Genomic DNA, 115,343 nt, shown 5'->3' with positions numbered 1-115,343 from the left:
GCGGAACAGTTGGTCGCGCGGCATGGCGGGCAGCGCCTGATTCTCAGCGCGATGGTCGCTGATTTCCTGCCCTTGCTGCGCAATGAGGGGCTGGTACTGCCGCCCGACCTGTTGCTGATCTTCAAGGCGCTGGTCACGGTCGATGGCGTACTTGCCGGAATCGAGCCGGGCTTCGACCTTTCCGCGGCAATGCGTCGATCCTATACGCGGATCCTTGCCGCACGCTTGTCGCCGGGAAGCTGGGGACCGGCGCTGGGCGCGGTGCTGTGGGAAATCGCCAAGGTGGGAGACGATGCCCCCCGCCTGATCCGTGCCGCGGTCCAGAAGCTCGAAAGCGGCCCGGCAAAGGTCGATACCAGCGAGAAGGACATTGCCCAGGCGATCGCCGCGACCGGACGATGGGTGGGGATGGCGATCCTGCTGGCGGGCGCGACGATCGGTTTTGGGGTGATCGTTGCCGCTTTTCTGCGCTGAGCACGCCCGCGCGGGGCCGTCCTTCGGGCAGGAATTCGTCAGATCAGAAGAGCATGATCCAGTCGGGCGAACCTCGCTTCCTGCCGGTCGCCACGAACCGGATACCAGCGAACAGAGGTCAGTCGAATGGGCAGGGCCAGAACGGCCCTCCGCTTCTCCCGGGCGCTCGCAGCCCCCTTCTACAGCGCCATCGACCTGGGTGGAATTGCCCCCGTTCGGGCTGAGCTTGTCGAAGCCCATACGCTGCGCGTGCCCTTCGACAGGCTCAGGGCAAACGGGGGTGGGTTAACCCAGCTCGAAACCGTTCTAGCGCGAACGCCCGCGCGCGGTCACCGGCCAGATATCGACCAGCACATCGCCTCGCACCACATGATAGGCGTCGTACAGATTGACGGTAGGGTCGCAGTGGGGAACCTGCAGGCTCACCACATCAGCGAGCCGCCGCCCCTCCCCCGAGGGAAAGATCGCACCATGTTCGTCGCCCATGAAGCGATAGGCGGCACCCTCGGGTGCGCCGTTCGCCACCACCGGCGAACCGCCATCGGTGGCGAACGCCTTGAAGCCGGCATCGATGGTGATCATGCCCGGCGTGTTGGCGCTGACCACGCGGGCATCGACGAACAACGACGTTTCGAACAATTGCTCGCCATGGCCACCCAGGTCGCACTCGGCATATTGCCGGTCCATGAAGACGTAGGATCCGACCTGGAGCTCGGTAAAGGCGCCGAGATCGCCATCGATGCGGTGCGTGCCGGTGCCGCCGCCACTGACGATGCCGGCCGGCGTTCCGGCGGCCTGGAGCGCCGTGACGATGGTCGTAAGATAGGCGGTGCGCTCCTCGATCGCCGTACGGCGATCGGCATAGGAGGCGATATGCTGATGCACCCCGCAATAATATTGCACGCCCTTGAAGCGGAGCGAGGGTTGCGCGGCGATGTCGCTTGCCAGTGCCACCGCGGCATCGAGCGAAGTGACGCCGGTGCGGTGGATGCCGGGATCGATATCGATCAGCACGCCAAGCGGCCGATCGGCGGGAAACACCGCCGCCAGCGCGCGAACATTATCGGGATGATCGACCACCACCATCAGGTCGGCGATCCGGTCGTGAAGCGCCTTCAGTCGGGCGATCGCCGGGGCCGAGACCACCGGTGACGTGATCAGCACGCTGTCGACCTCGCCGCTGTCAGTCAGCGCTTCAGCCTCGCCGAGCTTCGCGCAGCAAATGCCCACGGCCCCCGCCGCGAGTTGCAAGCGCGCCACATCCAGGCTTTTGTGCGTCTTGGTGTGCGGCCGCAGCTTCACGCCTTTGCCCGTAGCGAAATCGGCCATGCGCGCGATATTGCGGTCGAGCGCATCTCGATCGATGACCAGCACCGGGGTGTTCAGCGCGGCGCGCGACCCGGGCAGGTCGATCAGGTAATCATGGAGGTGGAGGTCGGTCATATGGCTGCCCTGACGATCAAAGACGTGAAGATCAAGCTGATGGCGGGTCGATGCCGAACAGGCTCGTCAGATGCGCATTGGCAAATTTTGCGGTCGGGTCCGTGTCGCGCCGGATCGCGCCGAAGCGTTCGGCCATCGGATAGAGATCATGGACATCGCGCGCGGTCAGATTGTGCCGCTTGGCCCAGTGCGGACGGCCGCCATGGGCGCGGAAGATCGTCTCGGCCCCCGCGAAGACCGCTTGCCATGGCATCTTGGTATATTGGTGCATCGAGACCGACGCGCCCGGCCCCTGGTTGAACGGACTGAGCCAGATATCGTCGCCCGCGACGATACGATATTCGAACGGGAAGCTGACCGGCAGGCGGTTCTTGCGAATCCAGGCGACGACCTCGTTCAGCGCCGCGAAACCGGCAGCGCGCGGCAATTCATATTCCATCTCCTCGAAGCGTGTCGTGCGATCCGACGGAAATACGCTATAGGCGGGGCCGCGGCGGCTTCCCTTCCCGATCAGGCGCATCAGCGTCCGCTGCAGCACCGGCGTCAGCGTCGGCATTACGGTCGCCAGTTCGCAATAGAATTTGAAGATGCCCTCCGACATGTCCGACGTCGCCTTGGGCTCGGGCGTCGGATCGCATATGTCGAGCGTCTTGAGGATCGCTTGATCGGAATAGGGGAAAAGCCAGAATTCGACATGGCGGTGCCGCTTCTCGAGTTCCGGCCATTGTTCGATGATTTCGGCCAGCGGCATGATACTAAGCCGCTCCACCAGATGATAGGCCGGCAGGATATCGACCTCGATCCGCGTGACGACGCCGAGCAGCCCCAGCGACAGCCGTTGCGCCTGGAACAGGTCGGGCCGCTCGGTGGCGCTGCATTGCACCATCGAGCCATCGGCCAACACCAGCCGGAAGCCGCGCGCAAACGTCGCGAGGCTGCCAAGCTCCGCGCCGGTGCCATGCGTACCGGTCGAGACCGCCCCGGCAAGCGACTGCGGATTGACGTCGCCCTGATTGGGCAGCGAATAACCCTTGTCCCACAGCGCGCGAGTCAGGCGAGCCAGGCTCCAGCCGGCTGGTGCCCAGGCGCTGCGGCCATCGGGCGCGATCTCGATGCTGCCCTCCAACGAGTCGAGACACAGCAACAAGCCATCGGTTTCGCACAAGGGCATGAAGGAATGCCCGGCACCGACCACGCGCACTTTGCCGGCCTGGGCGATCCGTTTGCTCAGATCGTCCTCAGTCACGGGATGGACGATATCGGCGGGCCGCGCCACGACACTGCCTGACCAGTTACGCCACTCGGTCATGCTGCTCCTCCATTGTCTTCACCACGCAGCACAAGGCGCAGCATCCGTGCAGCTTCGGCAAAAACATCATCGCGGGGGATGCTGTCCTCCTCGCTCAGCATCTCATCAGTGACGTAGCCGAACTCGACCGCCATCCGGACGCGGCGCCACAACACGTGACGGGGCAGTTCGGGAAAGAACGGCGCATAAGCCTCGACCTGGCGATCGGTGACGTAGCGGTGCGATTCGATCCGGACATGCGCGAGCTTCGGCGTGGCGTGGAGCGCCCGCTCGATCCACACACCGCCTGGCTCGGATTCGGTTACCCGCGCCGTCTCGCGCAGCAATTCCTCGATATTGGCGGTGACGACATCGATACCGTGCGGCAGATGACGCTCCATCCAGGCGACCAGCACCTGATTCTGACGCTCCATCAGGCGCCAGCCAAGCGCCTCGATCACCGCATATTTATCTTCGAAATAGCGATAGAGCGCCGGGGGCGTCACGCCGGCCCGATTGCAGATCAGGTTGGTCGAGATACGCTCCATCCCGATCTCGGCCAGCAACGCGCCGGCGACATCGAGCAGATGTTCGCGAGTCTGTTGTGCGCGCGCCTGTTTGGGCGGCGCTTTGGGTACGGCACCGGCATCGGCCGGGGCGGCCGCGCCTGATTTCGTCATGTTCGTCAAGTTTCACTCTCAATGGTGTTGAAGATCTGGCGCGCGCTGACGCGATGCAGCCAGGTCGTGATGATCAGGAAAAGGCACAGTGCGGCGGCCCCCAGGCCCAGTGCACCGCGAGTCTCGGCATCGCTCACCAGCATCGAGGCGAAGAGCGGGCCGAGACTTGCACCAAGCAGCTGTGCGCCACCCAGCAGCACCGCGGCGCGGCGCGTCGGGTCGGCCTCGATCGCCATCGGCACGAGAAAGGGCAGCGCGAACAGCCAGAGAAAGCCGAACAAGCCCGACAGGACCAGGAACAGCCCGGCGGGGGGAAGCAGCGCGAACCCGCCCAGCACCGCCAGACTGGCGAGGCCGCACAGCGTCAGCATATGGCTCCAGCGCACCCGGCCCGCGAGCAATGTCGCCAGCGCGCCGCCCGCCACCTGGCAGGCAAGCGAGATCGACACCGCGGCGCCGATCACCATCGGCCCATGGCCCGCCTGACGCGACAGCGGCTCGGCATAGACCCAGACGGCGCCGATCGACACGAGATAGAAAAATGCCGCCAGGAGCGCGATCCAGCCGCGCATGACGGGGAATCCGGCGGGCCCGCCATCCGCCGCGCCACCAGGCAGCGGCACATATTGGTTCGGCAGCGCGAACGCCGCCGCCATCGCCACGAGACATAATATGGCAAGCGACACGAAGCCGCCATCGACACCCCAATGCGGCATCACCGTCGCCGCCAACATCGCCGCCAGGAGAAACTGGGCCAGCGTCTGGACAGTCAGATAGATGCCGGCCCAGCGCTCCGGCGTGGGCGAACGCGCGATCATCGACAAGGTGATCCAGATCAGAACGCCGCTCGGCACCCCCGCGGCGGCGCGGGCCAGCACGAGATCCGGCCCCTGCAAACGCGCGGTCAGCGCATCGATCGCCGCCAGCGCCAGGCAGGCGAGCACGGCAATCAGGCGCAGCCGCACCGGCTTGAACAAAGCGCCCGCCAAAATCGCGGCCGCCCCCATGGCGAGCAATTCGACGGTCGCGGCATATCCGATCTGCGCCGCGGACAGCCGTCCGCTTTCGGCCAGTGCGCCGAGGAGCAAGGGCTGGAGTCCGGGGATCATGATGCCCACGACACCGAAGATCAGCGCCGCGACGATCTCCCGCCCCGACAAAGCGTGACCGCCGACCCAGTGAGTGGAGTCCGTCGCGTTGATCGTGGTGCTGTGCGCGGTCATGAGATCAATGTGCCCCGGCAAAGACCGGCGGACGGCGCTGCGCCCAGGGGCACGCCTCCTCCAGCTCGAAAGCGAGTTCGAACAGCATCCGTTCCTGCCCCACATCGGCGGCGAACTGCATGCCGACCGGCAAACCGTCCGGCGTCCAGTGCAGCGGCACGCTCATCGCCGGCGCGGCGACGTAATTCTGCAAATTGGTCAGGTTCATGAAGTTGAAGATCCGCTCCGACAGGATCATCGGCGGCACGTCACCGGCGATTTCGCCGATCGCAACCGGCGGGGTGAGCAGGACGGGCGACAGGATGACGTCGAACCGCGCGAACCAGCCGCGATAAGCCGCGATCATGCCGCGCTGGCGCGCCATCGCGGCATCCACGTCCGCTGCGCCGAACCCAGCGCCAAGGCGTGCCAGGTTCAGCGTGAACGGCTCGAACATCGTCTCGTCGGGTTCACGGCCAAGCATCCGGCGTGCCATGCCGACCGCCGCCGCGGCGCCGGTCGAGAAAGCGAGAGCGAAATCGCGACCAAGAACTTTACCGTCGATCGGCCATGATGTGGGTTCGACATGATGGCCGAGCTGCTCAAGCAACCCGAGGGCAGCGTTCAGGCTGTCAGCCACATCGGCATGTGGTCTCTGACCGGCGACGCCCTCGCTCAGATAGCCGACCCGCAACCGGCGTCTCGCGGGGCCGGTGACCAGCCCGACAAAGGGCAAGCCGGACTCCGGGACTGGGCGTTCGGTGGCCGCGAACAGGCCTGCCGAATCCCGCACGCTACGGCTCAGGCAATGTTCGACGGTCAGGTCGAACCGCCCCGCCGGCGCCTGTTCCTCGACGAGCCGGCCCGTCGAGGGCTTCATCCCGAACAGGCCGCAGGCCGATGCCGGGATCCGGATCGATCCGCCGCCATCGGCCGCATCAGCGAATGGCACGATGCCGGCGGCAACGGCCGCCGCGGAACCGCCAGAAGAGCCGCCGGGCGTCCGGGTCAGATCCCAGGGGTTCCGCGTCGGTCCAAAGGCGAGCGGCTCGGTCGTGGGCAGAAATCCGAATTCGCCCAGCGCGGTCTTGCCAATGACCACCAGCCCCTGCTGCTCGAGCTTCGCGATCGACGCACTCGGCGCGGTGGCCGGGGGCAAGCCCCTCGTCATGCGCGAACCCCAGCGCGTCGGTGCGCCGGGCATGTCGTACATATCCTTGACGAGATAGGGCACGCCGGCGAACGGCCCGTCCAGGCCCGGTGTCGCGGCGCGTGCGCGGGCTTGCTCGAACAAGGGCGTCACGAGGAAATTCAGCACCGGCTGCAATGCCTCTGCCCGTTCGATCGCGGCATCGACTGCCTCGACCGCGCTGATATCGCCGCGCCGGATCATCGCCGCCATTTCGGTCGCGTCGGCCACCGGCGTGAGATTCCCCCGACCCGTCATGCGACACCCCGAATTTGCCGGATCATCACGACGCCGCACAACGCCAGGCAAGCGGAGAGCGCATAAAGCATGGGATAGCCGGAATAGCTCACCACCAGCGCGGCGATCGCGGGCGCCAGCACCTGGGGCAGCGCATTCGCCACATTGATCACGCCAAGGTCGCGGCCCCGGTCAGCGGCGCTGGGCAGAACCTGGGTGATCAGCGCGAACTCGACCGAGGTGTAGATGCCGAAGCCGGCACCCAGAATGGCCGCTGCGATCAGCGCGCCGGTCCAGCCGGGCCCCGCCGCCAGCACCGCCATGCCGCACGCCAGCAGGATTCCTGCGACCATGACGAAGATCTTGCGCCGCCCCAATCGGTCCGACAGCAACCCGGCCGGGATCATGACCAGCACCATCGTCACGACATTGACCGCGGTCATCGTCACGACATCGCCGGCCGGATCGGTCCGGTGCATCACATCGCCGAGATAATAGAGCAGATACAATGTGCCGACGGCATAGACGAGATTGATCGCGAAACGCGTCATCCACGCCCAGCCCAGATCGGGATGAAGCCGCGGATCGATCCAGAACCCGGCGAGGAAGGGCTTCCAGGCAAAGGCCGGACGAAGCCGCCGGTCAAGGACGAGATCGCGGCGCAGCATGAGATAGGGCAGCGCCGCCACGATCAGGATCGCGACACACATCAGATAGGCCGCGGCGATGCTCGGCAGCGCCGCTTCCGCCGCCGCGACCCCGCAGACAAGGCCCAGTATCTGCGCAATCCCGAGCCAGCCGCCGACTGACCCGCGCTGCGCGACGGGGACCTGATCCGGCACCGCCGCCACCACCGCCGCAAACATAGCATTGAGCGAGACCTGCGCCAGGCACCAGCCGATCACCATCACCGTTACGCTTTGCGCCGTGGCGAGCAGGACCAGGCTGGACGCACCCCCGACAGCACCGAGGAACACCCAGGGCAGCCGCCGCCCGAACCGCGACACCGTCCGATCGGAGAGCGCGCCGAACAACGGGTTCGCGATCAGCGAACAGACCGCGCCCGCCGCGGTGACGATCCCCAGCACGGCCACCTTGTGCTCGGGCGAGATCGCCTGCGACTGAACGCCGAGGAGCAACTGAATCGGCCCGAACAGGGCGACCCACAACCCGAAATTCGCCGCCGATATCGCCGCGACCCAGGGCCATTTCACGGCAGCCCGGGGTTCGTCGACCACCGCCTGCCAGGTCGTGGGCGCGGCAGTCGTCATGCGTCGACGACCGCCTGAGCCCGGATCAGGTCGCGATACCAGAGATAGGAATCCTTGGGCGTGCGCACCATCGAGTCATAATCGACATGCACCAGCCCGAAGCGCTGGTCATAGCCCGCCGCCCATTCGAAATTGTCGAGCAGCGACCAGGTGAAATAGCCGCGCACATCCGCGCCGTCATCCATCGCTTGCCGCAGCGCGCGAAGATGGCCGTCGAGAAAATCGATCCGGCGCTGGTCGGCAACCCGGCCCTGGGCATCCGGGCCATCGGCATAGGAACAGCCATTCTCGGTGATGTGGATCGGCGGCAGCGCATCGCCATAGCGTTCGCGCAGCAGCCGCAGCATCTCGGCCAGCCCATCGGGAATGACCGGCCAGTCGAAATCGGTGCGCGGATAACCCTCGATCTCGGGCAGGTCGAACGGCAGGTCGGACGGCATCTCGAAGGAATCGACATGCCGCACCTGCGCATTGGGCGCCCCGACCCGCACCGGATTATAATAGTTGAGCCCATACCAATCGAGCGGCGTGGAGATGATCTTCAGATCGTCCTCGACCGGGCCTGGCATCGCCGCATCAAGCCCGTCGGGATAACGTCCGAACAGCAACGGGTCCGAATAGAGCCAGTTGACCAGTGTTTCGTAAAAGCCCGCCGCGCCGCGATCCTCGGCGGAATCGCTCGCCGGCCAGACCGGCGCCTGATTGTTGGCGATCCCGATCTGGCGGCCGCCCGCCGCGCGGAGCGCCTGCACCGCAAGCCCGTGCCCAAGCAGCTGATGATGCGCGACCGGCAAAGCGCCGATCCCGAGCGCACGGCCCGGCGCATGCGCGCCAAGCGCATAAGCGAAGTTCGTCAGCACCATCGGCTCATTGAGCGTGATCCACATGCCGACCCGGTCGGCCAGCCGCTCCCCGACGATCGCGGCATAATCGGCGAAACGATACGCGGTATCGCGGTTGAGCCAGCCTCCCGCATCCTCCAGCGGCTGCGGCAAATCCCAATGAAACAGCGTGACGACCGGGTTGATGCCGGCCCCACGCAGTTCGTCCACCAACCGATCGTAGAATTCCAGTCCCGCCGGATTGACCGCACCACTCCCCGCCGGGACGATCCGTGGCCAGGCGATGGAAAAGCGATAATCGGTCACGCCGAGATCCCGCATCAGCGCGACGTCTTCGCGATAACGGTGATAATGGTCGGCCGCCCTGGCGCCGCTGGAACCATCGATGATCCGCCCGGGTTCGCTGCAGAACGTGTCCCAGGTGGATACCCCGCGGCCATCCTCGGTCACCGCGCCCTCGATCTGATAGGCGGATGTGGAGACTCCCCAGCGGAAATCAGCCGGGAAGCGCGGCGGTGGCAGTGTCGTCGTGGAATTCATGATCAGTACCGAACCCCGAGCTCGACGCCCCAGAAGCGCGGGCGATCCATCCGGACATAGGGCGTACCGAGCGTATCGGCCGAAATCAGATTGAGCGTTCGCGGCGTGCGGACGTCGAACAGATTGTCCGCGAACAAGGCCACCGAAAAACGGTCGTCGGGCAAGCGCCAGCCGATCCGCGCATTGACGATCTGACGGCTCGATCGCAATTTCTTGAGCTTGGAGAAATCGACCAGGCCCGCGATCGACGCATCGCTGCCTTTCACGGGATCGGTTATCGCACCATTGAGGCGGACGCGGGAGGTGTAGCTATAACTGGCGTCGGCAAAAATCGCCGAGCCGCTACTCAGTCGATGAGCATAATGTGCTCCGAGGACGAAACGGAATTTGGGCTCACCAGTTGGCTGGCCGGAAATATCGACGTCTCGCTCTGTGCGCTTCAACCAGGTCGAGTCGATATAGCTCGCGACCCCACTCAGCTTCAGATCTTTCGACACCACCAACTGGGTTTCGAGATCGACGCCATAGGCCTCGCTATCGCCCGACCGCGTGACATATTGCGGGATGCCGGATCCGGAGACGGTTTCCAGGCTGATCGACTGGCGATTGGCATATTTGAAATAATAGCTCGAGATGTTGAACCGCAGCCGCCGGTCGAACAATTCGGCCTTCGCGCCCGCCTCGTAACTCCACACCGATTCCGGCGCGAAGAAGGAGTTGATCTGGACACTGTTGAACCCGCCCGCCTTGTAGCCGCGCGTCGCCGAGGCGAAGAGCATGACATCGTCGGTAGCCTTGTAGTCGATCACGAAGCGTGGGCTGACGTCGGAGAATGTCTCCTTGCGGTTGAAGCGGACGCCCTCAAGCGGGCCGGCGTTGAAAATGAGATCGCCGATGGCCGCATTGAGGAAGGTGTTGACGTCGATTATCTCAGCATTGGGGAACAACGGCGCACCGACGATCGCATTATAAAGGGCCCCTGGAGCCGCCACTGTATCGAGGCCCGGCGCGACATGACGATCGTTGAGCCAGGCGAAGCTCTTCTCGTCACGCGTATAGCGCAGACCGACCGTAAGATTGAGCTTGGGTGTCACCGACCAAGTGGCGTCGCCAAACGCCGCATAGGATTTGTTGCGGGTATAGTTGTTCATGTCCTCGCGCCAGGGTAGACCAAAGACCGGCAAGCCGAAGCTGTCGAGGATGGAGAAAACCGGGAATCCCGCCACGGCTCCAAGCGCGGTATTGACCGAATCCGTGAACAAGGTAACCCGGCTCGTCTGCCGCCCGCGCTCCTGGAAATAGCTCAGCCCGGCAACCAGGTTCAGCGTGTCGCTCGAATGCGCCAGCCGCAACTCCTGATAGAAGCTGCTGTTCTTCTCGATATTCTCGGTGTCGAGATAGCGCGCGCGGATGTTGGTGCCATCCTCATCCTCGCGGTTGCTGGTGTGGAATTGCTTATAGGCGCTGATGCTGGTCAGCGTGACCGGGCCGAAGTCGTGATTGGCGGTCAGCGTCACCGCATTGAGAATGCGCGCTTCACGCGACTTGAGCACATCGTTGGTGAAGGGCCCATCCGGATCCTGGCTGAGCGCGAACTTGCTGATCCCGATTGCGGCAGGGCCGTCCTTGTCGGTATCGTCATGATCGTAGCTGAGCGTGATGTCGGTATCGCTGTTCGGCTCGTAACGCAGCGCCGCGCGACCCGACCAGTTATTCTCGCGCTCGTACCGCGCCCCGGTAACCGCATCGGTCAGATAGCCGTTGCGTTTGTTGTACACGCCATTGACCCGCAGGAAGAGCGTATCGGTGATCGGCACATTGACCATCGCATCGATGCGATGCTTGCCATAATTACCGATCCGCACCGTCGCGGCAGCCTCCAGCTTGTCGACCGGCTTGCGGGTAATGATCGAGATCGCGCCCGCCGACGTATTGCGGCCGAACAGCGTGCCCTGCGGCCCCTTCAGCACTTCGACGCGCTCGACATCATTGAAGAAGATCAGCGCCGCGCCTGAACGCGCCGAATAGACGCCGTCAATGAAGATACCGACCGCCGGATCGGTGCCGATGCCGAAATCGTCGGTACTGACACCGCGGATCGTAAAGGACGGCTGAGTCACCGAGGAGTCGTTGATCGACAGGCCCGGCGTGAAGGTATCGAGATCGCCGATGCTCTGCGCGCCAAGCGATGCGATCGCCTCCGCGTTGAAGGCGGTGATGCTGATCGGCACATCCTGCAACGACTGTTCGCGCTTCTGCGCGGTGACGATGATGTCGTCGAGACCTGAATTGTCGCCTGAATTGCCAGTCGCCTGACCCGCCGCCTGACCCGCCGCCTGACCCGCCGCCGTGGCGGGGTTCCCGGCCTGCGCTTCCTGCGCCAGCGCCTGACCACTTACCGCCACCGCGACGACGCTCGCCGCCATCAGCCATGTGTTCCGATATCGCATCGCCCACCCCTTTCCCTGTCCCGGGTATTGGAATGAAATCTAGCCATGACTATTATGTAGTCAAGGCTATATTTTAACGATTGGAAATTGCGTCCTAATTCAAACGAAACAGCCTATCTCAGCGAGATTCGGTGCCACCGGATAGCCAGTTACCTTGACCCCGGCCGCATCGAGCCAGGCATGCGCATCGATTGGCTTCTCATCGCCTCGGCCTGCGCCGAAATGCATTACCGTGGGAATGCCGCGCCGCCGCAGCATCATCTGCGCCGCCATGGCCTGTTGCAGGCATACCGAACGGAACGGCATGAACGGCGCGGACGCGCGCACTGCCCAGCCTATGTCCCGGGCAAGCCTGATCTGCCTGTCGGTCGCGCCTTCGGCATGGGCAGCGACACGCGGGTCGGTCGGCGGCACGAACGCGCCCAGTCGCCTGGCGATCCTGGCGAACGGGAACAGCAGCAGCGAGATGCGCGCAATGAACATGCTTATCGCCGCTTCGATCACCAGCGCGCGCCGGTGATGGCCGACGCCGCCAAGCGTGCGGACCTTACGGGCGAGTGACCGCAACCGCGCCATGTTTTTCCATTTGTTCGAGGAACGCTTCGACTTCGCTGCGACAAATATCGGGCTCGATCACGAACTCACGCTGCAAGGCAGCGCACACCGCGTCGATGTCGCTCGGCGTCTCGATCAATTCCCAGATGCGTGCACCCACCTCGTTGACGCCAAGATAATTGCCCTTTTCGGCGCTCATCATCATGATCTCGTCGCCCACGCGCGCGCTAAGCCAGTCACCCCGTCGTTCGATCAACCCGCCATCCTTTCAGCCATATTCTGCGTCGGCGCATAACCAAGCCGCGCCATCATCGGGGCATGGTCACGCTCGATCCGCGCGACCTGTTCCGCATTTAATTCATCGCGCCACCCGCCCGAAACCCCGCGGCGGAAGAAACTACCGGGCCCCTTACCTGATTTGGGCCGCGGCGCTTCGCGAAATCCGCGCGCCTCTTCCTGTTTCTTCAGTTCGCCGAATGCGGCAAAGTCGGCGGCGCGCGCAGTTTCCTCGGGGGTCGCATCGATACCGGCAAAGGCGAGCGCCGTCCGCAGCACGCCACTGGTATCGGCATGCATATCTTCATAGCGCACCAGATGGACCGGAATGTCGGTCTGCGTCAGCCATGCGTCGATGAACCTGCTCCAGCCCGCAAGTCGCTGGCGCAGCTGGTTGGGCTGGCGATCGCGATGACCGCAAAAGCTCGAGTCGATATCGGCCATGAACCCGATCGCCTCGTCGATGCTGGTACGATTGTGGTTGGCCAGCGACGGCGCGACGTCTCGCGGATCGCGCACGATCAGGATTGCGCCATCGGCGCCCTTGGCCCCGGCCATCAATGCGCTGCCATCGACGTTATAGCTGTAGGAATCGTGCGTCTTCACGAAACGGGTGTGGCCGATCATCGTCTCGACTTCGTCCGGGTCTTCGTCGATGACTTCTTGCGCCAGCGCCGCGTAAACCAGGGGGCGCAACGCGTCGCACTCCTCGTGCGTCAGCAGTGCGGAGGGAAACATCATGATCGAATCGAACCAGCCGCGCGTGCTGGCGATACCGCTGCGCTCCGGAATATCGTTGATATCGACCGGCACGTCGCGGCGCAGATTGGCGACCAGCATCCGGAACCAAGTATTGCCCGATTTCGGATAGGAGGCAAGCCAGTAGGTCTTCCTCAAGCCGCACGCTCCAGCAGCTCGAGTTCGCGCCAATGCGCCTCGAGCCAGCCGATCACGGCGGGAAATTTGGCGAAGTTGAGCTCGCGGGTCAGCGTGAACACGCCGGCGCGCTGGCTGATCGCCGCCGCCGCCTGGAAATAGAGTGGCTGCTGTTTCATCCGCCGCACCATTGCCGGGCGATAGGCATTACCGCGCACCATCAGCGCACCATCGACGATATTGGGGCGCTGGATTCCCGGAACCGCCGGCGGCCGCGCTTCGCGCAGCACATAGATCGCGGCCAGCGGCAGCGCGACAATCGACGCCGCGCGCGGTTCGACATAGAATTTCTCCAGCACCTTGCGCACCGGCGCCGCGCGGCGTTCGCTCATGTCGAGTTTGTCGATCGAATTCTGCCAGAGCTTCAGCTGGCGCCCGTCGGGCTGGACCCAGGGCAATCCATCCGAATCCATCGAGATGCCGCAGAAATCATCGGTGACCAGATCATAACCGGCGTCCGACAAGGCTGCGGCCAGGGTCGACTTCCCGGCCCCGGACGGTCCACAGAACAGCACTGCGCTGTCACGAACCCGGACCGCACTGGCATGGAGCACGATGCGCTCGCGCTGATGCAGCAGAATGCCGAAACCCGTGCCGCTGACGAATATCGCGGCTTCCTCCCGGGCGATACCGTTAGCGGTCGCGAAGATGATCTCCCGGCCTTCGATCAACAGCATGTGAAGGATGCCAGGGACTTCGAGCAGGAAACGGCCATCGGCGACTTGCCAGTTCGGGCCGGACGATTCCACCTGATCCAATGTCGCTGGAACATCGCCTTCGCGAATGACCACGTCGGGGCCGACGCCCGGCACATCGTCGGCGGCGATCAGCCCAGGCAGGATCAGCTCACTCGCGACCGTGAGCCCGGAAACGGTATAGTGATACACGCGCGCTATCCCCATGACGCCGACCACCCCCGTGGCCACCCCGTTTGTGGCCATTTTACCGTTACCGCGCAACCGGATGCTATGTCCGGATTGGCCGCTTCCGTCCCGCTTTGACGGCGATCAGGCCGCCGCCTGGTCCAGCGCCTCGCTTGCCTCAAGCCATTTGGCCTCCGCGGCCTCCAGCTTCTCGGCGACATCGGCACGGCGCTTCATCAATTCGCTCATCGGCAATTTGGCCAGCGCCGGTTCGGCGGTCGAGGGATCGAACATCGCCTTGTCGAGCGCGCTTTGCTCGGCGGTCAGTTTGATCGTCACGGCCTCGGCATCCTGCGCCGCCTTGCGCAGCGCCTGCGCCTTTTCGCGATCCTGCGCCGCCGCCTTCTTGTCCTTCTTCCCGCCCTTGGCGCCGCCATCCTGTTTCGGCTGGTTCTTGCCCAGGATCAGGTCGGTATAGTCTTCCAGGCTGCCAGTGAACTCGGTCGCGGTGCCGTTATCGACCAGCACCAGCCGATCGGCGGTCAGCTCGATCATGTGGCGATCATGGCTGACCACCACCACCGCGCCTTCATAAGCGTTGAGCGCCTGGACCAAAGCCTCGCGCGCATCGACGTCCAGATGGTTGGTCGGCTCGTCGAGGATCAGCATATGCGGCGCGTCGCGCGTGATCAGCGCCAGCGCGAGACGCGCGCGCTCACCACCCGACAGCTTGCCGACCTTGGTCGTCGCCTTCTGCCCGGAAAAACCGAACCGCCCAAGCTGGCCGCGGACCGCGGCGGGTGAACTGCCGCCCATCATCCGCGTCATATGTTCGAGCGGCGTATCGTCGCCATCGAGCTCCTCGACCTGATACTGGGTGAAATAGCCGACGCGCATCTTGCCCGACGCGGTCATTTCACCTTCCATCGGCGTAAGCTGCGCGGCGAGCAGGCGCGCGAGCGTGGTCTTGCCGTTGCCGTTGCGCCCTAACAGCGCGATGCGGTCGTCCGGATCGAGCCGCAGGTTGAGCCGGCGCAGGATCGGCTTGTCCGCGGTATAGCCAACCGCCGCCATGTCGAGCGTGACCAACGGTGGCCGCAACTCGTCGGGGTTGGGAAAATCGAACGACAGCGTCGGGTCTTCGGCCAGCGCGGCGATCGGCTGCATCTTGGCGAGCATCTTGGCGCGCGACTGCGCCTGTTTGGCGGTCGAGGCACGCGCGCTGTTGCGGGCGATATAGTCCTGCAGCTTGGCGCGCTGCGCATCCTGGCTGGCTTTGGCGGCGGCGAGTTGCGCGGCGCGTTCGGCGCGTTGCTGTTCGAAACTGTCGTAACCGCCGGTATACATCGTCACCTTGCCGCCCTCGAGATGAAGGATGGTGTCGACGACATTGTTGAGCAGATCGCGCTCATGGCTGATCACGACCATCATCGCCGGATAGGCCTTGAGGAAATTCTCCAGCCACAGCGTCGCTTCGAGATCGAGATGGTTCGACGGTTCGTCGAGCAGCAGCAGGTCGGGCTCGGAGAAGAGCAGCGACGCCAGCGCAACGCGCATCTTCCAGCCACCCGAATAGCTGTCGAGCGGGCGATTCTGCATTTCCTCGTCGAAGCCGAGGCCGACCAGGATACCGGCGGCGCGTGCCGGCGCGGTATAGGCATCGATCGCCATCAGCCGCTCATAGACTTCGCCGAGCCGGTCGGGGTCTTCGCAGGTCTCGCTTTCCTCAAGCAAGGCGGCGCGTTCGGTGTCGGCGCCAAGCACCGCCTCGATCGGCGTGGTCACGCCCGAGGGCGCTTCCTGTGCGATATAACCGATGCGCGTCTTGCGCGGCATTTCGATCTCGCCGTCATCGGGCTCGAGCTGGCCGATCATCACCTTCATCAGCGTGGACTTGCCCGCACCATTGCGGCCGATCAGGCCGACACGGCTCTTCGGCGGCAGCGCCGCACTCGCGCGATCGAGAATCGTCCGCCCGCCCAGGCGCACCGTGATACCGTTGATATTCAGCATGGGCGCGCCCCTAGCATGGGAAATGGCCGGCCCCAAGTCCCTGACCGGGCCATGGGCGCGAAAGCGCATGGAACAGACCGATCGCGCGCCGACTCAGTCGACATCCGGGCCGGTATCCGGGACGGCGGCTACGCCCGACATCGTCACGCGATCGCCAGGCCGGTCTGATTCAGATCATTCCCGAACATCGTCATATCGACTCTCCGCCGCACGATGTGCAGCGCGGGGATAAGCCGTCCGACCGCCCCGCTGAATCGAGCGCGCATTGAAACGATCAGAGCCTGCCATGACCATCCCTGCCATGACCATCATCGCCATTTTTCCCGATACTCCCGCAGCACACCGGAAAAACTCCCGTGCGGATCCATCAAAATTCCCGCAGCTTTTCCCGCAGATTCCCGCAGAACGCTCAAAAAAGCGTTTTCCCGCAGCGTCTCCCGCAGCTGCGGGAAAATATGGGCATCCTGCGGCGATCGGCGGCGATCTCGCCCGGTGGAGCCCAGCCTCGAATACCCAACGTCAAATGACCGCCCCAAATGGTGGCGGTCGCCGCACGAATGTTTCATGGAGGAGGATTGAGGAGAGTGACATGAGCGTCGCATTTCGTCGCGAGAGCGACGAGGAACATCTGGAACCCAAGTTCGAAATCCCGATCGCGCCGGGAGCGAACATCGTCACGCCGCGCGGGTTGAAACTGATCGACGCGAAGGTGGTCGAGCTGAAAGACGCGGTGGAAACCGCGGTCGAGCCGGAGCTGGCGGTGCTGAAGCGCGAGCTGCGCTACTGGCATACGCGTCAGACCACCGCCGAAGTAGCGTCCCCTCCTGCCGACGGCGAAATCGGCATCGGATCGCGCGTGACGATCCGCATGGGCGGCAAGCAGCGCGTGGTCGAGATCGTCGGCGGCGATGAAGCCGACCCGGCGGAAGGGCGTATCGGCTTCGCCGCGCCGCTCGCTCGGGCGCTCGTCGGCGGGGAGGTCGGCGAACGGGTCGATTTCAACGGCGTTGCCGAGGCGATCGAAATTCTCGATAGCGTCGCGATCGGAGACAATTGATGGCCGAAAAATTCGAACGCCACCGTCAACCCTGGAAGCAGGACGAGGTGCAGAAGCTGCACACGCTCGCCAAAAAGGGCATGGGCCTGAAGGCGATCGCCAAGGCGCTGACCCGCACCGAGGAATCGGTCAAGGAACGCGCCAAGGAAGACGGGCTGAACATCGCGAAGCTGCGCTGATCCTTCCCTCATTCCCCTCGCTGCAAGCAAGGGGGTCAGGGATGAGTCGGCGATGACGCTAGCTCGATGCCCGTTTCATCGCTTCGGTCCGAAGCCGATGAGTTTTTTGAGCGCGCAGACACGCGCCCCCACCCCTGCCCCCTCCCTTGCCGGAGGGGTGGAGATAGAAGCTGTCCTCACCCACCTCCTACGACGCTATCATCCTCGGCGCGGGCGCCGCCGGCCTGATGTGCGCTGCCGTCGCGGGTCAGCGCGGCCGCCGCGTCCTGCTGGTCGATCACGCCGATGAAGTGGGGAAGAAGATCCTTATCTCGGGTGGCGGGCGGTGCAATTTCACCAATATCAACACCGCGCCCGACCGCTATCTTTCGGCCAACCCGCATTTCGCCAAATCGGCGCTCAGCCGCTACACCGCCGCAGATTTCATCGCCCTGGTCGATCGCCACGGTATCGCCTGGCATGAAAAGACGCTGGGCCAGCTGTTCTGCGACGGGTCGGCGAAACAGGTCGTCGCGATGCTGCTCGACGAATGCGCCATGGGGCATGTCGATCTGTCGCTTGGGCACCCGGTGGGCGCGATCGACCATGAAGATAGCCGGTTCCGGGTGACGATCAACGGTCGCACCATCGTCGCCACGTCGCTGGTTCTCGCCACCGGCGGGCCTTCGATCCCCAAAATGGGTGCGACCGGCTTCGCTTATGATGTCGCGCGGCGTTTCGGCCTCAAGATCGTCGAACCCCGCCCCGCCCTTGTCCCGCTGACGCTTGGCGGTGACGAGACGCTGTTCCGGTCGCTCTCCGGCGTGGCGACCGACGTGATCGCCAAATGCGGCAAGACCCAGTTCCGCGAGGCGGCCCTGTTCACTCATAAAGGGCTGTCCGGCCCGGCCATCCTGCAAATTTCGAGCTATTGGCGCTCGAGTGAAACGGTCGGCATCGATTTCCTGCCGACGCATGAGAGCGGCTGGTTGATCGACGCGAAACGCGCCCGTCCGCGCGCCGGATTCGCGTCGACACTGGCGAGCGCCCTGCCCGCCCGCCTGGCCGAAACGCTCGCCGACCGGCTGGCTCTGAGCGGAGAATTGTCCACGCTCACCGATCGCAAACTGGCCGACGCCGAGCGCCGCCTGGCCGATTGGCGTTTCGCCCCAAACGGCACCGAAGGCTATGCCAAGGCGGAGGTCACCGCGGGCGGAATCAGCACCGCCGAACTTTCTTCGCAAACAATGCAAGCCAAACGGGTGGAAAACCTGTATGCGATCGGCGAAGCGGTCGACGTCACTGGGTGGCTGGGCGGCTATAACTTCCAATGGGCATGGGCGAGCGGATGGGCCGCGGCACAGTCTATTTGACCGCAGAACAACATGTTGCGTCTTAGCCGTGGTGGCGGCGCAGCCCATTTTTTGAGAGACTCATGCCCTTTTCCAATCTTCCCCCGCTTCTGTCCGAAGCGCTCACCGAACGCGGCTATGCCGCTCCCACTCCAGTCCAGGCGGGCGTGCTCGAACCCGAAGCGATCGGCCGCGACCTGCTCGTCTCGGCGCAGACCGGCTCGGGCAAGACCGTCGCCTTCGGCCTCGCCATGGCGGCGCAGCTGCTCGACGAAGAAGGCCGTTTGCCTCAGCAGGGCCCGCTCGCACTGATCATCGCGCCGACGCGTGAGCTTGCGCTGCAGGTCAGCCGCGAGCTGATGTGGCTCTACGGCAAGACCGGCGGACGCATCGTCACCTGTGTCGGCGGCATGGATGCGTCGAAGGAACGCCGCGCGCTCAATTACGGTGCGCATATCGTCGTCGGCACGCCGGGTCGCCTGCGCGATCACCTCGAACGCGGCGCGCTCGACCTGAGCAAGCTGCGCGTCGCGGTCCTCGATGAGGCCGATGAGATGCTCGACATGGGCTTCCGCGAGGATCTCGAACAGATTCTCGACGGTACGCCGACCGAGCGCCGCACGCTGATGTTCTCGGCGACTATCCCGAAGCCGATTGCCGCGCTTGCCAAGCGTTATCAACGCGATGCGGTCCGTATTTCGACCGTTGGCGAAGATCGCGGCCATGGCGACATCGCCTATCAGGCCGTCACCTGCGCGCCCGCCGATATCGAGAATGTCGTCGTCAACCTGCTGCGCTTCCATGAAGCCGAGACGGCGATGCTGTTCTGCGCAACGCGCGACAATGTCCGCCACCTTCATGCCGGCCTGATCGAGCGCGGCTTCAGCGCCGTCGCCTTGTCGGGCGAGCATAGCCAGAATGAGCGTAACGCCGCGCTCCAGGCGCTGCGCGACCAGCGCGCCCGCGTCTGCGTGGCGACCGACGTTGCCGCGCGCGGCATCGATCTGCCGACGCTCAGCCTGGTCATCCATGTCGAGCTGCCGCGTGACGCCGAGACCTTGCAGCACCGCTCGGGCCGCACCGGGCGCGCGGGCAAAAAGGGTACCGCCGTCCTGATCGTGCCCTATCCGCGCCGTCGCCGTGTCGAATCGATGCTGAAGGGCGCACGGATCAACGCCGAGTGGATCAATCCGCCGACGCTTGAGGACATCAGCGCCAAGGATCATGAGCGGTTGCTCGTCACCCTGCTCGAGCCGGTCGAGGTCGATGACGATGATCGCGCACTCGGTGCAAAGCTGCTCGAAACGCAGAGCCCGGAGGATATCGCCGCCGCGCTCGTCCGCCTGCACCGCGCGCGCATGCCCGCCGCCGAGGAGCTGCTCGGCCAGGGCAACGATCCGGCACCGCGTCAGGACGGCCACCGTCCCGGCTTCGAGGATATCGTCTGGTTCCGCATGGATATCGGCCGCCGTCAGAATGCCGATCCGCGCTGGCTGCTGCCGCTGATCTGCCGTCGCGGCCACATCACCAAGAGCGAGATCGGCGCGATCCGCATCTCCGCCAACGAAACGCTGTTCCAGATCCCGCGCGCGGTTGCCAACCGCTTCAATGCGTCGGTTCTGCGCACGGCGGGCACCGAAAGCGGTGACGAAGGCGGCATCAAGATCGAGAGCGTCCAGGGCGAACCGCGCGAGGCCGAGCGCCGCCCGCGCCTGACGCCGAGCGCCCGCCCGAGCGGTCCGCCGACCGCGCGGCACAAGCCCAAGCCGCACCGCCGCACCAATGACCGGCAGCGCTAAGCGGCTGGCATGGCCGGGTCCGTGCGCATCCTGGTCGATGGCGATGCGTGCCCGGTCAAGGATGAGATCTACAAGGTCGCGTGGCGGCTGGAGGTGCCGGTCACGATCGTCGCCAACAGCCATTTCCGCGTGCCGCAGCACCCGTTGATCGACCGCGTCGTGGTCAGCGATGGCTTCGACGCGGCGGACGACTGGATCGCCGAGCAGGCGACCGTCAGATCGGTGGTGATCACGGCCGATATCCTGCTCGCCGATCGCTGCGTGAAGGCCGGCGCCACCGTGCTCAGCCCGACGGGCAAGCCCTTCACCGCCAATTCGATCGGGGCGGCAGTGGCGACGCGGGCGATCATGGCTGATCTGCGCGCGGGAGCGGTGGGCGACGGCATCCGCGGCCCGGCGCCGTTTTCAAAGACCGATCGCTCGCGCTTCCTGTCCGCGCTCGACGCCGCGCTGGTCAGGCTGATGCGATAAAAAATTGTCGCAAATTGTCGCACAGCGCGATTAATGATCGACATCAGGAACCCACCCAGCTTTGGGTGGTTGGACCGCGATAACGCAGGATGCCATCGCGGTCGGCGGTCTTCAGCGGTGGAATTTTGAATGAACGAACGTCGGATCGCGCATACCGGTTTTGTCCTGACGGCTGCGCTTGTGATCTCGGCCTGCAGCGGGGGCGGCGAAAGCAAAGCCGGCCGGCGCGGTGCGCAGGGCACGCCTGAGGTCGGCTATATCGTCGCCCAGCCAAGCAATGTCCCGATTTCCACTGAACTAGGCGGCCGCGTCACCGCGTATCAAAGCGCCGAAGTCCGTCCGCAAGTGTCGGGCATCGTGCGTCGCCGCTTCTTCACCGAAGGGTCGATCGTCCAGAAGGGCCAGACGCTCTATCAGATCGATCCGAGCCTCTATGTCGCCGCCGCCAATGAAGCGAGCGCCAATCTCGCCAGCGCGCAAGCCAATGCCGAGGCGACCCGGGCCAAGGCCGACCGCTTCCGTCCGCTCGCCGAGATCGAAGCGGTCGCCAAGCAGGATTATACCGACGCCGCCGCTCAAGCGCGCCAGGCCAAGGCCGCCGTCGCGCAGAATCGCGCGCAACTGGATACCGCACGCATCAATCTGCGCTTCACCAACGTGCCCGCGCCGATCACCGGCCGCATTGGTCGCTCGCTGTTCACCGAAGGCGCACTGGTCACCGCGAGCCAGGCCGACCCGCTCGCCACGATCCAGCGCCTCGATCCGATCTTCGTCGACATTCAGCAATCCAGCGCCGACTTGCTGACCTTGCGGCGTGCGCTCAGCAGCGGCGGCGCCGTTCCTGCTCAGGCCAGTGTCAGGCTGAAGCTGGAAGACGGCAGCGACTATGGCCAGACCGGCACGGTCGAATTCTCCGAAGTCGTGGTCAATGAAAGCACCGGCACCGTCACGCTGCGCGCGCGTTTCCCCAATCCGCAAGGGATGCTGTTACCGGGCATGTTCGCGCGCGCGACCTTTGCGCAGTCGGTCGATACCAATGCGTTCCTCATTCCCCAGGCCGGCGTGAAGCGCGACCCCAAGGGCAATACCACAGTGATGGTGATCGGTCCCGACAACAAGGCGGTCGAGCGCGATGTGAAGGCCGAGCGCGTGGTCGGCGCGAATTGGGTCGTGCGGTCCGGGCTGAGTGCCGGCGACAAGGTGATCGTCGAGGGCACCGCCAAGGCGAAGAACGGGCAGCCGGTCAAACCCGTGCCGGCCGGGTCGCCACAGAAGCTGCAGGCGCCGACGAAATCGGGCGCTTCCGCCACGCAGACCAAGGGCTGATACACCGGTGATCTCGCGCATTTTCATCGACCGGCCGATTTTCGCCTGGGTCATCGCGATCATCATCATGCTGGGTGGCATCGGTGCGATCTATACCTTGCCGATCGAGCAATTCCCCGACGTGGCGCCGCCCAACGTCAACATCCGCGCCACCTATCCCGGCGCGTCTGCCGAAACGCTGGAAAACAGCGTCACTCAGGTGATCGAGCAGCAGCTGACCGGCATCGACGGCCTGCTCTATTTCAGCTCGAACAGCAGTTCGCGCGGCCAGGTGACGATCACCGCGACCTTCAAAAAGGGCGTCGATCCCGACATCGCCCAGGTCCAGGTGCAGAACAAGGTGCAGCAGGCGATCAGCCGCCTGCCGCAACAGGTCCAGCAACAGGGCCTGACCGTCACCAAATCCAATCCCGATTTCCTGTTGCTGGTGTCGATCTACGACAAGACCGACCGGGTCACCAACCAGGACGTGTCGGATTATCTGATCGCCAATTTCCAGGATCGGCTCGGTCGCATTCCCGGCGTCGGCGACACCAATGTGTTCGGCGCGCAATATGCCATGCGGGTGTGGCTGCGTCCCGACCGCCTCGCTGCCTATTCGCTGATGCCCAGCGACGCGATCAATGCGATCACCGCGCAAAATACCGAGATCGCGGCGGGCGAAGTCGGCGGCCAGCCAATGCCCACGACGCAAATGCTCAACGCGACCGTCACCGCCCAGTCGCGCCTGCAGACGCCGGCGCAATTCGCCAACATCATCGTCAAGACTTCGCGCGACGGATCGATCGTGCGCCTGTCCGACATCGCCCGGGTCGAACTCGGCGCGGAAAGCTATCAGACGATCAGCCGGGTCAACGGCCACCCCGGCGCGGGCATCGCCGTATCGCTTGCGCCGGGCGCCGATGCGCTGTCGACCGCGGAACTGGTCAAGGCCGATATCGAGAATGCCGCCAAGTCGATGCCTGACGGCTACGCCTATGCCTTCCCGCAGGATTCGACCGCTTTCATCAAATTGTCGGTCGAGGAAGTGGTCAAGACGCTGGTCGAGGCGATCGTCCTCGTCGTCATCGTCATGTTCGTCTTCCTGCAGAACTGGCGCGCGACGCTGATCCCGACGATCGCGGTGCCGGTCGTGCTGCTCGGCACCTTCGCCGTTTTCTCGCTGGCTGGCTTCTCGATCAACACGCTCACCTTGTTCGGCCTCGTGCTGGCGATCGGCCTACTGGTCGATGACGCGATCGTCGTGGTCGAGAATGTCGAACGGCTGATGGACGAGAATCCCGACATGTCGCCGCGTGACGCGACGATCGAGTCGATGAACGAGATCACCGTCGCGCTGATCGCCATCGCGCTGGTGCTGTCGGCGGTGTTCCTGCCGATGGCGTTTTTTGGCGGGTCGACCGGCGTGATCTATCGCCAGTTCTCGGTCACCATCGTGTCGGCGATGATCCTGTCGGTGGTCGTCGCACTCGTCTTGACCCCTGCCCTGACTGCCACACTGCTCAAGCGGCGCAGCGAGGAGAAGCAGGGCGACAGCTGGATCGCGCACAAAATCCAGGATGCGCGCGACTGGTTCAATCGCAACTTCGAGAAGATGACCGAGCGCTACACCAACAGCGTGGCAAAGGTGGTCGATCACAAGCTGATCGTCCTGCTGATCTATGCCGGGGTGGTGACATTGCTCGCCTTGCTGTTCGTGCGGTTACCGACCGGCTTCCTGCCCAATGAAGACCAGGGTGCCGCGCAAGTTCAGTTCAACCTGCCGCCCGGCGCGACGCAGGGCCGGACGGTCGCGGTGCAGAAACAGGTCGAGCAATATTTCCTTACCCAGGAAAAGGCCAATGTCAGTGTGCTGTTCACCAATGCCGGCGGCGGCGGCGGCGGCGCGAGCGGGCAGAATACCGGGCGCGGCTTTCTCGCGCTGACCGACTGGGCCGATCGCCCGGGCAGCAAGAACAGCGCCCAGGCAGTCACGCAGCGCGCATCGAAAGCACTTGGTGGCCTGCGTGATGCGGACATCTTCGTGACGGTGCCGGCGGCGGTGCGCGGCCTTGGCCAGTCGGCCGGCTTCACGCTGGAATTGCAGAACACCGGCAGCATGAGCCGCGCCGATTTCAAGGCAGCACGCGACAAGCTGCTCGCCGCCGCGCGCGCCGACCCGGACCTCGCCGCAGTCCGCCCGACCGACCTTGAAGACCAGCCGACGCTCAAGATCGAAATCGACCAGCAGAAGCTAAGCGCGCTCGGGTTGAGCCAGGCCGATGTCAATGCGACGCTGGCGACGGCCTGGGGCGGCCGCTACGTCAACGATTTCAACGATCGTGGCCGCGTTAAGCGCGTCTATGTTCAGGGCGATGCGCCCTATCGTCACAGCCCGGATGACATCGCGCAATGGTATGTCCGCTCCGCCGATGGCCAGATGGCGCCCTTCTCGGCCTTTTCGACCATTTCCTGGTCGACCGCGCCGTCATCGCTGCTGCGCTTCCAGGGCCTGCCTGCGTTCGAGATTCAGGGCCAGGCCGCGCCGGGCAAGAGTTCGGGCGATGCGATGAACCGGATGGAGCAGCTTGCAGCGCAATATCCGGGCACCTCGGTCGCCTGGTCGGGCCTGTCGTTCCAGGAGCGGCTGTCATCGGGCCAGGCGCCCTTCCTCTACGCCATTTCACTGCTCGTCGTGTTCCTGTGCCTGGCCGCGCTTTACGAAAGCTGGTCGATCCCGGTCGCGGTGCTGCTGGTCATTCCGCTCGGCCTGGTCGGGGCGGTGTTCGCGGTCACGCTGCGCGGGCTGGAGAATGACGTCTTTCTGCAGATCGGTCTGCTGACGACGATGGGCCTGGCCGCCAAAAACGCGATCCTGATCGTCGAATTCGCGGAACAGGCCGAGAAGAAGGGCAAGCGCATCATCGCCGCCGCGATCGAGGCCGCGCGCCTGCGCCTGCGCCCGATCCTGATGACCAGCCTCGCCTTCATCTTCGGCGTGCTGCCGCTGGCGATCTCGACCGGCGCCGGTGCGAACAGCCGCGTCGCGATCGGCACGGCGGTAATCGGCGGCATGCTGACCGCGACGATCCTGGCGATCTTCTACATCCCGCTGTTCTTCGTGCTGGTGCGCCGCGGCACCCGCGACGTGCTCAAGAAGCTGCATCATGAAGAACCGCAGAGTGAACCCAAGCCGGAGGCAAGCGCATGAAGCGCATGGTCATCCTGCTCCTCGCCGGTGCATCGCTGAGCGCGTGCACCAGCATGGCGCCCAAATATGCTCGCCCCGATGCGCCAGTGCCCGCATCCTGGCCGATCGGCGACGCCTATCTGAGGCAAAGCGAAGCGACTCTGCCAAGCGTCTCGTATCGCGACATCTTCCGCGACGACCGATTGCAGCGGATCATCGAACAGGCGCTGGTCAATAATCGCGACCTGCGCGTCGCCGCCGCCAATATCGTCGCGGCGCGTGCGCAATATCGCATCCAGCGCGCCGACCTGTTGCCGCAGGTCAATGCTTCGGCAAGCGTCACCCGCGCCGACAGCGGTACGGGACGGACCAATACCGGCGGCAGCGCGGTCAGCGGCGGTGCGCGCACCAGTTACAGCACCGATCTCGGCATCACTGCATTCGAGATCGACCTGTTCGGCCGCGTCCGCTCGCTCACCGACGCCGCGCAGAACCGCTACTTCGCGACTGAAGCGGCCGCCCGCGCGACGCGGCTGACTTTGGTCGGCGACATCGCCAAAGCCTGGCTCAGCTATGCCGCCGACAAGAGCCTGCTCAAGATCGCGCAGGACACCGCGGCCAGCGCCGAGCGCAGCGTCAAGCTGACCAAGGCGCGCCTCGACGGCGGCGTCGCGCCGCGCACCGATTTGAGCCAGTCGCAGCTCGTTCTCGCCCAGGCGCAGTCCGATCTGGCGCAACAGACCACCGCGCTCGCGCAGGACGTCAACCTGCTGCAGTTGCTGGTCGGCGCGCCGGTCGATGCAGCCCTGCTGCCCGGCGCGATCGACGACGCAGCCAAGACGGTCGCCGAACTCCCCGCCGGGCTCGATTCCGGCATCCTGCTGCGCCGTCCCGACGTACTCCAGGCCGAATATGGCTTGCGCGCCAGTAATGCCGAGATCGGCGCGGCCCGCGCGGCGCTGTTCCCGCGCATCAGCCTGACCTCAGTCCTCGGTTTTGCCAGCACTGCGCTGAGCGGCCTGTTCACTGGCGGCGCTTTCAACTATTCGATCGCACCAAGCGCGAGCTATTCGATCTTCAATGCCGGCGCCGGGAGAGCGGGCCTGGAGCAATCAAAAGCGCAGCGCGATGCGGCGCTCGCCACTTACGAGAAATCGATCCAGACCGCGTTCCGGGAAGTGTCCGATGCGCTTGCCCGTCACGGCACGATCGCCGCGCAGACCCGCGCGGCGCAATCGCTCTCCGCCGCCGCTTCGGACAATTATCGCCTGTCAGACGCACGGTATCGCGGCGGAATCGACACCTTCCTGCAAAGTCTCGATGCGCAGCGTTCGCTCTATTCCGCACAGCGTTCGCTGGTCGCGACGCAATTGACCGGCGCGACCAATCTGGTCGATCTCTATCGCACGCTCGGCGGCGACGCGCAGCTCGACGCTACGGCACGCGGCCCGGTGCCGGCCAATGCCCCGCCGCCCAATTGATGTTGCGGCAGTGCCGCACCGGCCCGCGCAGCACACTCGCTTGACGGCAGCGCGTCACGGGTGAAGGATATGGCCATGGCGCTGCCTCCCACACCCGACCCCTCCGCCTTTATGCGCGAAATGCTCGGCCAGTGGGAAACGATGGCCAACCAGTTCGGCGGCGACGTGATGAAGTCGGGCGAGTTCGCCCGCGTGATGCAGGGCGCCACGACCGCCCAGATGAATGCGCAGACCGCCGCGCATCAGATGATGGACAAGGCACTCGCCGCCGCCAACATGCCGAGCCGCAGCGAAGTCGAGGACCTTTCCGCTCGCTTGCGCGGTGTCGAGGAAACAGTCGGGCGGATCGAGGCGCTGCTGATGGCGCAGGCGGGAATCAAACCGCCCGAACGCCCCAAGCCGAAACGCACCCGCAAGCCACCGGCCAAAGCTTGAGCGATCCGGACTGACCATGGCCGAGACGAGCGCCCCCGACCTGTTCGACCAGGCCCGCACCGCGTTCGACCGCGCCTTGCAGCGCAATTTCAAGGGGCTGGAATATTTCGCCTCGTCCGGCCCGACGCTTGGCGCGAGCCCCAAGGATCTGCTGATCCAGCGCGGCACGATGAACCTCTATCATTATCGCCCGATGTCGGACGAGGTGTACCGCGTCCCCCTGTTGCTGGTCATGGCGACCACCAATCGCGGTTATATCTTCGACATGGTGCCAGGGCAGAGCCTGGTCGAATATCTGCTCAGGGCCGGATATGACGTGTTCATGCTCGACTGGACGCCGCCGCGCCGTGACGAGAAGAGCCTGACGCTGGCCGACTATGTCCTCGACTTCATTCCCACCGCCATCGCCCGCGTGCAGGAGGAAACCGACGAGGAAGAATTCAGCCTGGTCGGCTATTGCTTTGGCGGGGTGCTGTCGATCCTGTGGGCCGCGCTCCACCCGGAAGCCCCGATGAAGAATCTGGTGTGCTTCACCACGCCGGTCGATTTCTCCAAGATGGAGATGTTCCAGGCCTGGGCCGACAAGCGTTTCTTCGATGTCGACAAGCTGGTCGACACGTTCGGCAATTGCCCGGCCGATTATCTCTACACAGCATTCGACATGCTGCGTCCCGGCGCGCGGATCGCGGGCAATATCCGATTGCTCGACAATTTGTGGAATGACGAATTCGTCAAATCCTTCCGCATGTTCGATCGCTGGGCAAGCGACACGCTGCCCCTCGCCGGCGAATATTTCCGCGAGACGACCAAGAAGCTGATGTGGGATAACCGCCTGTACAACGACACGATGGACGTCGCCGGACGTCCGGTCGACCTGTCGGCGATCACCGCTCCGTTCCTGCACGTCACTGCCGAGCATGACCATATCGTGCCCTCCGCCGCCTCCGCACCGCTGATCGAAAAGGTCGGCTCGACCGACAAGGAACAGGTGACAATGAAGGGCGGGCATGTCAGCCTTGTCGCTGGGGGCAATGCGATCAAGCGTCTATGGCCCAAATTGATCGACTGGCTGGGGGAGCGATCGACATGAGCCATCATATCCGCCGGTTCGCGGGGGCCGATCGCGACGCCATGCTCGCCTTTGCCGAGACCCTGCCCGAACATGATCTGCTGTTCCTCGGCCGCGATCTGAAACATCCGCGCGTCGTCGAGGCATGGATTTCCGCGATCGAGGAAGGCTGGATCGACAGCCTGGTCGCCGAGGATGATGGCAAGTTCGTCGGCACCGCGGCGCTGGTGCGCGATCCGCTTGGTTGGAGCGCGCATGTCGGCGAGATCCGCTTGCTCGTCTCGCCGGGTAAGCGTGGCGCCGGACTTGGCCGCGACCTGCTTGAGGCGATCTACAGCGTGGCAATGGAACGTGGCCTTGAAAAGCTCACCGCGCAAATGACTCCCGACCAGATCGGGTCGGTCATGCTGTTCGAAAGCCTCGGTTTTCGCGCCGAAGCGCTGCTGCGCGATCATGTCCGCGACCGCGCGGGTAAACCGCACGACCTCGCCATTCTCAGCCACGACATTGCGCGCGTGGCGGCACAGCATCGGGCCTTTGGCCTCGACGAATGAACAATATCTACATCCGGCGCATTTAGACCGGAGTCTCGGAAAGGAAATTTGATGGCAAGTCAGGCACATAACCCGGAGGCGATCCGCGCGCCCTCCGCGCTGCTGGCGCTGACCGAACTGCCCCGCGCCTTGGCGGAATTCGGATCGCTTGGTTTTGCGGCACCGATCCTTGCCACCGCGCCGCGTGGCGACGGTCATCCGGTGCTGGTGCTGCCCGGCTTCGTCACTTCAGATGTGTCGACCACCGTGCTGCGCAAGTTCCTGACCGGCCTCGGCTATGAGGCCCATGCCTGGGAACTCGGCCGCAATCTCGGCCCCAAGGCGATCGGCCGCGAAGGCGAAAAGCTGCTCGCCAGACTCAAGGCCATCCATGAATTGACCGGCAAGAAAGTCAGCCTCGTCGGCTGGAGCCTGGGCGGCGTCATGGCACGCCAGCTTTCCCGCCGCGCGCCCGACGCAGTACGGCAGGTCATTACACTCGGCTCGCCCTTCACCGGATCACCGCGCGCAACCAATGCGTGGCGCGCCTATCAGATACTGACCGGGCATCAGATCGACGGTGATGATGCGCGTTCACAAATGCGTGAAAGCGAAGCCCCGCCGCCGGTTCCATCGACCTCGATCTTCACGCGTGAGGATGGCGTCGTCGCGTGGCAGAATTGCATCGAACCGCGCGATGCGCAGACCGACAACATCCAGGTTCATGGCAGCCATTGCGGCCTGGGGGTCAATCCTGCGGTACTTTATGCGATCGCCGACCGGTTGGCACAGGCCGATGGTGACTGGCACCCGTTCGAGCGCAGCGGGTTAAAGGCTTTGGTGTATCCGTTCGCCGGGCACGCATAACCGCTCATTTGAACCGCGCATCTGGCTCGCCGCTCCAGCGAGCAGATCATGTCAGCCAGCGGGGAGGCCATTTTCGGCCTCCCCGCCTAACTTCACGGCAAACCAGATCGCGCCGGTCTTACTTGCAGGCCTGCTTGTTCTGATTCCCGGCCTTTGAGCAGTCGTAATGCACGACCTTGCCGGTCTTGGTGGTCCAGGCGACCGTGCGACCCGATGGCTGCGCCGGTGCGGCGTGCTGGACTGCCGGTCGTGGGGGAGCGGCCCTTGCCGGCGCTGCGGCGGCTACCGGAGCGGCACGCGGGGCGGGCGCCGCAGCGCCCTTGCAGACGCTTTTGTTCGCGTTGCCAGGTTTCGAGCAGTCATAGTTCCGCGCGGCAGCGGGTGCCGCGACCTTGGCCGGGGCCGTTGCAGCCGGCGCCGCTTTCGGCTTTGCGACGGCAACTGGCTTTGCCGGTTGCGCAGCGGCTGGCGCCGTTCCCTTGCAAGCAGCCTTGTTGGCGTTTCCGGCCTTGGAGCAATCGTAATTCCGCGCCGGGGTGGGATTACCCCCAGCCGAGGCAGGACTTGCCAGTATCAATAGACTTCCCGCAATCGAGACTGCGACGGTGGTCGACCATGACATCTTCCATCTCCTTGATTAGCCGGCTTCAACCAGCATCGGTGAGGTGCGCCCGCCATGTTATTAACTCAAATGAACTTTTTTTCATAATTGAATCCGACGATCCGGCGGGCGGATATTGATCGCCGCGCCACGGCAGGTCTTGTCGCACATGATAAAACCGGATGGCCAACCACGCTCGGCGAAGCGCGGTCGGCCACCAGACTTTCGCTGTTCAGTTCTTGCCGCGCAACGGCGCGACCGCGTCCTTGCCGAATTGCATGATCAGGTCACCGATCTCGCGCGCCTGCGTCATGCTGCGGCTGCCCTGATCGCGCAGGAAATCGCCCTGGATCTTCATCACCTCGGACAGATCCTTGGCGCCCGCCGCCGCGCGCATCGCCGCGAATGCCTCACGCGTATTCGCCTCGGCCTGGTCGAGCATCTTCAGGCCGACCGCCGAACTGCCCTCGGCGAGCTTCTTGCCCGATGACTGCATCGCCTCGCCGGCCTTTTTCGCCGGGTCGACAACGCGTTCGTTGATCGTATCCTTGACCTTGTCGGCGGTGCTCTTCTTATCGACCATCATTTTGCTCCTTGCTTGCGGACTGCCGGTTTCCGGCCGGGTGCGGTCTGTTTCGCCGCGGTTTTCCTGGGGGTAGCGGGTTTCGCAGCCTTGGGTTTGGCGGCTGCTTTGGGCCTGGCCGCCGCCGGGGCCGGCTTCGGCTTGCCCGCCGGCGTTGCAACGGTCGCCGCCTTCAGCGTCTCAAATGAGGATCGCAGCGCCGCCGCATAATTCTCGGGATCGGGCATCATATTGCGGTCGCACGTGAACGACACGGCAATCGTGTCGCCATAGGAATAGACCGGATTGATCAGCCCCATCGAATCGAACACCGGCGCTGTGCCGTACATCGCGACCATCCGCGCGCCACAGAAATACATCGGCACGCGGCTGCCCGGAACATTGGTAACCACCGTGTTGAACACCGGCGCATGCGTGTTGGCCGCCCCGACCCGCGTGTAGAGCCGCGCCGCCAGCCCGGCGAGGCCGGACGGGATCAGCTGGCTGTAATCGGCCAGCGTGCGGGCGCCGACCGCATTGGTCATCGCCTTGGAATTGACCGCCTGGTCATGGACATATTGCAGCCGCTCCATCGGGTCGGCGATATGCGTACCGAGCGGGATGACCATCGCCGAGACGAGATTGCCCAACGCCGCCTTCTCGCCCTCGCCACGCACCGAGATCGGCGCCATCGCGGTCAGCGATTCCTTGGGCAGTTCGCCCTTGTCGTCGAGATATTGCCTGAGGCCCCCGCCGACGATCGCGAGGATCACGTCATTGACCGTCGCATCGGCCACCGCTTCCTTCATCGCGCGAATATCGGCGAGCTTGAACGGCACCGCGTCCCACACGCGGTGCGCCGACACCTTGCCGTTGAAACGCGTCTTCGGCGCCATCTTGGTGTTGGCGATGCTGACATCGCCCTTGCTCACCGTCGCGGCGAGTTTGGCCATGCCGGGCAACGACCGGCCGATCGTCTCCATCACGCGCATCGGCTGACGCAGCGAATTGAAATAGCTGCGTGTCAGCAAATCGGCGACATTAGGCATATTCTCGGGCTGCCATTCATCGGCCTTTTCCGGCGGCTTCATGCTGGCGTCGAGATCATGCACCGCGGCCGACATCTCAACCCCCGACATGCCGTCGATCGCGGCATGATGGACCTTGGAGACCAGTGCGAAACATCCGGGCGGCAAGCCTTCGACATTGTCGAGCCCCTCGACCACAGTGAATTCCCACAGCGGCTTGCTCAGGTCCATCGGGCGCGAATGCAATCGCGCGACCTGGATGCACAATTGCCGCCAGTCACCGGGCTTGGGCAAGGCGATGTGGCGGACATGGAATTCGATGTCGAACTCGGGATCCTCGATCCAGTAAGGATGATCGAGATCGAACGGCACCCGCACCAGCCGCTGGCGGAAACTGCGCGCGCCACCCAGTCGGCTCTCGATGAAGCTCAGCACATCCTTGAAACGCACGAACCCGCCCGGCGCGGTCGATGGGTCGTAGATGCCGACCGACCCGATATGCATCGGTGTATGCGGCGTTTCCAGATAAACGAACGAGGCGTCCTGGCCCGATAGTTGAAGCATCCTTCTCTCCCCGTTCAGCCCGCTTTGCGGTGCGATTATAAATTCAACTCACGCCTTCCTCCGTCCGGCATCATTTGCCGAACCCGAACACATCCTGATGAAAACGCCCGTCCTCGATCAAAGTCTCAAGCCATTCCGATCCTTGCGCATGTTCGTCGCCGATCTGCTGCATCTGGATCCGGATCAGCGTGTCGCGCACCGCCGGCGCCATGAAACGCCCATCGCCGCACAGATAGATATGCGCGCCGGCTTGAATCGCGGCCCACACGCGCTCCTGTTCCGCCCACAGCGCGTCCTGCACGAACTTCCATGGATGGCTCTCGACCGCGGAGAAAGCGAGATAGGGATCGATCACGCCGTCCTTCGCCCAGGCCTCGACCTCGTTGCGGCAGAACCAGTCATGATCAGGATGACGACAGCCGAAGAACAACAGGCTTTGCGCGACACCTTCGCCCGCCGCCTTCTGGCTGCTGCGTTCCTGGATGAAGCCGCGCAGCGGCGCGAAGCCGGTGCCGGGACCGATCAGGATCATCGGCACACCCGGATCGGCCGGCGGCGCGAAGGGCGGATTGGGCCGCCGGACATAGCCGAACACATGATCGCCCGCCGCGACATTCTGCATATAGCCACTGGCGAACCCGCGATGCTCGCCAAGCCCCGACCAGGCCGGGGCCGCCATCGTACCGACGATCAGATCGGCGACATGTGGATCGACCAGCGGACTCGACGCGATCGAATAGAAACGTGGGGCGATCGCCGCCGATAGTTCGACCAGACTATCGAGCGACAATTCGGCAGCCGGATGATGAGCGAGCAAGTCGAGCAATGTCAGCCTTTTGCCCGCGACCTCCACATCATAAGTCTCCTCAAGTGCTGCCAGTTCGCGCCTGGTGTTCGGACAGCGCGTCTGCGCGGCGATTACACCGAGCGCGCGCCTGGGCAGCGGGTCGGACAGTTCGACGAAATCGGTCAGCAATTGCCGCACCGTCACGGTCTGACCGAGCGGCAGATGCTTGAACCGCCCACCCTGTCCGTCCACCCGCAGTTGCGCGGCGCCAGCAAGGCCGAGCCGTTCGATCGCGCGCGTCACCAGTTCCGGGCGGTTGCGCGCATAGACCGCAACATGATCGCCGCAGTGATAAAGCTGCCCCTCGGGCAGGCGAATGCGGATGAAGCGGGTCGAGGGCCGGGGCGGCTCCTTGGCGAAGTCCCACAGGCCATTGGCGGGCAGGATCATCTCGTCATTGGCGACGATTTCCAGCCGCTGGGCATGTTCGGGCAAGGCCTGGGCGCGCGCCTCGGACGTATCGACCACGTGCAGCGACAGGCTCGAGGCCGCTTCGCTCGGGCCGCTCTCGCTACCCAGCGCCTTCCACAGATCGCGCACAAAGGCGGCGACGGCACCGTCGAAATCCCCCTGCCCGTCCGCTTCGGCGCGCGGCAGCAACCGGGTTGCGCCCGCCGCTTCGATCGCCGCATCGACGCGCTTGGGGAAATTCTGATAATTTGGCCATTGCGAATTGCCGATCCCGAGCACGGCAAAGCGCGCACCCGACCAGTCGGCCCCGTCGAACGCGCCGGCATCGAGCCCGCGCTCGACCTCGACCGCACTATCCGGGGCACGGCCATTATAGGTTGCGGTGACCACGATGATCACCTTGTCCTCGGGCTCCGATCCGCCCTTGAAGCTCTCGTCCATCGACCGCACCACCGTCTCGAACCCGTCGAGATTGGCGCGCTCGGCGATTTCGTCGGCGATGTCGCGTGCTGTCCCTAGGCTCGATCCATAGATCACCGCGAAACGCTGACCCGAGCCCGAGACCGCCGCAACCGGCGCATCCTCATTCACCGCCACTGGATCAGGCGCTGCCGCAATACGCTCATGCGGCTGGCGCAGACGCACGCGCATGTGGAATTCGTCGGGCTTGATCGACAAAGTCTCCTTGATGCGCAGCCGATAATTGTGCGGATCGCTGATCGCGAACTTCTGCAGGATCATCGCCAGCGCCATCTTCGCCTCGACCATGGCGAACTGCCGACCGATACAGGCGCGCTCGCCATTCCCGAACGGCTTATAGGCATGCGGGTGCCGCGCCGCCTCGACCTCCGGCAGCCAGCGGTCGATATCGAACTCGTCGGGATCTCCCCACACGCTGGTGTCGCGATGCAGCCCGGGCGAGAAGACGTTGATCGGGCGGTCCTTGCGCACCGTGTAACGGCCGCCGATCACCTCGTCTTCGTAAGGAGCCAGCGTAAAGGCGGGCGCGGTCGGCCAGAGACGCATTGCTTCCTTCAGGATGCGCTCGATCACGTCCAGCCTGGCGATGTCGCTGTAATCGGGACGCTTGTCGCCCGGCAGCACGCGGTCGACCTCGGCATAGGCCTGCGCCAGCACATGCGGATGACGCAGCAGCAGATGCTGAGCAAAGGTCAGCAGGCCCGAGGTCGTCTCATGCCCGGCGATCAGGAAGGTCAGCACCTGATAGCGGATATTGATATCGTCCAGGCCCTCGCCCGTTTCCGGGTCGATCGCACTGACCATCAGGTTGAGCAGATCCTTCCCGTCATTCGGATTCTTGCGTCGCTCGGCAATGATGCCGTCGACCAGTGCATTCATCTCGGCAATGTCGGCCTCATATTGCCGCTCGGCTTTTTTTGCGAAGCGCTGCTGGATCGGCATCCGCGTGATCATGTTGAGCGATTCGCCCAACACCCGCGCCAGCGCCTCGAGAAAACTGTCGAGTTCCTCCTTCTCGAAACTGTCGAAGCGATGCCCGAATCCGGCGATCGCGATCGAATCGAGCGTGAAGCGAGTCATGTCGTCGGCGACCAGCACATCGGTGCCCGAGAGCCGGGTCCATTTCGCCACCATCTGGTCGGCGACTTCGAGCATCATGTCGTAATAACCACGCATCGCGCGCTGGCTGAATGCCGGGAGCAGGATGCGGTGCGCCTTGCCCCAATTGGGTTCTTCACTGAATGCGGTGAACAGCCCATCGCCGGCGAATTTACGCACCACACGCAAGCCAGGCCCCGGCATTTTGCGGAAACGCGTCTCGTCGCACAATTCGGCGACCAGATCGGGGCTGGTGACGAACAGCCCGACCCGGCTGCCGAATTTCAGCTTGAAGATGCCGTTTGGAAATTCACGACTGATGCGCAGCAGATAGCCGATCAGTCCCGAACGCGCGATCTGGTGAAGATGTCCGACGACCGGCAGCCCCGGCGGCGACGGTACCGTCGAGCCCTGGCCGACTGCTGGAGCTGTCGCCATCCATCACCTCCGTCTATTCTGGCATACCTCAACACAGGCCGCTGCGCCGCGCAACCGCAGGGGCCGAATATTACCGGGCTCTTCGCAAATGACGGGCGTCAGAGCCCGTGCTCGCCGGCCTTGGTCGACGTATCGGCCCCTGGCATGTCGATCCGACGTACCCAGCCGTCTTCGGTTTTTACCATGCTCGCCCCACATCCGATGCATACGCTGCGCCACATCTTCTGCACACGGCGAACATTATTGCCGTCGCGATGATGATGACCCAGCGCGCATGCGAGCCTTTGGAAAAGGCCAAGCCTTGGGGCCATTTTTGTTGATTCTGCCACGGAGCCCCTTCCCAGTGTGTCCGGACGTTGCCGGTGATCGCCCCTTTTTCCGGGACCAACCGAGCCTAACCCGTCGATGAGCCGAAACGAAGCGCTAAAATATCCAATCGCCCGATATTTGCGTGGCGCGCTTAACACGCCTTCAACTCGGGTTGTGCGACAGGGCATGTCATGTCGATCTCCGGCCGATTTTGGTCTCCCTCCCCATCGATACGATTGCCGCATGTCGCGACGACCCTGGCGGTGTCGGCGCTTCTGATGCTCGCGCCATGGTTGGCGACCGGAAGTGGTGTGACAGTGACCGGACTGTTGTCGCTGGCCGGTACAGCCGGGCTGGCACTTGCCGCGCGCCATCTGTTGCGTCTGCTTGGCGTCATCGACGCGGACCGCGCGGCAGCGCTGATCTTCGCGCTCCCCGCCGTCGCGCTCGGTGCCGGGCTGATGGGCCAATGCGATACACTGGGCGCCGTACCGATCGTCATGGCGCTCGCGGCCGCCGTTCAGCGCCGTCCTGTCTCGACGCTCGTCTGGTTTGGCCTGGCTCTGGGCTTCGATGGACAAGCGCTTCTGATCGCCCCTTTCTTCCTCGCCTTGCTGATCAATCGCCGGACACCGATGCGCCTGTGGCCAGTGGCGCCGCTGACGGCCATTGCGGTGATGTTGCCCAGTTGGGCGGTTGGCCAGCCCCTGGTCGATTGTGCGATCCCCTATCTGCAGCGCGGCGATGGGCGCGATGCCCTGTCGTTCAATGCGCCGAATATCTGGGCGATCGTGCAGATATTGCCGCTGGGCGGCGTGACGCTGCTCGGGCTCGCCTGCGCCGCCGCGATCGGTGCAAGCTTTGCGTATGTCGCGCATTTCTCGGTGCAGCCGTTAACCGACCGCAAGATGATCTCCGCGGCCCTGCTCTCCACCCTGCTGACCGCTGGCCTGCTACCCGGCATGCATGAAGGCCATTTCTTCCTCGCCGGCGTCCTAGCTCTGGTCATGGCGCTCGTCGCGCGCGATCGGACCAGCATTTGCATCGTCATGCTGGTCCAGATCGGATCGACGCTTGGCATCATCGGCGCCATCAGCGGCATCGGTGCACTGCCGCTGTTGGGCGCGATCGCGATGATCGCGGCGACCGTTCAACTCGCCCGCCCGCTGCTCAAATCCGCGGCAAACGACAATCCTCTGATCGCACGCACGGTCTAACGATCTGCGCTGCGGGGAGAGCGGGAATTTATGATAGGCAAATTACGTGATTCGTGGATTCGACAGCGGGGATTCGATTCGATGTTCAACAGCGGTAATCGTGGGCGTGACAACAGCAATTCGGCCCTGCCATCGGCAGCGCAGTCGCAAGCCCCGGGGGGCAAGCGCGGCATGTTTTCGGTGATCGGCGCCGATGTGGTCATCACCGGCAACATCGCGGCCACAGCGGACCTCCATATCGAGGGCCGGGTTGTGGGCGATGTCGATTGCGGTGGCTTGGTGCAAGGTACCGAAAGCCGCATCACCGGCCTGGTGAAGGCCGAAACCGCGCGGCTCGCCGGCACGATCGATGGCGCGGTCTCGGTGCGTCAGCTGACCGTCGAGCGGGCCGCGCGCATCACTGGCGACGTCGAATATGAAACCATTTCGATCGAGAATGGCGCGTCGATCGACGGCCGCCTGAAGCATGTCAACATCGATGCGGGCCTCCGCGCCACGCCATCCGCGCCGATCCTGATCAGCGCGCCGAGCACCGAGGAGCTCTTCGTCAGTTCGACCGACGCGGCAGCGGCCTGACCGCCTCCAGCAGCACCGGATCGAAGCGTTCGGGCGCTTCGATCTGGGGCGAATGACCAAGGCCGTCGAGCCGGATCAAAACGGCGTTCTTCATGCGCCGCATCGCCGCCGGCGCGGCCTGCGGGATTGCCTGCATGAATTGCTGCAGCGATGCCGGGGCGCGCTGCCGCCCGAACGCGGTCTTGTCGAGCGTGCCGACGATCAAGGTGGTCGGTGACGTGATCCGCTCCAGCTCATGCGCCACCGTTTGGGTGTAGATCATCTCGCTGGCCTTGGCCTGCGCCAGCGCTACCGTATCGCGCCCCGCGCCCTGATACATGCCGGCGAGCATCCACACCCAGCGGTCATAGGCCGGCTTCCAGGTCCCGTGATAATAATTGATCAGCTGATAGGCCTTGATCGACGCGAAGTCGGTCTTTCGCTCGCTTGCCCATAAAGTATCGACATCGGCATAGCCGAGCCCTTCCTCGCTGCTGTCCTTGAGGCCAAGCGGGTTGACCAGCACCAGCCGGTCGACGCTAGCCGGGAACATGATCGCGAAGCGCATCGCGAGCATCCCGCCCATCGAATGCCCGACGATCGAGGCGCGGCTGATACCGCGCGATTCCATCAGCCGGCGAGTCAACGTCGCCATCATCTCCAGGCTATATTGTGCGGCGCGCGGCTTGGAGGATTTGCAGAAGCCGATCTGATCCGGGATCAGCACGCGGTACCCGGCGCGAGTCAGCGATCGCACGCTGCTCTCCCAGGTTGCGCCGCAGAAATTCTTGCCGTGAAGCAGCACGACCGCGCGGCCATTGGGCCGCTCGGCGGCGACGTCCATGAACGCCATCCTGGCCGGCTGGCCAATGACATCGACGGTCATGATCTGGACCGGCCAGGGATAATCGAACCGCTCGAGGTTGGCGCCCAGATCGCGCACCACCGGCAAGGGCGGCGCATCGGCCGCGCCGACCAGCGCGATTGCCGTAACGAAAGCCGATAACAGCCTCGAAATCCCCATCATTCGTCCCCCACTCCCAGCATATGATACCGCATGCTGACAGCGCCGTCATCCGCGATCGCGTCAGCCGATGGTCGACAGGGTGTTCGCCGCGGTCAGCATGTCGACGAAGAAGCCGATCCACATCGCCATCAGCACCGCGCAGGAAAGGAGATAGACCATGAAACGCGGCCGGACCTTTTTTGGACCGATATGGATGAAGCTGTGAATCGCGCGCAGCACGACATAGGCCCAGGCAAGAATGACCTGAATATGGTTCGCCTGATGCGTGATCATCAGCAACGGGATCAGCGCGAAGAACAGCACCGGCATTTCGAACAGATTGGCAAAGTTATGGGTGGGCATTTCCACCGGACGGAAATAACGCAGCGCGGATTCGCCATCGGCAAAGTCGCGCGCGCTTGGCGGGTTGCGCTTGATATGACCCAGCCGCTGCACGACCATGGTGAACCAGACGACCACCACCAGCGTGACCAGCGCGAAGGTCGGCCATAGAATTGCGATCACCGTCATGCCACCATCTCCCCCGTTACGACGCTCTTGTTCCGTCCGTCGACCGATCTGTCCAGCGCGAAAGGAGTGCCCACCATGACTGACCTGACCCTGCCGATGAATGGCGGCTGCCGCTGCGACCGGCTGCGCTTCAGCATCACGCGCCCGCCGCTGTTCACCGCGCTATGCCATTGCACCGGCTGCCAGAAGATGAGCGGCAGCGCCTTTTCCACCACGGTTTGCGTACCCAGCAACGGCTTCACGGTCACCAGGGGCGAGGCGGTGATCGGCGGCCTGCACGGCGATCAGGCGAAGCACCATCATTGCGACTGGTGCAAGAGCTGGGTCTTCACCCGGGTCGAGCCGGATATGGGCTTCGTCAATGTCCGTGCGACCATGCTCGACGACCCGAGCTGGTTCGTGCCATTTGTCGAAACCTATACCAACGAGGCGCTGCCCTGGGTGAAGACGCCCGCCACGCACAGCTTCGCGACCTTCCCCGACATGGAGCGGTATCAGCCGATCGTCGCCGAATATGCCGCGACGATCCGCGTCACTTGACCAGTTCGCCGCCCTTGACCACCGCGCTGACCTTTTCAAGCACGCGCACATCTTTCAAGGGATCGCCGTCCACCGCAACGATGTCGCCATAGCGCCCGACCGCGATCGCGCCGACATCGCCGGTCTTGCCCAGCGCCTCGGCCGCGTCGGAGGTGGCGGCACGGATCGCCTGGAGCGGAGTCATGCCCCATTCGACCATCTTGGCGAATTGCCTGCCATTGTCGCCATGCGGATAGACCCCGGCGTCCGTGCCGAACAGCATCGGCACACCCGCCTTCACCGCGCGCTGGAAGGTCTGGCGCTGCTTCAGGCCAATCGCCTTTTCCTTGTCGAGGCTTTCCTGCTCGGTGCCGTTGCTGGTGCCGGTCGCGAGGATATAATCGTCGTTATAAATATCCATGTCGAACCAGGTGTGGTGCTGCACGGCGAGCTTGATCGTCTCGTCCGAAGCCAGGCTGCAATGCTCGATCGTGTCGATCCCGGCGAGGATCGCCGCGCGAATACCTTCATCGCCATGCGCATGCGCCGCGACCTTCAAATGCAGCATATGCGCCTCGTCGGCGATCGCCTTCATCTCTTCGACGGTCAGCTGCTGCCCACCGACGCTGTCGCCAAGCGAGAAGACGCCGCCGGTGGCGCAGATCTTGATCACTTGCGCGCCATATTTGTGCAGCCAGCGCACCTTCGCGCGCGCTTCCTCGGGCGTGTTGATCACCGAGGGTTGCTGCCGGTCGAGCGAGGGCGGCAGGCTATTGTCGTCGCAATGCCCGCCGGTCGCGCCGATCGCATAAGCCGCGGTGGTGATGCGCGGACCCTGCACCCAGCCGCCATCGATCGCCTCGCGAAGGCCAACATCCTGGAAACCGGCCGAGCCGACATTGCGCACCGAGGTGAAGCCCGCCGCGAGCGTCTTCCTGGCATTGGCGACAGCGACCGCGCTCCAGAAGCTGTCGGTATATTGCAGGCCGCGATAGCCGCCGATTTCGGCGAGCGCGGTGAGATGGACATGCATATCGATAAGGCCGGGCAGGATTGTCTTCCCGGCCAGGTTGATGTGCCTGACGGCCTTGCCGTCCCAGCTGACGGTGCGCGAATCGACGATGCTGGTGATGCGCCCATTCTCGATGAACACCGCCGGGCTTTCGATCACCTTGCCGGTCAGCACGTCGACCATCTTGTCAGCGGTGACGACCACCGTGTCAGCGGCTGCCGGAGCCGATGCCAGCGCGAGCATCGCCGCACCAAGATATTTCAACATGCCCATCGCGTCCCCCAAAAAACCCTGATTATGATTGCGCAACCTTGTCGTCGCGCGGCGCGGCGCTGTCCAGCGCCGTGTCACATATGCAGCATGCGTCCGTATGCGCCGAGCACGCTTTCGTGCATCGTTTCCGAAATGGTCGGATGCGCGAACACCGTCTCCATCAATTCCGCCTCGGTTGTCTCGAGCTGCCGCGCGATGACATAGCCCTGGATCAGCTCGGTCACTTCCGCACCAACCATATGCGCACCGAGCAGTTCGCCGGTCTTCGCGTCGAACACCGTTTTCACGAATCCTTCGGCCTCGCCCAGCGCGATCGCCTTGCCATTGCCGATAAAGGGGAATTTGCCGACCTTCACCTCATACCCGGCTTCCTTGGCCTTAGCCTCGGTAAAGCCAACCGAGGCGACCTGCGGGCGCGAATAGGTGCAGCCCGGAATATTCCAGGTCTCGAACGGATGCGGCTTCTGCCCGGCGATCGCCTCGACGCAGACCACGCCCTCATGGCTCGCCTTGTGCGCCAGCCAGGGCGGGCCCGTCACGTCGCCGATCGCGAACAGCCCCTCGACATTGGTGCGGCCATAGCCGTCGGTCTTGATATGCCCGCGATCGGTCTCGACGCCGAGCGCCTCAAGCCCGATTTCCTCGGTATTGGGCACAATGCCGATCGCGACGATCGCATGGCTGAACTCGGCCGTCTCGACCTTGCCGTCCTTACCCTTGATCGAGGCGGTGACGCCTTTGGCCCCGGTCTCGAGTTTCTCGATCCCGGCGCTGGTCAGGATCTTGATGCCCTGCTTGGTGAGCGCCTTTTCCATGAAAGCGCTGACTTCCTCGTCCTCGACCGGCACCACCCGCGGCAGCATTTCCACGATCGTCACATCGGCGCCCATATCATTGTAGAAGCTCGCGAATTCGACACCGATCGCGCCCGATCCGATGACCAGCAGCTTGGTCGGCATCTCCTCCGGCACCATCGCATGGCGATAGGTCCAGATGCGCTTGCCATCGGCCTTGGCGAACGGCAGGTCGCGCGCACGCGCACCGGTCGCGACGATGATGTTCTTCGCCTCCAGCTCGGTTACCTTGTCGCCCTGCTTGACCGAGAGCTTGCCTTTCCCAGTGAGTGTGCCGGTGCCCTCGACCACGGTCACCTTGTTCTTCTTCATCAGACCCTTGACGCCCATGTTGAGCTGGCCGGCGACCTTGCGGCTTCGCTCAACGATCTTGGTCAGGTCGAAGCCGGGCTTTTCCACGCTCAGGCCATAATCGGCGGCATGCGTGATGTAGTGATAGATTTCCGAGGTGCGCAGCAGCGCCTTGGTCGGGATGCAGCCCCAGTTGAGGCAAATGCCGCCGAGCCGCTCGCGCTCGACGATCGCGGTCTTCAGGCCGAGCTGCGCCGCGCGGATCGCCGCGACATAGCCGCCGGGGCCGGAGCCGAGAATGATCAGGTCGTAGGTATCAGCCACGCATATTTCCTTATGCAACAAGCGGAGAAGGCCGGTCGTCCTCCCCCATCGAAACCAGGGTGAAACTGCCCTTGGCGGCCCGGGCGGCGCCTTCGCCATGCCGATCGCGCCGCCACACCTCGACCGCGACGGTCATCGATGTCCGCCCGGTCGCAACGATCTCGGCGAAGAACGATACTTCGTCGCCGATCGACACCGGGGCGGTGAAACTGAAGCCGTCCGCCGCGACCACCGGCGCACGCCCACGGCAATGGCGCGACGCGACCGATCCCGCAGCAAGCGCCATCTGACCCATCAGCCAGCCGACGAAGATCTTGCCATATGGATTGGCGTCCGCCGCCATGCCGGTCGCCCGGATCGCCGGTGCGCCCGTGGGCAGGGTCTCACTCATCCGCGGTCGGCGGCGTGTTGCGGCGGGCGCGATCGGTCTTCCAGGCCATGCGGAGCGGGCGAATGCCCATGAAGACGACGGCGAGCATCGAGAAATAGGCCACCCACCAGATCGTCCGCCCGGCGACCGGCACCGCCCATACCGCGAGCGATGCGATGAACGCCGTGGCCACGACGCCCGCCACGATATGCAGAAGCTCAACGAGCGTCCGCGTCATGCCTTTAAGCAACCATAGCAAGGGGCGACTCCACCAAAGCCTTGAACGCCTGCATCAGTTCCGCGCCGTCCGCGCCGTCGATCGCGCGGTGGTCGAAGCTGCCGGTCGCCGACATCACCGTGGCGATGCCAAGCGCGTCGTCGATGATATAGGGCCGCTTCTCGCCCGCGCCGATCGCCATGATCATGCCCTGGGGCGGGTTGATCACGGCCTCGAACTGCTTGATCCCGAACATGCCCATATTGCTGAGGCTGGCGGTGCCGCCCTGATATTCCTCGGGCTTGAGCTTCTGTTCGCGGGCGCGGCCGGCTAGGTCCTTCATCTCGGTCGAGATGGCGGAGATCGCCTTGGTATCGGCATGCGTGATGATCGGCGTGATCAGGCCCGACGGCGCACTGACCGCGACCGAGATGTCGGCGCGCGCGAAGGTGATCAACTGATCGCCGGTGAACATCACGTTGCACTTGGGCACGCGCATCAGCGACACCGCAAGCGCCTTGATCAGCAAATCGTTGACCGACAGTTTCACGCCGCGCGGCTCAAGCGCCGCATTGAGATCGGCGCGCAGTTTGAGCAGTGCGTCGAGCCGGATATCGAGCGTCAGATAGATATGCGGAACGGTCTGCTTCGATTCGGTCAGGCGACGCGCGATCGTCTTGCGCACATTCGACAGCTTGACCGCTTCGTGCGGAATGTCCGGGATAGCAGCGGGCTTGGCCGCAGCGACCGGTGCTGGCGTTCCCTCAGGGGCAGGTGCGGCGGCAGCCGGCGTTTCCGCCCTGGCGACGGGTGCGGCACCGGCCTTGGCGCCGTCCAGATCAGCCTTGACGATCCGCCCGTTTGGGCCGGAACCGCTGAGCGCCGACAATTCGATGCCCTTTTCCGCCGCGATGCGCCGTGCCAGCGGGCTCGCCTTGACGCGCTCACCCTCGGTTTTAGCGGGGGCAGACGAAGGGGCCGGTGCCGCGACTTCAGGCGCGGGTTTGGCTTCCGCCTTCGGTTCGGGTGCGGGTTCGGCCTTGGCTTCCGCCTTGGGAGCCGGCGTCGCGACAGCGGCGCTCGCGTCTTCGCCCTCGGCGATCAACGTGGCGATGACCGTGCCGACCTTCACATTGTCGGTGCCCTCGGCGATCAGGATCTTGCCGACCACGCCTTCATCGACCGCTTCGAACTCCATCGTCGCCTTGTCGGTCTCGATCTCGGCCATCAAGTCGCCTGATTTGACCGTGTCGCCCTCCTTGATCAGCCATTTGGCGAGTGTGCCCTCCTCCATCGTTGGCGACAAAGCGGGCATCTTGATCTCGATGGGCATCAGGTAGCGTCCTCTGACCGAATCCGTAGCGGCCCGTTTCCTTCGCCCCCGGCATGGCTCCGGTCAAGACCGAGCGTGCGCACAAATGGTGCCGACCGCATGATCTGAGCGCCAGACGGGTCGCGGCGGGTCCGCGCCACTTGCGCATGATGCGCCATCGCGTCACCTATGTGCAGCAGGGGAGCGATGACATGCGTGTCTATCTGGTGGTGATCGATGAGAGCCCGGAAGCGTTGATCGCGCTGCGCTTTGCGGCGCGCCGGGCAGTCAAGACCGGCGGCGGGGTGGAAATCCTGACTCTGCTACCGACGGTCGATTTCGTGCAATGGGGCGGCGTCCAGGCGACGATCGAGGAGGAGGCGCGCCTCCATGCCGAGGCCCTGGTCGCGGGCGCCGCCGGCACGCTGATGGAGGAATCGGGCCTGCGCCCGACGATCACGCTGAAACAGGGCGATGGCCCGAAGATCATCCGCGAACTGATCGCCGAAAATCCCAACATCGCGGCGCTGGTGCTCGGCGCCGCTGCCACCGGCGCCCCCGGCCCGCTGGTCAGCCATTTCGCCGGCACCGATGCGGGCGCGCTGCCGATCCCGCTGATGATCATTCCGGGATCGCTGGACCGCAACGCGATCGACCGGTTGAGCTGAACCGATCAAGCTGGGCGCTTGCTCTGCCCCATCTGCCCCGTCATCATGACGGGATGCGATACCTCCCCGCCGCCGCGCTGCTCTCCGCCCTGACCGCCACCACGCCCGCCGCGGCACAGGAAGCACCCGACCCGGCGCGCCTCAAGGCGACGGTCGAGAAGCTGGTCGGCTTCGGCACGCGCCATACTCTCTCCACCTCGACCCCCGACAAGCCGGGGCGCGGGATCGATGCGGCGCGCGGCTGGGCGGGCGCCGAGCTGACTCGCATTGCCGATGCCTGCAACGGCTGCATCACCGTCGCCAATATCGCGCGCACCTTTGTCGGGCCGCGCGCACCGGATGGCGTCAATGTCGTCGATGTGCTTGGTTTCCAGCAAGGCGAGGAGCCGACTCGCGTCGTCATCGTCGCGGCGCATATCGACAGCCGCGTGAGCAACGAAATGAACGCGACGAGCGACGCGCCCGGCGCCAACGATAATGGCTCCGGCACCGCGCTGGTGCTGGAAGCCGCACGCATCCTGTCGAAGCAGAAGTTCAAGGCGACGATCGTCTATGCCCTGTTGTCGGGCGAGGAACAGGGACTGTGGGGCGGCCAATTGCTCGCCGAAACCGCGCAGCAGAAGAAATGGACCGTGAGCGCGATGCTCAACAACGACATTGTCGGCAACAGCCTGGGCCAGGGCGGCGTGCGCGTCGCCGACCGGGTGCGGGTGTTTTCGGAAGGCGTTCGCGCGTCGGAGGATCTGGCCGCGCAGATCGCGCGCCGTGCGTCCGGCGGTGAGGATGACGGCCCGTCGCGCGCGCTCGCCAAGGCGGTCGACGGCATCGCCGCGACCCTGCCCGCCGGTCTCGACGTGTTCGTCGCGCGCCGGCCCGACCGGTTCGGGCGCGGCGGCGACCATGAGCCGTTCCTGAAGCTCGGCTTTCCCGCGATCCGCTTTACCTCGGCGGTCGAGAATTGGGACGCGCAGCATCAGGATCTGCGCACCGAGAATGGCGTGCGTTATGGCGACACGCCGGACCGGATGGACTTCGCCTATCTCGCCAAGGTCACCGCAATCAATGTCGCGACGATCCGCCGCCTTGCCGCCGCCCCCGCCGCGCCGACAACCGTCACCCTGTCGGGCGCGCTGTCGCGTGACACGAGCGTCAAATGGGAGGCGGTCCCCGGCGCCGCAGGCTATCGTGTGCGCTGGCGGCGCAGCGACGCGCAGAACTGGAGCAAGGCAGTGGATGTGACGACACCGGGCACCGTCCTGAAAGACGTGCCGGTCGACGATAATTTCATCGGCGTCTCGGCGCTTTCAGCCAAAGGCGATGAGAGCCTGGTGACATTCGGCGAGCGCGAAAAGCGCTGAAGACCATCCACCTGATTCGCCTGTTATTCCGCACAAATTTTTTTCGCCCGTTCAGTTGGATTTCCGCGCCCGATTTACCGTGCAGTATCAAGATGATGATGCCGCCCCACCTGTTATTCCAAAACAGGTGAATAACAGGTCGGATAACAGGCCGGAGATGACCTGTTTCCATCGAAACAGGGGACCCGGATCATCGGATATTCTTCATCATGAGAAAGAGCCGGACGGCACCGATCAAGGTGCCGGACGGCGCGACGCTGGCATGGCCGCGATCGATGTTGAATCAGGCGGAAACGACAAAGCGCCGTGCAGGGGTTTCCAGCACGGCGCTCGATCCAGCGTTCATCCCCGAAGGGAAGGCTCAGCCAATCAGCGGCAACCGCAATTGCAGGCGCACTGGCGGCGCGGCTTTGCCCGCCATACCTTCTTCTTGGTGTAGACCTTGCGCGGCGTGTAGGTCACTTCGTCGATATATTCGGTGGTCGTAGTTTGAATGATCGGCGCGGACTGCACCGACACCGTCGTGGTGGTCACCGGCGGATACCAATAACCGCCGCTGATATAGCCGGTCTGGGCATAGCCGCCGCCGGCATAGGTCGTGTTGGAATAGCTCGACCCGTCATAACCGCGCGACTGCAAGACTTCGCGTGGCTGAGCATAGACCACCGACGGCTCGCGATATTCGCTCCGGTACGCCGGTTGGGCGTAGCGCGCGCCATAGGGCTGCGGCGCGGATGAATAATCCTGACGCAGATATTCCTCGCCGTCATTGCCATCGGCATAGCCATATCCGTCACTGCCATCCTGGCCGTACTGATCGTCGCTATAGCCGTCATTATAGCGATCCCAATCGAGGCCGCTGACCGAATCCCAGACCTGGCCGCGGCTGTCCGTCAGCACCGCGTCGTCATAATAGCGCGTCCAGTTATAGCCGCGCGGCGGGCTCGACAGGCCGTAGGACGAATAATCGCCGATGAAGAAGGTCGGCGCGATCCAGTAGCGCGGCAGGGTCCAGCCGCGCACCGGACGGCGATAGGCGTTCCAGCCACCGGGTGCGCGCGATCCGCCATACCAGCGGCCGCTGACCTGACCGCCCCAGCGTTGCCCGCCACTCCAGCGTTGACCACCATTCCAGCGCTGGTTGTTGCCGTTCCAGCGCTGGCTGCCATTCCAGCGTTGATTGTTGCCGTTCCAACGCTGGTTGCCGCCATTCCAGCGCTGACCATTATTGGCGCGGTTGCCGCCGTTCCACTGCATCGGACGCCCTTGTTGCGGCATCGCCGGCTGGCTGGACGTTTGATTGAAGGTACCACCCGTAGTGGTCGTCCGCGACTCGAGTCGCTGCGCATCGGCTGGCGCCGTGGTGGAGCCCAGCATCAGCGTAAAGGCAGCAATTATGAGGGTTCGCATGGTAAACACTCCCGATAAGATGCCGTACCCTCCGCACGACCTCGATCATTCTTAACGGAAGAGTTACCATTTCCGGCGGTTTTTCACCAGAATTCAGAATGTCCCGGAACGGGTCAGCGCGCGATCCGGCCCGCGATCAGCGCGACCAGTTTCTGGCAACCGGCGGCATCCTCGGCATCGAAGCGCGCGGGATTGGGGCTGTCGAGATCGAGCACCCCAATCAGCCGTCCGTCATGGATGACCGGTACGACCAGTTCCGACCGGCTCGCCGCATCGCAAGCGATATGACCGGGAAAGGCGTGGACATCATCGATCAATAGCGTCTCGCGCATCGCCGCCGCCGTGCCGCACACGCCCTTGCCCATGGCGATGCGAATGCACGCCGCCTTGCCCTGGAACGGCCCGAGCACCAGTTCGCCATCAATCGCGCGGTAGAAGCCGGCCCAGTTCAGATCGGGGAGATATTCCCAGATCAGCGCGGCAGTGTTGGCCATGTTAGCGATCGCGTCGGGTTCATCGCCGGTCAGCGCATCGAGCGCGGCATGGAGGTCATGATAGAGCTCGGCCTTTGACCCGGCCTTGATCGCGAAGTCGAACATTGGAATTCCTCTTGGCCGGGCGTCATGTCGGCTATCGTTTCGGTTCGCAAGATGAGGGCAGGCCCTGGTCGCCGCAAGGGCGAAGAGGTGCCCGACGCCGGCCGATCGGGCCCGATGACGCAGGGCGCTCCGGACCCGGCAGTCTCGTTATCACGTTGAGCGTTTCGCGGCGGGCCGGTACGGCACCGGCTGCGGCACTGCTTCGACGAGGCGGTTGGGACGTATCGAGGGTTGGAGCCGAAGCTTGATCGACCATGTCGCGATTATCGGAGCGGGCTTTTCGGGCACGCTCCAGGCAATCAACCTGCTGCGTCATGGCGGGCCAAGAGCGACGCTGATCGAACGCGCTCCGGTTGCCGGCCTGGGGCTGGCCTATGGCGCGGCGCATCCCGATCATGTGCTGAACGTGCGCGCCGGCAATATGAGCGCCTTTCCGGACGAGCCGGACCATTTCGTCCGCTGGCTGGAAGCACAGGGCGTGCCGAATGCGGCCGGGGCATTCGTGCCGCGCATGATCTATGGCGCCTATCTCCGCACATTGCTCGATGAGACGCTGGCGAAGAGCGGCGATCGCTTGCGGCTGATACGCGGCGATGCCGTCTCGCTCGACCATGATGGACGGGCCCGGGTGCGGATGCGCGACGGGCACGGGATCGCGGCCGATGCCGTCGTGCTCGCCATGGGCAATTTGCCGCCGCACGATCCCCCCGGACTCGACGCGGCATCGATCGGTGCGCCGCTCTATATGGCGGACCCCTGGGATCCGTTGGTCCCGGATGGCCTGCGCCCGGACGACACCGTGATGCTGATCGGTACGGGCCTCACCATGATCGATATCGCACTGCTCCTCGAAGCCCGAGGCTTTGCCGGGCGGATCATCGCGCTGTCGCGACGCGGGCTGACGCCGCACCGCCATGCACCGCCGGTCGCGCCGTGGAAGATGCTCGGAACCCGCCCCGGCACCGTGGCGTCCGCGCTCGTCAGGGCGGTTCGACGCCGGAGCGACCAGATCGGCTGGCGACAGGCGATCGACGAACTTCGCCCCTACACCCAGACCATGTGGGCCAATGCCAGCACGGACGAAAAGGCGCGCATGCTGCGTCACCTGCGGCCGTGGTGGGATGTGCACCGGCATCGGCTCGCGCCCGAGGTTGCGGATCGGTTCGAGGCGATCCGATCGCGCGGGCAGTTGTCGACGATGGCGGCCAGGACGCTCTGGTTTCATGCCGATGGCGATGGGGTCGAACTGGGGTTCAGGCGCCGCGGGAAAAGCGACCCCGAAACGATGCGCGTCAATCGCATCGTCAATTGCACCGGGCCGCAAGGAGATCTGCAGCGGTCGGACGAGCCGCTGCTCGCAACCCTGCGTGACAGCGGCATGATCAGGCCCGATGCGGCGCGGATCGGCATCGACGTGGACAATCAGGCTCGCGTCATCGGGGCGGATGGGGAAGCCAGCCCATGGTTGCATGCGCTCGGCCCGATGACCCGTGGTGCGTTCTGGGAAATCGTCGCGGTGCCGGACATCCGGGTTCAGACTTGGACTCTCGCGCGGCGCCTGTCGAATGCTCAATGGGTTGGTGGCGAGGGTCTTTAGATAAACCGGAGACGGCTGAGCCCATGGGATGAAGGCGCTGGCTGCGGCATCATGGATTTCGCTGGTGATCGACCTGGCGCCGCGCCTCCCCGGCGAAGGCGACAACTTGCGCATCGTCACGAATCGCCCACCACGCCCAGGCTATTTTTCCGCCGTCGCGGCACTCATCTGCGCGACCGGTGCCAGCGAAATTGATAACGTTCCCATGTAGGCACATCACTACATTGTGCCCTGCCGGCAACAGATTGCGAACGAATGGCAAAAATCGGATTACCCGTGCCGCCGATGATCCAAATACAGCTTGTCCCCTGACAGGTTCGTCGTTTCCTCTGCCCTGACGATCACCCGCGCAAAGCCGGGGGCGAGCCAGGAGATGGGGGAAAATGAGCCCGACTGAATTGAGCGTCGCGTTCTTCCTGCAGATGTTTGTCATTGTCGCCGCCTGCCGTTTGACGGGGTGGTTGATGAAGCGCCTGTTTGATCAGCCACAGGTGATCGGCGAGATGATCGCCGGCATTATCCTGGGCCCTTCCCTGTTCGGATTGATCGCGCCCGACCTGCAGCATTTCCTGTTTCCCAAGGACACCAAATCGGTCCTCTATGTCGGCGCTCAGCTCGGCATCGGGCTGTACATGTTCCTCGTCGGCCTCGGGTTCCGCACCGACCATTTCAGGTCCAACGCCCGCAGTGCGGTGGCGGTATCGGTGTCGGGCATGATCGCGCCGTTCCTCGTCGCTGTGGCGCTCACGCCCTGGCTGTTGACCCTTGGCCTGTTCGGAACCGGCATCGGCGCAATGCAGGCGACATTGTTCATGGGTGCGGCGATCTCGATCACCGCCTTCCCGGTGCTTGCGCGGATCGTGCAGGAGCGCGGATTGTCCCGGACGCCGCTTGGTGCCCTCTCGCTTTCGGCCGGGGCGATCGACGATGCCGGTGCCTGGACCGTGCTGGCGATCGTGCTGGCCAGCTTTGGCGGTGGCCCCGCCCTGGCGATGAAGGCGGTGATCGGCGGTGGCCTGTTCGCCTTTTTCATGCTGACCCTGGGCTCGCGGTTGCTGGCGCCGCTCGCACGCTGGGCCGAGCGCGACGGGCGGGTCACACCGCCGTTACTCGCAACGGTCATCGGATTGTTCATGCTGAGCGCCTGGGCGATGGATGCGGCCGGGCTTCATTCGGTATTCGGCGGTTTTCTGCTGGGCGTGGCGATGCCACGCGGCCTGTTGAGCAACGAGCTCAAGAAACAGCTCGAGCCATTCACCATCGCCTTGCTGGTGCCGATGTTCTTTACTTTTTCCGGCCTGAACACGCAGCTTTCGATGGTGAGCAGCATCGAACTGGCCGCCGTGGCCGGCGTGATCCTCGCTGGATCGATCCTTGCCAAGGGCGGTGCCTGCTGGGCCGCCGCCCGCCTTACCGGACAGGATAATCCGACCGCGATGGCGGTGGGAGCGCTGATGAACGCGCGCGGGCTGATGGAGCTCATCATCATCAACATCGGACTGCAGAAGGGAATCATCGGCCCTGCGCTATTCTCCATGCTGGTGATCATGGCGCTGGTCACGACATTGATGGCGTCACCGTTGTTCGAGCTGGTTTATGGCCGAAAGGCACGGGCGAGCGGCGTGCTGGGCGCACTGAACGAAGACGAGGAGGCGGTCGCGCCGCCGACCGTCGCGCCGATCGTCTGACCTGCAGGTTCGAAGAGAGAGTCACAAGGCGCGATCGTCGGGGATCGCCGAATTGAAGCCAAGATGAGGGAGTTCAACGCGATGCTCTGCAATCACATCCTCGGCAGCGATGACGCCGCCCTGACTCAGCCATGCCTCAAGCAATGATCGGCAGGGACAAGCAAACGCGCCGGATCGTGATCGCGGGCGGTGGAACTGCGGGTTGGATGATGGCGGCAGCGATCGCGCGAACGCTGGGCGCCGCTGTCGACCTGACCATCGTCGAATCCGAAGCGATCGGGACGATCGGAGTCGGAGAATCGACCATTCCACCGCTGGTGAATTTCAACCGTATCCTGGGAATCCCCGAGCCCGAATTCATGCGGGAGACCCAGGCGACATTCAAGCTGGGCATCCTGTTCGACAATTGGAAGCAGGACGGAGACCGGTATTTCCACAGCTTCGGACTGTCGGGAAAGGATCATTGGTCAGCGGGCTTCCAGCATTTCTGGCTTCACGGCCGGACGCGCGGGCACGAACAATCCTATGACGATTATTGCCTGGAACTGGTGGCCGGGTTGCAGGGCAAATTCGCGCACCTGCCCGACGACCGGATGAACTATGCCTATCATGTCGATGCCACGCTCTATGGCCGGTATTTGCGCAAGCTGGCCGAAGCGGACGGTGCGAAACGCATCGAGGGCAAGATCGCCCGTGTGGAGCTGGATGGGGAAAGCGGCGACATCGCCGCGCTGGTGCTGGAAGGCGATCGCCGGATCGAAGGCGACTTCTTCATCGACTGCACCGGTTTCCGCGGATTGCTGATCGAGGGCGCATTGCATGCCGGTTTCGAGGACTGGACCCATTGGCTGCCGAACGATTCCGCCATCGCACTGCAGACCAGGCATCTCGGGCCGCCGCAACCCTATACCCAGGCGATCGCGCATGATGCCGGGTGGCAGTGGCGCATCCCGTTGCAGCATCGCATGGGCAGCGGCATCGTTTATTGCAGCCGTTATCTCTCACGCGATGCGGCGCTCGATCGACTGGTCTCCAGCGTGGGCGAACCGCTGATCGAGCCCATCCATCTCAGCTTCAAGGGCGGCGTGCGGCGGCGGCAATGGTATCGCAACTGTGTCGCGGTCGGGCTGGCTGGCGGTTTTGTCGAGCCGCTCGAGGCAACCACCGTTCATCTCATCCAGCGCGCCGTGCTGCGCATCATCCGGCTGATGCCGAACGGTCGGGTCAGCGAACGCGACGCCGCGGAATTCAACGAACAGCAATTGCAGGACATCACGCAAATCCGTGACTTCATCATCCTGCACTATAAGGCGACCGAGCGCCGCGACAGCCCGTTCTGGCGGCATTGCATCGACATGGAGATTCCGGACTCGCTCGCCCAAAAGATCGAACTGTTCCGCGAGACCGGCCGTGTTTTCCGCAAGAATGAGGAGCTGTTCGCGGAAAACAGCTGGGTGCAGGTGATGATGGGGCAAGGGATCATGCCGCGCGCCTATCACCCGATCGCGGAGAAGCTGGGCGCGGAGGAACTGAATCGGCTGCTCACGACCTTGCGCGACACTGTCGCCAGAACCGTCGCCACGCTGCCCGCGCATCAGGCTTATGTGGAACAATATTGTCGCGCTGCACCGCCGCCGCCGCGGACCATGGCCTGACTGCCGAACCGATCGCGGTTCTAGCCGGCGGTAAGAGCGCCCGCGCGCGCTTGAACGAGCGCCACCTCGGTGTCGGTCATGGGCTCACCGATATTGGGGTTGCCTTTTCCGGTCGTGATCAGCTGGCCCAGGCTTTGGATATAGGTGGTCCAGCCGTCGTGGCAGATGTCGTAGCATTCATAGTCTGGGACCAGACCGACATGCGTGAACCGGACCTCCGTCTGGTCGCCGATGCGGGCGATCTCGAAGACCATGCTGGTGCCTGTCCACTCGGTCGTATCCCGAGTGAAGCTGAAATAATTGTCGAGCACGAGCCAGGCGATTTTTTTGCCGGGGACCATCTCGGTCACCGCAAGGTCGCACCGATGCAGATCAAGTGCGGCATAAGTGAATCGGGCGCCGACCCGGTCGGCATTGCCGACAATGCCGTGGGACCACCAACCGCGGACATTGTTGATCGCCGCGACGACGGTTTCCGGGCTTTGGTCCACGGTGAAGCGGATGGTGAAGTTGCGATCGGTCATGATTGTGTCCTGTCTTTTGAACATGATGGGGGCGGGCCGGCAGCGCCGGCCCCGGCGTCAATCGCCCTTGTTCGAGATATGGACGTCGTTCGGGAACGGCGCGCCGCGCCCGGTTTCCACGAATGCCTTCAGGCTCATCAGGAACATCGCCCATTTGGTGCTGCAATGGTGCATGAACTCGGACGCTTCCTTCCAGTCCTTGTGCTTGAAGAGGAGGATGGTGAAATCATCGTCCTGGGCGAGGTCGAAGCTCAGCTTGCTGCCACCCCAGGCGTCAGGACCGGAGGCGACCTCCCACAGGACATGCTTGTCGGCGTCGAGCTCGGCGATCTTCATGTCGATGGCGCCGCGATCGGCGAAACGGAAATGGATGAGGCTTCCGACCTTGCCTTCACCTTTCGTATCGGTGGTCCACCATCCGGCAAGGCCATCCATCGTGGTCAGGGCCTTGTAGGTTTCGGCCGGCGACGCTTTGATCGCGACCTTGTGCAGAATATCAGGCATTTAAAGTATCCTCTGGGTGCAGCCGCACTGCGGCGGTGAGATCGAGGTAAGGCCGGAGCGCCGGGCAGTGAGAGTGACAATCGTGTCGGGATTTGAATGGACTCGCTGATCACCGCCGCGGCGCGGGCGCTGGCCAGCGGCGACATTCTCGGCGCGCTCAATCGCATCGCATTGCGCGAGGATGCGCCGGCACTCGCGCTGCGCGGCATCGCCATGGCGCAACTCGGCGACCTTGATCGCGCCAAGGCATTGCTGATCAGGGCGGAGCGCGCCTTTGGCCCGAACGAGCCAGTGGCGCGGGCACGGTGCGTCGTCGCCCAAGCCGAGATCGCGCTGGTATCGCGCGACCTTGGCTGGCCGGCAAAGTCGCTGGGCGCGGCGCAGGCATTGCTCGAAGCGCGCGGCGATGTGCTGAACGCCGCGCATGCCCGGCACCTCGAAATCCGGCGCTTCGTCCTGATCGGTCGGCTGGACGAGGCTGAGCGCCTGCTCGCCGACCTCGATCCCAGACCCTTCCCGCCCGCGTCACGCGCAGCTCATGAACTGGTCATCGCCGGAATCGCGATGCGGCGCCTCCGCACGGAACAGGCACGCATCGCGCTGGTCAGGGCCAGGCAGGCCGCACGCTATGCGCTCATTCCCGGGCTCAGGGCTGAAGTCGAGACAGCCGTCGATCTCCTGGCCAAGCCGGCGGCGCGCCTCATCGCGCGAGGTGAGGAGCGGCTCTTGCTGCTTGAGGACGTCGAAGCGCTGCTGGCGACCGACGCGCTGGTGATCGATGCCTGCCGGTACGTGGTGCGGCGGAAAGACATCAGAGTGTCGCTGGCGACGCGTCCGGTGTTGTTCGCACTTGCGCTCGCGCTTGGCCGGGCATGGCCGGGCGACGTTACGCGGGATGCGCTCGTCCGGCACGCGTTCCGGGCGAAAGAGGCCGATGAATCGCACCGCATGCGCCTGCGCGTCGAGATCGGCCGGCTGCGCAGGGAGCTCAAAGCCTTTGCCGAGGTGACCGCGACCAAGCGCGGATTTGCCCTCACGCCGCACGGTGCGAGTGACATCGTGGTGCTGGCCCCACCCGTCGATGATGAACATGCAGCGGTGCTCGCATTCCTTGCGGATGGCGAGGCATGGTCGAGCTCAGCGCTGGCGCTCGCGCTCGATGCGAGTCAGCGGACCGTTCAGCGCGCGCTTGAGACGCTGGCCGCAGCCGGCAAGGCCCAGCCCTATGGCAATGGGCGCGCCCGGCGCTGGATCGCCCCGCCGCCCACCGGATTCACGACAAGCTTGTTACTCCCCGGTCCGCTGCCGGGCGGCTAAGGTGTCGGCAAGGAGAGAGACATGAAGCAATCGGCAGCTGAGATTATCCGCGAATACGGCCCCTTCCCCGGCGTGGCGGCGGTGCACGGCGTTTCCTATGACGGCCAGCGTGTCTGGTTCGCCGCTGGCGACACGCTGAACGCGTTCGATCCGGAAAACGGCGATGTCGTGCGATCGATCGATCTCGCCGCGCATGCCGGCACCGCCTTTGACGGCGAGCATTTGTTCCAGATCGCCGAGGACCGCATCCAGAAGATCGACTTCAGGACCGGCGAATTGGTCGCGACGATCCCGGCCCCGGGCGGCGGCGGCGACTCCGGCCTCGCCTTTGCCGAAGGGATGCTTTGGGTGGGCGAGTATCAAGCCCGCAAGATTCATCAGGTCGACCCGAAAACGGGGAAGGTTCTGCGCAGCATCGACTCCAATCGCTTCGTCACTGGCGTGACCTGGGCGGATGGCGATCTGTGGCATGGCACCTGGGAAGGTGACAACAGCGATCTGCGGCGCATCGACCCCAAAACGGGAGAGATACTCGAAACGATCGAGATGCCTGGAGATGCCATGATATCGGGGCTGGAGTTTGACGGCATCGACCGATTTTTCTGCGGTGGTGGCGCCAGCGGCAAAGTGCGGGTCGTTGCCCGGCCAGTGTGAAGCAGCGCTACCGACGATCGTCCCGCAAGGCCCGATTGCCTTGGCCATTTGACAACTCAGCCGGGTTCGGAGTCCGTATCCGCCGCCGGCGCATCGCCATAAACCACCCCATGCCGTCGCGGGAATGAAGACAGCGCGCGTTGCCAGCGTTCGCTGTCGGTCAGCCGCGACTGGATGATCTTCAATTTCTCCCAGCCCGGGATGCCATGGATCACCGCGCGGGCGGAGGCGACCAGTTCGGGATGCATGAACGGGCTGAAGGTGACCTGGCGCAGCACGGCCGGGCCGATATCGATATGCAGCGCCGTGACCGGTTCGACCGCATGCCCGACGACGCGCAATTCGGCCTCGTCGATGAAACCGCGGCGTTTCAGGAACGGCAGGCTGTGAATATCCGATGCGTCGATCTTGGCGATCTCGTCGATCTTCACATAGCGCATCGGCGCGAACAGGCAGTGCGGGGTAGCGGCGATCACCTGTTCGAAATGCGCGCGGTCGAACTGGACGCAGACGCCGGAAGTATCGCCGGCAAATACCTGCCAGTGATGGAATGTCTCGGGCGCCTCGGTCAGGCAGATCGCGCCGACAAAGCCGTAGTGCATCGTCTCCTGGTACACCTCCATCGAACGGCGGTCATTGGCGTCCTTCCAAGTCGAATAGCTGACCAGGGTCAGGCGCCGATTGAGCAAGGTGTCGAGCAGCACCGGCAGGCTGGTGTAGCGCCGCAGCGGTTTCGGTGACGGGCCAGCGGGCGATGGAGCAGCGCGTGGCGCAACGGGTGGCGATGATACAGCTTTGGCCATGGAGGCGACATACACTGCCGAGTTCGGCTATGGAACGCCCCACCCTGCCCCGGAAGATGGTTCGATGCCCCTGCTCCCCGTGACCCGATCGATCGCCATCGACAGCGACGAACTGGAAGAAAGCTTCGCCCGGTCCTCGGGCCCCGGCGGCCAATCGGTCAACACCACCGATTCAGCGGTGATGCTGCGCTTCGACGTGCGCAATTCACCCAATCTGCCCGAAATGGTGAAGGCGCGGCTGGAATTGCTCGCGGGAAGCCGGCTGACTCGCGACGGCGTGCTGGTGTTGAAAAGCGAAGGCGCGCGGTCGCAATTGCTCAACCGCCAGGAAGTGCGCGAACGGTTGTTCGAGCTGATCCGCGAAGCGACGATCGTGCCAAAGAAGCGCCGCCCGACCCGACCGTCCAAGGCGGCCAAGGCACGGCGCATGGAAGGCAAGGCCAAGCGGTCGACGGTGAAGAGCTTGCGCGGCAAGCCGATCGATTGAACGACAACGGGGTTTCGTCGACGCAGGCCGCCCGTCACTCGATCGCCAGAATCACATGGCTCGCCTTGATCAGCGCGAGTGCGTGACTGCCGATCCGGAGGTCCAGCGCTTCGGCGCTCTCGCGCGTCACGGTCGCGGTCAACGTTTTGCCTTCACTCATTTCGAGCACGATCTCGCTGCTCACCGGGCCGTCCTCGCGCCGGACCACAGTGCCCGCGAGCGTGTTGCGCGCCGAGGTGCGCAGCGACGCATCGCCCTGCGCCAGGATGACGAAGCTCGACTTGATCAGCGCGAGCGCGATCTTGCTGGGGGCGAGATCGAGGTCGATCGCGCTTTCCCGCGTGATGATCGCGACGATCTCGACGCCGGGCGCGATCTCGAGCACGATCTCGGCATTGACCGCACCGGGCGTGACGCGGGTGACCGTACCGCGCAATGTGTTGCGTGCACTCGTCTTCATGGCGATTCCCCATAATAATGGCTTGAGCGACAGCCCATGCGCCAGCTCGGTTTCGAGCCGCGCCATGGTGCCGGCGAGTTCTGCCTCGGCCGCATCATAGGCGTCGAGCACGATCTCGCCAGCCGGGGTGATCAGGCTCGTACCGCCATCCTTGCCGCCGGCCGAAGGCAGCACCAATGGGCGATCGAACAGATTGTTGAGGATCTGCACCGCGTCCCAGGCCGACTTATAGCTGAGGCCAATGTCGCGCGCGGCCTGGCTGATCGAACCGCCACGACGAATGGCGCGGAGCAGCGCGATGCGATCGGCACCCACTCGCCCTGCCTGCGGCTTTTGCAGCGTGATGGTAGCATGCACGCCGTCAATCGAACCGGACGAGTCTTGATCAGGAGGCACGGTCATGCCTCCCTATACTCATCGCTGCGCGCGAAACGTAATCCCGATGGTGCGCGGGTCGCTGGGCGTTGCCAGGATCAGGCCGGAATTACCCGCCTGGATAGTGACGTTCTGGATATAATCCTTGTCGAACAGGTTGCGCGCGAACACCGCCAGTTCCCAGCCATGCGCGGAGTGGAAGCCGATGCTGCCATTGACCACGGTATAGCCGTCGATGACGGTATAGGCCGATCCCGTCGGATCGCCGAGCTGGCGGGTGCGGGTGTTGGAATCCGCGTGCAGAAAGGCACTGCCGATAGCGCCAAGCGGCTGGGTGTAGTCGGCGCCCAGCGTATAGGCCCATTTCGGCAGGCTGGGCAGTTGCTGGCCGGTCAGATCGCAGACCGTGGTGCTGTTGCCGATCCGCTCGATCGGGCACGGCCCCGCCGGATAAGAGGCGTATTTGCCATCGGCATAGGCAACGCTCGCCCGCAATGTCAGATTGGACGTGACGGCGGCGGTCGCATCGGTCTCGAACCCCTTGACCGTCACGCGCGGGATGTTGGCGAGATAGGTGCGCAGCGCCGCTGCCGCGCGCTGATCGGTGACATTGGCCTGGAAGTCGGTCACCCGCGTGTAGAAGCCATCGATGTTGAAGATCAGCCGCCGGTCGAACAGCCGCGTCTTCAGGCCGATCTCATAATTGGTATTTTGTTCGGGGCGGACGACGGCGGTGTTGAGCGCGGGCAGGTTCGCGCCATTGAGCGGCAGGCCCGACATATTGATCCCGCCCGACTTTGCGCCGCGCGCGAAGCTCGCATAGCCAAGCACGTCATCGGTGAAGGCGTAGGTGATGTTGGCCCGGCCGGTCAGGCTGCCGTCATTGACCTTCGCCTTATAGCTCTGGCCGCGCAGGATCGAGAGCTTGGCGTTGATCAGCGCAGTGTTGCCGGTCGGCAATCCACCGAACACGAAAGTGTCGTAGCTGCCCTTCTTATCCTCATAGGTGTAGCGCAGGCCGCCGGTCAGCGTCAGCCGATCGATCGGGCGCCAATTGACCTCGCCGAACGCTGCATAGCTGTTCGACTGGAAATCGGTGCGGCCGTCAGTGCCATAACCGTCAAGCAAAGTACCGGGCACTGGTGTCGGCGGCGGGGTTGGCGTGCCCGCCGGGCTACCCGGTGGAATCGGCGTGGCCGTGGTCGGGCCGATCAGCCAATAGGCGGCGTCGGCGCCATAGATCGAGATCGGCCGCCCGATGACGCGCTGGCGGAAGAAATAGAGCCCGCCGACATAGCTCAGCGCGCCGTCGCCATTCGATGCGAAACGCAGTTCCTGGCTGAACTGATCCTGGCGCGACGGGATGTGTTGCTCGGTCTGGATCTGGATGCCGGTATAATCGCGGTCATTCGCCGCATCCCAGTTCCAGAAGCGCCACGCGCTGACCGACGTGAGCGTGACCGGCCCGACATTCCAGTCGGCGATCGCCGCAACGCCGCCTTCATTGGTCTTCACGCCGAGTTTCGCGTCGATGTCGGTCTTGCGGTCATAGGGATTGAGGCTCGGCGGCGTATAGCCGAAATGCGCTGCAAGCGCGGGATATTGCCGTGCGGGCGTGCGCAGCGTTCCGGGCCGTTCGGCGACACGGTAATAGACCTGAGTGCAGCAATTGCTTTCGAAATTGGTGAAGTCGGCGCTGAGGCGGATCGACAGGTCTTCGGACGGCCGGAACAGCAATTGTCCGCGGATCGCCTGATTGCCGATCGCATTGTTGTGGCCGCCGGTACGCACATTGTCGATCACGCCATCGCGCCGCGTGCTGACCACCGACAGGCGGCCGGCAACCGTATCGCCGACCAGCGCACCGGACACCGCCGCCTTGGCCTGGACGAAGTTGAAGCTGCCATAGCTGAGCTCCGCTGTCCCTTCGGTATCGAAAGTCGGCGCGCGCGTGGTGATGTTGATCGCGCCGGCAGTGCTGTTCTTGCCGAACAACGTGCCCTGCGGCCCACGTAGGACCTCGACCCGCTCGATATCGCTGAAGTCGAACGCCGCGGTCGCGGGCCGGGCATGATAGACCTGATCGACATAATAGCCGACGCCCGGTTCAAGCCCGTCATTGGCCTGGCTGACCGCCACCACACTGCTGCCGAGGCCGCGAATGGTGAAGGCGGTGTTGCGTGGATTGGCCGAGCTGTAGTTCAGCGCGGGGACCAGCTGCGACAATTGCTGCGTATTGACGGTGTAGGACCGGTCGAGCAGCGCGCCGCTGATGACCGACAGGCTGCCGGGAATTTTCTGCGCGTCCTCGGCACGACGGCGCGCCGTGACCAATATGTCCATATCGCTGTCCGCCGCATCGGCCGGCTGGGCTTCATCGGTGACGGTCGGGGCAGCGCTCGACGGCGTGACCGGCGTTTTCGCCAGTGCGGCGGTCGGCAGGCAGACGCTGGCGAGCAACAACAACTTCCCGAATGACGCGGCCATGATGTTTCCCCGTTATGGTGCTGAGCCACATAACGATTTTACGATAATCCGCGAGAGACTAATTGGATCGGATTCTGTCTGAATGGTGCGATGGACGACTTCCCGCTCCAGGGGCCGAACGCCTCGCGCGCATCGCTCATTGCGCTTTCCTCGCAAGGGACCGCCGGGTATCAGCGTCCATCGAACGGGATGGGGAACACGATGGATCGTCACGTCATTGAATTCGGGATGGACCACGATCTGGCGTTCTCCGGAAGCGAGAAGACGCTGGCTCCTGGCTTCATCGACTATAACGCTCCGGGGTCACCCGCCCCCTTCTACACCGCGCTGGTCACCGCACGATCGGAACAGGGCGCCGCCCAGAATGCCGCCGGCGCGTTCATCGCCGGCGAAGCTCCCTATGGCGACAGCTTTGTCGCCAGCTTCAAACAACTGCCGGCACCGATCCACGACTTCCCGAAAATCGCGGCGCTATATTGCCAGCCAGTCGGCGATGCCGTCGCCTGGCGTGACGGGTTACGGGAAGCAATACGGGTCCTCCTGGCCGAGTATGGTATGGCCGTCAGCTATTTCAGCGATCCGGCCTATCTCGCCGATATCGATCGGCTGTGGCTGAGCTATTTCGCCCTGGTCGCGCTGCCCGGCTATAATCGGCAGCTGCTCGCCGAAATCGCGCTTGCGCTATGGCTGGCACATGCGATTGCGGCGACAGTCGATCGGCCCGACCGTGAGCCATCGGCGCTTACGCCGGCCCAGCTCTCTTCACTGATGTATGCGACGATTGTCCTGCCGTCGGAAATTTTTCCACTCGCTCCCGCGGAATAAAGGTCGCCCCCGGGCAAACCGCACGTTGCAGAATCCCCGATCTCGCTTCACCTTAGGTGATGGCCATCTATCGACGCGATGCAATCGCCCCCGAATGGGAACCCGCTCCCTGGCCCATGGCTGCGGATGCAGCCGATGCGCAGGAGCGCGGTTTTCACCGGCGCGCGACCACGCCCATCGTGTGGCAGCGGTTGCCCTGGAAAACCTTTCCGCCCGAAGGTATTTTTGGCGAGCAGGAGGATTGGTTCCGCGCAGCTGATGTGGAGTTTTTCGCCTCGTTCGGGGGCGAGGACCTGCTTCTCATCCAAAATTGCTGGTTCGGATGGCCGGATCCCCCGGAATGGGGTTTGGCGTCGCGCCCTGGCGGTGAGGGCGTCGACTGGGCGCGTTGGGGCCATTTCCGCGACCTGCCGACATCCTGGGAAATGCCGAACGAAACCACGCCCGAAATGAACGCGAACGTCAGAGCGTAAACCCGGCCTCTGCAAACCGCGCCGGCAAGGGCGCCTCGGCGATGATCGGATCCTTGCCCTCGCGCGGCACGGTAAGCGATGCGGCATGCAGCAGGCTATGCTTGCCGCCGCTACCATAGATCGGATCGCCGACCACCGGTGCGCCGAGCACTTCGGCCGCATGGACGCGGATCTGATGGGTACGGCCGGTTTCGGGCGTGAACTCGACGAAGGAGCGACCATCCTTGACCGCAAGCAAGCGCCAGCCGGTGCGTGCCGCCTTGCCGGCGGGATCGCCACGCATGCGCCAGCCATCCTCCGCCGTGCTGGTCTTGCCCAGCGCCAGGTCGATCATGCCGCTTTCACCTTCGGGCACGCCTTCGAGCACCGCGAGATAGCGTTTCTTGACCAAGCCTTGCTCGAACGCCTGCTGGAAGCGGGCATGCGCCTTGGGATTGCGCGACAGGAGCAGGCAACCCGAGGTGTCACGGTCGAGCCGATGGACCGCGACCGGCCAGCGCTTGAAGCCGAACTTCAGGCCGTCGAGATGGTTTTCAAGGCTGATCGAGCCATCGCGCGGGCGATCGACCGGAAGCCCGGCGGGTTTGTCGATGACCAGCGCTTCGCCGTCGAGAAACAGAACATGATTTGCAAGCATGACACGCCCTTGCCACTCCGCGCGCGCTCATGCCAGAGGAACAGGCGTGCGAACCCTATTGAAACATCTCATCGCCCTTGCCGCTTGCGCGGCCGGGCTGATCCCCACACTCGCGCTTGCCGCACCCGTGCAGCTCTGCGTCGACCAGATCGCCTTTCCCAGCGCCGACGGCCGCGTCCTTGGCCATTTGCCTTATGGCGATGCCTTGACGTCGGACATGGTCGCCGCGCCACCAGGCTTTGCGCTTGGCCAATGCCTGATCCAGCGCGCCGCCGCGGTCGACCTGACCCGGCTGATCCGCGCGACGCGTGAAGTACCCGAAATTGCCGGCACGTTGCGCGCAGTGTCGTGCTACCGGTCGATCGAGCGGCAACGCGCGGTGTTCTGCGGCCCCGTCGGCCCCGGCAAGCTGTACGCCAATGCGCTCGAACGCGCGCGGGTCGTGGCGCCGCCGGGATATAGCGAGCATTCGACCGGCTATGCAGTGGATTTCGGCCTGCGCCCCGCGCCCGGCTGCCCCGATGTCGATGCCTGCATCTCGCTGACTCCGGCGGGCCGCTGGCTGCTGGCGCATGCGCGAGAATATGGTTTCGAACTGTCGTTCCCGATCGGCAATCCGCAAGCCGTCACCTGGGAGCCGTGGCACTGGCGCTGGGTGGGAACGTCACCGAAAGCGTCCGGTGCCGCGACCGCCCGCGCGGTCTTCGCCAAGGCCCGTACGAGCTTCCCGGCCAAGCCCGCAGTGGTCGACACCGCAGATTCCTGGCTGCACATCATGCGCCAGCCGCCCAATCCCTTTGCGCCGATATCGACACCAACAGCCGCGCCGATACCGACGCCAATCAAGCCCTGATACGCGAACGGCCGACCGACCCATTGGGATCGACCGGCCGTCGAGATGCGGATCAGTGGTTCAGGCGGCGAGCTTGGCCGCGGTTTCGGCGATGCGCTTGCCTTGATAGCGCGCACCATCGAGTTCGGTCGCACTGGGCTGGCGGCTGCCATTGCCATCGGCGATCGTCGTCGCACCATAAGGCGATCCGCCCTTGACCTCATCCACGCCCATCTGGCCCTGGAAACCATAATCGAGCCCGACGATGGTCAGGCCGAAGTGCAGCATATTGGTGATGATCGAGAACAGGGTGGTCTCCTGACCGCCATGCTGAGTCGCGGTCGAGGTGAAGGCACCGCCGACCTTGCCGTGCAGCGCACCGCTCATCCACAGCCCGCCGGCCTGATCGAGGAACGACGCCATCTGGCTGGGCATGCGCCCAAACCGGGTCGGTGCGCCGATCACGATCGCGTCGTAATTGGCCAGCGCGCTGATTCCCTCGATCACCGGGTGCGAGATATCCGCCTTGAAGCCCGCGGCGGCGGCAACTTCGGGCGGTGCGGTTTCGGGAACGCGACGGATATCCACCTCGGCACCGCCAGCGCGCGCACCTTCAGCGACGGCGTCCGCCATCTGCTCGAGATGGCCGTAGGACGAGTAATAGAGCACGAGAACCTTGGTCATGGGACATTTCCTTTCGGTTGATGAGTGCCCCCCTCCCGCCATCAGGGGTCAAAGCGGGAGGGGGTTGGGAAGGGCCGATCAAGAGGGGGAGCGATCAGGCCCTTCGACTTCCCCGTGGGGGGCGGGGAAGTATGGATTATTGAGAATCCACCAGGACAATCTCGGCATCCTCGATCGCCTTGATCTTGACCGTCTGGCCACCGCCCAGGGCAGCCCCATCGCGCGCGCCGAAGCGCACGCCGTCAATCTCGATCGCGCCAGTGGCGGGGACGAGATAGGCATGGCGCCCCTGGCCCACCGTGTGCGTCAGGCTGTCGCCGGCCTTAACCGTTGCCCCGAGCACCCGGGCATCGGCACGGATCGGGAGCGCGTCCTTGTCCTCGGCAAAACCACTGGCGAGCACTGCGAACCTGCCATCACGACCATCCTTCGGGAATGGCTTGGCCCCCCAGCTTGGCGCACCACCGGTGCGGCTCGGTTCGATCCAGATCTGGAACAATGTAGTGGTTTCGGGTTCGAGATTATATTCGGCATGGCGCACGCCTGTGCCTGCGCTCATCACCTGCACATCGCCCGCGCCGGTGCGACCCTTGTTGCCCATCGAATCCTGATGGGTGATCGCACCGCTGCGCACATAGGTGATGATTTCCATGTCGCGGTGCGGGTGTGGCGGGAAGCCGCTGTTGGCGGCGATCTCGTCGTCGTTCCACACGCGGATCGCGCCCCAGCCCATGCGGCCGGGATCGTGATAGTCGGCAAAGGAAAAATGATGCCGCGCGTTGAGCCAGCCATGATCGGCATGGCCGAGGCTTGCAAAGCTGCGTCGGTCAATCTTTCCCTGCTCCCTGGTTTTTTCCTGAGTGCCGATCATGTCGAAGCTCCTCCTGGGTGTTCATCTGTTGCCGCCAAGATAGAGTTTTTGATCATGCGGTAAATGGAAACACTAGAAACTGATCGTTTCCATTGCTAAGCGTACTACCCGCGTGAGGGAGTTAAAAGATGCGCCTGCCCGATCTCGAAGCCTGGGCGATCTTCGCCAGCGTGGTCGATCACCGATCGTTCAGCGGTGCGGCCGATGCGATCGGCGTGTCCAAGGCAACGGTGTCGAAGGCGATCACCCGATTGGAGGCGCATCTCGGCCAGTCGCTGTTCCATCGCAATTCGCGGCGCCTGACCCTGACCGAAAGCGGCAAAGGCCTTGCCGAACATGCCGCGCGCATCCTCGCCGAAGCCAATGCGGCGGAAGAAGCGGCGCGCGATGCCGCGACCGCGCCAACCGGGCTGGTGCGGATGACCGCCCCCATGACGCTCGGGTTGGCCAAGGTCGCGCCGGCCATCGCGGAATTCCTGACCGCACATCCCGGAATCGAGATCGACCTGCATTTGTCCGACGCCAAGGTCGATATCGTCGCCGAAGGCTTCGACATCGCGCTGCGCATCGCTGATCTGCCCGATTCTTCGCTGCGCGCGCGCCGTCTTGGCGCGATCAAGACGCATATCGTCGCCTCGCCCGCCTATCTCGCCAAGCATGGCCAGCCGACGCATCCGGCCCAGCTCGGCGAGCATCCCTGTTTCGCTTATACCAATGTCACCGGGCCATGGCGTTTCTCCGGTCCCGATGGCGGCGAAGCGGCGGTGCGACCGACCGGCCCGTTGCGCGCCAATAATGGCGACGCCCTGTTGCCGGCGCTCCGCGCGGGGCTCGGCATCGGTACGTTGCCCGACTTCATCGTCGGCGCCGATCTGGCCGACGGCACGCTGGTGGCGATCCTGACCGACTGGCGTGGACCACCGATCGCGCTGCACCTGATGACCCCGCCGAGCAATCTGCGCCCCGCCCGGGTGGAAGCGCTGATCGCCTTCCTGAGCGACCGGTTTCGTAACCTCTGCGATGAATCGCGCCATTGAGATTCCCCGCGACTCGTGGAGTCAGGCCGATTAATTTGAAATTAACCTTTTACCTTCATCACTGATCAGGTTAATGGTTTGTTCGTAGGTTGGGTCGAGCCGAAGGGGGCGCGAACACTGCGACTGACAGGGGAACGGCCGATGCGCGTGTTGCTGATCGAAGACGAGCCGACGACCGCCAAGGCGATCGAGCTCATGCTGACGACCGAAGGGTTCAATGTCTATACGACGGATCTGGGCGAGGAAGGCCTCGATCTGGGCAAGCTGTATGATTACGACATCATCCTGCTCGACCTGAATTTGCCTGATATGCACGGTTACGACGTGCTGAAGAAGCTCCGCGTCGCCCGGGTGCAAACCCCGGTGCTGATCCTGTCGGGCATCAACGAAATGGATTCCAAGGTGCGCAGCTTCGGCTTCGGCGCCGACGATTACGTTACCAAACCCTTCCATCGCGAAGAACTCACCGCCCGCATCCATGCCGTGGTGCGCCGCTCCAAGGGCCATAGCCAGTCGGTCATCCGCACCGGTAAGCTCGCCGTCAATCTCGACGCCAAGACGGTCGAAGTCGATGGCAGCCGCGTCCACCTGACCGGCAAGGAATATGCGATGCTGGAGCTGCTCTCGCTCCGCAAGGGCACGACCCTCACCAAGGAAATGTTCCTCAACCATCTTTATGGCGGGATGGACGAGCCCGAGCTCAAGATCATCGACGTGTTCATCTGCAAGCTGCGCAAGAAGCTCAGCTTGGCCTGTGACGGCGAGAATTATATCGAGACCGTCTGGGGCCGTGGTTATGTGCTGCGCGAGCCGGACGAACTCGGCGAACCGGTTTCCGAAGTCGCCTGAACACTCTCCCGCGTATCAGGGAGTAAAAGACCGCGGCCTCCGGGGGGAGCTGCGGTCTTTTTTGTATCCGATGGGCTGGCGTCCGATCGCCGTTTTACGCGAACAAGCCCGGGGCGACGGTTGCGGAGCGCCTTATTTCCGCTCCCACACCTTCTCGCCCCCCACCCAGGTTTCCTGCACCTTGGTCGCGCGTAGGTCGGTCGGTGACGCAAGCAGCGGATCGCGGTCGACAATGATGAAGTCCGCGCGTTGCCCCACGCCAAGCCGCCCGAACTTGTCCTCGGCGAACCCGGCATAGGCTGCACCCCCGGTGAACGCCCACCAGGCCTGTTCGCGGCTGACGCGCTCCTCGGGGCGCCAGCCACCGAAGGGCTGACCATTCGCGTCCGTCCGCGTGAAGGCAGCGGCCCAGCCGGCAAAGGGATCGGGGCTTTCGACCGGGAAGTCGGAGCCGAACGCCAGTCCGGCGCCATTGCGGAGCATCGAGGCCCAGGCATAGGCGCCGGCGAGGCGCGTTTCGCCGAGCCGTGCCTCGACCATGCCGCGGTCGCTGGTCTGGTGGACCGGCTGCATCGAAGCGATGATGCCATTCTTGCCGAAGCGCGGCAGATCGGCGGGATCGACGATCTGCGCATGCTCGATGCGCCAGCGCCGGTCACCCTTATAGGTGTCGGCCATCGCGTCGATCGCGTTGAGCACTTCGGCATTGGCCCGGTCGCCGATCGCATGGACCGCCACCTGGAACCCATCCATCGCCGCACGGCTCATCAGGTTGCGCATTACATCGTCGGACATGAAGCCCAGGCCCAGTTCCTTCGGCGCATCGGCATAGGGCGCCTTGAGCCAGGCACCGCGCGAACCGAGCGCGCCGTCGGCATAGAGTTTCACGCCGACCATGCGCAGCTTGTCGTTGTAGAGCCAGGGCGTCGGACCATTGCCGGCGATCTGGGTTGCGGGCTCGACACCGGATGAATAGCTGATGATGCGGATGCGCAGCACGTCCCGGTCGCCCATGCGGCGATAGGCGAGCCAATCATCGAGCGTGGTACCCATATCGGCGGTGGCGGTGATGCCGAAGCCGAGCAATATCTCCTGCGCCTTGAGCAGCGCACTATTACGGTCGCGCGGCAGCGGCGGCGGCACGACCTTGGCGATCAGCGCCTGTGCGGCATCGACGAACACGCCATTGGGCAACGGCCCGGTCTTCTCGATCCGTCCCCCTGCGGGCGAAACGCTCTTCGCCGTCACGCCCGCGACCTTCATCGCCATGCTGTTGCCCCAGCTGGCATGACCGTCGGCGCGCGATAGCCAGACCGGACGGTCGCCGACCACCGCGTCGAGATCCGCGGCAGTGGGAAAGCGGCCGAGCCCCCAGGCTTCCTGGTTCCAGCCGCCGCCGAGAATCCACTTCCGCTCGGGATTGGCCGCGGCATAGGCGGCGATCTTCGCTTTCGCCTCGTCGAGCGATTTGGTGCCGGAAAGGTCGAGCTCAAGCGCGCGAAAACCCAGATCCATCACATGGCCATGGGCGTCGATGAAACCGGGCAGCATCACCTTGCCCTTCATGTCGGCGCGCCAGTCGAGCTTTTCCGGGCGCTTTTCACCCTGCTTGAGCAGCTTCACAACCTTGCCGTCGGGGGTCATCAACAGGCCGGTGAACTGGATGACCTTGCCATCCTTGTCCATCGTGATGCCGTTGACATTATCGACCAGCGCGTCAGCCAGAACAGGCGTGGCGGAGAGCGCCAGCGACATGGCCGTCGCGGCCAGAAAGCGCCTCATTTCGGCAACCTCCGCACCAGCGAACTCGTGTCCTGGCGCGCGCCGCCCAGCTTCTGCACTTCGGCATAGAATTGGTCGACCAGCGCCGCGACCGGCAGCACCGCGCCATTCTGCTTCGCTTCATCAAGCGCGAGACCGAGATCCTTGCGCATCCAGTCGACCGCGAAGCCGAAATCGAAGCGGTCCTCGCTCATCGATTGCCAGCGATTGACCATCTGCCAGCTTTGCGCGGCGCCGCCCGAGATCGCATCGAACACCTTGGCCGTGTCGAGATCGCTCGCCTGGGCGAAACGCAATGCCTCGGCCAGGCCTTGCAACACGCCGGCAATGGCAATCTGGTTGACCATCTTGGTCTGTTGCCCCGCACCGGGTCCGCCAACATGGATCGTGCGCGCGGCATAGGCCGCAACAATGGCCTCGGCACGGGCAAAGGCCTGCGGGGACGCTGCCCCGCACATCACCGACAATGCCCCCTTCTCGGCGCCGGCCTGTCCGCCCGACACAGGCGCGTCGACGAATTCGATATCGAATGCCGCTGCGGCGGCGCAAATGTCGCGCGAGATACGCGCCGATACGGTGGTGTGATCGATGATCAGCCCGCCGCGCAATTTCTCCATCGCCGCCGGGCTCTGCAGCAACAGCGCGTCGAGATCCGCATCGTTGCCGACGCAGGTGATCAGCACCTCGACGTCGGCGATGGCGTCGAGCGCGGTCGCGGCGGATCGTCCGCCATAACGCGCCACCCACGCCGCGGCCTTGTCGGGCGAGCGATTATAAACGGTGACATTGTGCCCGGCAGTGACAAGATGCCCCGCCATTGGCGCGCCCATGACGCCGGTTCCGATGAATGCGATTTCAGCCATGGGGTGCGCATAAGCCGTGTTCCCCCGCTGCGCCAGATGGTCTACGCGGCAACGCAATCTCCGTTCGTGCCGAGCTTGTCGACGCACCGCCTTTCTTGCAACGCGGAGAAGGAAAAACGGTCCTTCGACAGGCTCAGGGCGAACGGAAGATATGATGGCGACCAACCCAACTGCCGCTGAACAGCTCCCCGTCACCATCGACGATGTGCGCGCGGCGCATCTTCGCATTGCCAGCTCGATCGTGCGAACCCCGACATTCATCAGCAAGACGCTGTCACAACTGACCGGCGCGGCCGTTTATCTGAAGTTCGAGAATCTCCAGTTCACCGCCGCCTATAAGGAACGCGGCGCGCTCAACACGCTGATGCAGCTCAACCCGCAGACCAAGGGCGTGATCGCCGCGTCGGCCGGCAACCATGCCCAGGGCCTCGCCTATCATGCGCACCGTCTCGGCATTCCGGCGACGATCGTGATGCCCACCAACACCCCGACGGTTAAGGTCACGCAGACCGAAGGGCATCACGCCAATGTCGTGCTCCATGGCGAGACGTTCGATGCAGCTTACGCCCATGCGCGCGAACTGGAGGGCGAACGCGGCTATACCTTCGTCCATCCGTTCGACGATGTCCGGGTCATCGCAGGGCAAGGGACAGTCGCGATCGAGATGCTCGAGGACGTGCCCGATATCGACACCTTCATCACCCCGATTGGCGGTGGCGGCCTGATTTCCGGCATGGCGGTCGTGGCGCGTGCTTTCAGTGAGGAGAAGGGCGGCAAGCCGATCGAAGTGATCGGGGTTGAGGCCGAATTGTTTCCGTCGATGTACAATCGCATCAACGGCACCGACATGCCGTGCGCGGGCGACACGCTGGCCGAAGGCATCGCCGTGAAGGAACCGGGCGTCATCACCAGCGGCATGGTCAGACAGCTGGTCGACGACATCGTGCTGGTCAGCGAACGCAGCCTGGAGGAAGCGGTCAGCCTGTTACTGCAGATCGAGAAGACGGTGGTCGAGGGTGCGGGCGCCGCGGGCCTTGCCGCGCTGCTGCAGCATCCCGATCGCTTCCGGGGCAAGACCGTCGGCGTGATCCTGTGCGGCGGCAATATCGATACGCGGCTGCTCGCCAATGTCTTGCTGCGCGATCTGGCGCGATCTGGCCGCCTCGCCCGCCTGCGCATCCGCTTGCAGGATCAGCCCGGCGCACTGTTCAACGTCGCACGGATTTTCGATCAGCAGCGCGTCAACATCATCGAAATCTATCACCAGCGCGTCTTTACCACCCTACCCGCCAAGGGGCTGATCACCGATATCGAATGCGAAACGCGCGACCGGGCGCATCTCGACCGGCTGATGACCGCGCTGACCGACGCAGGATATGAGGCGAGCCCAGTCGAACTCGCCTGATCGGACCGCTATCGTCGGACGAGCCGCCGGCGCGTCACCTTACCGTATTTGGTGAAGATAATCGGTGAATCGAATCTGGCGTGCGCCCAACCGCACGTCAGCCAACTGTCACGTAGCGGCGGGATGCGCTAAATTGTTTCGCCAGCGTACGGGATTGCGCAAACGCCCCTTTCTAAGTCAAATGCGCCGCGTTAACCTTCATTCATGGTAAAGCCGCTTTTCATCACGATCAGCACGATTCATAACGCCCCTGAGCCGGGCCTTCGCACCGGCGGAAAAAGGGCTTTCGGGCGGTGACTGCACCATTTCGTTTTCCACGCTTCTTCGTGACCAGCCCGTCGCCATGCCCCTATTTGCCCGGTCGCCAGGAACGGAAGGTTTTTACCGAACTGAACGGCCCACATGCCGGTGAGTTGAACGATGCGCTGGGCCGGATCGGTTTCCGCCGCAGCCAGTCGGTCGCTTATCGCCCCAGTTGTGCCAGTTGCACCGCCTGCGTCTCGGTCCGCGTGGTGGCGCATGAATTCGAACCCAATGCCACGCAACGCAAGCTGATCAGGCGCCACACCGATCTCGACGTCGCGGCCTGCCGCCCCTGGGCGACCGATGAGCAATTCCAGCTGCTGCGCCGCTATCTCGCCTCGCGCCATCCCGGCGGTGGCATGGCGGGCATGGATGAGGGCGATTATGCCGACATGGTCGAGCATTCGCCGGTCAACAGCTTCATCATCGAATATCGCGAACCCGCGCGGAATGGCCGCCAGGGCAAGCTGATCGGCGCCTGCCTGACCGACCAGCAGGCCGATGGATTGTCGATGATCTACAGCTTCTTCGACGCCGATGCGGTCGATCGTCCGGGGCTGGGCAATTTCATCATCATGGATCACATCCTGCGCGCCCGAACCGCCGGCCTGCCCTATGTCTATCTCGGCTATTGGGTGAAGGGATCGGCGCGAATGGAGTACAAGACACGCTATCGCCCGCTCGAGGTACTTGGGCCGTCGGGCTGGCATCTGCTGGTCGATGAACCGGTTGCCGTATCGGCCACCACTCAGGCGGCGATCGAGAGCGAGCTCGCCTGACGACTGGGCGCTATTGGCCCTTTTCGACCATCACATCGACGTCCAGCTCTTCATCCCCCTCGCCCAGCCGCGACCCTGCGACAGGTGCGGCGCCGGCTGAATCAAGCGCGACCGCCACCCGCACATAGGCCTCGTCGGCGCACAGGCCGGTGCTCGGGTCGAACGCGACCCAACCCAGCCCCGCGACATGCGCCTCGACCCAGCCATGCGGCGCGGGGCTGGCATCACCGGCGAAACCGGCGGTGCTGTACCCCGACACATAGCGCGCCGGCAGACCAAGCAAGCGCGCGGCGGCAGCGAACATGTGCGCCAGATCGCGCGGCGTCGCGCTGTCCAGCACGAACGCCTGAGCAGCGCTGCGTCCCGCTACCGGGCGTCCGCGATCCAGCTCAAACCTGCGGTGCAGCGCCAGGTTGAGTGCGTGCAGCCGGGCAATATCATCGCCCCGCCCGCTCACCACATCAGCGGCAAATGCCGCAAGCGCCGCATCGCCCTCGGTCAACGCCGTCGTACGGCAAAACAAAGCGGGCGGAAGCGGTTCGACCGACCCGTGCAGCACACCATCGCTGCTGTTGGTTAGCACTTCGCCCGATACTTCGATCTCGATGCTCTCGATCGATCCTTCGACATACAGCATCGTAGTGCGGTTGCCGAAGCCGTCGCGCCCGTGACGCATGCGCGCGTCGCAATCAACATGGATGCCCCAATTGGCCACCGCCTGCCCATCGGTTCCACTCGGCGTGAGACGGAGCATCTGTATGAGACGCGCCTGCGGGACCGAGAAACGATAGGTCGTACGATGATCGACGACCAGCCTCATCCGAATTTGAACTGCCGGCCAATGGCATCGTGAAGCAAATTATTCTCCGCATTGAACGCCCGGAGATACTGGTGCAGCCCGCTCGCGATCACTTCACCCGAGCGAGTCTTGAGCAACCGCGATTGGCGCATGCGTGCCATCCGGTCCGCCTCGCCGTGCAGCCCGGTTCGCTTGGCGAGCAGATTGAGGATTTCCAGCGTTTCCTCCGCCGATGCGGCGAGCGAGCGCGGCAATTCGGGCCGGGCGATCAGCAAGTCGATCACATTCGCCGGCCGCAACCCTTCCGAATAGAGCCAGCGATACGCGGTGACCGCCGACACGGTCTGCAGGATCGTGGTCCATTGATCGCGATCGACCACGCCACCGACCCGTTCGCCCTCGGGCAGCAGCAGATGGTACTTCACATCGAGCAGCCGCGCGGTGTTGTCCGCGCGCTCGACCGCTTGTCCCAGCCGGATGAACCAGGTCGTCTGGTTGCGCAGCATGCGATGGATCGCGCCCTCGAACCCGCGTGCTTCGGTCTTCACCGCTTCGACCAGGTTGAGCGTCGCCATCGCACCGCCCGGGCTCGACCGGCCGTTGAACATCAGCCAGGCGCGGTTGATCGCAGTCCAGGCCTCACGAGTCAGAGCGGTTCGCACCGCCTTGGCATTGTTGCGCGCCCGGTCGAGGCAATGGACGATCGACCCGGGATGGGTCGTGTCGAGTGTCAGGAAACGCGCGACATGCTGCTGGCTGATCGTCTCTCCGCTCGCCTTGAATGCCTCGTCGGTCTCGGTCACCGCCAATGCACTGGCCCAAGCCGCTTCTCCGGCGGGGCGCGGTGACAGGACATCGAGCCGAACCGTGGCCTCGACCAGGCGAGCGATAAAGTCGGCGCGTTCGATATAGCGGCCGAGCCAGTAGAGCGAGGACGCGGTGCGCGACAGCATCAGACCAGCCCCTCCCACATCCGTTCATTTCGCGCGAAGTCGAGAAACAGGCCATCAACGCTGCGCGAGGTTTCTCGACTTCGCTCGAAACGAACGGGAGTTGGGAACGCACTCATTGGCCCTGTCCCTGAATCAGGCCCTGCCTCTGGGCCTGACCCGGCGCATTGCCGCCATCCATCAGCACGAAGCTGTCCTTGGTCCCGCCGCCCTGCGACGAATTCACCACCAGCGACCCTTCCTTCAGCGCCACACGCGTCAGGCCACCGGGCACGACCTGCACCCCTTTCGACCCCGTCAGTACAAAAGGCCGGAAATCGACATGACGCGGCGATAGGCCGGTGTCGCTCAGGGTCGGGACGGTCGACAGCGCCAGGGTCGGCTGGGCGATGTACCGATGCGGCTCGGCGATCAGTGCGGCGCGGAAATCCTCGATTTCCTGTTTGGTCGCGGTCGGGCCGACCAGCATGCCATAACCGCCCGACCCATCGACCAATTTGACCACCACGTCCTTGAGATTGTCGAGGACGTATTTCAGCGCCTGTGGTTCGCGGCAACGCCAGGTTTCGACATTGGGCAGCTTGGGCTCCGCCCCGGAATAGAATTTCACGATCTCAGGCATATAGCTGTAGATCGCCTTGTCATCGGCGATGCCGTTGCCTGGCGCATTGATCAGCGCGACATTGCCCGCCGCATAAGCGGAGATCAGCCCCGGTACGCCGAGCATCGAACTGGGATTGAACACCAGCGGATCGAGATAATCATCGTCGATGCGGCGATAGATCACATCGACCTTCACCCGGCCCGCGATGGTCCGCATCCACACCACATCGTCATCGACCAGCAGATCAGCCGCCTCGACCAGTTCAACGCCCATCGAATCCGCCAGGAAGCTGTGTTCGTAATAGGCCGAGTTATAATGCCCCGGCGTCAGCACCACGCACACCGGCGCGGCCACCCCATTGGGCGCGACCGACTTCATGGTTTCGAGCAAGCGATCGGGATAGGAATCCACCGCCGCCACGCGGAACTCGCGGAACAGTTCGGGGCACAACCGAAGCATCGCTTCACGATTCTCGAGCATGTAGCTGACGCCCGATGGTGTGCGGGCATTGTCCTCGAGCACGAAGAACTCATCCGGACCGGTGCGCACCAGATCGATGCCGCAGATATGCGCCCAGATGCCGTGCGGCGGGCGGATGCCGGCGATTTCGGGGCGGAATTGCGGATTGCCGAAGATCAGGTCGGGCGGCAGCACGCCGGCGTCGAGGATCTTCCGCGCGCCATAGATATCGTCGAGGAACGCGTTGATCGCTTCGACGCGCTGAACCAGCCCTTCCGACAACCGCGCCCATTCGTCGGCGAGGAAGATCCGCGGCACGATATCGAACGGAATGATCCGCTCGCTCGCGTCACTGTCGCCATAGACCGCGAACGTGATGCCAAGCTGGCGGAACGTCGCTTCGGCGCTTTGCTGGCGGCGGCGCAATTCGCCATCCGGGGTCTCGTCGATCCAGCGTCCGAGCGCCGCAAGTTCGGCACGGGGCGTGAGGCTACCGGCCTGGCCCATGATCTCGTCGAACGCTGCTCGTTTCCCCATCGAAACCTTAAAGCCCCCCAGTACCGACAAGTTCCATGCTGCGACGAATTGCTGCGGCGCACAAGGGGTTTCAACCTGGTGCCGGAAAGGGGCCGTCTACTTCTTGACCAGAGCGCTCAGCAGCCCGGGGGTGAGCACTTGCGGGAGGACCTGTGGCTCGACCGCGCCGGGGGCGTAGTAGAGGTAGAGCGGCACGCCGGCGCGATTATGTTGTTCGATGAAGCGGCCAAGCACCGGGTCGCCATCGGTCCAGTCGCCGACCAGCACCGCGACCTTGCCCGACGCAAAGGCGTCGCGGGTCGATGCGACATCGATCGCCGCTGCCTCATTGACCTTGCAGGTCAGGCACCAGTCGGCGGTGAAATAGGCGAACACCGGCCGCCCTTCGGCGCGAAGAGCTGCCAGGCGCTTCTCACTGAACGCTTCGGTGCCGGCGGCCTGCACCGGCGCGGCGCCCGAGCGTTCGACAAAAGCTATCGAGCCGCCGGCGACCGCCAGCAAGGCCAGCGTCGCGACAATGCCGAAGCCTAGCCCGCGCGCTTGCCGCCGGCCCGCCACCCACAGCACCAGCGCAATGGCGAGCGCGGCGATCAGGCCGAGCGTCATGCCGTTGATCCCCGCCTGACGCCCGAGCACCCAGGCCAGCGCGATCGCGGTGAGCCACATCGGCACGCTGAGGACGTGGCGGAAAATCTCCATCCACGCGCCGGGCCGGGGCAGCCGCTTGCGCAAGGCGGGGACGAAGCCGAGCGCGAGAAACGGCAAGGCCAGCCCCAGCCCAAGCCCCGCGAACACAGCCAGCGCAGCGGGCCAGGGCAGGATCAGCGCCGCGCCCAGCGCTACGCCCATGAACGGCCCAGTGCAGGGCGTAGCGATGAACGCGGCCAGCGCACCGGTCGCAAAAGCGCCGCCGATACCGCCGGCATTGCCGACAAAGGCCGGGGTCGGAAGCTCGAACAGGCCGCCAAGGTTGAGTGCGATCGCCACGGTAAGCAACAGCAGCAACAGGATCATGCGCGGGTCCTGTAGCTGGAACGCCCAGCCGACCGCGCTGCCCCCTGCCCTGAGCGCCAGGATCGCCCCGCCCAGCGCGACGCACACCGCGACGACACCGGCGGTATAGCCAAGCGCTTCGCGCCGTGCGGCACGCTCGTCGAGATGCCCGCGCGCCAGACTCAGCGCCTTGAGGCTGAGGATCGGGAACACGCACGGCATGATGTTGAGCAGCAGGCCGCCAAGCACCGCACCGCCAAAGGCAAGCAGTGCCGCGATCAGCACGCCGCCACTCTCGCCAGCGGCGACGGCGACCACGCCCGGATCAGCGGTCACGATGAGCCCCTGCCCCTCGCCGATCCGCAGCACGCCGGTAAGCGGAATCGCCGCCTTGCCCTTGGTCGACAGGATCACCCGATCGCCGTCGCGCGTCACCTTTTGCGGTGCGGCATAATCGATCGCGTTCAGGGTCAGAGGAAAGAAGTAAGCGTCCTTCAACGGCGCGCTGGCCGGATAGGGTACCGCGATCGTCGCGATGCCGTTGGCCACTTGCCAGGTCGCCTTCGCGTCGAGCGGCTTTGGGATCGCACGCCGCCAGGCGTCGAAACGCGCGCGCACCTCAGGCGTGACCGCCCCGTCGCCGACGACCAGATCGACCGCCAGCACGGCCGTTTCCGGGACACAGACTTCCGCCGAACAGACCAGATAGGCGGTCTTCAGCCGGATCGGCAGCTTGCTGCCCGCCGCCAGCCCGGCCGGGATCTTCAGCGTCACCAGCGGCGCATAAGGTTTCTCGAACACATAGTTCATCAGGCCAGCGATGAGCAGCGTGCCCGGGACCGGATAGCGCGGGTCGCTTGCCGTCACGCCCGACGGCAAGCTCCAGTCGAGTTTCGCCGGAAAGCCCGCATCGCCGGGATTGAGCCAATAGCCATGCCAGCCGGCCTGAGGGCGGGTATCGAGCGCCAGCGTCACCTCACTGCCCGCGACCGGCTTGTCGCTTTCCGCGACCAGCGCGATGGTCAGATGCGGCCCGGCACCATAGGGATCGGGCGCCTGTGCCCAGGCCGGCGCAGCGAACAGCCCCACCAGCAGCGTCACAATCAGGCAATACAAACCGCGCATTGGGCATCCTTGCCGCATCAACCGACCTCGCCCATACATTGCCGCGAACCGCAATGCACCGGCCCCGCAAAGGAAATAGCATGAAGACCCTGGCGTCGACCCTCGCCCTCGCCGCAGCACTCATTACCGCACCAGCTTGCGCGCAACCGGCACCAGAATCGTCCCGGTCGAGCAGCGCGCCGGCAATCGCCCGGGTCAAGATGGTGCCGCCGAAGAACGCGCCCAAGCTGATCGTGGTGATTTCGGTCGATCAATTCTCCGCCGACCTGCTCGACAAGAATCGGGCCTATTTCACCGACGGCTTCGCCCGGCTGCTGAAGGGTGCGGTGTTTCCCTCGGGCTTTCAGAGCCATGCCGCGACCGAGACCTGCCCCGGCCATTCGACCATCCTGACCGGCAACCGCCCGACCAGAACCGGCATCATCGCCAATAACTGGGTCGACCAGGCCGCGCCGCGTACCGACAAGTCGGTCTATTGCGCCGAGGATGAGAGCGTACCCGGCAGCAGCTCAAGCAAATACACCGTGTCCGACAAGCATCTTAAAGTCCCGACCCTGGGCGAGCGGATGAAGGCGGCGGAACCGCGCACCCGCGTCGTCTCGGTCGCGGGCAAGGACCGCGCCGCGGTGATGATGGGCGGACACAAGGTCGATGAGCTGTGGTGGTGGGACGGCAAGGCCTTTGTCTCCTATGCCGGGCGGGCCGAGCCGGCCGTGGTCACCCGCGCCAACGCCGCGACCACCGCGCTGATCGCCCGGGCCACGCCCGCGCTGGAGGTCCCGGCCTGGTGCACCGTGCGTGACAAGGCCATCCCGATCGGCGGCGACAAGACCGTCGGCACCGGCCATTTCGAGCGCGCCGCCGGCGACATGCGCAGCTTCCGCGCATCGCCCGCATTCGATGCCTCGATCGTTGCGCTGGCCGCCGGGCTCATCCAGGACATGAAGCTCGGCACGGGACCTGTGACCGACATTATTTCGGTTGGCGCATCCGCGACCGATTATGTCGGGCATACCTATGGCACCGACGGCGCGGAGATGTGCATCCAGCTGGCCAATCTCGATGCGACGCTCGGCGCATTCTTCGACGTGCTCGACCGGACCGGGGTCGATTATGAGGTCGTGCTGACCGCCGACCATGGCGGCAACGACTTGCCCGAGCGCGAAGTCCTGCAAGGCATGCCGGAAGCGCAGCGCGCCGATGTCGCGCTGGCCCCGGCGGTGATGGGCAAGTCGATCGGCGAGAAGCTCGGCATCACCATTCCGCTGCTGTTCGGCGATATTCCCAATGGCGATGTGTGGCTTTCCACCGCCCTGACGCCCGAGCAGCGCAAGGCGGTGATGGCGGAGACGATCGCGCGCTACAAGGCGATGCCGCAAGTGGCCGAAGTGCTGACCCGCGACCAGATCGCCGCGACGCGGATCGCCAGGACCCCGGTCGAGAAGTGGAGCTATGCGGAGAAAGCCCGCGCTTCCTATGATCCGACGCGCTCGGGCGACCTGCTGGTGTTCCTGAAGCCGCGCGTGACGCCGATCCCGAACGCCGCCGGCGGCTATGTCGCGACGCATGGCAGCCCATATAATTACGACCGGCGCGTCCCGATCCTGTTCTGGCGCAAGGGGATGACCGGGTTCGAACAGCCAAGGGGCGTCGAAACGGTCGATATCGCCCCCACCCTGGCCGCAACGATCGGCTTGCCAGTGCCGGGCGTGGACGGGAAATGCCTCGATCTGGGCGCGGGCAAAGGCGCACCCTGCCGTTGAGCAGCGCACCGATATCCGCCGCCGCCGGCCCGCTCGATCATGTGCGCGGGCTGGCGACCTATTGGGCGAAGCTGACCGGACGGTCGGGGGAAGACCTGCCCGAACCGCAATGGCGCATGCTGCTCGATACGCTTGGGCTGGGAATCGAGCAGACCATGTCCCATGCCGGGCGCGAGCGGCCCGATTTCGCAACCTTCGTCGAGTGGATCGTGACGACGGCGGGCTTGCCCGATCCGCTGATCGTCGCGCGCTATCACGCCTGTATCGACGGCACGGCACAGCCTGACGACATATTGCGCGGCATCGCTGCGATCGACGCCGCCCCGCCGGTGCTGGACGCGGACGATCTGCGTAGCTGGGACGAGATTGGCGTGGTCGTGGTACGCGGCGCGATCACTCCGGCCGAGGCACAGGCCGCCGCCGACCTGTTGTGGAGCCAGGTCGGCGGGGACGCCAGCGACCCGGACAGTTGGTATGGCGGCCCGCGCAGCAACGGGATCATGATCCAGCATTTCCAGCATCCTGCGCAAACCGCGATGCGTCGCTCGCCGCGTATCCACAAGGCGTTCGCGCAACTCTGGGGCACCGCTGATCTATGGATGAACACCGACCGGATGAGCTTCAATCCGCCGGAACGCGCAAATTATCGCTTCCCCGGGCCCCATCTGCACTGGGATGAGAGCTTGTCGCGCCCGATCCCGTTCGGCACGCAGGGCATTCTCTATTTGACTGATACCGCCGCGGATCAGGGTGCGCTGCAGGTCGTGCCGGGCTTCCACCGCCGGCTCGACGCCTGGCTCGACGCACTCGACGGCGCAGATCCACGCCAGGTCGACTTGTCGGCCGAGGCCGTGACGGTGCCGGCAAAGGGCGGTGACCTGATCATCTGGCGGCATGACTTGCCGCACGGCGCGAGCCCCAACCGCTCGAGCCGCCCACGCCTCGCGCAATATATGATGATGTATTCGCCCTATGGCTGGTCGAAGCGGCCCTGGCTGTAACCGTCAACGCGTCTCGAACGCCCTGATCCCCGCGCCGAGACGGTTGGCGCCGATCGCAAGGCGTTCATGGCTATAGTCCGCGACGAACGCCGGCGAGCGCGTCTCGCCCGGCGCGAGCGACGCGGTGTTGCCATCGATGCGCAAGCCGGCGGAGCGGTATTTGCGCGCCTCCGCCGCGATGACGATGAAGCCGGTCCAGTTTTCCTTGTTGCGCCCCTGAACGAACGTGTTGCGCGCGATCAGGCCGGTGCCGCCTTCGGGCAGGTCGATCATGTAATTGGTCTTCTTGCCCGCCGTGTCGTCGAAACTGTTGTCGGTGATCGACACATTGGGCGTCCGCAGCTTGAGGTAGTGCCCGCCGGTGCCGCGTTCGAAGCGCGAATTGGTGACCGTTATCGATCCCTGATTGGCGAGATAAATGCCATGGCTGCAATCGGCCGTCTCGTCGCACTGGCCGAGCCCGGAAAAGGTCGAGTGATCGATGACGATCTTCTGTCCGCTCGGTTCGCCGCCAAGGATGCCTTCCTGGCTGTCGAGAAACATCGAGTTGCGCACCGTCAGATTGCCTATTTCGGTGCGGATGCCCGAACCATTGCCGTCATCGACGCGGATGCCACGGAAAATCAGGCCGTCGACGATCGATTCCTGGCCGCGCAGCACGAACGCCGCCTTGCCCTCGCACGCTTCGCCTTCGAAGATCACGGTACCCGGCTGGACGGCCTTGAAGGTGATGCGCCCGCCCGCCTGCACGGTGCATTGGCGATAGGTGCCGGGCGCGATCAGGATCGTCGCCGTGCCCATACGCACCGACTGCACCGCATCGTCGATCGTGGCGAAGCCCTGCCCGGTCTCCGCAATGGTGAACGGCGCGCGTCCCTGTTGGGCGGCGGCGGGTACGGTCAGAGCGAGGGCGATCAGCGAAACGATGCGGCGCATGGCGGCTCCTTTGGCAGGGGGATGCCGCGTCAGGCTTAGAATGAGAAGGCAAATTGAGGGTTAACCAGGGCGGGTCGGCATTCACCCGCGTCGCCGGGGGGGAGGGGTGGAAGACGACAGGGCTCCGACGCACCCTGTCCCACCGGGACGGGGATGTGAGTGTTGATGTTCGTCATGTGAAAGAGCGAGGCAGTGGGGTGATGCTAAGGGCTGGACCGTCGCGGTTGAATCGACGGCATTGGCTGGTTCGTGCCGCGCGTCGCGCCGATTTCCCGTGGCGACGGGTATTGCTGCGGGAAAGTGCTTTTCGAGCGTTCTGCGGGAATCTGCGGGAATTTCTACGGGAATTCTCGTCCGACACTATGGGAAATTCGCGCGTACATTATGGGAAAAATCGGGAAATGATTGCAGGGGCATCATGGCCTGCTCGGGTCCGGTCCTGTCGATTCAAATCGTTCATCGGCCAAGCCCCCAGCCGTGACGCGTGGATGCGTAGCGTGAGGCCGGGATAACGGGACCGGAATGCGACTTGAATCAGCCCGGCGGTCATTTGCTCGATCCCGATGGTCGGCAGACAAGCGTCTCGGTTACCTGACCTTATTGAGCTTGTACCCGCCTTCCTCCTTTTCACGCGCTACCTTTACCGGCTTTTCCACCCGCTCGTCAGAGCTGGCTTCGTTGAGGTCGATTCCGAGGTTGGGCGAGGCTTCCTTGGACTTGTCGAGTTGACTCTGGCCCGAGCCCGTCAATGTATCAGGCATGCTTCCTTGCTCCCATGGTATAGATGTATTCTACATCGACGAGTCGAACGACAAACACTTTTCGGGCCACAGCGATAGCGATCCCGTTTTTTTGCGGATGAACGACGGAATCTGGCAATTGTCTGGCTGGTTCTTCTGCAAGCCGCCAAAGGCAGGATTATGAGTCCACGACCTAGTCACGCGAGCGGCATAGGTGCGGATGGATCGGAGGCGTATGAAATCGGCCACACCAAGGGTTTTCAGGACGAGCTGCTGTTCGCGACCGGGAGCGAGTCAATGCGGCTGACGAACGCAAGGCTGGCCTGAGCCAAGGCGACAGAGGTCCTGCCCAATAGCAATGCAAGTGGGAGCCCTGCTTCAGCCAGCGGCTCTATGGCAAGCCCGACCTGATCGAGCAGCTCTTCTCCAAGCCAAAGAACTTCCGCCGCGTTGCCGCCCGCGACGACAAGCTCGCCGCCAATATCCTCGCCGCGATTCAGCTCGCATCCGCGCGCCTATGGTTGCGAGCTTACGAGTCTACGGCCTAGTCGAGATTGGGCCGCAGCCAGCGCTGTACGGTCGGCAGATCAGCTCCGCGCCGCCTGGCGTAATCCTCGACCTGATCCGGCCCGACCCGCGCCACGCCGAAATATTCCGCCTGGGGATGGCCGAAGTAAAAGCCGGAAACCGCCGCGGTCGGCATCATCGCGAAGCTTTCGGTCAAGACGATGCCAGTCGCCTCGGTCGCGCCGAGCAGGTCGAACAGCATCGGCTTTTCGCTGTGGTCGGGGCAAGCGGGGTAGCCGGGCGCCGGGCGGATGCCGCGATATTGTTCGCGGATCAGCGCTTCATTGGTGAGTTGCTCACCTTCGGCATAGCCCCAGAGCGTGGTGCGAACATGCTGGTGGAGGCGTTCGGCGAATGCCTCGGCGAGCCGATCGGCCAGTGCTTTGAGCAGAATATCTGAATAATCGTCGTTATCTGCTTTAAAACGCGCGAGATGTGGTTCGATACCATGCCCTGCCGTCACCGCGAAACCGCCGATCCAGTCGCCGGCGGGATCGATGAAATCGGTCAGGCACATGTTGGGGCGGCCCTCGCGCTTGGCGATCTGCTGACGCAGGAAAGGCATGCGTACCTCCCCGCTTTCGGCCTCGATCACCACGTCATCGCCTTCGCGGCGGCACGGCCACAGACCCACGACACCCGTCGCGGTCAGCCATTTTTCGGCAATGACCTTGTCGAGCATGGCGTTGGCATCTTCGAACAGCGACCGCGCGCTTTCACCGACCACCGCATCCTGCAGGATTGCGGGGTAATTACCCGCAAGCTCCCACGCGCGGAAAAATGGTGTCCAGTCAATCACTTCACGCAGATCGCTCAGATCCCAATCGGGGAATATGTGAAGACCCGGCTTGACCGGCGCGCCCGGTTTCAGCGCCATATCCGTCGGGAAGGCATTGGCACGCGCCGCCGCGATCGGGACCAGCTCGCTTTGCCCCTTATTGGCGCGCGCGACGCGCACTGCCTCATATTCGTCCGCGGTGCGCTGGACGAAGCCATCCTTCTGCGTGTCGCTGACCAGGGTCGAGGCGACGCCGACCGCGCGGCTGGCGTCAAGCACATGCACCACCGGGCCGTCATAGGCCGGCGCGATGCGCAACGCCGTGTGCACCTTCGAGGTCGTCGCGCCGCCAATGAGCAGCGGCATCTTCATGCCCGCGCGCTTCATTTCCTCGGCGACGGTGACCATTTCGTCGAGCGAAGGGGTGATCAGGCCGGACAGGCCGATCATGTCGGCGTCATTCTCATTCGCGGCCTTGAGGATGTCGGACCAGGGCACCATCACGCCCATATCGACCACATCGAAGCCGTTGCACTGCAACACCACGCCGACGATGTTCTTGCCGATATCATGCACGTCGCCCTTGACGGTCGCCATGATGATCTTGCCCTTGCCGCGCGCGCCGGGTTCCTTCGCCGCCTCGATAAAGGGCAGCAAATGCGCCACCGCCTTTTTCATCACACGAGCGGATTTCACCACCTGGGGCAGGAACATCTTGCCCGATCCGAACAGGTCGCCGACCACGTTCATGCCGTCCATCAACGGCCCTTCGATCACTTCGATCGGGCGCGCAAAGCCAAGCCGCGCTTCCTCGGTGTCCTCGACCACATGCATGTCGATGCCCTTGACCAGGGCATATTCGAGCCGTTTGTTGACATCGAGACTGCGCCATTCCGCCGCCTGCTTCTCCGCCACCGCATCAGTGCCGCGATAACGTTCGGCGAGCGCGATCAACCGGTCGGTCGCGTCGTCACGGCGATCATAAACGACGTCCTCGCACGCTTCGCGCAGTTCGGGGTCGATATCGTCGTAAATGTCGAGCTGGCCGGCATTGACGATCGCCATGTCGAGCCCGGCGGGGATCGCATGGTAGAGGAACACGCTGTGCATCGCGCGGCGCACGGGTTCGTTGCCGCGGAACGAGAAACTGAGGTTCGAAAGGCCGCCCGAGATATGGCAATGCGGGCAGCGAACCTTGATCTCCTTGCACGCCTCGATGAAGTCGATCGCGTAGCGGCGATGCTCGTCGATCCCGGTCGCGACGGCGAAGATGTTGGGATCGAAGATGATATCCTCGGGCGGGAAGCCGATGCCGACGAGCAAGTCATATGCCCGTCCGCAAATCTCGACTTTCCGCGCCTGAGTATCGGCCTGGCCCACCTCGTCAAACGCCATCACGACCACGGCGGCACCGTAGGCCATGACCTTGCGCGCTTGAGACAGAAACTGAGCTTCGCCCTCTTTCATGCTGATCGAATTGACGATCGGCTTGCCCGAGACGCATTTCAGCCCAGCCTCGATCACTGACCATTTCGAGCTGTCGATCATGAACGGGATGCGCGCGATATCGGGTTCGGCGGCGATCAGCTTGAGGAAGGTGGTCATCGCCTTTTCGGCGTCGAGTAGCCCTTCGTCCATGTTGATGTCGAGCACCTGCGCACCCGATTCCACTTGCTGCCGCGCGACTTCCACGGCGGCGGCATAGTCATCCGCCATGATCAGCTTCTTGAAGCGCGCCGATCCGGTGATGTTGGTGCGTTCGCCGATATTGACGAACTGGGCGGTGGAAGGTGCAGAGGCCAAAATCATTCCGTTCGTTGCGAGCGAAGTCGAGAAACCCTTAAATCGTGCCAGCTCCCGTTTCTCGACTTCGCTCGAAACGAACGGGTTTGGATCCGCCTCCAATGGAGGCTTTGACGTCAAGCCGCCATGGTCATCGGTTCCAGCCCCGCCAGCCGCGTCACCACCGGCGGCACCGGCAGTTCGCGTGGTGGGAGTTCACCGACCGCCTTGGCGATCGCCGCGATATGCGCCGGGGTCGAGCCGCAGCAGCCGCCGAGAATGTTGACCTGCGCCTGCGCCGCCCATTCGCGGACCAGGCCAGCGGTGGTCGCGGGCTGTTCATCATATTCACCCAGTTCATTGGGCAGGCCGGCATTGGGATAGACCATGATCAGCGTGTCGGCGATTTGAGACAAAGTCTTAACATGCGGCCGCAACTGCTCAGCTCCGAATGAGCAATTCAACCCGATCGTCACTGGCTTGGCATGGCGAACCGCGTGCCAGAACGCTTCGACGGTATGGCCCGACAAATTGCGCCCCGACAGGTCGGTCAGAGTCATCGACATCATGATCGGCACGTCGCGGCCGAGATCCTCCGCCGCCTCCAGCACCGCCATGACGCCAGCCTTGGCATTGAGCGTGTCGAACACCGTCTCGATCAGGATGAAATCCACCCCGCCCTCGATCAGTGCGTCGGTCTGTTCGCGGTACACGCCCTTGAGGTAATCGAAGTCGATTTCGCGGAAACCCGGATCATTGACGTCGGGCGACAGCGACAGCGTCTTGTTGGTCGGCCCGATCGCACCGGCGACGAAGCGCGGACGGCCGTCCTTCGCGGCATATTCATCGGCCAGCCGGCGCGCGATCCGCGCCGAAGCGACGTTGATCTCACGCACCAGATGCTCGGCGGCATAATCCGCCTGGCTGATCAGGTTGGCGCTGAACGTATTGGTCGAGACGATGTCCGACCCAGCCTCGAGATATTCGCGGGTGATCGTTTCCGGCACCTCGGGCTTGGTCAGCGCGAGGATGTCGTTATTGCCCTTCTGATCCTTGGTCAGGCCGAGGTCGCCGGCATAATCGGCTTCGCTCAGCTTCCAGTTCTGAATCTCGGTGCCGAACGCACCATCCGTGATCAGGATGCGCTTGGCGGCTTCGGCGAGCAGTTGTTCGCGTGCGGTCATGGCAAATTCCTCAGGCCGCCGCGGAGGCGGCGATGACCGAGGTCGGGGCGGTTTTCGCCCTGATCCCCAGTAAATGGCAGATCGCGAAGCTCAGTTCCGCACGGTTGAGCGTGTAGAAATGGAAGCTGCGGACGCCGCCGGCATAAAGCTTGCGGCACATCTCGGCCGCGACCGTCGCCGCGACGAGCTGGCGCGCGGCCGGATGGTCATCAAGGCCTTCGAACAGCCGGCCCATCCAGTCGGGGATTTCCGCATTGCACATCGCGGCGAATTTGCGCGTCTGCGCGACATTCGACACCGGCAGGATGCCCGGCACGATCTCCGCGGTGATCCCGGCCGCCGCGACGCGGTCGCGGAAGCGGAAATAGGCCTCGGGCGAGAAGAAGAATTGCGTGATGCCGCGATTGGCGCCGGCGTCGAGCTTGCGCTTGAGATTGTCGAGGTCGACATCGACGCTGCGCGAATCCGGGTGGCATTCGGGATAGGCCGCGACCGACACTTCGAACGGGTGAAGCCGCTTCAAGCCGGCGACCAGCGCCGCCGCATTCTCATAGCCGCCGGGATGCGACACGAATTTCGCGCCCGCCACCGGCGGATCGCCCCGCAGTGCGACGATGTGCCGGATGCCCGCCGCCCAATATGCCTCGGCGACTTCGTCAATCTCTTCCTTCGTCGCCTCGACGCAGGTCAGATGCGCGGCCGCCGCCAGCGACGTTTCGCGCTGGATCCGCGCCACGGTCGCATGGGTGCGTTCGCGGGTCGAGCCGCCGGCGCCGTAAGTGACCGAAACGAAGCGCGGACCGAGCGGCTCCAGTGTCTTGACCGCTTCCCACAGCGTCTCTTCCATCTTGTCGGTCTTGGGGGGGAAGAATTCGAACGAGACCTCCACGTCGCCCGCGACATCGGCGAACAACGGCGCTTCCAACGCGCGGCGGGCTTCTTCCAACTGGTTGATGGAAATCGTCATGCCGCCTTCACCTCTTTCACCGGGCTGCCGATCTTTCGGCCAAGCCATAATTTCACTGTCAATTCACCGCCCTCAAGCGTCTCGGTCCGTGCCGGAGCAAGGCCGCATGCCTCGAACCAGCCCGTGATCTGCTCATCGGAAAAGCCGAGCCGCGTGTGCGCATCCTTGGTGCGCAGCTCTTCCCGGTCATGCGCCGCGAAATCGGCGATGAGCAGCCGGCCGCCCGGCGACAGCACGCGCGCTGCCTCGGCAATCGCCGCGCCGGGTTGCTGCGCGAAATGAAGCACATGATGGATGATCGCCGCGTCGGCGGCGCCATCGCCAAGCGGCAAGGCATAGAGATCGGCCTGACGCAGTTCGGCATTGACCAGCCCGCGCTCGGACAGCTTCGCCCGCGCCAGCCGCAGCATTTCCGAGCTGCGGTCGATGCCCAGCGCCGCCTTGGCGCGCCCGGCGAACAATTCGAGCATCCGACCGGTACCAGTGCCGATATCGATCAGCTGGCCGATCGGCGCGTCACCAAGCACCGCGGACATTGCCGCCTCGACCTCGCTCTCGGCGATGTGGAGCGAGCGGATCGCATCCCATTGCCCGGCATTGCCTTCGAACCAGGCGGCGGCGGAGGCGGCGCGATCGGCGCGGACCGCCGCCAGCCGGGCGACATCGGCCACGGCCCAATGATCGGGCTCGATCACGGCCCAGCCGTCGAGCGCGGCAAGCACCGGCGCGACACGCGTCTCCGCCCCGACGCCGACGAACACCCAGCTGCCTTCCTTGCGGCGTTCGGCAAGACCGGCATCGCACAGGATTTTCACATGACGGCTGACGCGCGGCTGGCTTTGTCCGAGCACTTGCGCCAGTTCGCCGACCGACAGCTCCATCGAGCGCAACAGCGCGAGAATGCGCAGCCGCGTGGTGTCGGCAAGGGCACGGAAGATGTCGAGTGCGATCGTCATGTCGACATAAGATATAAAGATATCTTTATATCAGGTCAACGGAGCATGGCCAATCAGCAGGGAAACAAGCGCCCCGCCTGTGCGTATTGAAGCGGATCGACGGCTCCGCTAGCGTCGTGACCCTAATCAACAAGTCGGGAATCGCTGTCATGAAGAAAATCGTTGCCATCGCAACCGCCCTGTCCGCCGCTGCGCTCGCCGCCTGCACGCCCGCCGCGCAGAACGAGACCGCCCAGGCCGCCGACCAGATCGCCGCCGACGCCAATGCGACGATGGGTCAGGCGATCAACGATACCAACGCCGCCGCCGACCGCGCCTTTGGTTCAGCCGAAGCGACGATGGACAATGCTGGTGCGGCGCTCAGCAATGCCGCCGACAAGGCAGCGGACAAGACCGGCGCCGCGCTGAAGGATGCCGGCAACGCGATCGAGGACTAGGCGCGATCGAGGACCAGGATTGTTCCGCTCCCCGATCGTCATTGATCGGGCGGCGGCATGCGTTTCACCGTCCGGGCCAGGCCTGTCGAAGCAGAAGAGAGGACATAGCGCCGCTCATGCTCTTTGACAGGCCCGGTACGAACGGCGGGTAATTGGCGGGAATAGACAATGCGTGCGGTGATGATCCTGCTTCCTCTCCTGCTGGCCGGCTGCGGCTCGGGCGGCTCCGATACGCCCGGTGCGGTAACCCCCGGCGAAGCGCAGGCGTTGAACGATGCCGCCGCGATGCTCGATGCGAACAGTGTCGATGCCAATGCCGCCACCATCGAGGTCGAGGGCGAGAATGAGGCGCAACCACAATGACCGATCTTCGCAGACCCGATCTCCGCAGACCCGATCTCCGCAGACTGGGCGCAACCGACCTGCACATCGCCCCGCTGGTCCTGGGCGGCAATGTCTTTGGCTGGACCGCCGACAAGGCGACGAGCTTTGCCATACTCGATGCCTTCGTCGATGGCGGCGGGACGATGATCGACACCGCCGACGTCTATTCGGCCTGGGTGCCCGGCCATCAGGGCGGTGAGTCCGAAACCGTGATCGGCGAATGGCTCAGGCAATCGGGCAAGCGCGACAAGGTGCAGATCGCGACCAAGGTCGGGATGTTGCCCGGCGAAGGCGGCGTGAAGCTGGCGCCGGCGCGCATCGCCGCGGCGTGCGACGCGTCGCTGCGGCGGCTTGGCGTCGAGCGCATCGACCTGTATTTCGCGCACCAAGATGATGATGCGGTCGCGCAGGCCGACGCCCTTGCCGCCTTTGCCACACTGGCCGAGGCGGGCAAGATCAACGCGCTCGGCGCTTCGAACTTCCATGCCGCGCGGCTGAAATCGGCCAATGAGGCCGCCGCCGCTGCCGGCCTGCCGCATTATCATGTGCTGCAGCCAGAATATAATCTGGTCAGCCGCCACGCGTTCGAGGGCGAGCTGCAGGATTATTGCGTCACGCATAATGTCGGCGTGGTGCCTTATTACGGCATCGCCTCGGGCTTTCTGACCGGCAAATATCGCAGCGAAGCCGATCTCGGCAAAAGCGTTCGCGGTGGCCGGATGGGCGAGCTGATCAAGGGCAAGGGTCTCGCCGTGCTTGCCGCGATGGATGACATCGCCGCCGATAGCGGTGCGTCACTGGCACAGATCGCGCTGGCCTGGCTTGCCGCCCAGCCCGGCGTAACCGCGCCGATCGCCAGTGCGACCAGCGTGGCGCAGGTTCAGGAACTGCTCGGATCGATGACGCTGAACCTGAGCAAGGCTCAGCTCGACCGGCTGGACGCAGCGGGCGCCTGATCGACCGTAAAAGCGCTCAGCCCGTCACGATATCGGTAAGCGCAAAGGCCAAGGGTTCGCCGCTGCCGCCAGTCATTACGATGCCCGCGCCGATAACACCGGCGAGCGACAGCGCGATCGCGCCACCCGCCGCGAGTTCGGGCGGCACCAGATCATCGCCACAGACATTGCGCGCCGTGCCGACCCAGAGCGTATCGCCCGCATCAGTGCTGGCGGTGAAATCATGGCGTTCGTCCGCGGCGGGATTGCGGATGACTTTCAGCGCCGCAGCCGGCTCGTCCAGACTGGCGACATGCTGAAAGATGACGACATGGGCATTACCGGCATCGTTGGACCGGTTGATGAAATGAAGGGCGATATCCATCCTACGCTCCCATACTCAAACCACATCGCTATCACTGAAATATCGTAACGGTCACGAAACTTTTCGGGAATCCGACCCTGGCATGAAAAGGCCCGCGACGCCGGGTGGCATCGCGGGCCTTTCGGATTTCCGGTCGAAAAACTTAGTGCAGCTTGCCGCTGAACGAGACGCCGATGATGCGCGGTTCGTTGAACACCGCGGCCATGTAGTTCTCGATCACGCCCTTCAGATTTTTCTGGTTGGTGATGTTGCGGGCGAACGCGGCGATTTCCCAATCGCCATGGCCGCCGGAGTAGCCGACCTTCAGGCCGCCTTCGAAGTTGCCCTTCGCATAGAACTCCTTGGTCTTGTACAGCACCAGATTGGTGTAGCCCTGCAAGTTCCAGTCAGTTGCGATGAACACCTTGCCGCTGTCGCTGATCGGCAGGTCGTAGCGGGCAGTCATGTCGACCGTATATTTCGGCGCGTTGGGCAGCGGGTTGCCGTCGATCTGCGCGAAATAGGTGGTTTGCGGACCGTAATAAGTGATGCCCGGCGTGGTCTTTTTCGTGACGGGGTCACGCGAGACAATCGGATCCTGGACCGTGCAGACGAGAACGCCGTTCAGGCTGCATGCCTGGGCAAAGACGCGCTTGTCCTTGATTTCACTGTGCAGCAGGCTGAGGCCCGCCGTCAGCGTCAGGTTGCGGATCGGGCGCCAGTCGAGATCGGCTTCGAGACCATAAGCCTTGGCCTTGTCGGCATTGAACAGCACGCCGTTGCCATCCGAATCATTGCCGTTCAACTGGATGTCGTTGACGGTGTAGGTGAAGGCTGTCGCATTCAGGCGCAACGTGTTGTTGAACAGGCTGCTCTTGAAACCACCCTCAAACGACAGGATCGTTTCCGAATTCGCGGTGGAGAAGTCCGAACCGAACACAGCCGAACGGCCTTGAATCGTCGGCCCGCGGAAACCGCGCGCCGCACGTGCATACAGGCTCAGTTCCGGGCTAACCTCATAGAGAGCGCTCAGGTCCCAGCTGAGCTTGTCGTCCGACAGGCGGACATAGCGACGCCCACCATAGTTATCCGCCCCCGCAGCCGTCAGCGATGCCTTGAGCAGCCGGGTCGACTTGGTGTCGTTGGTCTGGCGCACGCCGGCAGTGATCGTCAGGCTGGGTAATATCTCATAGCTTGCCTGACCGAATACCGCCCACGAAGTATTGATGTTGTGCAGCCGGACGAAATTATTCGGATTATAGGCGGGTTGGTTCGGCAGCAAAAAGTAGCCGCGCTGGTAGAATTCCGTCGTATCGCGCTGATCGAAATACATCCCGCCGATCTGCCATTTGAATTTGCCGTCGCCATCGCTGGCGAGACGCAATTCCTGCGTGAACTGAGTGAGCGTGCGCAGATTGCCCTGGCTTTCGCCATAGCCGTTGGCAACGCCATTGACCGGAAAATTGGTGGCAGCGCCACCATCGGTATCACCGCGGCTATAGCCATGCGCACCTTCGACCGCAGTGATCGACGTGAGCGCAACCGGACCGAAATCATAGTTCATCTTCAACTGTCCGCCCGACGTCTTATAGGCCTGCGGATTGTTCTGCGCTTCATCGAGCGCGATGCGGTCGCGCGGTTCGGCCGAGATGTCGTTCGAGCCCTTCGTCAGCGCGGCACGATGGAAGATGGTCGAGGTGCCGTCATAGTCGCGCTTATGCCCCGAGAGCAGCAGCGAGAAGGCGCTGTCCGGCGTGTACAGCAATTGCGCGCGGATATCCTTTTCGTTGAAGCCGCCCATCGCGTTCTTCTTCGGCGAGACGGTGCCGTCGGCGCTCGGGCCCTTATAGGTGTTGTCGACCCAGTCGTCGCGATGCTGGTACAACGCCGAGATGCGCAGCGAGAGCACGTCGCCGGCGATCGGGCCGCCAATGCCGCCGTCGAAGGTCACGGTGTTGTAGCTGCCATAGGATGCCGAGGCGCGGGCGGAGAATTCGTTCGACGGGCGGATCGTGTCGAACTTGATGATGCCGGCCGTGGTGTTGCGGCCGAACAGCGAGCCCTGCGGACCGCGCAGCACTTCGACTTGCGACACGTCATAGACCGGGTTCGACTTCAGCACGACATGCTCGAGCACGACATCGTCCTGGATGATCGACACCGGCTGCGATGCGCCGAGATAGAAATCGATATTGCCGAGACCGCGGATATAGAAGCGCGGGAAGATGCGGCCCGTGGTGGTTTCGGCATAAAGGCCGGGAACGCGGCCGGCGAGCGCGAGAATATCTTCGCCGCCGCCCTGGAACGCACGCAGATCCTCGCCGCCGACCACGCCGACCGAGAGCGGCACTTTCTGGAGGTTTTCCGAGCGGCGCTCGGCCGTCACGACAATGTCCTCGAGACCATCGCTCGATGCTGCTTCCGGCGCGGCGGCGGCAGGCGCATCCTGCGCAGCGGCGGCCCCGGCGCAGAACAGGGCGCCGAATGCGACGCCGAGCAGCAGTGATTTACGTGCGAAAATGACCTTGGACATTGTGACCCTCTAAAAACCGAAAATTGTTCGCGTTGCGACCGCGCGCGCAAACGTCCGCCCGTTGCGTGAATGCCATTGCCTGACATTCAGCCGGGCGGTTCGTCGTATCGTGCCGTCGTGAACCCCTCGCCTGATCGGGCCGCTAGGCCGCGATTGTGACCCATTCATGACGCGCCGATTGTGTAACAAAAGATTGCTGGAGCGTGACAATCAAGCCACACGCACGCCCTGCTCAAGGCCCGCGATGCGAAAGAGGCCCGGCACTTTCGTACCGGGCCTCCCCATCCTCTCCCGAGGTGATGTACCGTTCGCTTATGCCGCGAACTGGTTTTCTGTCGCCTTTATGCGGCGAACTGGTTCTCTCCTCGCCGCGATCAGGCGGCGAACTGATTCATCGTGTTGTGTGCACCACCGGCCTTCAGCGCCGCTTCGCCCGCGAAATACTCCTTGTGATCGTCGCCAATGTCGGAGCCCGACATGTTCTGATGCTTCACACAGGCGATCCCTTCGCGGATTTCCTTGCGCTGCACGCCCTTGACGTAACCGAGCATGCCCTGGTCGCCGAAATATTCCTTGGCGAGATTGTCGGTCGACAGCGCCGCGGTGTGATAGGTCGGCAGCGTGATCAGATGGTGGAAGATGCCCGCCCGTGCCGCCGCATCGCGCTGGAACGTCCGGATCCGCTCATCGGCTTCGTCGGCCAAAGCGGTGCCGTCATAATCGACGCTCATCAGTTTCGCGCGATCATAGGCCGACACATCCTTGCCCGCCGCCGTCCAGGCATCGAACACCTGCTGACGGAAGTTCAGCGTCCAGTTGAACGACGGCGAGTTGTTATAGACCAGCTTCGCGTTCGGGATGACCTCACGGATGCGGTCGACCATGCCGGCAATCTGTTCGATATGCGGCTTCTCGGTCTCGATCCACAACAAGTCGGCACCGTTCTGCAACGAAGTGATGCAGTCGAGCACGCAGCGATCCTCACCCGATCCGGCGCGGAACTGGAACAGGTTCGACGGCAGACGCTTCGGGCGCAACAGCTTGCCGTCGCGGTTGAGGATCACGTCGCCATTGCGTGCGGTGGCGGGATCGATCTCCTCGCAGTCGAGGAATGAATTATACTGGTCGCCAATATCGCCCGGCTCCTTGCTGACCGCGATCTGCTTGGTCAGGCCGGCACCGAGCGAGTCAGTGCGCGTGACGATGATGCCATCCTCGACGCCGAGTTCGAGAAAGGCGTAGCGGCAGGCCCGGACCTTGGCGAGGAAGTCCTCGTGCGGCACGGTGACCTTGCCGTCCTGATGGCCGCACTGCTTTTCATCCGAGACCTGGTTCTCGATCTGCAGCGCGCAAGCGCCCGCCTCGATCATCTTCTTGGCGAGCAGATAGGTCGCCTCGGCATTGCCGAAACCGGCGTCGATATCGGCGACGATCGGCACGACATGCGTCTGGTAATTGTCGATCGCCTGTAGCAGCCGCTGCTCGGTCAGTTCGTCACCGGCTTCGCGTGCGGCGTCGAGTTCGCGGAACATGCCGCCCAGCTCGCGCGCATCGGCCTGGCGCAAGAAGGTGTAGAGTTCCTCGATCAGCGCGGGCACGCTGGTCTTCTCATGCATCGACTGGTCGGGCAGCGGACCGAATTCGGACCGCAGGGCAGCGACCATCCAGCCCGAGAGGTAGAGATAGCGGCGCTCGGTCGAACCGAAATGCTTCTTGATGCTGATCATCTTCTGCTGACCGATGAACCCGTGCCAGCAGCCCAGCGACTGAGTGTAGTTCGCCGGATCGGCATCATAGGCCGCCATGTCCTTGCGCATGATCGCAGCGGTGTAGCGCGCGATATCAAGCCCGGTCTGGAAGCGATTCTGCACCCGCATCCGCGCGACGGCCTCGGCATCGATCCCATCCCAGGTGCCGTTCTGGCTGCTGATCAACTGCGCCGTTTGCGTGATGTGGTTCTGGTAGGTCATCGATCATATCCCGTGTCATTGAATGACATGGAGATAGACAAATTTACAGCCGATCGAACGGTAATTCGCCATCGGAAAAAGTTTACCTGTCAAATCCGACCGAACATTTCTGTAATTTTGTAAAGAAAATTACAGCGCTAGAACAGCCCTGGCACTTCGCGTTGCGCGGTCGAGGGGCGCGTCGGGCTCAACAATTCCCGCTCGCTTTCCCACGCCTGCCGCTGTGCCTGCGCCTGTGTCCGCTGCCCTGATGCCGACACGGCCGCCGGGGAGATCGGGGTGCAGGAACGTCCGGCGAGGAAATCCAGCGCTTGCCGGGTCGATGCTTCCAGCGGGTCGCCAAGCTGGTGGCCGATATCGTCCGGCGCCTGGCAGCTTGCCTCCACCGTACCCGCGAGACCGTTGAAATAATCGCCCTGGCGCGCGGCATTCTGTGTCGCGAAGGCGATCACGCGCAGCCGGTCATCGCATGTCACGCGATCGATGGCGATTTGCCCGACCGGCTTGCCATAGGTGTTGGTGCCGATCAGCCCGGCATTGGCATGCAGATACGGGATGGTGGAATTGATCACCAGTTCGCTGGCCGAGGCGGTGCCGCCCGTGCCGATGAACGCGATCCGGGTCACTCCCACCGATTCCGCTTGCGAGGTATAGTTGCGGGTTCGGTTGTTCGAGGATTTCTCGGATCGGAAACTGGTGTAGCTGAGCACATCCGAGGTCGAACGATTGCGCCCCAGCAGGTCACCGAACAGTTCGGCGATCGAAACCAGGCCGCCGCCATTGTAGCGCACATCGACGATGATGTCGGTGACGCCCTGGGCGCGGAATTGAGCGAATGCCGCACGCAGCTGCGGGTCGGCGGTCGAGATGAAAGTACGCAGATTGACATAGCCGACCTTGCGCCCGCCATCATTGATGACCTTCGCGCCATAGATCGATGACACCGGCTGCAAGTCGAAATCGGCCTTGGCGATGGTCACGATGCGATTGCCACCCGCCCCGCCCAATTGCAGCACGCGCGACGTACCCACGGTATCGGGGCCGAGCGCGTCGATCAGGCCCGCCGTCCCTTCAGCGGCAACAATGGCGCTCACCGTCCGCAAATTGCTGGTGGTGGTGCCGATCGCGACGATCTCCGCGCCGCGCCCGACATTGGCGGCCTGTGCCGGCGAGTTCTCGAACGCCTCGGTGATGAACAGGCGCCGCGACGCATCGAGCCCCAGGCGGAAGCCATACCCCGCGCTCGAGCCCGACTGATAATAGGCATCCTCCTCGGCGATCGAGGTCAGATAAGTGAAGTAACGATCGCGCCGCTGGCTGCGCGCGGTGGCCGTCAGCGCATCGATATAGGTATCGACCGAAGCATAGGACGCCGGATTCAAGCTGGTCGGCAATGTCTCCGGGAAGAGATACCATTCGCGCAACTGCGCCGCGGCCCAATCCTGCCGTTCGCGCAACGAACAGCCCGCCGCGGTTGGCGTCGGGGTTGAAGACGGCGTTGGGGTCGGCGTCGAGCCACCGACCGATCCAGACGACCCGCCGCCGCCGCAAGCGGACAGCATTGCGGAGAGCGCCAATAGCGTAGCGATCGGACGATGGTGCATCGAGTCTGTCCCCCTGACTTCGCCTGATTGTCGCAGAAACCATCGCCGTGTCAGCAGGCAATTACATCCGCATCGCATGTGCCGCCGAGCGCCCCGAAGTCACGGCCCGATCAGTCGCCCCCAAAGGTCAATGCGCTGACGCCGCGCTCGCGGTCATTCATCACCAGCGCCCGGCCGGCCGGTGGCGCCGAGCGTTGCGGGCAACCGCCACGCATGCACGCCCGGCATCCCAGACCGATCGGCGTCCCTTCCCGCTTCAGGTCGATGCCACGCGCCACGGCGAGCGAGCCGGCCTGTTCCGCCGCAACGCCAAGCCCGACGGCGAACTCGGCCGGCACCGCGCCATATTGCCGTCCCTGCGGCGACACCGATCGCGCCATGGTCAGCCAGCGCGAGCCGTCCTCCAGCTCGACCAGCTGGACAGCGAGACTGCCGGGGCGATCAAAGGCGTGATGCAGCCTCCACAAGGGGCACCGCCCCTCGGCCTCGGCCAGCGCCGCGCCGCTGGCGCCGGAAAAACGCTTCGACGCCTGCCCGGCCCGGTCGATGCGCACCATGAAGAAAGGCAACCCACGCGCACCGACACGCTGCAAGGTGGTTAGCCGATGCGCGACCTGTTCGAATCCGGCCCCGAAACGGCGCTGGAGCAATTCGAGGTCATAGCCGGTCGCCTCGCACGCACGGAGAAAGCGCGCATAGGGCATCATCACGGCGGCTGCGAAATAACTGGCGAGATGACGCCGATAGAGCCGCTCCGCCTGGCGTTCGGCAAAGCCCGCCCCCTTGGCCAGCGCCTCGATCTCGGCGCGCGCCTCGATCTGCGCCAGTTGATAGGCGGCAGCGAAAGTGCGCGATGCGGGATCGAGCGTCTCGCTCAATTGCAGCTGGCGGGCATGCAGGTCGGTACGGCGCAGCAGATCGGGCATCACGTCGATCGGCAGCACGCGAATGGTCAACTGATGCTTGACGCGCAGCCGGTCCGAGATCGCACCATAGAGATCGCCCGCACCGAGCCGTAATTCGTCGGCCAGCGTTTCAGCCATCGTATCGAGGTCGGCAAAATGCCCGCGCCAGCGCTCGATTTCGCGCCGCACTTCACCGATCGGGTCCGTGGTCAGCGCCCCCGGCGCATCCCCGCCGCCCGCGCCGATCCGATCATAAGCACGCGCAAATGCTTCCGCACCGCCCGGCGCTCCGGCGAGCCATTCCTCGATTTCGTTACGGTCGATTTCCAGATCGGCGAAGATCGGATCCGCCAGCCTGCGGCGGATCGCCGCTTCCCCACCGCCCGGCTCACCGGCGGCAAGCGCGCGCGGATCGAAGTCGAACGCTTCCGCCAGCTTGACCAGCAGCGACGCCGACAAGGGTCGCTGGTTCTTCTCGACCAGATTGAGATAGCTGGGCGAAATCACCAGCGCTTCCGACATCGCCGCCTGAGTCAGCCCCGCCTGACGCCGTAACCGGCGCACGGCGTGCCCGGCAAAGAGTTTGCGATCGGCCATGACACCCCTTCACCCCGCGCAATCGCAGCACTACGACGCTGGGATGTCATATCTTTACAATCGGACAACAATGATGTCGATCCATCATGACAACATGACCAACCAGCACCCCTCATAGGGCTGGCACAGCCCCCGGAATTAGGCGAATTCGGCCTCGACTTCGCAATGGCGGACAGGCGGGATTGTAAAGACCGTCACTGCCCTGCCAAGGCCTTGAGAGTTTCCTGGGGAGGAAAGGATGCCCGCCGCGCGCAATCGCGGCGGGCATTTCCGTTGGCCCTCGCTGCCCCGCGCGCATAAGGCTGCGCAAAAGCAGGGCGAACAGCGATGTCGGCATCCAAACAGGGCGGATCCAATCTGGTCATCCTGGCCGCGCTTGCCGCGAACCTGGGCATCGCGGTGGCCAAGTTCATCGCCGCGGGGATTTCCGGATCGTCATCGATGCTGACCGAGGGGTTCCATTCGGTCATCGACAGCCTCAACCAGATATTGCTTCTCTATGGTCAGAAACGCGGCAAGCAGCCACCCGATGAGGCGTATCCGTTCGGGCATGGCCGCGAGCTCTATTTCTGGTCATTCGTCGTCGCGATCCTGATCTTCGCGGCCGGTGCGGGCATTTCGGTCTATGAAGGCTATGAGCATTTCATCCATCCGGAAGAGCTGAGCAGCCCGCTGCTCAACTATATCGTGCTTGGCGTCGCCTTCGCCATGGAGGGGACATCATGGTTCATCGCGATGCGCGAATTCAACGCGACGCGCGGCGCGGTCGGCTGGTGGCAATCGATCCGGGATTCGAAAGACCCGGCGGGCTTCATCATTTTGTTCGAAGACAGCGCGGCACTCGCCGGGCTGATCATCGCCGCGATCGGCATCTGGGCGAGCCATTTCTTCGATGACGCGCGCCTTGACGGGATCGCCTCGATCGCGATCGGCGTGGTGCTTGCGCTGGTGGCGATCTTCCTCGCGCGCGAAGCCAAGGGGTTGTTGATCGGCGAAGGCGCCGATGCCGCGGTCGTCGCAAAGGTCCGCGCGATCGTCGATCGCTATCCAGACATCACCACGGTCAACCATGTCCGCACCATCCACACCGCGCCAGACAGAATCTTCGTCGCGATCAGCGCGGACTTCCGCGACACATTATCGATGGGCGACGCCGAGACACTGATCGAGCGCATCGAAGCCGAACTGAAGGCGGCCGAACCAATGCTGTCGTCAATCTATATCCGTCCGGAAAAGGCCGAAGACGCACCACCGATCAGCGTCGAAGCAAAAACGCCCTGAACCCGGGGCGGCGCTGGGCTGAACACCCTCCTTCGGTTCGTTGCCAGCGAAGTCGATAAACTGCGCGCGACATCCTATGGCTGTCTATGGCTGTTTATCGACTTCGCTCGAAACCGCTTTAGGTAGCCGGCACGATCTCGACCACATCGAGAATGGATTCAAACTTCGGGTAAGGCAGCGCGACGCGCCATCGCTTATCGTCGACACGATCGATGACCCCTGCCATGTCGCGTTCGGCGTCGCGCCCATATTCGAGCGCCGTGGTTTCATCGCCCAGCATCATGGTGCCGAGGAACACGCCGCGCATGTCGCCATCGGGAAAGGCCAGCCCAACCGGCCGTTGCGATCCATCGGCCTTGTAAAAGCTCGACACGCCACCCTCGATACCAACGCGGCATCCGAACCAGGGATAAGCGGTGAAATCGTGCATCGCCGTACCATTCGCGCCAAGTTTGAATATCCGGCAGCGATAATCTCCCGGCGGCGGCACAGCATTGACGAGCGCCCGGTCCGGTTCGAACAATACGCCCTGCGCCGCGATCGCCGGACCATTGCCCGACGCCTGCGCCTTGGCCAGCGCCGTTATCCAGGCGCCGCGCCAATTCCGCAGGCGTTGACGGTCGCCCTTGGTCGCCACCTGCCGCCAGTCCATCGCGGCAGGCACGGCACCGACGGCAGGACGATCGCCCTTGCCGCCGCACGCCGTCAGCGCCGCACAAGCGGCCAGGGCAAACCAGGATTTCATCATCAATGCGCGACCAGTTTATTGACCAAGTATCAGTCAACGAACCACGTCTCGCCATGGTTGCCAAGCCGTTTCAGCCACCGGACGGGCAGGATGGCCGATCAGGCGGCGGTCCAGCCGCCATCGATCGACAGGTTCGCACCAGTGATCGACTTGGCCGCGTCACCGCACAGATAGAGCGCCAGCGACGCGACCTGTTCCGGTGTGACGAATTCCTTGGTCGGCTGCGCATCAAGCAGGACATCGTTGATCACTTGCTCGCGCGTCAGTCCGCGCGACTTCATCGTGTCAGGAATCTGACCTTCGACCAGCGGCGTCCAGACATAGCCGGGCGAAATGCAATTGACCGTGATGCCATGCGTCGCGGTTTCCAGCGCGATCGTCTTGGTCAGGCCGGCAATGCCATGCTTGGCCATGACGTAAGCGCTCTTGTTGGGACTCGCGACGAGCGAATGCGCCGATGCGGTCGAGATGATCCGGCCCCACTTCGCCGCCTTCATCAACGGCACCGCCGCCTGGATGAGGTACCAGGCCGAGGTCAGGTTGATCTTAATGATCGCCTCGAACTTGTCGGCCGGAAAATCCTCGATCGGCGCGACATGCTGAATGCCAGCATTATTGACGATGATGTCCGGCCCGCCAAGCTCGGCATGGCAGCGCGCAACCATCGCCGCGATCTGATCGGGCTTGGTCATGTCGGCGGCGTCGTAGAGCGCCTTGGCGCCACTCGTCGCCTCAAGTGCGGCGCGTTCCGTTTCGATTTGAGCGGCATCGCCAAAACCATTGATCACGACGCTTGCCCCCTCGGCAGCGAACGCCTTGGCATAGGCCAGGCCGATGCCCGATGTGGATCCGGTGATGATCGCGCTCTTACCCTTGAGGAACATCGACAAACTCCTTTGGTTGGAAGTGCTGGATTAAAATGCGGGGGTTGGACTCTAACGTGTGGTGAGGTCGAACGCGGCGCTCTTGCCGGTCAGGATATTGGCCGCGACCAGCTGAGAATTGGCCATGGTCTCCGCGACCGCCAACTGCCCGGCCTCCCAATGCTCGCGCATGGTTCGCGCCGAAAATTCGAAATCGCGGCTGCCGCCTTCCCACGCATTGGCGCGGTAGATCAGATGGACGAGGTTGACGGGGTCCTCCGCCGCACGCGCGGTCAGCGCGACGACGTCGGGATCATTGTGCATCCCTTCGGGCAGCTTCGCCAGCACCTTGCGGATTGCCTCGCGATCCTGCCGCAAGCGCATCAGCTGACTCGAAACCTCACGCGTGCGGCTCGAAAAGCGGATTTCCTTTTCGCGCGCCATGACGTCCATGATCGTCTTCATCTTCTCGGTGGTGGCAGAGAACAGGTCGATCTGAAACACCAATGTCTCGTCGAACTGATTGTCGAGCACGTGCGACAGCGGCGTGTTCGACACCAAGCCACCGTCCCACCACAGCCGCCCGTCAATCTCGACCGCCGGCAGGCCAGGCGGCAGCGCGCCCGACGCCATGATGTGGCGCGCATCGATGGTGCGTTCCGTCGTGTCGAAATATTGGAAATTGCCGCTCTCGACATCCACCGCCCCAACCGAAAGCCGCACCGGACCGTGATTGAGCAAGTCCCAGTCGATCAGTTCGTTGAGCGTGTCCTTCAGTGGCGCGGAATCGTAGAAGCTCAGCGCCTCGGGTGTGCCCGGCGTGGCAAAGGCGGGCGGGATCATGCGCGGGCTGAAAAAGCCCGGCACGCCCGTCATCGCGACAAAGCCCGCCGACCATTCATGAACGAATTCGCGCACATGATCATTGGGAAAGATCGGAAAACTGGGCAGCGATCCGGTGACGGTGTCCCAGAATGCGGTCAGCCGCTCGACGCGCCGCTCGGGCGGATTGCCCGCGACGATCGCCGCATTGACCGCACCGATCGAGATGCCGGCGACCCAGTCGATCTCGATCCCGCTGCTCGCCAGCCCCTCGATCACGCCGGCCTGGTAGCTGCCCAGAGCGCCACCACCTTGCAACACCAGCGCCACGCACTCGGGCAGCGGCAATGCCTTTGCCCTGCGGCGCGGCTTCGAAGCGGGTTCTGTATCGGCCATGGCGTGGCACATGGGCCGCCGACGCGCCCGGTTCAACGACAGTTTGATGAATTCGACGTCATGCAAGGAATCGGGTCATGTCTTGCAACCAGCCCATTCCCTGCGCATTCATGGCGCAACGGCAACGAACGGGACATTCGCCATGCGGCTCGATGATTTCGATCCCAACATCAATGTCGAGGATCAGCGCGGCCAGGGTGGCGGCGGCTTCAACCTGGGCGGCGGTGGCGGCGGCGGTTTGCTGCTTGGCCTGTTACCGCTCGTGTTCAGCCGTTTCGGCTGTGCCGGCGTCGCGGTACTGCTGGCGGTGATGTTCTTCTTCGGCGGCGGCATCTCCAATCTCGGCAGCCTGACCCAGAGTTCCGCCCCGACGGCGCAGATCGGCCAGCAGCCACGCGTCAGCGATGGCACCGCAGCGTCCGCCTGCACCACCGACGCTTCGGCGCGCGCCGCGTGCAACGCCTTTAGTTCGGCCGACAAGACATGGGCAAAGCTGCTCGGGAGCAATTTCCGCCAACCCAAGCTGGTGTTCTATGGCGGCCAGGGCCAGTCGGGCTGCGGCGCGGCACAATCGGCCATGGGGCCCTTCTACTGCCCCAGCGACCAGGGCATCTATCTCGACACCAGCTTCTTTGCCGAGCTGGCCGACCGCTTTGGGGCGAAGGGGGATTTCGCGCAGGATTATGTCATCGCGCATGAATTCGGCCATCATATCCAGAATCTGCTTGGCACCTCCGACAAGGTGCAATCGGCGATGCAGCGCAGCAGCCGTACCGAGGGCAATGCGTTGTCGGTCAAGCTCGAGCTGCAAGCGGATTGCTATGCCGGGGTATGGGCTGCACAAAATCGCGACCGCATGGAGCCGGGCGACCTGGAGGAAGGGCTGACCGCCGCCCAAGCGATCGGCGATGATACGCTGCAACGCGAGTCGCAGGGCCGCGTCGTGCCCGACAGCTTCACGCATGGCAGTTCGGCGCAGCGCCAGGCCTGGCTCAAGCGCGGGATCGACAGCGGTGACCCGCGTCAGTGCGATACGTTCAACGCGGGCGTATGAAGAACCAAAGCGTATGAAGATCAGATCCGTTATCGATGCCGACCGACCCAGGCTGTTCGAAGTGTGGCAAGCGGCGGTTCACGCCACGCATGATTTCCTGTCGCCCGACGATCTCGCCGGCATCACCGACATGGTCCGCACCGCGTATTTCCCGGCGGCGTTCTTTACCGTGGCGGTGGACCATAATGACGTTGCGCTTGGGTTTATCGATGTGGAGGATGGCACGGCGATTAACGCCCTGTTCGTCGATCCGGCTTGCCACGGCCAGGGCGTCGGGCGCGCGCTGGTCGATGCCGCCATGCCGAAGGGCGTCCCGCTGACCGTCGAGGTCAATGAGCAGAACCACGCCGCGCGGGCGGTCTACGAACATTGGGGCTTCCGCACAATCGATCGCAAGCCGATCGATGGCGAGGGTCGCCCCTATCCCTTACTGGTCATGCGTCGAGACTGAGCCTGTTTCTTGTCTCTTCGACACCCCGCTCCCCGCCTCCGGGAAAGGGGGGAGGAACGCGAAACGAGAGCAAGAAAGGGAGATCGCTCTCAACTCGTAAAGGGATAAAAAATCCCTTTTCTCCGACACTTGCCTACTCCGCCGCGCACGTCACCGCCGGCCATATGCGGCTCGACGCCATATCGTATCCAAAGCCATCGGAGACCCGGTTGCATCCCGGAAAAAGCCTCGCTAGAGGCGACACTCCGGCTATGCCGGGGTGGAGCGGGGCTGTAGCTCAGATGGGAGAGCGCTGCAATCGCACTGCAGAGGTCAGGGGTTCGATTCCCCTCAGCTCCACCAAGCCTAATTCATTGAAGTAGTTCAGCGGCGTCAGCTCCAACGCCGTTCCTGTCACGAGACCGTGATGGCCCAAAGCCAGCCCCTCACAAAAGGGGCGAAATCATTATCATTCCGCATAAATATAGCGCCTCGCCCGTACCCATCCTTCGCTCCGCCGCGTTCACCCCGTGCCCGATTCCGGGCGGCGGAGATTTCGACATGGCCGATCCCTTTTCATCCTGGCTGCGCCTCACCTCGATCTGGGCCGACCTGTCACGCACCGGGTTGCGCACGATGGAGACGCTCGCGGCCTCCAACAGCGTGGTCGAGCGCCGCGCCGGCATGATCGACGCGGCCATCCGCAATCCGTTGGCCGGCGATTATGCCGAACTATCCCGCATGATCCCGGAAAAGGTCGATGCTTTTTCGAAGTCCGGCATGGCGATGGCGAACGAATGGTGGTCGATGCAGGCGGCGTTGCTGACGGAAATGCAGGCCTTTTGGGGCATCGCGTTGCGCGGCCGCACACCGACCCTGGGGGAAATGAACGCCGCCGGATCGCGCGCGACCAGCTATGCGCTCAGCACCGCCGAACGCGGCGCGAACCTCGGTGCAGTTGGCCTCGCGCCAATCCACAAACAGGCGACCGCCAACGCGCGCCGGCTCAAGCGGAAAAAATCACCCTGATCGAAAGCAAGTCACCTCCGAAAAGGTGGACCTTAAGGGCGCGCCCGGCGGTTGAACGGGCACATCCAGGAGGGAATGCACCATGGCAACGAAAAGCGACATCAAGTCCGATGCGATCAAGCCAGGCAATGGCGGCGAGACCCATCAGCAGACGGGTGACGAAGCGGCGACTGGCCTGACCACCAACCAGGGCATCCGCGTCTCCGACAATCAGAACCAGCTGAAGTCCGGCCCTCGTGGCCCTGTCCTCCTCGAAGACTTTGTGCTGCGCGAGAAGATCTTTCATTTCGATCATGAGCGCATCCCGGAGCGCATCGTCCACGCCCGCGGCTCGGCTGCGCACGGCTATTTCGAACTGTACGAAAGCCTGGCCGACATCACCAAGGCCGACCTGTTCCAGCGCGCGGGGGAAAAGACGCCGCTGTTCACCCGCTTTTCGACCGTCGCCGGCGGCGCCGGGTCGGTCGACACGCCGCGCGACGTGCGTGGTTTCGCGGTCAAATTCTACACCCGGGAGGGAAACTGGGATCTGGTCGGCAATAATATCCCGGTGTTCTTCATCCAGGACGCGATCAAATTCCCCGACCTGATCCATTCGGTAAAAATGGAGGCGCAGACCGGTTATCCGCAGGCGGCATCGGCGCACGACACGTTCTGGGATTTCATCGGCCTGATGCCCGAAGCGACGCATATGATCATGTGGGCGATGTCCGATCGGACCATCCCGCGCTCGTTGCGCACGATGGAAGGGTTTGGCATCCACACCTTCCGGCTAGTCAATGCGAAGGGCAAATCGACCTTCGTCAAATTCCACTGGAAGCCCAAACAAGGTGTACAATCGACCTGCTGGGACGAGGCGGTAAAGATCGCCGGTGCCGATCCCGATTTCCATCGCCGCGACCTGTTCGAAGCGATCGACCGCGGCGATTTCCCCGAATGGGAATTGGGCATCCAGGCGTTTGACCAGGCGTTTGCCGACAGCATGCCGTTCGACGTACTCGACCCGACCAAGATCATTCCGGAAGAAGTGCTGCCGGTGCGACTGGTCGGACGCATGGTGCTGGATCGCTATCCCGACAATTTCTTCGCCGAGACGGAGCAAGTCGCTTATTGCCCGGCGAATGTCGTGCCGGGAGTCGATTTCACCAACGATCCGCTGCTGCAGGGCCGGCTCTTCTCCTATCTCGACACGCAAAAGTCGCGGCTCGGCACGGCCAATTTCCATCAACTGCCGATCAATGCGCCGAAATGCCCCGTGATGAACTTCCAGCGCGACGGACAGATGCAGATGGCGTTGCCCAAGGGTCGCGCCAATTACGAGCCCAACAGCCTGGCCGAGGCGGGCGAAGATGGTGGGCCGCGCGAATGCCCGATGACCGGCTTCGGCACTTTCCCCAGCCGCGATGGTGAGGACGAACAGGGCGACAAGCTGCGCATCCGTCCCGACAGCTTCGCCGATCACTACAGCCAGGCGCGATTGTTCTTCCGCTCGCTCGCCGTGCCGGAACAGGCGCATCTCGCCTCGGCCCTGGTGTTCGAGCTGTCCAAGGTCGGGCTCGAGCATGTCCGTACGCGGATGCTGTCAAATCTGGTCAATGTCGATCCGGACCTGGCGAAGCGTGTCGCCAAGGGGCTCAACATGCCGCTACCCAAAGCATCCAAGGCGGCGAAGGTGGTGCAGGATCTCGACCCGTCCCCTGCCCTGCGCATCGTTGACGGGCCACGCGCGCCGAAGGATATCAATGGTCATTCGATCGCCATGCTCGTCGCTGACGGCTCGGACGCCAAGGTCGTGGCGAGCATGATCAAAGCGATTGAGGGGGCCGGCGCTCGCGCGGTGATCGTCGCGCCGCGCATCGGTGGCGCGACGCTGTCCGACGGATCGCTACTCAAGGCCGATGCGCAGCTTGCCGGCTATCCGTCAGTGCTCGCCGATGCGATCGCCGTGGCGCTGTCCGATGAGGGGTGTGCAGCATTGCTCAAGGAATCGGCAGCGGTGCAGTTCGTGATGGATGCGTTCGGCCATCTCAAAGCAATCGGCCATACGGCGGAAGCACAGCCATTGCTTGATAAGGCCGGCGTCGTGCCCGACAAAGGCGTAGTGGCGCTCGACAAGAGCTTCATCACCGCTGCAGCCAAACGCTATTGGGCACGCGAGCCGGGCGTCCGCACGCTCGCCTGACGACAGAGGAGATCGAAGAGGCGCGGCGGCGCGTGGGAGCCGCCGCCAGTGCACCGCGTTGCCTGGCGATTGGAAAAGCTGGTGATTATCCTGCCCAATCGCGATTCGCTCCGCATGGGCTCTGCAGAGGCGCGAACAAGGGTGCCGGGATGCTCGCCGAGCGCGAGTTCCGACCGACCCTCTCAATGGAAATGCGCGAACAGCAGCGATTCAAATTGTACTAACGCCAACCTTCCGGCAATTTCCTGTCATCATTCGGCAGTTCAAAAGTATGCACGAAGAACCGGTCGCGCCGCTGCTCGCGCCTGCGCTGGCGTAAATCGCCAATCACCTTGATCGCAGCTGCTGCTGTAATTGCGACGATGGCGGCAACAATCGACAAGCTCCACATCATGTGCCTCCTCAAGGCTCGTGGTCGAACATAGATCGCAATCGGCGTATTGTCTGTCGCTATAACGAGTGACAATGACAGTTTAGTGCCGTGGAGCGGCAGTGTGGTTTGCCGCCCGCCTCCCAGCCCTCGAGCTCAGGTTAGCGCGACACGCCATCCACATCCCGTTGCGACCATCCTCCGCCAAAGGCCTGATACAACGCGACATAAGCCGTCAGCCGGTCGGCGCGCGCCTGGACCAGCGCCAGCTCGGCGGTGAGCAGGCCGCGCTGCGTGTCGAGCTGATCGAGATAAGAGGAATAGCCCGCGCGGTAGCGGTTGCTGGCATTGCGCAGCGCCGCCGCCAGCGCATCGCGCTGCCCGGCGATGGCGATGGCCTGTTCACCCGATCGCTGCACCCCGGCCAGGCTGTCGTCCACTTCGCGGAACGCGGTCAGCGCCGCCTTGCGATAGGCGAAGGCGGCCTGGTCGCGGCGCGCGGCGCCGGCATCGGCCTGGGCGCGCAACCGGCCACCGTCGAAAATCGGCGACAGGATGCTGCCGCCGAGCGAGAAGACGCCGACCGGATCCGACAGTGCCGTGGACAGGACCAGGCCAGCCGATCCGGTCAGGCTGAGATTGGGCAACATCGCCGCCCGTGCGCTGTCGAGCGAACGGTCCGCCGCGACGAGGCTCTGCTCGGCCTGGAACAAGTCGGGCCGGCGGCGCAGCAAGTCAGCGGGCAGGCCGTTGGGGATCGACGGCGCGGTGAACGACGCAAGTGCGGTTCCGCGCTCGACGGCCCCGGGCGTTTCGCCAAGCAGCAGGCGAAGGGCATTCTCCTGGCGGCTGATCGCGAGTTCGGCCTGCGGCACGAGCTGTTCGGTCGCGCGATACTCGCCCTCGGCCTGATGCAGTTCGAGGTTGGAGGTATAGCCGGTTTCGGCACGCCGGCGCGCGATGCGCAGCGCTTCGCCGCGCGACGCCAGCGTATCCCGCGCCACGGCGAGCCGGGCATCGAGCGCGCGCAGCGTGATATATCCGGTCGCCACGCTGCTTGCGATGCCGAGGCGGACCGTGTCGCGTGCGCCTTCGCTTGCCAGCAATTGCGCGCGGGTCGCGGCGTTGGCCTGACGCAGCCGGCCGAACAGGTCGAGATCATAGCTGGCCGAGATGGTCGGCTGCGCCCCGGTGTTTGTCGTCGCGATGCCGAACGGGTTGAGCGCGCGTGCCTCCGATGCCGGGGCCGCGGCGTTGACCTGAGGCAAGAGTTGCGCGCGCGACAGGCGTTCCTGCGCGCGCGCCTCCTCGACCCGCGCGGCGGCGGCGGCGAGATCGGGATTATTGGCCAAAGCGCGCTCGACCAACCCGGTCAGCAATGGATCGCCGAACGCCGCCCACCAATCCGCGCGCACCGGCTCGCCCGGGCCAAGCGCGGTGCGCCAGGCGGGCGGCGCCACCACGGTGGCCGCGGCTGGCGCTTCGGGTCGCGGACCGACGCAGGCGCCAGCCATCGCCGCGATCAGCAACGGAGAAAGCAGCCGGGCGTTCATCGGATTTTCGGCGTGCCGGCGGTGTCGACGCGTGCCTGCACCGACATGCCGGGCCTGAGCTGCGCCGCGAGCTGCTGGCCCGGATCGACGCGGATACGCACTGCGATGCGTTGCGGCACCTTGGTGAAATTGCCCGTCGCATTGTCCGATTTGAGCACGGCGAATTCCGACCCAGCCGCGGGCGACAACTGTTCGACCCGGCCGGTCAGCCGCGCATTGGCAAGGCCGTCGACCGTGAAGCTCGCCGGCTGCCCGACGCGGATGCGTGCGGTCTGCGCTTCCTTGAAATTGGCGATCACCCAGGTTTCGGGCGGGACCAGGAACATCAGTTGCGACCCGCTGGTGACATATTGGCCGAGCCGCACGCCGACTTCGCTCAGCCGCCCGGTTTCGGGCGCGCGGATGATGGTGTTGTCGAGGTCGATCTGCGCCAGTCGCCGCGCCGCTTCCGCGCCGCTGACCCCGGCCTGTTGCCCGCCCTTCCCCACTTCCACGGTGCGAATATCCTGCCGCGCGATCTCGCGCGCGGCGCGCGCCTGCAGCACGCCCGCCTGCGCCTGGCGCAGCGCCGCCAGCGTCTGGTCGCGCTCGCGCAGCGACACCGATCCGTCTGTAACCAGGTCGTTGACGCGGTTCATATCGGCCTGGGCGCGCAGCAATTGCGCCTGTGCATTGGCGACCGCGGCATCCTGCGCCTGCAAGCTTGCCGCGCGCGACCGCGCCGCCTGCTCACTATTGGCCAGGGTCGCTTCCTGCCCGGCAACCTGCGCGCCGGCCTGTTCGACGCGCTGGCGATAGATGCGGTCGTCGATCTGGACCAACGGCTGCCCGGCCTTCACGACATCGAAATCGCGCACATACACTTGCGTCACATAGCCGCTGACCTGCGGGCTGATCACTGTGGTGCGGCCTCGGACATAGGCATTGTCGGTCGACTGGAAATCGCTCGCAAAGGGCGGCAGCCGCCAGGCGGCGAGCACCGCAAGGACCCCCGCGACCGCGATTACCGCGATGATGATCAGGACAGTGCGCGAGTCTCGCGGCGGCTTCCAGCCCGAGCCGACGGGAGCGGCCGGCGCTTCGGCGGCGCGTTCCTCCGTCACCGGCGCGGCGGCGACCGGCGTGGTCGCGATTTCTGGCGCGGCTGGCGGCGGGGTTCGAATATCGGTCATGTCGCAGCCTCGATCATTGCCGCCCGACGGGCGCGCCAACTGCGGCGCGCAAGCAGGAAGGCGAGGTACAGAGTGGTGAGCGCGGCAAGCACCGCGATCAACCGGAACGTGTCGTTATAGGCCAGAACATTGGCCTCGCGCGTCGCGGTTTGCGACAGCAGCGCACCGCCTTCCGCGGCGCGCAGCGTGGGATCGCCGACCACGCGGGCAACCCCTGCCCCGCCCGCCGCCAGCCGTGCGGCGACTTGCGGATCGGTCGGGTCGATCGACTGGACGATCGCCGCGCTATGCGCTTTCTCCGCGATCGTCTGATAGGTGCCGAGCAAGGCCGCGCCGCCAAGGCCGCCGATCGAATTGACGATACCGAACAGCGCAATGAAGCTGATGATATGCCCCGCTCCCTGCTGCAGCGCGCGCGTCATGCCGAACAGCAAGGCCGGGCCGAGGAAGAAGGTCGCGGCAAAGGCGATCACCGCCTGGGTCAAATAGAATTGCGGCGCGCGGGTCAGGCTGGTCGAGAAGGAATCGACGAACGCCGCGACCGCGACCAGCCCGATCGCGAGCATGATCGGATGCGTCAGCCGTTCGACGTTCAGCGTCACCGCGCTCGCCACCACGCCCGCGACCGAGGCGAGGAAGATGATCGCGAACAGTGGCCCGAGCTGGTCGTTGTTCTGGCCAAGCGTATTGAGCAGCCCGACCGCCGCGAACGTCTGTTCCGACAGGACGATGCGCGCCATGATCGTGACGATGGTGAAGCGCAGGATGTCGGCGCTGCCCAGCCAGCGCGTGTTGAGCAATGGATTGGCGCGGCCATGCTCAATCGCCAGCGCGGCGGCGAACATCGGAATTGCGGCGATCAGCGCCCAGCCGATCCAGCGTGCCTCGGTCCACCAAACGATCCGCCCTTCGCCCAGCACCGCGGCAAACAGCGCGACGCTGCCGCCGAACAGGACGAAGGTAACGAAGTCGAGCGGCTCGAACGCCTGTTTACGCTCGGTCGGCGGCAGCCTGAGCCAGGCGACCGCCGCGAATGAGGCAAGCGCCAGGCCAAGCTCGAACAGGTATAGCGCACGCCACTGCGACATCGCCAGCAGGTCCGGCGAGAAGAGCCGCGCCAGTGGCAGCGCGCATTGCGGAATGCCGATGCCGAGCACCACGCCCTTCAGCCGCCATTTCGCCGGCAGCGCCTGCATGATGTAATAAAGCGACAGGGTGGACAGCGCGGCCGCCGCCATGCCGCTCGCCGCGCGCACCGCGATCGCCGACCAGAAATCATGCACGAACAGATGCGCGAAGGTCAGCAGGACATAGAGGCCGAGGAAGATCATCGTGAAGGGGCGCAAGCCATATTGCTGGCGGAACTTGATCAGCAGCAGGTTGATCGACGTGTTGGTCATCCCATAGACCGTCGGCAGCCAGGCGATCTCGGCAGGGTCGAGCCCGAGCGAGCCTTGCAACGTCGTGGTGTTGACTGAAATCAGTGCATTGCCGAGCCCGCCGGTCAGCCCGACCAGGATCGCGATCGCAGCATAAGCGTAGCGCCGCCCGGTCGGATGAGCGGGCGACGCCGGCGACCCCGGCATCATCGCACGTTCGTGCGGCGCGAAAGTCCATTGCTCCTCAGTGAAGAAATTGCGGAGGCGGCGCGCGAACATCGTTACGTTATACGCACGATCGACCGAAAAGGGTCATGGAATTCCCTTTTCCTCCCATGCTCCACCCTTCCCGTTCGGAAGGGTTGGCGCATCACGCTCGCGCCCATGCACTGGCCCACACGTCGTCCCGCCGCTAGGGAAGCGCAATGACCCGCCCTGCCCCCAACGTCACCCGCGCCTATCTCATGCTTGCGATCGTGATGCTGTTCTGGGCAGGCAATTCGATCGTCGCGCGGGCGGTGAAGGACGATATCCCGCCTTTCACCCTCGCCTTTGTCCGCTGGACCGGTGCGCTGATCATCCTCTTGCCGCTCGCATGGACCTCGCTGCGACGCGACCGCGCGGCGCTGCTCGCGGGATGGCGGCCGGTGCTGCTGCTCGGCCTGGTCGGCGTCGCGGGGTTCAACGGCTTCCTCTATTGGGGCTTGCATCACACCACTGCGACCAACGGGCTATTGCTGCAGGCGGCGATCCCCGCGCTGGTGCTGATGTGCAACGCGATCTTTTTCCGCGAACGCGCCGGTGGATGGCAGATCGGCGGGGTCATCCTGTCGACGCTCGGCGTGGCGGTGGTGGTGGTCCGCGCAGACCTGCAAGTGCTGATGGGGCTACAACTCGGCTTTGGCGACCTGCTGATCCTGTGCGGGGTGCTCGGTTGGGCGATCTATACCAGCCTGTTGCGCATCCGGCCCGCCCTTCACCAGTTGAGCTTCCTGTTCGTCACCTTCACCATCGCGGCGCTGACCATGCTGCCGCTCGCCCTTTCGGAATGGCACACCATCACCGGCATCGTCTGGCGGCCGGCGGTGATCGGCGCGTTCGCCTATGTCGCGATACTGCCGTCGGTGGTGGCCTATTTCCTGTTCAACTCAGCAGTCGATGCGATCGGCGCGGCGCGTGCCGGACAAACGATCAGCCTGATGCCCCTGTTCGGTGCCGGGCTCGCGGCGGCGGTGCTTGGCGAAGCGCTCCACCCATACCACCTCGTCGGCATGGCGTTGATCTTGAGCGGCATCGCGATGGCGGCATTGCTCCACCGCGAGACGGCTAAGGCTTGACGCGCACCGTCGCGGTCACCGACAGGCCAGGGCGCAGCCGCGCAAGCATTGGCTGTCCGGGATCGAGCGCGATGCGCACCGGCACGCGCTGCACGATCTTGGTGAAATTGCCCGAGCCGGGCTCGAACGGCAACAGCGCGAATTCCGAGCCCGACGCCGGCGCGAAGCTGTCGATCCGGCCGGTCAGCGGTTTACCGCCCAGCGCATCGACCTTCACCCGCGCGCGCTGGCCGATCAGCATCCGGCCAGTCTGAGTCTCCTTGAAGTTTGCCACGACATAAAGCCCGGCCTGGGGCACGATGCTCAGCAGGCGCGTGCCGGGCTGGACCAGGTCGCCGGTCTGCGCCTGGCGATTGCCGATCGTGCCCGACACCGCCGCGCGCACAAAGGCATAACCGCGATCCTGCTGCGCCAGCCTCAGGCTGGCGCGAGCGCGAGCCGCCACTGCTTCCGCCTTGGCCAGGTCGGCTTCCAGCGCGGCGCGCCGGACGCTTGTCGCCGTTGCCCTGTCGCGGCTGACCGCGAGGCTGGCGACGCTGCGGCGCAGCTGGGCACGGGCATCGATCGCCGCCGCCGCAATGCGCTCGGCGTCGCGCCGGGTCACGAAGCCCTGCTCCGACAATGCCTGATACCGTGCGGTATCCGCTTCCGCCCGGCGACGTTCGGCGTCGGCCGAGACGATCGTGCTTTGCGCCACATCGACGTCCGCCTCGGCGACCTGCCGGTCCGCGACAAACGTGACGAGCGCGGCCTTTGCGCTGGCGACCCCGGCATCGGCGTCGCCGACCGAGGCCTCAGCCACCGACAGCTTCGCGTCATATTCCTGCGGATCGATCCGGATCAGCGGATCGCCGGCGCGGACCTGCTGATTGTCGCGCACCAGCATTTCAGTGACGGTGCCGCCGACCCGCGCCGATACGATGGTCGTATCGGCGCGCAGATAGGCATTGTCAGTGCTTTCGCTCGCACCTGGCATGGCGATCCAGGTGGCGCCGGCGCCGGCAAGCAGGACAGCGCCCGCGCCGACCACCAGGGCGCGCGGCAATTTACGCCTAGCCTTGATCGGCACATCGAGCGGCATGGTGATGGCGTTCATGGCGTGATCACCAGCAGTGTCGAGGTGGCGGAGGCAAGCAGGCGGCCATTGGCGTCGGTCAGCTTCGCTTCGGCAAAGGCGACGCGGCGGCCGAATGCAGTGATCGTCCCTTCGGCGCGGACCGGCCCGGTGTCGGCGTTCATCGCGCGGTGGTAGGACACTTTGAGTTCCAGCGTGGTATAGCTCTGCCCCGGCGCGAGCTTCGAATGAGTGGCAATGCCGCAGGCGGAATCGAGCAGGGTCGCGGCATAGCCGCCATGCACTGTGCCGAGCGGGTTATAGGTCCGGATATCGGGATTGCCCTCGAACACCGCGCGGCCTTCACTCACCTCGATCAGCGAAAAATCGAGCGTCCGGCCGATCGGCGGCTGCGCATCGCTGGCAATCATTCCGCGTAGCTGTTCCAGTCCGCTCAGCCCGCTCATGCCGCAACCTCCAGCCTCAAGCGCTGGCGCAACATGGCCGAGGCATTGGTGAGGATCGCGTCGGACTGCGCCGGGTCATCCACCGCGCGTGCCAGCGACACCGCGCCAACCATTTCCGACAGCATGGAGGATGCCGCGACCGTCGCATCGGCAATGCCGTGCCGATCAAGCGCGTCCGCCAGCCGATTGGTCAATGCAGTAACACCCTCCCCGAAGCGGGCACGCGGGATCGGATCGAGCCGGGCGAGATCGGACGACAAGGCGGGCAGCGGACAACCGCGCTCGCGGGAATCGCGGTGGCGCGGCGAGAGATAGAAATCGAGATAGAGGCGCAGCGCAGCGGCCGGATCGCTCTCCGCCATTACCTTGTCGAAACGACCGCGCGCATCGTCGAACATGGTGCCGATCGCCTCGGCAATCAGATCGTCCTTCGATTTGAAATGAGCATAGAAACCACCATGGGTCAGCCCGGCGCGCGCCATGATTCCAGCGACGGCAATGCCGCTCGGCCCCTTGGCACGGATATCCCGCGCCGCCTCCGTCAACACGCGCTTGCGCGTCTCGCTCTTGTGATCGCTGTCGTAGCGCATCTTGTCGTCTCCGTTTATATGATGC

General features: G+C 64.1%; 104 protein-coding genes, 1 tRNA gene and 1 pseudogene (1 of these 106 running past the window's edge). 45 read left to right on the top strand and 61 right to left on the bottom strand.

Annotated features, from left to right (window positions below):
- On the top strand, positions 1-474 hold the 3' portion of the coding sequence (locus OO12_RS11560) for an ABC1 kinase family protein (protein ID WP_034158833.1). 1,062 nt of this gene lie to the left of the window's left edge; 474 of the gene's 1,536 nt are visible here — the last part of the coding sequence; its start codon lies beyond the left edge, outside the window; its stop codon occupies positions 472-474.
- A 306-nt stretch (positions 475-780) separates the two neighbouring features.
- Here the strand turns inward: OO12_RS11560 and OO12_RS11555 are convergent, their stop codons facing one another.
- From OO12_RS11555 to OO12_RS11495, 13 genes are all read right to left on the bottom strand, one after another.
- Positions 781-1,917, bottom strand: coding sequence for a DSD1 family PLP-dependent enzyme (locus OO12_RS11555; RefSeq protein WP_034158832.1), 1,137 nt, complete (start codon positions 1,915-1,917; stop codon positions 781-783).
- Between the two features lie 31 nt (positions 1,918-1,948).
- Positions 1,949-3,226: a D-arabinono-1,4-lactone oxidase gene (locus OO12_RS11550; protein ID WP_034158831.1), complete on the bottom strand. Its 1,278-nt coding sequence runs from the start codon at positions 3,224-3,226 to the stop codon at positions 1,949-1,951.
- Positions 3,223-3,885 (bottom strand): TetR/AcrR family transcriptional regulator, encoded by a 663-nt coding sequence (locus OO12_RS11545; protein ID WP_052215769.1) that lies wholly within the window; start codon positions 3,883-3,885, stop codon positions 3,223-3,225. Before OO12_RS11545 ends, OO12_RS11550 begins: the two co-directional genes overlap by 4 nt.
- Positions 3,886-3,890: 5 nt before the next feature.
- Positions 3,891-5,108, bottom strand: a complete 1,218-nt coding sequence (locus OO12_RS11540) for a hypothetical protein (RefSeq protein ID WP_052215768.1) — start codon at positions 5,106-5,108, stop codon at positions 3,891-3,893.
- 4 nt (positions 5,109-5,112) lie between these two features.
- Positions 5,113-6,534, bottom strand: coding sequence for an amidase (locus OO12_RS11535; RefSeq protein WP_034158830.1), 1,422 nt, complete (start codon positions 6,532-6,534; stop codon positions 5,113-5,115).
- On the bottom strand, positions 6,531-7,784 hold the full coding sequence (locus tag OO12_RS11530; protein WP_034158829.1) for an MFS transporter: 1,254 nt from the start codon (positions 7,782-7,784) through the stop codon (positions 6,531-6,533). Before OO12_RS11530 ends, OO12_RS11535 begins: the two co-directional genes overlap by 4 nt.
- Positions 7,781-9,166, bottom strand: coding sequence for a GH1 family beta-glucosidase (locus OO12_RS11525; RefSeq protein ID WP_034158828.1), 1,386 nt, complete (start codon positions 9,164-9,166; stop codon positions 7,781-7,783). The genes OO12_RS11530 and OO12_RS11525 overlap by 4 nt, the downstream gene beginning before the upstream one ends.
- A gap of 2 nt (positions 9,167-9,168) precedes the next feature.
- Positions 9,169-11,616: a TonB-dependent receptor gene (locus tag OO12_RS11520; protein WP_034158827.1), complete on the bottom strand. Its 2,448-nt coding sequence runs from the start codon at positions 11,614-11,616 to the stop codon at positions 9,169-9,171.
- A gap of 99 nt (positions 11,617-11,715) precedes the next feature.
- Positions 11,716-12,192, bottom strand: a complete 477-nt coding sequence (locus tag OO12_RS26875) for a lasso peptide biosynthesis B2 protein (RefSeq protein WP_052215767.1) — start codon at positions 12,190-12,192, stop codon at positions 11,716-11,718.
- Positions 12,164-12,427, bottom strand: coding sequence for a PqqD family protein (locus OO12_RS11510; protein WP_034158826.1), 264 nt, complete (start codon positions 12,425-12,427; stop codon positions 12,164-12,166). Before OO12_RS11510 ends, OO12_RS26875 begins: the two co-directional genes overlap by 29 nt.
- On the bottom strand, positions 12,424-13,344 hold the full coding sequence (locus tag OO12_RS11505; protein WP_034158825.1) for a sulfotransferase domain-containing protein: 921 nt from the start codon (positions 13,342-13,344) through the stop codon (positions 12,424-12,426). The genes OO12_RS11510 and OO12_RS11505 overlap by 4 nt, the downstream gene beginning before the upstream one ends.
- Positions 13,341-14,324, bottom strand: coding sequence for a hypothetical protein (locus OO12_RS26870; RefSeq protein WP_160296788.1), 984 nt, complete (start codon positions 14,322-14,324; stop codon positions 13,341-13,343). Before OO12_RS26870 ends, OO12_RS11505 begins: the two co-directional genes overlap by 4 nt.
- Positions 14,325-14,390: 66 nt before the next feature.
- Positions 14,391-16,259, bottom strand: coding sequence for an ABC-F family ATP-binding cassette domain-containing protein (locus OO12_RS11495; protein ID WP_034158824.1), 1,869 nt, complete (start codon positions 16,257-16,259; stop codon positions 14,391-14,393).
- A 589-nt stretch (positions 16,260-16,848) separates the two neighbouring features.
- Between OO12_RS11495 and OO12_RS11490 the strand changes: the two genes are divergently transcribed.
- From OO12_RS11490 to OO12_RS11435, 12 genes are all read left to right on the top strand, one after another.
- Positions 16,849-17,316 (top strand): GreA/GreB family elongation factor, encoded by a 468-nt coding sequence (locus OO12_RS11490; protein ID WP_034158823.1) that lies wholly within the window; start codon positions 16,849-16,851, stop codon positions 17,314-17,316.
- Positions 17,316-17,495, top strand: a complete 180-nt coding sequence (locus tag OO12_RS11485; protein ID WP_034158822.1) for a hypothetical protein — start codon at positions 17,316-17,318, stop codon at positions 17,493-17,495. Before OO12_RS11490 ends, OO12_RS11485 begins: the two co-directional genes overlap by 1 nt.
- A 170-nt stretch (positions 17,496-17,665) precedes the next feature.
- Positions 17,666-18,847, top strand: coding sequence for an NAD(P)/FAD-dependent oxidoreductase (locus OO12_RS11480; RefSeq protein WP_034158821.1), 1,182 nt, complete (start codon positions 17,666-17,668; stop codon positions 18,845-18,847).
- Positions 18,848-18,909: 62 nt separating this feature from the next.
- Entirely contained in the window at positions 18,910-20,625 is a 1,716-nt protein-coding gene (locus OO12_RS11475; protein ID WP_034158820.1) for a DEAD/DEAH box helicase, read from the top strand.
- 9 nt (positions 20,626-20,634) lie between these two features.
- Positions 20,635-21,096, top strand: coding sequence for a YaiI/YqxD family protein (locus tag OO12_RS11470; RefSeq protein WP_200887447.1), 462 nt, complete (start codon positions 20,635-20,637; stop codon positions 21,094-21,096).
- A 129-nt stretch (positions 21,097-21,225) separates the two neighbouring features.
- The gene (locus tag OO12_RS11465) at positions 21,226-22,422 is read left to right on the top strand and encodes an efflux RND transporter periplasmic adaptor subunit (protein WP_034158819.1); all 1,197 of its coding nucleotides are present in this window, start codon (positions 21,226-21,228) and stop codon (positions 22,420-22,422) included.
- Positions 22,423-22,429: 7 nt separating this feature from the next.
- Positions 22,430-25,612, top strand: coding sequence for an efflux RND transporter permease subunit (locus tag OO12_RS11460; RefSeq protein ID WP_034158818.1), 3,183 nt, complete (start codon positions 22,430-22,432; stop codon positions 25,610-25,612).
- Positions 25,609-27,072: an efflux transporter outer membrane subunit gene (locus tag OO12_RS11455; RefSeq protein ID WP_034158817.1), complete on the top strand. Its 1,464-nt coding sequence runs from the start codon at positions 25,609-25,611 to the stop codon at positions 27,070-27,072. The genes OO12_RS11460 and OO12_RS11455 overlap by 4 nt, the downstream gene beginning before the upstream one ends.
- A 75-nt stretch (positions 27,073-27,147) precedes the next feature.
- Positions 27,148-27,507 (top strand): poly(R)-hydroxyalkanoic acid synthase subunit PhaE, encoded by a 360-nt coding sequence (locus OO12_RS11450; protein ID WP_160296787.1) that lies wholly within the window; start codon positions 27,148-27,150, stop codon positions 27,505-27,507.
- A gap of 16 nt (positions 27,508-27,523) precedes the next feature.
- Positions 27,524-28,597 (top strand): alpha/beta fold hydrolase, encoded by a 1,074-nt coding sequence (locus OO12_RS11445; RefSeq protein WP_034158815.1) that lies wholly within the window; start codon positions 27,524-27,526, stop codon positions 28,595-28,597.
- Complete coding sequence (locus OO12_RS11440; RefSeq protein WP_034158814.1) at positions 28,594-29,130, top strand: GNAT family N-acetyltransferase; 537 nt, start codon at positions 28,594-28,596, stop codon at positions 29,128-29,130. Before OO12_RS11445 ends, OO12_RS11440 begins: the two co-directional genes overlap by 4 nt.
- A 51-nt stretch (positions 29,131-29,181) precedes the next feature.
- Positions 29,182-29,976 carry an esterase/lipase family protein gene (locus OO12_RS11435; RefSeq protein ID WP_034158813.1) on the top strand — a complete coding sequence of 265 codons (795 nt, stop codon included), beginning with the start codon at positions 29,182-29,184 and terminating at the stop codon, positions 29,974-29,976.
- Positions 29,977-30,094: 118 nt separating this feature from the next.
- On the opposite strand, the gene OO12_RS28005 is transcribed toward OO12_RS11435, so the two are convergent.
- The 4 genes from OO12_RS28005 to OO12_RS11420 form a co-directional block, all read right to left on the bottom strand.
- A complete protein-coding gene (locus tag OO12_RS28005) occupies positions 30,095-30,598 on the bottom strand; it encodes a hypothetical protein (protein WP_152616364.1) in 504 nt (167 codons plus the stop codon).
- Between the two features lie 211 nt (positions 30,599-30,809).
- A complete protein-coding gene (locus tag OO12_RS11430) occupies positions 30,810-31,160 on the bottom strand; it encodes a phasin family protein (RefSeq protein ID WP_034158852.1) in 351 nt (116 codons plus the stop codon).
- Positions 31,160-32,731 carry a WS/DGAT/MGAT family O-acyltransferase gene (locus tag OO12_RS11425; protein ID WP_034158812.1) on the bottom strand — a complete coding sequence of 524 codons (1,572 nt, stop codon included), beginning with the start codon at positions 32,729-32,731 and terminating at the stop codon, positions 31,160-31,162. The genes OO12_RS11430 and OO12_RS11425 overlap by 1 nt, the downstream gene beginning before the upstream one ends.
- 70 nt (positions 32,732-32,801) lie before the next feature.
- Positions 32,802-36,005, bottom strand: coding sequence for a bifunctional cytochrome P450/NADPH--P450 reductase (locus tag OO12_RS11420; RefSeq protein WP_034158811.1), 3,204 nt, complete (start codon positions 36,003-36,005; stop codon positions 32,802-32,804).
- Positions 36,006-36,577: 572 nt separating this feature from the next.
- On the opposite strand from OO12_RS11420, the gene OO12_RS11415 reads away from it, so the two are divergent.
- Positions 36,578-37,531 (top strand): hypothetical protein, encoded by a 954-nt coding sequence (locus OO12_RS11415; RefSeq protein ID WP_152616363.1) that lies wholly within the window; start codon positions 36,578-36,580, stop codon positions 37,529-37,531.
- Between the two features lie 81 nt (positions 37,532-37,612).
- Positions 37,613-38,107: a bactofilin family protein gene (locus OO12_RS11410; RefSeq protein WP_034158809.1), complete on the top strand. Its 495-nt coding sequence runs from the start codon at positions 37,613-37,615 to the stop codon at positions 38,105-38,107.
- On the opposite strand, the gene OO12_RS11405 is transcribed toward OO12_RS11410, so the two are convergent.
- A complete protein-coding gene (locus OO12_RS11405) occupies positions 38,079-39,113 on the bottom strand; it encodes an alpha/beta fold hydrolase (protein WP_034158808.1) in 1,035 nt (344 codons plus the stop codon). The genes OO12_RS11410 and OO12_RS11405 overlap by 29 nt on opposite strands.
- Positions 39,114-39,173: 60 nt before the next feature.
- A complete protein-coding gene (locus tag OO12_RS11400; RefSeq protein WP_052215764.1) occupies positions 39,174-39,623 on the bottom strand; it encodes an MAPEG family protein in 450 nt (149 codons plus the stop codon).
- Between the two features lie 75 nt (positions 39,624-39,698).
- Here OO12_RS11400 and OO12_RS11395 point away from each other — a divergent pair, with 75 nt between their 5' ends.
- A complete protein-coding gene (locus tag OO12_RS11395; RefSeq protein WP_034158850.1) occupies positions 39,699-40,163 on the top strand; it encodes a GFA family protein in 465 nt (154 codons plus the stop codon).
- Here the strand turns inward: OO12_RS11395 and OO12_RS11390 are convergent.
- The 5 genes from OO12_RS11390 to OO12_RS11370 all read right to left on the bottom strand — a co-directional run bounded on the left by OO12_RS11390 (position 40,156) and on the right by OO12_RS11370 (position 44,816).
- A complete protein-coding gene (locus tag OO12_RS11390) occupies positions 40,156-41,427 on the bottom strand; it encodes a Xaa-Pro dipeptidase (RefSeq protein WP_034158807.1) in 1,272 nt (423 codons plus the stop codon). The two genes, OO12_RS11395 and OO12_RS11390, sit on opposite strands and share 8 nt — an antisense overlap.
- A 74-nt stretch (positions 41,428-41,501) precedes the next feature.
- The gene (gene lpdA, locus OO12_RS11385) at positions 41,502-42,896 is read right to left on the bottom strand and encodes a dihydrolipoyl dehydrogenase (protein ID WP_034158806.1); all 1,395 of its coding nucleotides are present in this window, start codon (positions 42,894-42,896) and stop codon (positions 41,502-41,504) included.
- A gap of 10 nt (positions 42,897-42,906) precedes the next feature.
- Entirely contained in the window at positions 42,907-43,287 is a 381-nt protein-coding gene (locus OO12_RS11380; protein WP_034158805.1) for an acyl-CoA thioesterase, read from the bottom strand.
- Positions 43,280-43,504 (bottom strand): hypothetical protein, encoded by a 225-nt coding sequence (locus tag OO12_RS11375; RefSeq protein WP_034158804.1) that lies wholly within the window; start codon positions 43,502-43,504, stop codon positions 43,280-43,282. The genes OO12_RS11380 and OO12_RS11375 overlap by 8 nt, the downstream gene beginning before the upstream one ends.
- A 4-nt stretch (positions 43,505-43,508) precedes the next feature.
- Positions 43,509-44,816, bottom strand: a complete 1,308-nt coding sequence (locus OO12_RS11370; protein ID WP_034158803.1) for a pyruvate dehydrogenase complex dihydrolipoamide acetyltransferase — start codon at positions 44,814-44,816, stop codon at positions 43,509-43,511.
- 191 nt (positions 44,817-45,007) lie between these two features.
- On the opposite strand from OO12_RS11370, the gene OO12_RS11365 reads away from it, so the two are divergent.
- Together OO12_RS11365 and OO12_RS11360 are read left to right on the top strand one after the other, a co-directional pair.
- Entirely contained in the window at positions 45,008-45,463 is a 456-nt protein-coding gene (locus tag OO12_RS11365; RefSeq protein WP_034158849.1) for a universal stress protein, read from the top strand.
- 53 nt (positions 45,464-45,516) lie between these two features.
- Positions 45,517-46,821, top strand: coding sequence for a M28 family peptidase (locus OO12_RS11360; RefSeq protein ID WP_034158802.1), 1,305 nt, complete (start codon positions 45,517-45,519; stop codon positions 46,819-46,821).
- Positions 46,822-47,190: 369 nt separating this feature from the next.
- Here OO12_RS11360 and OO12_RS11355 read toward each other — a convergent pair whose 3' ends face one another.
- Positions 47,191-48,231 carry an RcnB family protein gene (locus tag OO12_RS11355; RefSeq protein ID WP_152616362.1) on the bottom strand — a complete coding sequence of 347 codons (1,041 nt, stop codon included), beginning with the start codon at positions 48,229-48,231 and terminating at the stop codon, positions 47,191-47,193.
- 113 nt (positions 48,232-48,344) lie between these two features.
- On the bottom strand, positions 48,345-48,830 hold the full coding sequence (locus OO12_RS11350; protein WP_034158801.1) for a GAF domain-containing protein: 486 nt from the start codon (positions 48,828-48,830) through the stop codon (positions 48,345-48,347).
- 244 nt (positions 48,831-49,074) lie between these two features.
- On the opposite strand from OO12_RS11350, the gene OO12_RS11345 reads away from it, so the two are divergent.
- The 4 genes from OO12_RS11345 to OO12_RS11330 all read left to right on the top strand — a co-directional run bounded on the left by OO12_RS11345 (position 49,075) and on the right by OO12_RS11330 (position 53,770).
- Positions 49,075-50,427: an FAD/NAD(P)-binding protein gene (locus tag OO12_RS11345; protein ID WP_034158800.1), complete on the top strand. Its 1,353-nt coding sequence runs from the start codon at positions 49,075-49,077 to the stop codon at positions 50,425-50,427.
- Positions 50,428-50,455: 28 nt separating this feature from the next.
- Entirely contained in the window at positions 50,456-50,638 is a 183-nt protein-coding gene (locus tag OO12_RS11340; protein WP_034158799.1) for a hypothetical protein, read from the top strand.
- A 172-nt stretch (positions 50,639-50,810) separates the two neighbouring features.
- The gene (locus OO12_RS11335; RefSeq protein WP_034158798.1) at positions 50,811-52,115 is read left to right on the top strand and encodes a cation:proton antiporter; all 1,305 of its coding nucleotides are present in this window, start codon (positions 50,811-50,813) and stop codon (positions 52,113-52,115) included.
- Between the two features lie 131 nt (positions 52,116-52,246).
- Positions 52,247-53,770, top strand: a complete 1,524-nt coding sequence (locus tag OO12_RS11330; protein WP_235364759.1) for a tryptophan halogenase family protein — start codon at positions 52,247-52,249, stop codon at positions 53,768-53,770.
- Positions 53,771-53,790: 20 nt separating this feature from the next.
- On the opposite strand, the gene OO12_RS11325 is transcribed toward OO12_RS11330, so the two are convergent.
- The gene (locus OO12_RS11325; protein ID WP_034158847.1) at positions 53,791-54,294 is read right to left on the bottom strand and encodes an SRPBCC family protein; all 504 of its coding nucleotides are present in this window, start codon (positions 54,292-54,294) and stop codon (positions 53,791-53,793) included.
- Between the two features lie 57 nt (positions 54,295-54,351).
- Positions 54,352-54,798, bottom strand: coding sequence for an SRPBCC family protein (locus tag OO12_RS11320; RefSeq protein WP_034158796.1), 447 nt, complete (start codon positions 54,796-54,798; stop codon positions 54,352-54,354).
- Positions 54,799-54,894: 96 nt separating this feature from the next.
- On the opposite strand from OO12_RS11320, the gene OO12_RS11315 reads away from it, so the two are divergent.
- Together OO12_RS11315 and OO12_RS11310 are read left to right on the top strand one after the other, a co-directional pair.
- A complete protein-coding gene (locus OO12_RS11315; RefSeq protein ID WP_034158795.1) occupies positions 54,895-56,115 on the top strand; it encodes a hypothetical protein in 1,221 nt (406 codons plus the stop codon).
- A 21-nt stretch (positions 56,116-56,136) separates the two neighbouring features.
- Positions 56,137-56,769, top strand: coding sequence for a Vgb family protein (locus tag OO12_RS11310; protein ID WP_034158794.1), 633 nt, complete (start codon positions 56,137-56,139; stop codon positions 56,767-56,769).
- 56 nt (positions 56,770-56,825) lie between these two features.
- Here OO12_RS11310 and OO12_RS11305 read toward each other — a convergent pair whose 3' ends face one another.
- The gene (locus OO12_RS11305; protein ID WP_034158793.1) at positions 56,826-57,572 is read right to left on the bottom strand and encodes a hypothetical protein; all 747 of its coding nucleotides are present in this window, start codon (positions 57,570-57,572) and stop codon (positions 56,826-56,828) included.
- Positions 57,573-57,636: 64 nt separating this feature from the next.
- Here OO12_RS11305 and arfB point away from each other — a divergent pair, with 64 nt between their 5' ends.
- Positions 57,637-58,059 (top strand): alternative ribosome rescue aminoacyl-tRNA hydrolase ArfB, encoded by a 423-nt coding sequence (gene arfB / locus OO12_RS11300; protein ID WP_034158846.1) that lies wholly within the window; start codon positions 57,637-57,639, stop codon positions 58,057-58,059.
- 34 nt (positions 58,060-58,093) lie between these two features.
- Here arfB and OO12_RS11295 read toward each other — a convergent pair whose 3' ends face one another.
- Together OO12_RS11295 and OO12_RS11290 are read right to left on the bottom strand one after the other, a co-directional pair.
- Positions 58,094-58,921 (bottom strand): TOBE domain-containing protein, encoded by an 828-nt coding sequence (locus OO12_RS11295; protein WP_052215762.1) that lies wholly within the window; start codon positions 58,919-58,921, stop codon positions 58,094-58,096.
- A 12-nt stretch (positions 58,922-58,933) separates the two neighbouring features.
- Positions 58,934-61,381 carry a TonB-dependent receptor gene (locus OO12_RS11290; protein ID WP_082006489.1) on the bottom strand — a complete coding sequence of 816 codons (2,448 nt, stop codon included), beginning with the start codon at positions 61,379-61,381 and terminating at the stop codon, positions 58,934-58,936.
- Positions 61,382-61,609: 228 nt separating this feature from the next.
- On the opposite strand from OO12_RS11290, the gene OO12_RS11285 reads away from it, so the two are divergent.
- Together OO12_RS11285 and OO12_RS11280 are read left to right on the top strand one after the other, a co-directional pair.
- Entirely contained in the window at positions 61,610-62,206 is a 597-nt protein-coding gene (locus tag OO12_RS11285) for a hypothetical protein (protein WP_160296786.1), read from the top strand.
- 59 nt (positions 62,207-62,265) lie between these two features.
- The gene (locus tag OO12_RS11280) at positions 62,266-62,679 is read left to right on the top strand and encodes a hypothetical protein (RefSeq protein WP_034158791.1); all 414 of its coding nucleotides are present in this window, start codon (positions 62,266-62,268) and stop codon (positions 62,677-62,679) included.
- Here OO12_RS11280 and OO12_RS11275 read toward each other — a convergent pair.
- Complete coding sequence (locus OO12_RS11275; RefSeq protein ID WP_034158790.1) at positions 62,669-63,316, bottom strand: RluA family pseudouridine synthase; 648 nt, start codon at positions 63,314-63,316, stop codon at positions 62,669-62,671. The genes OO12_RS11280 and OO12_RS11275 overlap by 11 nt on opposite strands.
- Positions 63,317-63,362: 46 nt before the next feature.
- On the opposite strand from OO12_RS11275, the gene OO12_RS11270 reads away from it, so the two are divergent.
- On the top strand, positions 63,363-64,169 hold the full coding sequence (locus OO12_RS11270; RefSeq protein ID WP_235364758.1) for a M15 family metallopeptidase: 807 nt from the start codon (positions 63,363-63,365) through the stop codon (positions 64,167-64,169).
- A gap of 60 nt (positions 64,170-64,229) precedes the next feature.
- Here the strand turns inward: OO12_RS11270 and wrbA are convergent, their stop codons facing one another.
- Together wrbA and OO12_RS11260 are read right to left on the bottom strand one after the other, a co-directional pair.
- Entirely contained in the window at positions 64,230-64,832 is a 603-nt protein-coding gene (gene wrbA, locus OO12_RS11265) for an NAD(P)H:quinone oxidoreductase (protein WP_034158789.1), read from the bottom strand.
- Between the two features lie 136 nt (positions 64,833-64,968).
- Positions 64,969-65,703, bottom strand: a complete 735-nt coding sequence (locus OO12_RS11260) for a pirin family protein (RefSeq protein ID WP_052215761.1) — start codon at positions 65,701-65,703, stop codon at positions 64,969-64,971.
- Between the two features lie 128 nt (positions 65,704-65,831).
- Between OO12_RS11260 and OO12_RS11255 the strand changes: the two genes are divergently transcribed.
- Positions 65,832-66,740 (top strand): LysR family transcriptional regulator, encoded by a 909-nt coding sequence (locus OO12_RS11255; protein ID WP_034158788.1) that lies wholly within the window; start codon positions 65,832-65,834, stop codon positions 66,738-66,740.
- Between the two features lie 141 nt (positions 66,741-66,881).
- Positions 66,882-67,589: a response regulator transcription factor CtrA gene (gene ctrA, locus OO12_RS11250; protein WP_034158787.1), complete on the top strand. Its 708-nt coding sequence runs from the start codon at positions 66,882-66,884 to the stop codon at positions 67,587-67,589.
- A gap of 132 nt (positions 67,590-67,721) precedes the next feature.
- On the opposite strand, the gene OO12_RS11245 is transcribed toward ctrA, so the two are convergent.
- Together OO12_RS11245 and OO12_RS11240 are read right to left on the bottom strand one after the other, a co-directional pair.
- Positions 67,722-69,371 (bottom strand): amidohydrolase, encoded by a 1,650-nt coding sequence (locus OO12_RS11245; RefSeq protein WP_034158786.1) that lies wholly within the window; start codon positions 69,369-69,371, stop codon positions 67,722-67,724.
- Positions 69,368-70,234: an NAD(P)-dependent oxidoreductase gene (locus OO12_RS11240; protein ID WP_034158785.1), complete on the bottom strand. Its 867-nt coding sequence runs from the start codon at positions 70,232-70,234 to the stop codon at positions 69,368-69,370. The genes OO12_RS11245 and OO12_RS11240 overlap by 4 nt, the downstream gene beginning before the upstream one ends.
- 154 nt (positions 70,235-70,388) lie before the next feature.
- Between OO12_RS11240 and OO12_RS11235 the strand changes: the two genes are divergently transcribed.
- Positions 70,389-71,639, top strand: a complete 1,251-nt coding sequence (locus tag OO12_RS11235; protein ID WP_034158841.1) for a threonine ammonia-lyase — start codon at positions 70,389-70,391, stop codon at positions 71,637-71,639.
- A 293-nt stretch (positions 71,640-71,932) separates the two neighbouring features.
- Complete coding sequence (locus OO12_RS11230; protein ID WP_034158784.1) at positions 71,933-72,721, top strand: arginyltransferase; 789 nt, start codon at positions 71,933-71,935, stop codon at positions 72,719-72,721.
- 10 nt (positions 72,722-72,731) lie between these two features.
- Here the strand turns inward: OO12_RS11230 and OO12_RS11225 are convergent, their stop codons facing one another.
- The 4 genes from OO12_RS11225 to OO12_RS11210 all read right to left on the bottom strand — a co-directional run bounded on the left by OO12_RS11225 (position 72,732) and on the right by OO12_RS11210 (position 78,188).
- Positions 72,732-73,541: a transglutaminase family protein gene (locus OO12_RS11225; RefSeq protein WP_034158783.1), complete on the bottom strand. Its 810-nt coding sequence runs from the start codon at positions 73,539-73,541 to the stop codon at positions 72,732-72,734.
- Positions 73,538-74,473: an alpha-E domain-containing protein gene (locus OO12_RS11220; protein ID WP_034158782.1), complete on the bottom strand. Its 936-nt coding sequence runs from the start codon at positions 74,471-74,473 to the stop codon at positions 73,538-73,540. Before OO12_RS11220 ends, OO12_RS11225 begins: the two co-directional genes overlap by 4 nt.
- A gap of 112 nt (positions 74,474-74,585) precedes the next feature.
- Positions 74,586-76,070, bottom strand: coding sequence for a circularly permuted type 2 ATP-grasp protein (locus OO12_RS11215; RefSeq protein ID WP_034158781.1), 1,485 nt, complete (start codon positions 76,068-76,070; stop codon positions 74,586-74,588).
- A gap of 96 nt (positions 76,071-76,166) precedes the next feature.
- On the bottom strand, positions 76,167-78,188 hold the full coding sequence (locus tag OO12_RS11210) for a protein-disulfide reductase DsbD family protein (protein ID WP_034158780.1): 2,022 nt from the start codon (positions 78,186-78,188) through the stop codon (positions 76,167-76,169).
- An 80-nt stretch (positions 78,189-78,268) separates the two neighbouring features.
- Between OO12_RS11210 and OO12_RS11205 the strand changes: the two genes are divergently transcribed.
- Together OO12_RS11205 and OO12_RS11200 are read left to right on the top strand one after the other, a co-directional pair.
- Positions 78,269-79,951, top strand: a complete 1,683-nt coding sequence (locus OO12_RS11205) for an alkaline phosphatase family protein (protein ID WP_200887445.1) — start codon at positions 78,269-78,271, stop codon at positions 79,949-79,951.
- On the top strand, positions 79,948-80,952 hold the full coding sequence (locus OO12_RS11200; RefSeq protein ID WP_235364757.1) for a phytanoyl-CoA dioxygenase family protein: 1,005 nt from the start codon (positions 79,948-79,950) through the stop codon (positions 80,950-80,952). The genes OO12_RS11205 and OO12_RS11200 overlap by 4 nt, the downstream gene beginning before the upstream one ends.
- A gap of 3 nt (positions 80,953-80,955) precedes the next feature.
- Here OO12_RS11200 and OO12_RS11195 read toward each other — a convergent pair whose 3' ends face one another.
- Positions 80,956-81,888 (bottom strand): right-handed parallel beta-helix repeat-containing protein, encoded by a 933-nt coding sequence (locus OO12_RS11195; protein WP_034158779.1) that lies wholly within the window; start codon positions 81,886-81,888, stop codon positions 80,956-80,958.
- Between the two features lie 587 nt (positions 81,889-82,475).
- Entirely contained in the window at positions 82,476-82,649 is a 174-nt protein-coding gene (locus OO12_RS28530; RefSeq protein WP_160296785.1) for a hypothetical protein, read from the bottom strand.
- Positions 82,650-82,996: 347 nt separating this feature from the next.
- Between OO12_RS28530 and OO12_RS27480 the strand changes: the two are divergent.
- Positions 82,997-83,176 (top strand): annotated as a pseudogene (locus tag OO12_RS27480) (IS5/IS1182 family transposase); the annotation flags it as partial.
- On the opposite strand, the gene metH reads toward OO12_RS27480, so the two are convergent.
- From metH to OO12_RS11175, 4 genes are all read right to left on the bottom strand, one after another.
- Positions 83,173-85,782: a methionine synthase gene (gene metH / locus OO12_RS11190; protein ID WP_034158778.1), complete on the bottom strand. Its 2,610-nt coding sequence runs from the start codon at positions 85,780-85,782 to the stop codon at positions 83,173-83,175. The pseudogene OO12_RS27480 and the gene metH overlap by 4 nt on opposite strands.
- Positions 85,783-85,892: 110 nt before the next feature.
- Positions 85,893-86,939, bottom strand: a complete 1,047-nt coding sequence (locus OO12_RS11185; RefSeq protein WP_034158777.1) for a homocysteine S-methyltransferase family protein — start codon at positions 86,937-86,939, stop codon at positions 85,893-85,895.
- A 10-nt stretch (positions 86,940-86,949) separates the two neighbouring features.
- Positions 86,950-87,906: a methylenetetrahydrofolate reductase gene (gene metF, locus OO12_RS11180; RefSeq protein WP_034158776.1), complete on the bottom strand. Its 957-nt coding sequence runs from the start codon at positions 87,904-87,906 to the stop codon at positions 86,950-86,952.
- Positions 87,903-88,862 carry an ArsR/SmtB family transcription factor gene (locus OO12_RS11175; protein ID WP_034158775.1) on the bottom strand — a complete coding sequence of 320 codons (960 nt, stop codon included), beginning with the start codon at positions 88,860-88,862 and terminating at the stop codon, positions 87,903-87,905. Before OO12_RS11175 ends, metF begins: the two co-directional genes overlap by 4 nt.
- 149 nt (positions 88,863-89,011) lie before the next feature.
- Here OO12_RS11175 and OO12_RS11170 point away from each other — a divergent pair, with 149 nt between their 5' ends.
- The 3 genes from OO12_RS11170 to OO12_RS11160 all read left to right on the top strand — a co-directional run bounded on the left by OO12_RS11170 (position 89,012) and on the right by OO12_RS11160 (position 90,639).
- Positions 89,012-89,299: a hypothetical protein gene (locus tag OO12_RS11170; protein ID WP_034158774.1), complete on the top strand. Its 288-nt coding sequence runs from the start codon at positions 89,012-89,014 to the stop codon at positions 89,297-89,299.
- Between the two features lie 168 nt (positions 89,300-89,467).
- Positions 89,468-89,662 (top strand): hypothetical protein, encoded by a 195-nt coding sequence (locus OO12_RS11165; protein ID WP_034158773.1) that lies wholly within the window; start codon positions 89,468-89,470, stop codon positions 89,660-89,662.
- Positions 89,659-90,639 carry an aldo/keto reductase gene (locus OO12_RS11160; RefSeq protein ID WP_034158772.1) on the top strand — a complete coding sequence of 327 codons (981 nt, stop codon included), beginning with the start codon at positions 89,659-89,661 and terminating at the stop codon, positions 90,637-90,639. Before OO12_RS11165 ends, OO12_RS11160 begins: the two co-directional genes overlap by 4 nt.
- A gap of 16 nt (positions 90,640-90,655) precedes the next feature.
- On the opposite strand, the gene OO12_RS11155 is transcribed toward OO12_RS11160, so the two are convergent.
- The 5 genes from OO12_RS11155 to OO12_RS11135 all read right to left on the bottom strand — a co-directional run bounded on the left by OO12_RS11155 (position 90,656) and on the right by OO12_RS11135 (position 98,591).
- Positions 90,656-91,003 carry a hypothetical protein gene (locus OO12_RS11155; protein ID WP_034158771.1) on the bottom strand — a complete coding sequence of 116 codons (348 nt, stop codon included), beginning with the start codon at positions 91,001-91,003 and terminating at the stop codon, positions 90,656-90,658.
- 142 nt (positions 91,004-91,145) lie between these two features.
- Complete coding sequence (locus OO12_RS11150; protein WP_034158770.1) at positions 91,146-93,515, bottom strand: TonB-dependent receptor; 2,370 nt, start codon at positions 93,513-93,515, stop codon at positions 91,146-91,148.
- A gap of 374 nt (positions 93,516-93,889) precedes the next feature.
- A complete protein-coding gene (locus tag OO12_RS11145; protein WP_034158769.1) occupies positions 93,890-95,485 on the bottom strand; it encodes an isocitrate lyase in 1,596 nt (531 codons plus the stop codon).
- A gap of 137 nt (positions 95,486-95,622) precedes the next feature.
- The gene (locus tag OO12_RS11140; protein ID WP_082006486.1) at positions 95,623-97,089 is read right to left on the bottom strand and encodes a S41 family peptidase; all 1,467 of its coding nucleotides are present in this window, start codon (positions 97,087-97,089) and stop codon (positions 95,623-95,625) included.
- 110 nt (positions 97,090-97,199) lie between these two features.
- Positions 97,200-98,591 (bottom strand): helix-turn-helix domain-containing protein, encoded by a 1,392-nt coding sequence (locus OO12_RS11135; RefSeq protein ID WP_034158767.1) that lies wholly within the window; start codon positions 98,589-98,591, stop codon positions 97,200-97,202.
- Between the two features lie 327 nt (positions 98,592-98,918).
- On the opposite strand from OO12_RS11135, the gene OO12_RS11130 reads away from it, so the two are divergent.
- The gene (locus OO12_RS11130; RefSeq protein WP_034158766.1) at positions 98,919-99,872 is read left to right on the top strand and encodes a cation diffusion facilitator family transporter; all 954 of its coding nucleotides are present in this window, start codon (positions 98,919-98,921) and stop codon (positions 99,870-99,872) included.
- A 118-nt stretch (positions 99,873-99,990) separates the two neighbouring features.
- On the opposite strand, the gene OO12_RS11125 is transcribed toward OO12_RS11130, so the two are convergent.
- The 3 genes from OO12_RS11125 to OO12_RS11115 all read right to left on the bottom strand — a co-directional run bounded on the left by OO12_RS11125 (position 99,991) and on the right by OO12_RS11115 (position 102,701).
- Complete coding sequence (locus OO12_RS11125) at positions 99,991-100,617, bottom strand: DUF4893 domain-containing protein (RefSeq protein WP_052215760.1); 627 nt, start codon at positions 100,615-100,617, stop codon at positions 99,991-99,993.
- A gap of 101 nt (positions 100,618-100,718) precedes the next feature.
- A complete protein-coding gene (locus tag OO12_RS11120; protein ID WP_034158765.1) occupies positions 100,719-101,504 on the bottom strand; it encodes a 3-hydroxybutyrate dehydrogenase in 786 nt (261 codons plus the stop codon).
- 51 nt (positions 101,505-101,555) lie between these two features.
- Positions 101,556-102,701, bottom strand: coding sequence for a patatin-like phospholipase family protein (locus tag OO12_RS11115; RefSeq protein ID WP_034158764.1), 1,146 nt, complete (start codon positions 102,699-102,701; stop codon positions 101,556-101,558).
- Positions 102,702-102,843: 142 nt separating this feature from the next.
- Between OO12_RS11115 and ypfJ the strand changes: the two genes are divergently transcribed.
- The 5 genes from ypfJ to OO12_RS11090 all read left to right on the top strand — a co-directional run bounded on the left by ypfJ (position 102,844) and on the right by OO12_RS11090 (position 107,396).
- Positions 102,844-103,755: a KPN_02809 family neutral zinc metallopeptidase gene (ypfJ, locus tag OO12_RS11110; protein ID WP_034158837.1), complete on the top strand. Its 912-nt coding sequence runs from the start codon at positions 102,844-102,846 to the stop codon at positions 103,753-103,755.
- A 13-nt stretch (positions 103,756-103,768) separates the two neighbouring features.
- Positions 103,769-104,206 carry an acetyltransferase gene (locus OO12_RS11105; protein ID WP_034158763.1) on the top strand — a complete coding sequence of 146 codons (438 nt, stop codon included), beginning with the start codon at positions 103,769-103,771 and terminating at the stop codon, positions 104,204-104,206.
- Positions 104,207-104,472: 266 nt separating this feature from the next.
- Positions 104,473-104,548, top strand: a tRNA-Ala gene (locus OO12_RS11100).
- Between the two features lie 198 nt (positions 104,549-104,746).
- Positions 104,747-105,214 (top strand): hypothetical protein, encoded by a 468-nt coding sequence (locus tag OO12_RS11095; RefSeq protein WP_034158762.1) that lies wholly within the window; start codon positions 104,747-104,749, stop codon positions 105,212-105,214.
- 82 nt (positions 105,215-105,296) lie between these two features.
- A complete protein-coding gene (locus OO12_RS11090) occupies positions 105,297-107,396 on the top strand; it encodes a catalase (RefSeq protein ID WP_034158761.1) in 2,100 nt (699 codons plus the stop codon).
- 220 nt (positions 107,397-107,616) lie between these two features.
- Here OO12_RS11090 and OO12_RS28525 read toward each other — a convergent pair whose 3' ends face one another.
- The 4 genes from OO12_RS28525 to OO12_RS11075 all read right to left on the bottom strand — a co-directional run bounded on the left by OO12_RS28525 (position 107,617) and on the right by OO12_RS11075 (position 112,149).
- A complete protein-coding gene (locus OO12_RS28525) occupies positions 107,617-107,790 on the bottom strand; it encodes a hypothetical protein (RefSeq protein WP_160296784.1) in 174 nt (57 codons plus the stop codon).
- 137 nt (positions 107,791-107,927) lie between these two features.
- Complete coding sequence (locus OO12_RS11085; RefSeq protein WP_200887444.1) at positions 107,928-109,319, bottom strand: efflux transporter outer membrane subunit; 1,392 nt, start codon at positions 109,317-109,319, stop codon at positions 107,928-107,930.
- A complete protein-coding gene (locus tag OO12_RS11080) occupies positions 109,316-110,491 on the bottom strand; it encodes an HlyD family secretion protein (RefSeq protein ID WP_034158760.1) in 1,176 nt (391 codons plus the stop codon). Before OO12_RS11080 ends, OO12_RS11085 begins: the two co-directional genes overlap by 4 nt.
- On the bottom strand, positions 110,488-112,149 hold the full coding sequence (locus OO12_RS11075) for an MFS transporter (RefSeq protein ID WP_034158759.1): 1,662 nt from the start codon (positions 112,147-112,149) through the stop codon (positions 110,488-110,490). The genes OO12_RS11080 and OO12_RS11075 overlap by 4 nt, the downstream gene beginning before the upstream one ends.
- A gap of 146 nt (positions 112,150-112,295) precedes the next feature.
- On the opposite strand from OO12_RS11075, the gene OO12_RS11070 reads away from it, so the two are divergent.
- Positions 112,296-113,207, top strand: a complete 912-nt coding sequence (locus tag OO12_RS11070; protein ID WP_034158758.1) for a DMT family transporter — start codon at positions 112,296-112,298, stop codon at positions 113,205-113,207.
- Here OO12_RS11070 and OO12_RS11065 read toward each other — a convergent pair.
- The 3 genes from OO12_RS11065 to OO12_RS11055 all read right to left on the bottom strand — a co-directional run.
- On the bottom strand, positions 113,197-114,303 hold the full coding sequence (locus OO12_RS11065) for an HlyD family secretion protein (RefSeq protein WP_034158757.1): 1,107 nt from the start codon (positions 114,301-114,303) through the stop codon (positions 113,197-113,199). The two genes, OO12_RS11070 and OO12_RS11065, sit on opposite strands and share 11 nt — an antisense overlap.
- A complete protein-coding gene (locus OO12_RS11060) occupies positions 114,300-114,728 on the bottom strand; it encodes a PaaI family thioesterase (protein WP_034158756.1) in 429 nt (142 codons plus the stop codon). The genes OO12_RS11065 and OO12_RS11060 overlap by 4 nt, the downstream gene beginning before the upstream one ends.
- Positions 114,725-115,343: TetR/AcrR family transcriptional regulator (locus OO12_RS11055; RefSeq protein ID WP_235364756.1), on the bottom strand; the 619-nt coding region annotated here is incomplete at its 5' end. The genes OO12_RS11060 and OO12_RS11055, both read right to left, overlap by 4 nt.

It is taken from the genome of Sphingomonas sp. ERG5, assembly GCF_000803065.1.
Taxonomy (GTDB): Bacteria; Pseudomonadota; Alphaproteobacteria; order Sphingomonadales; family Sphingomonadaceae; genus Sphingomonas.
Note: the sequence above shows the minus strand (reverse complement) of the source record. Positions and strands in the feature narration are given on the sequence as shown.

Coding starts and splice junctions, on each gene's coding strand:
- OO12_RS11120 (WP_034158765.1), bottom strand. CDS start 101,504: ATGTTCCTCAAGGGTAAGAGCGCGATCATCACCGGATCCACATCGGGC.
- OO12_RS11085 (WP_200887444.1), bottom strand. CDS start 109,319: ATGAACGCCCGGCTGCTTTCTCCGTTGCTGATCGCGGCGATGGCTGGC.
- OO12_RS11435 (WP_034158813.1), top strand. CDS start 29,182: ATGGCAAGTCAGGCACATAACCCGGAGGCGATCCGCGCGCCCTCCGCG.
- OO12_RS11245 (WP_034158786.1), bottom strand. CDS start 69,371: ATGAGGCGCTTTCTGGCCGCGACGGCCATGTCGCTGGCGCTCTCCGCC.
- OO12_RS11495 (WP_034158824.1), bottom strand. CDS start 16,259: ATGCTGAATATCAACGGTATCACGGTGCGCCTGGGCGGGCGGACGATT.
- OO12_RS11375 (WP_034158804.1), bottom strand. CDS start 43,504: ATGACGCGGACGCTCGTTGAGCTTCTGCATATCGTGGCGGGCGTCGTG.
- OO12_RS11105 (WP_034158763.1), top strand. CDS start 103,769: ATGAAGATCAGATCCGTTATCGATGCCGACCGACCCAGGCTGTTCGAA.
- OO12_RS11470 (WP_200887447.1), top strand. CDS start 20,635: ATGGCCGGGTCCGTGCGCATCCTGGTCGATGGCGATGCGTGCCCGGTC.
- OO12_RS11400 (WP_052215764.1), bottom strand. CDS start 39,623: ATGACGGTGATCGCAATTCTATGGCCGACCTTCGCGCTGGTCACGCTG.
- OO12_RS11350 (WP_034158801.1), bottom strand. CDS start 48,830: ATGTTCGACTTCGCGATCAAGGCCGGGTCAAAGGCCGAGCTCTATCAT.
- OO12_RS11335 (WP_034158798.1), top strand. CDS start 50,811: ATGAGCCCGACTGAATTGAGCGTCGCGTTCTTCCTGCAGATGTTTGTC.
- OO12_RS11340 (WP_034158799.1), top strand. CDS start 50,456: ATGAAGGCGCTGGCTGCGGCATCATGGATTTCGCTGGTGATCGACCTG.
- OO12_RS11525 (WP_034158828.1), bottom strand. CDS start 9,166: ATGAATTCCACGACGACACTGCCACCGCCGCGCTTCCCGGCTGATTTC.
- OO12_RS11060 (WP_034158756.1), bottom strand. CDS start 114,728: ATGAGCGGGCTGAGCGGACTGGAACAGCTACGCGGAATGATTGCCAGC.
- arfB (WP_034158846.1), top strand. CDS start 57,637: ATGCCCCTGCTCCCCGTGACCCGATCGATCGCCATCGACAGCGACGAA.
- OO12_RS11390 (WP_034158807.1), bottom strand. CDS start 41,427: ATGGGCATGTTGAAATATCTTGGTGCGGCGATGCTCGCGCTGGCATCG.
- OO12_RS11215 (WP_034158781.1), bottom strand. CDS start 76,070: ATGGGGAAACGAGCAGCGTTCGACGAGATCATGGGCCAGGCCGGTAGC.
- OO12_RS11530 (WP_034158829.1), bottom strand. CDS start 7,784: ATGACGACTGCCGCGCCCACGACCTGGCAGGCGGTGGTCGACGAACCC.
- OO12_RS11290 (WP_082006489.1), bottom strand. CDS start 61,381: ATGGCCGCGTCATTCGGGAAGTTGTTGTTGCTCGCCAGCGTCTGCCTG.
- OO12_RS11285 (WP_160296786.1), top strand. CDS start 61,610: ATGGACCACGATCTGGCGTTCTCCGGAAGCGAGAAGACGCTGGCTCCT.
- OO12_RS11260 (WP_052215761.1), bottom strand. CDS start 65,703: ATGATCGGCACTCAGGAAAAAACCAGGGAGCAGGGAAAGATTGACCGA.
- OO12_RS11225 (WP_034158783.1), bottom strand. CDS start 73,541: ATGAGGCTGGTCGTCGATCATCGTACGACCTATCGTTTCTCGGTCCCG.
- wrbA (WP_034158789.1), bottom strand. CDS start 64,832: ATGACCAAGGTTCTCGTGCTCTATTACTCGTCCTACGGCCATCTCGAG.
- OO12_RS11540 (WP_052215768.1), bottom strand. CDS start 5,108: ATGACCGCGCACAGCACCACGATCAACGCGACGGACTCCACTCACTGG.
- OO12_RS11295 (WP_052215762.1), bottom strand. CDS start 58,921: ATGACCGTGCCTCCTGATCAAGACTCGTCCGGTTCGATTGACGGCGTG.
- OO12_RS11255 (WP_034158788.1), top strand. CDS start 65,832: ATGCGCCTGCCCGATCTCGAAGCCTGGGCGATCTTCGCCAGCGTGGTC.
- OO12_RS11115 (WP_034158764.1), bottom strand. CDS start 102,701: ATGGCCGATACAGAACCCGCTTCGAAGCCGCGCCGCAGGGCAAAGGCA.
- OO12_RS11360 (WP_034158802.1), top strand. CDS start 45,517: ATGCGATACCTCCCCGCCGCCGCGCTGCTCTCCGCCCTGACCGCCACC.
- OO12_RS11420 (WP_034158811.1), bottom strand. CDS start 36,005: ATGGCGACAGCTCCAGCAGTCGGCCAGGGCTCGACGGTACCGTCGCCG.
- OO12_RS11095 (WP_034158762.1), top strand. CDS start 104,747: ATGGCCGATCCCTTTTCATCCTGGCTGCGCCTCACCTCGATCTGGGCC.
- OO12_RS11145 (WP_034158769.1), bottom strand. CDS start 95,485: ATGACCTACCAGAACCACATCACGCAAACGGCGCAGTTGATCAGCAGC.
- OO12_RS11325 (WP_034158847.1), bottom strand. CDS start 54,294: ATGACCGATCGCAACTTCACCATCCGCTTCACCGTGGACCAAAGCCCG.
- OO12_RS11135 (WP_034158767.1), bottom strand. CDS start 98,591: ATGGCCGATCGCAAACTCTTTGCCGGGCACGCCGTGCGCCGGTTACGG.
- OO12_RS11490 (WP_034158823.1), top strand. CDS start 16,849: ATGAGCGTCGCATTTCGTCGCGAGAGCGACGAGGAACATCTGGAACCC.
- OO12_RS11130 (WP_034158766.1), top strand. CDS start 98,919: ATGTCGGCATCCAAACAGGGCGGATCCAATCTGGTCATCCTGGCCGCG.
- OO12_RS11220 (WP_034158782.1), bottom strand. CDS start 74,473: ATGCTGTCGCGCACCGCGTCCTCGCTCTACTGGCTCGGCCGCTATATC.
- OO12_RS11465 (WP_034158819.1), top strand. CDS start 21,226: ATGAACGAACGTCGGATCGCGCATACCGGTTTTGTCCTGACGGCTGCG.
- OO12_RS11370 (WP_034158803.1), bottom strand. CDS start 44,816: ATGCCCATCGAGATCAAGATGCCCGCTTTGTCGCCAACGATGGAGGAG.
- OO12_RS26870 (WP_160296788.1), bottom strand. CDS start 14,324: ATGGCCACAAACGGGGTGGCCACGGGGGTGGTCGGCGTCATGGGGATA.
- OO12_RS11170 (WP_034158774.1), top strand. CDS start 89,012: ATGAAGAAAATCGTTGCCATCGCAACCGCCCTGTCCGCCGCTGCGCTC.
- OO12_RS11310 (WP_034158794.1), top strand. CDS start 56,137: ATGAAGCAATCGGCAGCTGAGATTATCCGCGAATACGGCCCCTTCCCC.
- OO12_RS11450 (WP_160296787.1), top strand. CDS start 27,148: ATGGCGCTGCCTCCCACACCCGACCCCTCCGCCTTTATGCGCGAAATG.
- OO12_RS28005 (WP_152616364.1), bottom strand. CDS start 30,598: ATGTCATGGTCGACCACCGTCGCAGTCTCGATTGCGGGAAGTCTATTG.
- OO12_RS28525 (WP_160296784.1), bottom strand. CDS start 107,790: ATGATGTGGAGCTTGTCGATTGTTGCCGCCATCGTCGCAATTACAGCA.
- OO12_RS11535 (WP_034158830.1), bottom strand. CDS start 6,534: ATGACGGGTCGGGGGAATCTCACGCCGGTGGCCGACGCGACCGAAATG.
- OO12_RS11395 (WP_034158850.1), top strand. CDS start 39,699: ATGACTGACCTGACCCTGCCGATGAATGGCGGCTGCCGCTGCGACCGG.
- OO12_RS11555 (WP_034158832.1), bottom strand. CDS start 1,917: ATGACCGACCTCCACCTCCATGATTACCTGATCGACCTGCCCGGGTCG.
- OO12_RS11365 (WP_034158849.1), top strand. CDS start 45,008: ATGCGTGTCTATCTGGTGGTGATCGATGAGAGCCCGGAAGCGTTGATC.
- OO12_RS11175 (WP_034158775.1), bottom strand. CDS start 88,862: ATGACGATCGCACTCGACATCTTCCGTGCCCTTGCCGACACCACGCGG.
- ctrA (WP_034158787.1), top strand. CDS start 66,882: ATGCGCGTGTTGCTGATCGAAGACGAGCCGACGACCGCCAAGGCGATC.
- OO12_RS11155 (WP_034158771.1), bottom strand. CDS start 91,003: ATGGATATCGCCCTTCATTTCATCAACCGGTCCAACGATGCCGGTAAT.
- OO12_RS11070 (WP_034158758.1), top strand. CDS start 112,296: ATGACCCGCCCTGCCCCCAACGTCACCCGCGCCTATCTCATGCTTGCG.
- OO12_RS11150 (WP_034158770.1), bottom strand. CDS start 93,515: ATGTCCAAGGTCATTTTCGCACGTAAATCACTGCTGCTCGGCGTCGCA.
- OO12_RS11475 (WP_034158820.1), top strand. CDS start 18,910: ATGCCCTTTTCCAATCTTCCCCCGCTTCTGTCCGAAGCGCTCACCGAA.
- OO12_RS11330 (WP_235364759.1), top strand. CDS start 52,247: ATGCCTCAAGCAATGATCGGCAGGGACAAGCAAACGCGCCGGATCGTG.
- OO12_RS11545 (WP_052215769.1), bottom strand. CDS start 3,885: ATGACGAAATCAGGCGCGGCCGCCCCGGCCGATGCCGGTGCCGTACCC.
- OO12_RS11090 (WP_034158761.1), top strand. CDS start 105,297: ATGGCAACGAAAAGCGACATCAAGTCCGATGCGATCAAGCCAGGCAAT.
- OO12_RS11550 (WP_034158831.1), bottom strand. CDS start 3,226: ATGACCGAGTGGCGTAACTGGTCAGGCAGTGTCGTGGCGCGGCCCGCC.
- OO12_RS11195 (WP_034158779.1), bottom strand. CDS start 81,888: ATGCGCCGCATCGTTTCGCTGATCGCCCTCGCTCTGACCGTACCCGCC.
- OO12_RS11410 (WP_034158809.1), top strand. CDS start 37,613: ATGTTCAACAGCGGTAATCGTGGGCGTGACAACAGCAATTCGGCCCTG.
- OO12_RS11125 (WP_052215760.1), bottom strand. CDS start 100,617: ATGAAATCCTGGTTTGCCCTGGCCGCTTGTGCGGCGCTGACGGCGTGC.
- OO12_RS11275 (WP_034158790.1), bottom strand. CDS start 63,316: ATGCTTGCAAATCATGTTCTGTTTCTCGACGGCGAAGCGCTGGTCATC.
- ypfJ (WP_034158837.1), top strand. CDS start 102,844: ATGCGGCTCGATGATTTCGATCCCAACATCAATGTCGAGGATCAGCGC.
- OO12_RS11210 (WP_034158780.1), bottom strand. CDS start 78,188: ATGCGCGGTTTGTATTGCCTGATTGTGACGCTGCTGGTGGGGCTGTTC.
- OO12_RS11355 (WP_152616362.1), bottom strand. CDS start 48,231: ATGCGAACCCTCATAATTGCTGCCTTTACGCTGATGCTGGGCTCCACC.
- OO12_RS11280 (WP_034158791.1), top strand. CDS start 62,266: ATGGCCATCTATCGACGCGATGCAATCGCCCCCGAATGGGAACCCGCT.
- OO12_RS11445 (WP_034158815.1), top strand. CDS start 27,524: ATGGCCGAGACGAGCGCCCCCGACCTGTTCGACCAGGCCCGCACCGCG.
- OO12_RS11240 (WP_034158785.1), bottom strand. CDS start 70,234: ATGGCTGAAATCGCATTCATCGGAACCGGCGTCATGGGCGCGCCAATG.
- OO12_RS11380 (WP_034158805.1), bottom strand. CDS start 43,287: ATGAGTGAGACCCTGCCCACGGGCGCACCGGCGATCCGGGCGACCGGC.
- OO12_RS11205 (WP_200887445.1), top strand. CDS start 78,269: ATGAAGACCCTGGCGTCGACCCTCGCCCTCGCCGCAGCACTCATTACC.
- OO12_RS11455 (WP_034158817.1), top strand. CDS start 25,609: ATGAAGCGCATGGTCATCCTGCTCCTCGCCGGTGCATCGCTGAGCGCG.
- OO12_RS11080 (WP_034158760.1), bottom strand. CDS start 110,491: ATGACCGATATTCGAACCCCGCCGCCAGCCGCGCCAGAAATCGCGACC.
- OO12_RS11425 (WP_034158812.1), bottom strand. CDS start 32,731: ATGCTTCAACTATCGGGCCAGGACGCCTCGTTCGTTTATCTGGAAACG.
- OO12_RS28530 (WP_160296785.1), bottom strand. CDS start 82,649: ATGCCTGATACATTGACGGGCTCGGGCCAGAGTCAACTCGACAAGTCC.
- OO12_RS26875 (WP_052215767.1), bottom strand. CDS start 12,192: ATGGCGCGGTTGCGGTCACTCGCCCGTAAGGTCCGCACGCTTGGCGGC.
- OO12_RS11440 (WP_034158814.1), top strand. CDS start 28,594: ATGAGCCATCATATCCGCCGGTTCGCGGGGGCCGATCGCGACGCCATG.
- OO12_RS11185 (WP_034158777.1), bottom strand. CDS start 86,939: ATGACCGCACGCGAACAACTGCTCGCCGAAGCCGCCAAGCGCATCCTG.
- OO12_RS11320 (WP_034158796.1), bottom strand. CDS start 54,798: ATGCCTGATATTCTGCACAAGGTCGCGATCAAAGCGTCGCCGGCCGAA.
- OO12_RS11140 (WP_082006486.1), bottom strand. CDS start 97,089: ATGCACCATCGTCCGATCGCTACGCTATTGGCGCTCTCCGCAATGCTG.
- metF (WP_034158776.1), bottom strand. CDS start 87,906: ATGACGATTTCCATCAACCAGTTGGAAGAAGCCCGCCGCGCGTTGGAA.
- OO12_RS11315 (WP_034158795.1), top strand. CDS start 54,895: ATGGACTCGCTGATCACCGCCGCGGCGCGGGCGCTGGCCAGCGGCGAC.
- OO12_RS11405 (WP_034158808.1), bottom strand. CDS start 39,113: ATGATGGGGATTTCGAGGCTGTTATCGGCTTTCGTTACGGCAATCGCG.
- OO12_RS11075 (WP_034158759.1), bottom strand. CDS start 112,149: ATGTTCGCGCGCCGCCTCCGCAATTTCTTCACTGAGGAGCAATGGACT.
- OO12_RS11305 (WP_034158793.1), bottom strand. CDS start 57,572: ATGGCCAAAGCTGTATCATCGCCACCCGTTGCGCCACGCGCTGCTCCA.
- OO12_RS11485 (WP_034158822.1), top strand. CDS start 17,316: ATGGCCGAAAAATTCGAACGCCACCGTCAACCCTGGAAGCAGGACGAG.
- OO12_RS11160 (WP_034158772.1), top strand. CDS start 89,659: ATGACCGATCTTCGCAGACCCGATCTCCGCAGACCCGATCTCCGCAGA.
- OO12_RS11430 (WP_034158852.1), bottom strand. CDS start 31,160: ATGGTCGATAAGAAGAGCACCGCCGACAAGGTCAAGGATACGATCAAC.
- OO12_RS11165 (WP_034158773.1), top strand. CDS start 89,468: ATGCGTGCGGTGATGATCCTGCTTCCTCTCCTGCTGGCCGGCTGCGGC.
- OO12_RS11235 (WP_034158841.1), top strand. CDS start 70,389: ATGGCGACCAACCCAACTGCCGCTGAACAGCTCCCCGTCACCATCGAC.
- OO12_RS11520 (WP_034158827.1), bottom strand. CDS start 11,616: ATGCGATATCGGAACACATGGCTGATGGCGGCGAGCGTCGTCGCGGTG.
- OO12_RS11065 (WP_034158757.1), bottom strand. CDS start 114,303: ATGAACGCCATCACCATGCCGCTCGATGTGCCGATCAAGGCTAGGCGT.
- metH (WP_034158778.1), bottom strand. CDS start 85,782: ATGATTTTGGCCTCTGCACCTTCCACCGCCCAGTTCGTCAATATCGGC.